The following is a 114,839-nucleotide window of genomic DNA, read 5'->3' as shown; positions in this document are numbered from 1 at the left end:
CGCCAGCAATAACGCCACGGCCAGGCAAATGACAATGTGGAATGGGTTTCTTGTCAGGCTTCCTGCACGCAAAACAGATCCTCTGTAAAAATGAATGACCCCTTATTCTAGGCAGGCAACGCCAGGATGCCAACCACTTACCGCTCACTGGCGATAAAGGGGTAGCCGTGAGCAATAATCTCCATGATTTCAGGTAGCCAGTTCGTGGCCGGGATTTTCACCAGCGCCGGGTAAAAGACCTGCGGCGAGGGAAAAACATCCACCACGTGACAGTTTGTCAGCTTCGATGCGTCCACCTCCGAGGAGGGTAGTAACGTTGCCGCCGTCAGCCCGGACTCCAGCCATTCCAGGATGACTCCCGGCTGGGTGATATGCATGATGACCTTCGGGTTACCCCCGGCTTTGCGGAATAAATCAATCAACATTTCATAGGTGCCGGAATCTTTCGCCCGGTGCAACAGCACCAGCGGGAATGTCTCCAGTGCCTGATAATCAAAGGGACTTTGCGGTACCAGCGGCAGACATTTTTTACTGATCACCGCCACCAGCCTGACCGGGTCGAAAGAGACAAAATCGAACCCTTCGCTACGATAAGGACGTTGAATCAGCGCCAGATCGATAGTCCCCTCATTGAGCATCGTCTCTAAATGGCTGGAATCGGTAACAGAGATATTTATTTCAGCCTGCGGATGACGCTTATATAACTCGAGAAGCAGAGGTTTAAAATAGGATTGAAAAAGATGAGTTAAGCCGATTCTTAATTGGAATTTTTCTTTATTAGCAATCGCCACTGTTTCTCGGGCAGTATCTTCTACCTGGCGTAATATCTCACAAGCTTTACGATAAAGAAAATAACCTGCATCAGTGGGTTCAATGCGATTTCCCTGCCGTGTAAACAATGACACATTAAGTTCTTCTTCAAGTTCCTGTATACGTTTACTGAGCGGGGGTTGTGCCATATTCAATACTTTTGCAGCCTGGCTTACGGAGCCTTGTTCCACCACGCGACAAAAATAACGCAATCTTTTCAAATCCATACAATTATACTCCGCAGCATTCAGGCACTCAGTATCACACTTAGCGAACCAAAGGAAAAGCGCGTTAATTATTTCACTTTTGACTTAAATATTTAACATCTGTGTAAAGAGTACTTTTTTGATATGGAGAGAATCAGGAAAACGGTATTTGTTTAAAAAGCATCAGGAAAATAAGGTAGGTGCAGACCTTAATTATCTTTCCTGAGATGGAACAGGCTATGTCAAATAGAGAAAAAAAACCTACCAGCAACGTTCACGATTTACGTTCAGCGCTTGAATTATTAAAAACCTTACCCGGCGAATATGTGGAAACTGATACTGAGGTAGATCCACATGCCGAGCTGTCCGGCGTGTATCGCTACGTTGGTGCGGGCGGTACCTGCCAGCGCCCGACGCGTAAAAACGGCCCGGTTATGGTATTTAACAAAATTAAAGGCTTTCACGATATCAGTGTGGCAATTGGTCTCAATGGTTCACGCAAACGCGTCAGCCACTTTCTCAACTGCCCGCAGGAAAAACTTGGCCACCTGCTGAAAGACTCCGTGCAAAACCCGATTCCGCCGGTACTGAGCCAGGATGATGCCGTCTGCCAGCAGGTTGTACATCTCGCCAGCGACGCTGATTTCGATCTGCGCAAATTATTACCTGCACCAACCAATACCGAAGAGGATGCAGGCCCGTACATCACGATGGGGCTGTGCTATGCCTCCGATCCGGAAACCCGAGAATCCGACATTACCATTCACCGCCTGTGTGTACAGAGCCGTGATGAGTTATCTATGTGGTTGACCCCGGGCCGTCATATCGATGCGTTCCGCATGAAAGCAGAAGCCGCAGGCCAACCACTGCCAATATCTATCAGCATTGGCGTCGACCCGGCCATCGAAATCGCGGCTTGCTTCGAGCCGCCAACAACCCCATTGGGCTATGACGAACTGAGTGTTGCGGGTGCGTTGCGTGGCCATGCAGTGGATATGGTGCAGTGTAAAACCATCAACGAAAAAGCCATCGCCCATGCAGAAATCGTCATTGAAGGCGAACTGCTGCCAAACGTGCGTCTTCGCGAAGACCAGAATACCAATACCGGTAAAGCGATGCCTGAATTCCCGGGCTATACCGGCGAAGCCAAAAACGCCCTGCCGGTTATCAAAGTGAAAGCCGTCACCCATCGCTACAACCCTATCTGGCGCACTACCGTAGGGCCAGGCGAAGAACACGTCAACATGGCGGGCATCCCGACCGAAGCCAGCATCCTGGATATGGTGGGCCGCGCAATGCCGGGCAAATTACTGAATGTGTTTGCGCACTCCGCAGGCGGCGGCAAGCTACTGGCCGTGATGCAATTTAAGAAAGCGGTTGCAGTGGATGAAGGCCGTCAGCGCCAGGCTGCACTGCTCGCGTTCGCTGCGTTCCCTGAGCTGAAACATGTGATTCTGGTGGATGAAGACGTGGACATCTTCGACAGTGACGACGTGCTGTGGGCGATGCAAACCCGCTACCAGGGCGATGTGGATACGATTACTATCCCCGGCGTTCGCTGCCACCCGCTCGATCCGTCACAGATCCCGGAATACAGCCCGAGCATTCTGCAACAGGGCACATCCTGCAAAACGATCTTCGACTGTACTGTACCGTTCCATCTGAAAAGCCACTTTGAACGTTCGAAGTTCAAAGAGGTGGATGTGAAACGTTTTCTGCCAGACTTCGAATAAGGGGATGAAGGTGACCATATCACGACGCATCATTGTCGGCATCAGCGGTGCTTCCGGTTTTCAGTATGGCGTGAAAGCGCTGGAGCTTTTACGTGGGCAGGATCTCGAAGTCCATCTGGTCGTGACAAAAGGGGCGGAAAAAACCTGCGAACTGGAAACGGATTATCAGTTGGATGAGGTAATGGCGCTGGCGGATGTGGTGCATCCGATCGGAAACCTTGGGGCTTCTATTTCCAGCGGGTCGTTTAAGACGCTGGGGATGATAGTCGCCCCATGTTCAATGCGATCCCTGGGCTCCATCGCGCACTGTCTCACCGATAATCTGCTGACCCGAGCGGCCGATGTGGTGCTTAAAGAGCGTCGCCGCCTGGTACTGTTGGCACGCGAAACGCCACTGAATCTGGGCCACATTCGCAATATGCAGGTTGTTACGGAGATGGGCGGGATTATTTTCCCGCCGCTTCCCGCACTCTATCAGCGCCCGCAAACGACCGACGAAATCATCACACATAGTGTCAGCCGCGCGTTGGATCTGTTCGATATCGATGTTAAAAACATCCCGCGCTGGGGCGAAGGAAAATTGCTTTATCGCGCTTAATTTCGCAGGAATTTCTATGTTAATTGGACCTTATGTTAATGGCGCGGCTGTCGTTATCGGCGGCCTGCTCGGTTCCCTTGTTGGCAGCCGTATTCCGGATCGCGTCAAAGTCGCGCTACCGCTGACCTTTGGTTTGTGCTCAATTGGCCTGGGCATCAATCTGGTTATTAAAGTGAAATTTATGCCCGCCGTCGTACTGGCCATGGTATTGGGCGCGGTTATTGGGGAGGTCTTCTTCCTGGAAAAACAAATTGGCAAAGCGGCTGGCACAACGCGCGGTTTGATCAACCGTGTTTTCCCACCGGTACAAGGGCTAACGCATGACGAGTTTACGGAAAAATTCGTCGCCATTCTGGTGCTCTTCTGCGCCAGTGGCACGGGGATCTTTGGAGCGATGCATGAAGGGATGACCGGTGATCCGTCTATTCTGTATATCAAAACAGTACTGGATCTTTTCACCGCTGCGATTTTTGCCACCATGCTCGGTTTTTCGGTAATGACCATTGGCGCTCCACTGATCATTGTGCAGGTCGCACTGGCGACAATTGCCGTTTACATTCTGCATATGATCACCCCCGATATGATGGCGGATTTCTCCTGTGCGGGTGGCCTTATTATGGTGGCAACGGGGTTGCGTATCTGCAATATAAAACCGTTTCCGGTCGCCAATATGCTACCCGGCCTTTTGCTGGTAATGCCCTTTTCCGCCCTCTGGGCCAAACTGTTTGCCTGAGAACGGGTATAATGTTTAACCGTTGGCGCGACGCCACCGGTCCGGCTACGGAGTTGCGCCGTAGTCACACTGGCGTCGCGTCATACGGTTTTATATCGATCCGGAGAAATCATAAGCATGCAAGAACATGTCATTTTACTGGATGAGCACGGCTCACCCATCGGCATGGAAGAAAAGTATACCGCTCATCACCATAACACTCCGCTACATCTCGCCTTCTCTTCCTGGCTTTTCAATTCACGCGGCGAATGTCTGGTGACCCGCCGGGCCATGAGCAAAAAAGCCTGGCCGGGCGTGTGGACCAACTCCGTTTGCGGGCATCCGCAAGAGGGGGAAACGCCTGAGCAGGCAATGGTTCGTCGCTGTCGCTATGAAATAGGGGCGGATATTATCGACATCACGTCTATTGCTCCGGGTTTCCGCTACCGCGAGACCGATCCATCCGGGATTGTCGAAAACGAAATTTGCCCGGTCTTCGCCGCACAAATCATCACTCCATTGAATATCAATGCAGAGGAAGTCATGGCGTATCAGTGGGTAGAACTTGATGCCCTCTGCCATTCGCTGGTGGCAACACCCTGGGCATTTAGTCCGTGGATGGTGCTGGAGGCAGAAAACGCAAACGCGCAACTCAGAGAGTTTGCCGCCAGCGTCAGGCAATAAAAAAGCCCCGTGTTTGCACACCGGGGCTTTTTGACTTCTTAGCGACTTATTTTACCGGACGCATCGCCGGGAACAGGATCACGTCGCGAATGGTGTGGCTGTTGGTAAACAGCATAACCATACGGTCGATACCAATGCCCAGACCCGCAGTCGGCGGCAGACCGTGTTCCAGCGCGGTCACATAGTCTTCGTCATAGAACATCGCTTCGTCATCGCCTGCATCTTTGGCGTTAACCTGATCCTGGAAGCGCTGCGCCTGATCTTCAGCATCGTTCAGCTCGCTAAAGCCGTTACCGATTTCACGACCACCGATAAAGAACTCGAAGCGGTCAGTGATTTCCGGGTTCACGTCATTACGGCGCGCCAGCGGAGACACCTCAGCCGGATATTCGGTGATGAAGGTCGGCTGAATCAGATGTGCTTCGGCCACTTCTTCGAAGATCTCGGTCACGATGCGGCCCAGGCCCCAGCTCTTCTCAACTTTGATGCCAATGCTTTCTGCGATGGCTTTCGCTGAGTCGAAGTTATCCAGATCCGCCATGTTCGTTTCCGGGCGGTATTTCTGAATTGCTTCGCGCATGGTCAGTTTTTCGAACGGCTTGCCGAAATCGAACACTTCATCGCCATAAGGCACTTCAGTTTTACCCAGAATATCCTGCGCCAGGGTGCGGAACAGGGATTCAGTCAGTTCGATCAGATCTTTGTAATCCGCGTACGCCATGTAGAGTTCCATCATGGTGAACTCAGGGTTGTGGCGAACAGAGATACCTTCGTTACGGAAGTTACGGTTGATTTCGAACACGCGATCGAAGCCGCCAACCACCAGACGTTTCAGATACAGTTCCGGCGCAATACGCAGGTACATGTCCAGATCCAGCGCATTGTGGTGGGTGATAAATGGACGTGCAGACGCACCGCCAGGAATCACCTGCATCATCGGGGTTTCCACTTCCATAAAGTCGCGATTCACCATGAACTGGCGAATGCCGGCCATGATTTTGGAACGCACTTTAAATGTGTTGCGGGAATCTTCGTTAGAGATCAGATCCAGATAACGCTGACGATAGCGGGCTTCCTGATCCTGCAGGCCGTGGAATTTGTCCGGCAACGGGCGCAGGGCTTTGGTCAACAGACGCAGCTCAGTACAGTGAATGGACAGCTCGCCAGTCTTGGTTTTGAACAGCTTACCTTTCGCGCCCAGGATATCGCCCAGGTCCCATTTTTTGAACTGCTCGTTGTAAACGCCTTCCGGCAGATCGTCACGGGCAACATAAAGCTGAATACGGCCCCCCACATCCTGCAGGGTGACGAAAGACGCTTTACCCATAATGCGGCGGGTCATCATACGGCCAGCGACAGCAACTTCAATGTTCAGCGCTTCCAGCTCTTCGTTTTCTTTTGCATCGAAGTCAGCGTGCAGAAGGTCTGAAGTGTGGTCACGACGAAAATCGTTCGGGAACGGCACGCCTTGTTCACGCAGCAATGCCAGCTTTTCGCGGCGAGTTTTCAGTTCATTATTAAGATCGACTGCCGCGTCAGCGCCCTGTGCTTGTTGTTCAGACATGTTGGTTCCTCATAACCCTGCTTTCAAACTTGCTTCGATAAATTGATCCAGGCTGCCATCCAGCACCGCCTGCGTGTTACGGGTTTCAACTCCGGTGCGCAGGTCTTTGATGCGAGAATCATCAAGGACATACGAACGGATCTGGCTACCCCAACCGATGTCGGACTTGTTGTCTTCCATCGCCTGTTTCTCAGCGTTCTTCTTCTGCATTTCCAGTTCATAAAGCTTCGCTTTCATCTGCTTCATGGCCTGGTCTTTGTTCTTGTGCTGTGAACGGTCGTTCTGGCACTGAGTTACCGTGTTGGTCGGAATGTGGGTAATACGTACCGCAGATTCCGTACGGTTAACGTGCTGACCACCCGCGCCGGATGCGCGATAAACGTCGATACGCAGATCCGCCGGGTTGATTTCGATATCAATATCGTCATCCACTTCCGGGTACACGAACGCAGAGCTGAATGAGGTGTGGCGACGGCCACCGGAATCGAACGGGCTCTTACGCACCAGGCGGTGCACGCCGGTTTCAGTACGCAGCCAGCCATAGGCGTAATCGCCGGAAATCTTGATGGTAACGGATTTGATACCCGCCACTTCACCTTCGGATTCTTCGATGATTTCGGTCTTAAAGCCGCGCGCTTCTGCCCAGCGCAGATACATACGCTCCAGCATGCTCGCCCAGTCCTGCGCCTCGGTGCCGCCGGAACCAGCCTGAATATCCAGGTAGCAATCGGCGTTGTCGTATTCACCAGAGAACATACGGCGGAATTCAAGCTGTGCCAGCTTCTCTTCCAGCGTATCGAGTTCAGCGACAGCTTCGTTGAAGGTCTCTTCGTCATCGGCTTCGACAGCCAGCTCCAGCAGACCGGAAACATCTTCCAGCCCCTGACTCATTTGGTCGAGCGTTTCAACAATGGCTTCGAGGGAGGAACGTTCTTTACCCAGCGCCTGTGCGCGATCAGGTTCGTTCCAGACATCCGGCTGTTCCAGCTCGGCGTTTACTTCTTCCAGACGCTCTTTCTTGGCGTCATAGTCAAAGATACCCCCTAAGAACGTCGGAGCGCTCCGTGAGGTCCTGAATGCGATTTTTTACCGGGTTAATTTCAAACATGGTCTGATTTCTTTAGATGGACTTGTCAAAATGCGGTCATAAGGGCGGAATTTTACCGGATTTCAGCCCTTATTAGTAGAGAATACTGGCGTTAAATTGGCCACAGGTGATCAATGATTAATTGCACGCTGCGATTGCCGCGAAACTCATTCACATCCAGTTTATAAGCGATATTGACGACGCGCACGCCGTTATCAGGCCAGCAGGTGGTGTCGACATTAAAAGCGATACCGTCGAGCAGCGGGCCGCCGCCGACCGGTTCAACCATCACTTTCAGATGGCGCTCCCCCACCAGCCGTTGTTGCAGAAGACGAAATTCGCCATCAAACAGCGGTTCCGGGAACATCTGCCCCCAGGGGCCGGCATCGCGCAACATTTCGGCTGTATCGAGGGTCATTTCATCAGGTTTTAACAGGCCATCAGAAACGATTTCACCTTGCAACAGTGCCGGATCCAGCCACTCGGTGACCAGCTCGCCAAAGTAGCGCTGGAACTCCTCGAAGCGAGCCTCCTCAAGCGACAGCCCCGCCGCCATGGCATGGCCGCCGAATTTGAGCATCAGCCCTGGGTAGAGTGTATCCAGACGCTCCAGCGCATCGCGCATGTGAAGGCCCTGGATTGAGCGTCCTGAGCCTTTTAAAGTGCCATCCCCGGCAGGCGCAAACGCGATAACCGGGCGGTGGAAACGCTCTTTAATACGCGACGCCAGAATCCCCACTACCCCCTGGTGCCATTCGGGATGATACATAGCAAGACCACCCGGCAGGGTATCGCGGCTACGTTCCAGCTTCTCGCACAGCGTCAACGCCTCTGCCTGCATGCCCTGCTCAATCTCTTTGCGCGTCTGGTTTAGCGCATCAAGTTCGCTGGCCAGCACCCGAGCTTCGCCAAGGTTGTCACTGAGCAATAGCGCCACGCCAACGGACATATCGTCCAGACGACCTGCGGCATTCAGACGTGGGCCAAGCGCAAAACCTAAATCGCTGGCCGCCAGTTTTTGTGCGTCGCGGTTGGCGACTTCCAGGAGCGCTTTGATGCCAGGACGGCACTTTCCGGCACGAATGCGGCTTAAGCCCTGCCAGGTCAGAATGCGGTTGTTGGCATCCAGCGGCACGACATCGGCAACGGTACCTAAGGCCACTAAATCAAGCAGTTCCGCCAGATTAGGGATAGCCAGCCCGCGCTCATCAAACCAGCCTTTGTCGCGTAAAAAAGTTCGCAGTGCCAGCATCAGATAGAAGGCCACACCCACCCCCGCCAGTGACTTCGACGGAAAATCGCATTCGCGCAGGTTCGGGTTGATGATGGCTTCGGCATTGGGCACTGTTTCGCCGGGAAGATGGTGGTCGGTGACCACCACCGGAATGCCGAGCGCATGTGCCCGTTCAACCCCGGCATGTGACGAAATACCGTTATCCACGGTCAGGATCAGTTGCGCGCCGCGTGCGTGTGCCTGATCCACCACTTCCGGACTTAACCCGTAGCCGTCTTCAAAACGGTTCGGCACCAGGTAGGCGATATTAGTGCCGCCCAGCGCACGTAAGGCCAGCACACTCAGTGCGGTACTGGTTGCGCCGTCGGCATCAAAATCACCGACAACCACAATACGCAACCCCTCGCGCAAGGCGTTATAGAGGATCTCTACCGCTTTATCGATGCCATGCAGCCGCTGCCAGGGCAGCATGCCTTTCACCCCGCGCTCCAGATCCGCCGCGCTACAAACACCGCGGCTGGCATAAAGGCGACGCAGAAGTGGGGGAAGATCGGCAGGTAAATCCGCCGCGTCGTTTGCCTCGCGGCGGCGAAGTCGAATTTCGGCTTTCACGTGAATTACTTACCGCCAGTCTGTTTTTGATGTTCGTCGAGGAAGGCTTTCATCTCTTTCGGCCCCTGATATCCCGGCACAAGGTAGCCATCGTTTAACACAACGGCTGGCGTACCGTTCACGCCAAACTGCACGCCGAGCGCATAGTGATCGGCGATATCAAGATCGCAACTGGCTGGCTTAACACCCTTACCGCTCATCGCATCATCTAAGGCTTTGTTGCGGTCTTTCGCACACCAGATAGCTTTCATATCCTGCTCGGCCTGACTCTGCAGCCCCTGACGCGGGAAAGCCAGATAACGCACGGTGATACCCAGCGCGTTGTAGTCTGCCATCTCTTCATGCAGTTTGTGGCAGTAACCGCAGGTGATGTCCGTGAAGACGGTGATCACATGCTTTTCCTGCGGCGCTTTATAGACAATCATCTCTTTTTCCAGTGCGTTGAGATGCGCTGTCAACAACTGGTTGGTGACATTCACCGGCTGGGCGCCGCTGACGTCGTACATCGGCCCCTGAATGATGTGTTTGCCGTCATCGGTGACATACAGCACGCCGCTATTGGTCAGCACGGTTTTCATTCCGGCAACTGGCGCAGGCTGAATATCGGAACTCTGTACACCCAATTTTGCCAGCGATTGCTTGATAGCGGCATCGTCCGCATGCGCGGTACTGGTCAGCGCCGCCGCCAGCAGGGTGAACATGATAAAACCTTTTTTCATAACGTATCCTTTAAAAAACAACGATCACGCCCGCGGGTGATGTTGCTGATGAAGCTGTCGCAGCCGCTCCGTCGCGACATGCGTATAAATCTGGGTCGTAGAGAGATCGCTGTGGCCAAGCAACATCTGGACCACACGTAAGTCTGCACCGTGATTCAGTAAATGGGTAGCAAACGCATGACGCAAAACGTGCGGCGAGAGTTTTTCGCTGTCGATACCCGCCAGTTGCGCATAATGTTTGATGCGATGCCAGAATGTTTGCCGTGTCATCTGCTGAGCACGCTGGCTCGGAAACAGCACATCGATTGAGACGCCATTCAACAGCCAGGGACGCCCATGTTCCAGATAGTTTTCTACCCAGTACACCGCCTCTTCCCCCAGCGGAACCAGGCGCTCTTTATTTCCTTTACCGATGACGCGCACAACCCCCTGGCGCAAGCTGATGTCGCTCATCGTCAGCCCTACCAGTTCCGAGACGCGAAGCCCGGTAGCATAAAGCACTTCCAACATCGCTTTATCGCGTAACTCCAGCGGCTGGTCAATGGCTGGCGACGCTAATAACCGCTCAACCTGCGCTTCACTGAGATCTTTCGGAAGACGTTGTGGCAGTTTTGGCGAAGCAAGTAATGCGCTGGGATCGTCCTGACGAAACTTCTCCCGGTACAGATGCTGGAAGAAACGGCGCATCGCGCTGAGCAAACGTGCTGAGCTGGTTGCCTTGTAGCCGCCGTCCATCCTTTGCGCCAGCAGGTTTTGTAAATCATCCGCCTGTGCGCTTTCCAGCGACAGCCCCTGATGATGTAGCCATTCCACAAGCCCCTGCAAATCACGACGATACGCACTGAGGGTATTTTCCGCCAGGTTTCGCTCCAGCCAGAGGGCATCAAGAAATTGTTCGATACGTGCGAAATCTTGTTCCACCTGTGCTCCTCCTTGCTTCGAATCGTTGCATTATGCCTGATTGCGGTGTGATTCTGGTACACTGCTCGCAAAGACACATCCGGAATTGAGACGTTTACGTTATGAACATCGGCCTGTTTTATGGTTCCAGTACCTGCTACACCGAAATGGCGGCAGAAAAAATCCGCGATATCATTGGCCCGGAACTGGTGACGTTACACAACCTGAAAGACGACGCCCCCGTATTAATGGAGCAGTACGATGCTCTGATTCTTGGCATTCCCACCTGGGACTTTGGTGAATTGCAGGAAGACTGGGAAGCCATCTGGGAGCAGCTCGACACACTCAATCTCGACGGAAAAATCGTCGCACTGTACGGTATGGGCGACCAACTCGGCTACGGCGAGTGGTTCCTCGACGCGCTCGGAATGCTGCACGATAAGCTGGCTCCGCGTGGAGTAAAATTCATTGGTTACTGGCCAACAGAAGGCTACGAATTCACCAGCACCAAACCGATCATTGCCGATGGACAGTTGTTTGTGGGTCTGGCGCTGGACGAAACCAATCAATATGACCTGAGCGATGAACGTATCCAGAACTGGTGCGAACAGATTCTGGTAGAAATAGCCGGACAGTTCGCCTGAGCTTAGTGCTGACGCTGCGCCGATTGTTGCGAAATCAGTCGGCGCAAATCACGCCACTCTTGCGCATCCATGCTATCTGCGGCCAGCCACAGATGCTGTCGGCGACCATCTTTTTCCCGACGCAAACGCAGAATCATGCCAATATTCAGCATCCATGGTGTTCCGACGATTTCCCACTCCACGCCTTGCCAGCGCAAACGTGCATCCATCAACAGTTTGATCTCTCCCTGACAGGCATTAATGCGGCGCTGACTCCGTACGCTGTCGAACACCACCAGTGACAAAAGCAGTAACCAAAGCGGCGTATAACTCAATGGCCAGGGTAACAGCAACACGAAAGCCGCCATCAAGCCATGGAGTAAAAGTGAGAGCCACTGTGAGCGCCATGAGACGCGTATATCAGATTGCCACAGGACCACGTTCCCGATTCCGTGTCTGAATTAACTGGATCATTCGCTGCAACGCCTCGTCCTGAGGTTTGCCGTGATTCATCAGCCAGTTAAATAAATCAGGGTCATCGCTCTGCAGAAGACGCACAAACACACGTTTGTCATCATCACTCAGCGAATCATATTCATGTTCAAAGAAAGGCATGATGGAAATATCCAGCTCACGCATTCCGCGCCGACATGCCCAATGAATACGGGCTTTGTTGTTAATATCCATGTTCTGAAACCTGCATAGCCACGATGGGTTGCCATTGTAACGTGTTTTTAATCATCCATCGGCGGAATATTTATGTTTACGAGGTGACTTCCAGAATAAATCCCATGCATTGCAACCATTACAGCCATTTTGCGTGCTTTTTCCCATACTCTTTATAAGGCACAAATCGCCTGTTTTTATCGCTTGCATTGGGCAACGGCTCTTTTACCATTAAGTGAAAATATGCATCAGGCTAATCAGGACAATACTATGGCTTTTACTCCGTTTCCTCCGCGCCAGCCGACCGCATCAGCGCGACTGCCGCTGACGCTTATGACTCTCGATGACTGGTCACTGGCGACTATCAAGGGCGCAGACAGTGAGAAATACCTGCAAGGCCAGGTTACAGCCGATGTGGCGAAACTGACTGACGATCAACATTTGCTGGCTGCGCACTGCGATGCAAAAGGCAAAATGTGGAGCAACCTGCGTCTGTTCCGCACCGCTGAAGGTTTTAGCTGGATTTTACGCCGCAGCGTCGCGGAGTCTCAGCTTAAAGAATTGAAAAAGTACGCCGTGTTCTCCAAAGTCACTATCGAAGCAGACAACGAACATGTCCTGCTGGGTGTCGCGGGGTTCCAGGCTCGCGCCGCGCTGGCCAATCTGTTTTCGGCCCTGCCGGATGCAGACAAACAGCTTGTTCATGAGGGTGAAACCACCCTTCTCTGGTTTGCCCATCCGGCAGAACGTTTTTTATTGGTGACCGACGTCGCCACCGCAGAAAAAGTAACAGAAGCCCTGCGTGGCGAAGCCCAACTTAACAACAGCCAGCAGTGGCTGGCGCTCAATATCGAAGCGGGCCTTCCGGTCATTGACACCGTTAACAGCGCGCAATTTATTCCCCAGGCCACAAATATTCAGGCACTGGGCGGTATCAGCTTCAAGAAAGGGTGTTACACCGGCCAGGAGATGGTTGCCCGCGCGAAATTCCGTGGCGCGAATAAACGCGCACTGTGGTATCTGGCGGGGAAAGCCAGCCGGGTGCCGGAAGCCGGTGAAGATCTGGAACTGAAAATGGGTGAAAACTGGCGTCGTACCGGTACAGTGCTGGCTGCCGCGCAACTGGATGACGGCAAACTGCTGGTGCAGGTTGTGATGAACAACGATATGGAGCCAGACAGCGTGTTTCGCGTGCGTGATGATGCGAACACTCTGGCTATCGAGCCGCTGCCTTATTCGCTGGAAGAAGAGTAACGGACAGGAGCGCCTGCTGCGCTCCCCCCTGTTTGATGTCCAGGCTGCCAAACACCAGCATCCGTAGCCCCGGCAAGCGCCACGCCGCCGGGGAATTTTCGGCTATCGATTCAGCTTTTAAGCCTGTCCGACATACAGATAAATCGCCAGGAAGTGACATATGCTGCCGCCCAGCACGAAGCCGTGCCAGATAGCATGGTTATAGGGAATGCGCTTACAAACGTAAAATATCACGCCCAGCGAGTAAACCACCCCACCCGCGGCCAGTAACGTCACCCCGCCAATCGACAGTTTGGTCGCCAGTTGGTAAACCACAATCAGCGACAGCCAACCCATGGTGAGGTAGGTCACCAGCGACAGCACTTTGAAACGGTGGGCAATGGTCAACTTGAACAGGATCCCCAGCAGTGCCAGGCCCCAGATAACAACCATCAATCCCCGTGCCAGCGGCGAATCCAGTCCCACCAGCAGAAAAGGCGTATAGGTTCCGGCAATCAACAGATAGATTGCGCAGTGGTCGAATTTCTTAAGCCACACTTTTGCCCGCTGATGCGGTATAGCGTGATAAAGCGTGGAGGCGAGAAACAGCAGAATCATGCTGCCGCCATAGAGACTGTAGCTGGTGATCGCCAGCGTGCCGGCATTACTGTCAACGGCCTGCACCAGCAGAAGCACCAGTCCAACAATACCAAACACCAGCCCGATGCCATGGCTGATGCTGTTGGCTATTTCCTCAGCCAGCGTATATCCCTGTGCGATTAATGGTCTATCCGCCATAGTTAACTCCGGGAGAACTCAAAATAAAACGTCGCGCCTATAGAGTAACTGAGAATGATTCCAGTGCACACCTGTTCGCTTAAATAAATCATGATATTTATATGAACAGATAAATATCAATTAGTTATATAAGAATTTAGACTAACAGGCGTTACTGTTTTTCTAAAGAACCTTGAAATCAATCACATAAAACTGGTTCTGTCCGGGGTAGATATCGGCAATGACATTTTTGAGCTCAGGCAGGGACATGTTCTCCTGCTGCGCATGTTCTTCTGTCAGGTTGTCAAGGGTGGTCGTTGAGGTACCAATCACCTTGATGGTGCAAAAATAGCCGTCATCCTCATAACGTCCCACGCGCAAGATATCCCCGACGCGAAAGTGCGATTCACTTTGATCGCGGATAGTAATTGTTTTGCGGCCTGCCAGAATGTCGTCCTGAAAGCGCTGAAAAAAAGTGATGTCGTTCGGCTGCATGTTATTATTCCCTGATGATAAATCTGATAAGTGAGTCGTTGACACAGTGAGTATGTTCTCCCACGCCGCTATCGCCAGTCTCAACAATCTTGAGATGATGGTCTACAACTATGTCGTCAAAAATCGTGACAAAGTGATGTACATGACCATCCGCGAACTGGCCGACGGCGCTGGAGTCTCAACCACCACGGTGCTGCGTTTCTGCCGCAAACTGCAATGTGAAGGTTATTCAGAATTTCGCGTCCGCTTTAAATTATATTTAGAGCAAAACGAGCCCCAGCAGGCTAATTTTGGCGCCAGCGAAATTATCAGCTTTTTTAAAAGTGTGAATAACGACGAATTCGACACGTTATTAGATAAAGCGGTCGACATTATTTTATCGTCGGAGCGTATTATTTTTGTTGGTGCAGGCACATCCGGTGCTCTGGCAAAATATGGCGCACGCTTCTTTTCGAATGTCGGAAAATTCAGTAATCATATCGATGACCCTTATTTTCCGGTCACAAATGACATGGCCAGAAATGCACTGGCTATCGTGTTGTCTGTCTCCGGGGAAACCGAGGAGATCCTGCGTTTCGCCAGCCAGTTCAGCCTCCATCACTGCAAAGTCCTGACCATCACCAGCCATGAGCATTCGCGCCTGGCAAAACTGGCGGATTTCAATCTTTCCTGGCATGTCCCGCAAACACGCATTGCGGGTGTTTATGATATTACGACGCAAATTCCGGTGATCTATATTCTGGAATCACTTGGCCGAAAACTGGCGAAGAAAATAGCATAAAAAAAACATATTGTTTTATTGGTGTAACAAATCACCTTAAGGGTAATTTGTTATATCGTGACATTTTTATTCCCTTTGCTAGACTCGAGCGCAGATTTTATTACCAGGGCGAGAGTAGCAACGATGAAAAAATTGACCTTACCGAAAGACTTTTTATGGGGCGGCGCCGTTGCCGCACATCAGGTTGAAGGTGGCTGGAATCAGGGCGGAAAAGGCCCAAGCATTTGTGACGTGCTCACCGGTGGCGCGCACGGCGTTCCACGCGAAATCACCCGGCAGGTCATCGAAGGAAAATACTACCCGAACCATGAAGCGGTCGATTTTTACGGCCACTATAAAGAAGACATCAAACTCTTCGCCGAAATGGGCTTCAAATGCTTCCGTACCTCTATCGCCTGGACACGCATCTTCCCGAAAGGCGACGAATTGCAGCCTAACGAAGAAGGCCTGAAATTCTATGATGATATGTTTGATGAACTGCTCAAATATAACATCGAACCGGTAATTACCCTGTCTCACTTCGAAATGCCGCTGCACCTGGTGCAGGAGTACGGCGGCTGGACTAACCGTAAGGTCGTGGATTTCTTTGTCCGCTTCGCCGAAGTGGTGTTTGAGCGCTACAAAGCGAAGGTTAAATACTGGATGACCTTCAACGAAATCAACAACCAGCGTAACTGGCGCGCGCCACTGTTCGGCTACTGCTGCTCCGGGGTGGTCTATACCGACCATGAAAATCCGGAAGAGACCATGTATCAGGTCTTGCACCATCAGTTCGTGGCCAGCGCGCTGGCGGTGAAAATAGGTCACCGCATCAATCCGGAAATGAAAATCGGCTGCATGCTGGCTATGGTGCCGCTGTATCCGTTCTCCTGTAAGCCAGAAGATGTGATGTTTGCACAGGAATCCATGCGTGAGCGCTATGTCTTTACTGATGTTCAGTTGCGTGGTTACTACCCGTCTTACGTGTTGAACGAATGGGAACGTCGTGGTTTCAACATCACAATGGAAGCGGGCGACGAGCAGGCTCTGCGTGAAGGGACCTGTGATTACCTCGGCTTTAGCTACTACATGACCAATGCGGTAAAAGCCGAAGGCGGCACTGGTGATGCCATTTCCGGCTTCCAGGGCAGCGTACCGAACCCGCATGTAAAAGCATCCGACTGGGGCTGGCAGATTGACCCGGTAGGTCTGCGTTATGCGCTGTGCGAACTGTATGAGCGTTATCAGAAGCCGCTGTTTATTGTTGAAAATGGCTTTGGCGCGTACGATAAAGTAGAAGAAGATGGCAGTATTATCGACGATTATCGTATCGATTATCTGCGTGCTCACGTTAAAGAGATGGTTGAGGCGGTCACATATGATGGTGTTGACCTGATGGGTTACACACCGTGGGGCTGTATCGACTGCGTCTCTTTCACCACCGGCCAGTACAGCAAACGCTACGGCTTTATCTACGTGAACAAGCATGATGACGGCACCGGCGACATGTCCCGTTCCCGTAAGAAGAGTTTTAGCTGGTATAAAGAAGTGATCGCTAGCAACGGCGAGAATATCTAACCGGTATACTGTTCATCCTGCCCTTCTCCCATCGGGGAGAAGGGCCGGGCAGAGAGGGAGTCGCTTACTTACCCCCCGCCAGTTCGATAAAGCTTCCCGTCACGTAGGATGCCTTATCGCTCAACAGCCAGACTATCGCCTGCGCCACCTCTTCCGGCTGGCCGCCACGCTGCATCGGCAGCATCGACTTCACCCGATCGACCCGCCCGGGTTCACCACCAGAGGCATGCATTTCCGTATAGATAAAGCCTGGTCGAACGCTGTTAACCCGAATACCCTGCGCCGCGACTTCCACCGACAAGCCCGTGGTAAGCGTATCCATCGCCCCTTTTGACGCGGCATAATCAACATACTCGCCGGGCGAACCCAGACGCGCCCCGGCCGAAGAGACATTCACTATCGCACCGCCTTTTCCGCCGTGCGGCAGCGCCATACGTTTAATGGCCTCCCGACAGCAGAGAAAGGTGCCCGTCACGTTAGTCCGCAGAACCTGGTTGATGCGCTCCGCCGTCATCGCTTCCACGCGGCTTTGGGTAAACAGGATCCCGGCGTTATTCACCAGCGCGGTCAGCGGTTCATCCGCCTCATCAATGCGCGCGAACATCGCGGTGACCTGCTCTTCTTCGCCAATATCCGCCTGAACCGCGAACGCTTTTCCGCCCGCCGCGATAATGGTTTCAACCACTGACTGCGCGGCCTGCGCATTGTGCTGATAATTGACCGCGACCGTGTACCCTTCTGCGCCCAGCAGCATCGCTGTCGCCTTTCCTATTCCCCGGCTACCGCCAGTGACCAGTGCAATTGCCAATCTATATTCCTCCTGATAAAAAAGGCCGGGTAACGCGAACGTTCACCCGGCCTGTAGAAGCGTAGCGCTAATTACTGGTATTCGCTCATCGGCACGCAAGAGCAGAACAGGTTGCGGTCGCCGTAAACGTCATCAAGACGTTTTACCGTCGGCCAGTACTTGTTCGCTACACCCGCCGGGAAGACAGCCTGCTCGCGGGTATAACCGTGATGCCACTCCGCCACCAGCTCGTTCTGCGTATGTGGCGCATTCACCAGCGGGTTATCGGCAAGCGGCCATTCGCCTGCTTTTACGCGGTTGATCTCGCCACGAATGGCCAGCATCGCGTCAATAAAGCGATCCAGTTCCGCTTTGCTTTCTGACTCCGTCGGCTCAACCATCAGGGTACCCGCAACCGGGAAAGACATGGTCGGCGCATGGAAACCGTAGTCAATCAGGCGCTTCGCAATATCCATTTCACTGATACCGGTCTCTTCTTTCAGCGGGCGAATGTCGAGAATACATTCATGCGCCACGCGACCATCGCGACCCGTATAGAGAACCGGGAATGCCTCTTTCAGACGGCTGGCGATGTAGTTGGCATTCAGAATCGCCACCTGGCTTGCCTGTTTCAGCCCTTCGGCGCCCATCATGCGGATGTACATCCAGCTAATTGGCAGAATCGACGCGCTACCAAACGGGGCGGCAGATACCGCGCCCTGACGGGTCAGCATGCCTTCAATCTGCACCACGCTGTGGCCCGGTACGAACGGTGCCAGATGCGCTTTCACGCCAATCGGCCCCATACCCGGACCGCCACCGCCGTGCGGAATACAGAAGGTTTTATGCAGGTTGAGATGCGACACATCCGCACCGATAAAGCCCGGAGAGGTAATCCCCACCTGAGCATTCATGTTCGCGCCGTCGAGATAAACCTGCCCGCCAAATTGATGCACAATTTCGCACACTTCACGGATAGTCTCTTCGTAGACGCCGTGGGTGGACGGGTAGGTCACCATGATGCAAGAGAGATTTGCCGCATGTTGTTCCGCTTTCGCGCGCAGATCGGCCAGATCGATGTTGCCGTTTTTATCACAGGCCACCACCACCACCTGCATACCTGCCATCTGTGCGGATGCCGGGTTGGTACCGTGTGCAGAGCTTGGGATCAGACAGATATCGCGATGGCCTTCGTTGCGGCTCTCATGGTAGTGACGAATCGCCAACAGGCCCGCATATTCCCCCTGCGCGCCAGAGTTCGGCTGCATACAAAGGGCATCGTAACCCGTCAGTTTCACCAGCCAGTCGGAAAGCTGGTTGATCATGTGGTGGTAGCCTTCGGCTTGTTCTGCCGGGCAGAACGGATGCAGTTCGGCGAATTCAGGCCAGGTGATCGGAATCATTTCCGCTGCGGCGTTCAGCTTCATGGTGCAAGATCCCAGTGGGATCATCGCCTGATTGAGCGCCAGATCTTTGCGCTCCAGAGAGTGCATGTAACGCATCATCTCGGTTTCGCTGTGATAGCGATTAAAGACCGGGTGGCTCAGGATCGCATCATCACGCAGCATGGCGGCAGGCACAGAGCGGCTGTCGAGCGCCACGTCTTTATCCAGCACGTCAATGTCCAGTCCGTGCGCATCGCCCAGCACGACGGCAAAAAGTTTCTGCACATCTTCACGCGTGGTGGTTTCATCGAGCGTGATACCCACGGCATTCAGAATGTCGCTACGAAGGTTGATTTCAGCCGCTTGCGCACGCGCCAGCACGGCGGCTTTGTCGGCCACTTCCACGCACAGGGTGTCAAAGTAGTGCGCGTGACGCAGCTTAAGCCCTTTTTGCTGCAGGCCGGCCGCCAGAATATCGGCCAGACGATGGATACGGCTCGCAATACGTTTCAGGCCAACCGGACCGTGATACACCGCGTACAGGCTGGCGATGTTGGCCAGCAGTACCTGCGAAGTACAGATGTTGGAGTTCGCTTTTTCGCGACGGATATGCTGCTCGCGGGTCTGCATCGCCATACGCAGTGCGGTATTGCCCGCCGCGTCTTTGGAGACACCGATAATACGTCCCGGCATTGAGCGTTTGAATTCATCTTTTGCGGCAAAGAATGCCGCATGCGGGCCACCGTAGCCCATCGGCACACCGAAGCGCTGCGCAGAACCGAAGACAATGTCTGCCCCTTGTTTGCCCGGCGCGGTCAACAACACCAGCGCCATAAAATCGGCGGCTACGCTGACCATAATTTTACGGGCTTTCAACTCGGTAATCAGTGCGCTGTAGTCATGCACTTCGCCGGTCGTGCCCACCTGCTGCAACAGCACGCCAAACACATCCTGATGATCCAGCACCTTGCTGGCATCATCCACGATAACGTCAAAACCAAAGGTTTCGGCACGGGTGCGCACCACATCGAGCGTTTGCGGATGAATGTCGGCGGCAACAAAGAAACGGTTGGCATTTTTCAGTTTGCTGACGCGCTTTGCCATCGCCATTGCTTCGGCAGCGGCGGTAGCTTCATCCAGCAGAGAAGCCGAGGCCATGTCGAGGCCAGTCAGGTCGAGCGTCACCTGCTGGAAATTCAGTAAGGCTTCAAGGCGCCCTTGTGACACCTCCGGCTGATACGGCGTATAGGCAGTGTACCAGCCAGGGTTTTCGAGCATGTTACGCAGGATAACCGGCGGTAATTGCACGGCGGTATAACCCATGCCAATGTAAGACTTAAAGCGCTTGTTGCGACCAGCAATCGCTTTCAGCTCCGCCAGTGCGGCGTATTCGGTCGTGGCTTCACCCACCTGCGGCGGCGTGGCAAGCTGGATATCTTTCGGCACGATCTGGGCAATCAGTGCGTTTAACGAATCCGCGCCAACCGTTTTCAGCATCTCCTGCTGTTGCTGAGCATCCGGCCCAATGTGACGTTCAATGAAAGCGCCACGGTTTTCAAGCTGGCTTAAAGTCTGTGTCATGAGCGATGGTTCCTGAAACGTGCGGTGATTTTAAAATTGCCTCTTCGTCAGGAAGAGGTTTGGGGTGAAAGCGCTAATATTCCTTCACCCCGCCCCTCTCCCCGTGAGGGAGAGGGAGAAAACCGTTATTCGTCTTCGAGTAAGGCTTCGTAAGCGGTCGCATCCAGCAACGCAGCAACTTCCGATTCATCACTGGCTTTGATTTTGAAAATCCAGCCTTCGCCGTACGGCTCGCTGTTAACCTGCTCCGGCGCATCGCCCAGTGCCTCGTTAACAGCAACGATTTCGCCGCTAATCGGCGCATAAATATCGGAAGCCGCTTTCACGGATTCCGCGACGGCGCAATCATCACCTGCGGCAACGGTTGCGCCCACTTCGGGCAGATCAACAAACACCATGTCACCCAGCAGTTCCTGAGCATGTTCAGTGATACCGACGGTGTACGTGCCATCCGCTTCTTTACGCAGCCACTCGTGTTCTTTGCTGTATTTCAGTTCTGCAGGTACGTTGCTCATCACTAAATCTCCAAATAAGAATGAATCACGCGACGGCTTTGCCAGCGCGTACAAAAATAGGTTTCGTCACTTTTACCGGCATTTCACGATTACGGATCTGAACGATTGCCGTGTCGCCAATGCCCGCAGGCACACGCGCCAGTGCAATACTGTAGCCCAGCGTCGGCGAGAACGTACCGCTGGTAATCACGCCTTCTTGCGCGTTACCGTGGGTATCTGTGAACCGCACCGGCAATTCGTTACGCAGCACGCCTTTCTCGGTCATGATCAGACCGACTAATTGTTCGGTGCCTTTCTCGCGCTGTAATTCGAGCGCTTCGCGACCGATAAAATCACGGTCCGCCGGTTCCCAGGCAATGGTCCAGCCCATATTGGCGGCGAGCGGCGAAACGCCCTCGTCCATCTCCTGACCATACAAGTTCATGCCCGCTTCAAGGCGTAAAGTGTCGCGCGCGCCCAGGCCACAAGGCTTAACGCCCGCCTGCACCAGCTTCTGCCAGAAATCGGCTGCCTGTTCGTTCGGCAGCGCGATTTCATAACCCGCTTCGCCGGTATAGCCGGTGGTCGCGATAAACAGATCGCCGGCCTCAACGCCAAAGAAGGGCTTCATGCCTTCTACTGCCTGACGCTGTTCGTCAGTGAACAGGGTCGCGGCTTTAGCCTGCGCGTTTGGCCCCTGGACGGCAATCAACGACAAATCGTCACGGACGGTGATATCAATGGCGAAAGGTTCAGCGTGTTGGGTAATCCAGGAGAGGTCTTTTTCGCGGGTGGCGGAGTTTACAACGAGGCGGAAGAAGTCTTCGGTGAAATAGTAGACGATGAGGTCATCAATGACACCGCCCGACGCATTTAGCATGCCGGAATATAGCGCCTTGCCGGGTTTGGTGAGTTTCGCTACGTCATTTGCCAGCAGGTAGCGCAAGAATTCACGGGTTCGACTGCCACGCAAATCGACAATCGTCATGTGCGATACATCGAACATGCCCGCATCGGTACGCACCGCGTGGTGCTCATCGATTTGCGAGCCGTAATGCAGCGGCATCATCCAGCCATGGAAATCCACCATGCGTGCGCCGCACAGCGTGTGTTGTTCATACAAAGGAGTCTGCTGGGCCATCTTTTCCTCGTCGAATAAGCGGGGCTTTCACGTTTTCAGCGGTGAAAAAATCATCGCATGACAAGACGTCGACACCGATCCCGGTCGCCGACGCAAACGTTCACTTTCGCCTGAACTTATCACCGAAAGCGGCACTTAACCATAAGAGAAAATGGGTCATCACATTAGCTTATGACCATTTTTCACAAAAACCCCAACAGAATATTACACCAGGATTAAGCGTGAAATGGCGCATAAAGAATCACTCCCGCATAGCGGGTATCGCAAACAGCGATATTTACCACCACAAAAGAGATAATTTTCCCGACAGCAAAAAAACGAGAGATGAGAAAAACTAATCTGAAAAATGACGTGAAATTAGAATTTTTCAAATGAGGCAGGGTATCCCTTCCCGCGAGGGGGAAGGGAAAGTGTGACGCAGTTAACGCAACCACTGAGGGAGGTCATTCAGTCCCATCGCCTGACGCAATAACTGTGGTTTTACCCCAGGCAATCTGTCCGCCAGTTTCAGGCCAATGTCCCGGAACAGTTTTTTTGCCGGGTTGGTGCCGGAAAACAATTCCCGGAAACCCTGCATCCCGGCCAGCATCAGCGCGGCACTGTGTTTACGGCTGCGTTCGTAGCGGCGCAGATACATGTGCTGACCAATATCTTTGCCCTGAGCGTGCAGCCGCTTGAGTTCGCTCACCAGTTCTGCCGCGTCCATGAAGCCCAGGTTAACGCCCTGCCCGGCAAGAGGATGGATGGTGTGCGCCGCATCGCCCATCAATGCCAGACGATGCCCGGCAAAATGACGCGCGTAACGTCCGGTTAGCGGGTAGACCTGCCGCTCGCTTTCCACGTGACACAACCCCAGGCGATTATCAAACGCGACGCACAGCGCCTGGTTGAAGGCCTCTTCGTCTGCCTGCTGCATTTGCGCAGCCAGCTCAGGCGGCAGCGACCAGACGATTGAACACAAGTGCGGGTCGGCCAGCGGCAGAAACGCGAGGATGCTTTCATCGTGGAAAACCTGCCGCGCAATAGCCTGATGCGGCTCATCGGTACGGATGGTCGCCACCAGCGCATGATGGTTATAGTCCCAGAAGGTCAGTGGAATATCGGCTTTATTGCGTAACCATGAGTTAGCGCCATCGGCCCCGACGACCAGCCGGGCGGTTAACATATTGCCATCTTTGAGGGTAAGAAACGCTTCGTTCTCACCCCAGGCCACCTGTTGCAGTTCCGCCGGTGCCAGGATTGACACATCCGAACACTGCCGGGCTTTGTTCCACAACGCCTGATGAATGACGCTGTTTTCAATAATATGACCGAGATGGCTGTAACCCATACTCTGATCGTCAAAGGCAATGCGGCCAAAGCTGTCTTTATCCCACACTTCCATGCCGTGATAACAGCTGGCGCGATGGGCAATAATTGATGACCAGACGCCCAGGCGCGTCAGCAGTTTTTCGCTGGCGGCGTTGATCGCCGAGACACGCAGTTGTGCAGGGGCATCCTCTTTCAGGGGGACGGGCGCATGCTGTTCCAGCACCGCCACTCGCAGGCCACTGCCCTGTAATCCACAGGCCAGCGCCAGTCCCACCATGCCGCCGCCCACAATTGCCACATCAACATTTTGCACAAATAGCTCCTGAAGACCTTAACGCGCCACCCAGCCCAGAGTACGCTGCGCCAGCGCATCACGCGCCGGGGTAAATAATTCCATTGCCATCAAACCGACGTTACGTCCGACAACCAGCGGCGCCCAGCGATTAGCAAAAAGATGCACTAACCCATCTGTCACGCCAATCGTAGCGCACTTATCATCACGGCGACGATCGCGATAGCGTGTCAGCACGCCATAACCGCCAACATCCTGCTGCTGTGTCCAGGCATCGGCCAGCGTTTCGGCCAGGCTCATCACATCACGCATCCCCAGGTTAAAGCCCTGCCCGGCAATCGGGTGGAGCGTCTGCGCGGCATTTCCAACCAGCACAGTACGATGTGAAATAGGCGAGGAGGCGGTGGAGAGAGAAAGCGGATAAGCGTTACGGACTCCCGCCTGCATGATTCGGCCCAGCCGCCAGCCAAAGGCTTTTTGCAGCTCATGGCAGAAGGTCTCATCGCTCCAGTTCAGGATCTGTTCCTGTCTGTCGAGCGGGTGACACCACACCAGCGAGCAACGTCCGTGCGACATCGGCAGCATTGCCAGCGGGCCGTGAGCGGTAAAACGCTCAAACGCGCGCCCCTGATGCGCCACCGAGGTCGTGACGTTCGCAATCACCGCAACCTGCTGATAGGGCGCCTGTTGCCAGCTAATGCCACATTGCGCACCCAGCGCAGAGCGGGAGCCATCCGCGGCGACCAGCAGGGTTCCGTTGATCGTCTCCCCACTTTCCAGTGCGACCGCCACGCGGTCTTCATCCCTGGAGAAGAAGCTCACCCGTGCCGGACAATGGAGCGTCACGCCAGGCGCTTTTTTCAGAAGACTAAAAAGACGGGTACCGACATCGTGCAGTTCCACCACCTGGCCGAGCGCCTCAATGTGATAATCATCAGCATCAAGGGTCACGAAACCGGCGTGGCCGCGATCGCTGACATGCACGGTGGTAATCGGCGTGGCTTTCTCGACGATATGTGACCAGATTCCCACTCGCGCGAGCTGCTGGCACGTTCCCGCCGCCAGCGCGATAGCGCGCGCATCAAAGCCTGGGTGATCCTGAGAACTCGGTTCGGTCGCTTCGATCAGATGAACAGGAAGGCGACCACCGGTTAAATGCGAAATCGACAGCGCGAGCGTCGCGCCTGCCATACCGCCACCAACAATAATCACACTCATAAGCGACGCGCCGCTGCCATCAGCGCCTCGATGTCATCGGCTTTTTTGACGACGCTGGCGGTGAGGTTTTCATTACCGTTTTCGGTGATCACAATGTCATCTTCCACGCGAATGCCAATCCCCCGATAGGCTTCTGGTACGTCGGCATCAGGGGCGATATAGAGACCCGGCTCAACGGTCAGAACCATCCCCGGTTCAAGGATACGCGAGCGATCCTGACCATAGACGCCGACATCATGGACATCCAGCCCCAACCAGTGGCTCAGACCATGCATAAAGAAAGGGCGATGCGCATTCTCAGCAACCAGCGTGTCAACCTCGCCCTTAAGAATGCCCAGTTTCACCAGCCCGGTTACCATGATGCGCACCACTTCCCCGTTCACTTCCTGAATCGAGGTGCCGGGGCGGAACAGGCGCAGGGCCGTTTCCAGTGATTCCAGTACAATGTCATACACTTCACGCTGCGCCGGGCTGAACTTGCCGTTTACCGGAAAGGTACGGGTAATATCGCCGGCATACCCCATGTATTCGCAACCTGCGTCGATCAGCACCAGATCACCATCACGCATCACGCTTTCGTTTTCGGTGTAATGCAAAATACAGCCGTTCTCCCCGGCACCGACGATAGTGGTATAGGACGGAAAACGGGCGCCGTGACGGTTGAACTCGTGGTGGATTTCGCCTTCGAGCTGGTATTCAAACATCCCGGGTTTGCAGGTTTGCATGGCGCGGGTATGTGCCAGCGCCGAAATCTCCCCGGCGCGACGCATTACCTCAATTTCTTCGGCTGACTTGAACAGACGCATTTCATGCACGATGGGCCGCCAGTCGGTCACCGTGGCCGGGGCCGTGAGATTCTGTCGAGAGCCTTTACGCAGTTTATCCAGCGCGGCAAAGACAATCTCATCGGCATAAGCGTATTCGCCCTGGGCGTGATAGACCGCGTCCAGGCCGTTGAGCAATTGATAAAGATGTTTACCTATTTCCGGAAACGCCAGCGCCCTGTCCACACCCAGTTTTTCTGGCGCCGCTTCCTGCCCCAGACGTCGGCCAAACCAGATTTCCGCCGTCTTATCGCGGATCCGGTTAAACAGGACGCTGTGGTTATGGGTATCATCACTTTTAATCAGCACCAGTACCGCTTCCGGCTCATTAAAACCAGTGAAATACCAAAAGTCGCTGTTCTGACGATACGGGTATTCACTGTCGGCACTGCGGGTCGCTTCCGGCGCCGCGAAAATAAGCGCCGCGCTGGCTGGCGCCATTTGCGCCAGCAACGCCTGACGGCGTCGGAGAAACTCAAGCTGTGTCATGACATCTCCTTTGAGCGGAATAGATTAATGCAGGGTTGGCTTACGCACTTCGGGTGCCGTTGGCTGCGGGCGGGTAAATGTGTCATGGCACAGCAGCGCCGCAACGCGCACATATTCGATGATCTCTTCGAGCGACATCTCAAGCTCTTCCTGATCTTCATCTTCGTCATAACCGAGCAAAGCAATGTTACGCAGATCGTCAATCGCTTCACCGGTTTCGCCGGTCACTTTGTCGAGTTTCGGCTGCGTGACGCCAAGCCCCAGCAGGAAGTGGTTAACCCAGCCTGCCAGCGCATCGGCACGGTCAAACACGCTCACGTCGTCGCCGGTCGGCAGATAAAGCTGGAACAGGAAACCGTCATCTTCCAGTGAGTCGCTGGTGGCGGCATGCATACTGCGCAGCGCCTGAGCGAGCTCATGGCCGAATGCCAGCCCTTCGTTAGTCAGGTCATGCAACAGCGGCTGCCAGGAGCTGTCGTTGTTGCCGCCACAAAGCATCCCCGCGATAAGCCCGTGCATTTCCGCAGGAATCAGTCCAACACCTTGCTGATTGAGCAACTGGCCTACATCGTTGTAACCAGGTATTTCGTTCTGTATAGACATGCGCATTCATCGTCGTTGGGGAGAATATTCATGGTATGCTACCACTTTGGACCCTGGTGATATACCCGTCATGCTTCACGTTACATGCCTTTGCATGCGCTATGAGTGAATTAAGGTATAGCAAAGAGCTTGAATCCTCTCACCAGGGTGGCTATAGTGACGCCCCTTCGCAGCCAGGACTCGGGTGTGAAGGCAGAGCGCAGTCAAACAGCAGGAAGGTGGCATGTCTGCACAACCCGTCGATATCCAAATTTTTGGCCGTTCACTGCGAGTGAATTGCCCGCCTGAACAGAGAGATGCTCTGAATCAGGCCGCGGAGGATCTGAATCAGCGGTTGCAAGATCTGAAAGTTCGCACTAGAGTCACAAATACTGAGCAGTTAGTCTTTATCGCAGCGCTGAATATCAGCTATGAACTGACTCAGGAAAAGGCAAAAACCCGTGACTACGCATCCAGCATGGAACAGCGTATTCGGATGTTACAACAGACCATCGAACAGGCATTGCTTGATCAGGGTCGCATATCCGAAAGACCGGGGCCGAAGTTTGAATAACACTTCAAGGTTAACTATGGTAGAGTGACCGTGAAGAAAAAATTTCTCTGAGATGTTCGCAAGCGGGCCAGTCCCCTGAGCCGATATTTCATACCACAAGAATGTGGCGCTCCATGGTTGGTGAGCATGCTCGGTCCGTCCGAGAAGCCTTAAAACTATGACGACACATTCACCTTGAACCAAGGGTTCAAGGGTTACAGCCTGCGGCGGCATCTCGGAGATTCCCTTCTTTCTACCTGGTACCATGACACAACTTTCTGCTCTTCCCCCATCACGTCAGGAAATCCGTAAAATCATACGGCAGCGTCGTCGCGCCCTTACCGCCGGGCAACAGGAACACTTTTCGATTGCAGCGGCAGCGCGCATGATGGCGTATCCGCCAGTCGTGATGGCGCATACCGTCGCCCTTTTTCTCTCCTTCGATGGCGAGCTGGACACCCAACCGCTTATCGAACAGCTCTGGCGCAGCGGCAAACGCGTTTATCTGCCGGTTCTGCATCCGTTCAGCCCGGGCAATCTGCTGTTTTTGCAATACCATCCGCATAGCGAGCTGGTTATCAATCGTCTGAAAATTCAGGAACCGAAACTGGACGTGCGCGATGTCTTACCGCTTGCGCAGTTAGATGTCCTGATAACCCCGCTGGTTGCCTTTGACAGCCAGGGGCAACGGCTGGGAATGGGCGGGGGCTTTTACGACAGAACGCTGCAAAACTGGCAACAGTACGGGTTACAGCCGGTGGGTTATGCGCATGATTGTCAGCATGTTGATATGCTTCCTGTGGAAGAGTGGGATATTCCGCTCCCTGCGGTGGTGACGCCGTCGAGGTTGTGGAGTTGGTGAAACCACAGGGTGAGTGAGAACACATAAAAACGGCAACCCTCAGGTTGCCGTTTTGCATTTATCTCGCCATCCAGTACTGCAAAATCAGTACAGCAGGCGTGCGCGAATCGTGCCCGGGATCGCCTTCATGCTCTGCAGCGCTTTTTGCGCCACATCTTCTTCGGCTTCAATATCGATAACCACATAGCCCATATACGGCGTCGTTTGCAGATACTGAGCCGCGATGTTGATACCGTCGCCAGCAAAGATCTGGTTGATTGCGGTCAGCACGCCTGGACGGTTTTCGTGGATATGCAGCAGACGACGACCGCCGTGCAGCGGCAGCGACACTTCCGGGAAGTTAACGGCAGAGAGCGTTGAGCCGTTATCAGAGTACTTAATCAGTTTACCCGCTACTTCCAGACCGATGTTTTCCTGCGCTTCCTGAGTTGAACCGCCAATATGCGGCGTCAAAATCACATTATCGAATTCGCAAAGCGGTGAATTAAACGGATCGCTGTTGGTTGCAGGCTCAGTCGGGAACACGTCGATTGCCGCGCCCGCCAGGTGTTTACGTTTAAGCGCATCGCACAGCGCCGGAATATCAACAACCGTACCACGTGCGGCGTTGATCAGCAGTGATCCCGGCTTCATCAGCGCCAGCTCTTCCGCGCCCATCATGTTTTTGGTCGAGGCATTTTCCGGCACGTGCAGACTGATAACATCGCTCATATTGAGCAAATCGGACAGGTGCTGAACCTGGGTCGCGTTACCCAGCGGCAGTTTGCTTTCAATATCATAGAAATAAACGTGCATACCGAGTGACTCAGCCAGAATGCCAAGCTGGGTACCGATGTGGCCGTAGCCAATGATGCCCAATTTTTTACCGCGCGCTTCGTAAGAGCCCACGGCCAGTTTGTTCCAGATTCCGCGGTGCGCTTTGGCGTTCGCTTCCGGAATACCGCGCATCAGCAGTAACAGCTCGCCAATCACCAGTTCCGCCACGGAACGCGTGTTAGAGAACGGGGCGTTAAATACCGGGATACCGCGCTGTGCCGCCGCATCCAGATTGACCTGGTTGGTACCAATACAGAAACAACCAATCGCAACCAGTTTTTCAGCGGCGGCAATAACATCTTCGGTCAGGTTAGTACGGGATCGAATGCCAATGAAGTGGGCATCACGGATAGACTCTTTGAGCTGCTCACGGTCGAGCGCGCCTTTGTGATACTCGATGTTGGTGTAACCTGCTGCACGAAGGCTATCGAGTGCTTTCTGATGCACCCCTTCGACGAGCAGAAATTTAATCTTGTCTTTCTCCAGTGATACCTTTGCCATTTACCCGACCCTGTTTTTGTCATAACTGATGTTGTGTGGATATTCATCCGCTGTAGTCAACATATCAAAAAAAACTATTGCAGCAATATGAACGTTTGCGTCGGCCCTGTGAAGGAATGTCATACAGTGAGAAATGGCAGAGGAATATGCTGGAAATAGCCACAGAGGCGGGAGGATTATCAGGGCGAATCCAGAAGCGTGACAGATGTCACCAAATTTGCTCTTTGAGATTTTTTTCATGGGGGAACACGTCCCCCACACAGATCATTTTGTGATGGTTTTGACGCCATCGGCGCTGCCGATCAAAGCCACATCCGCGCCGCGGTTGGCAAACAAGCCCACGGTCACCACACCCGGAATGCCATTAATCGTATTTTCCAGCGCAACAGGATCGATAATCTCCAGACCAAAGACGTCGAGGATCACGTTGCCATTGTCGGTGACCACATTCTGGCGATATTCAGGGCGACCGCCCAGCTTCACCAGTTCACGCGCTACGGCGCTTCGTGCCATCGGGATCACTTCCACCGGTAGCGGGAATTTACCGAGGATCTCGACCTGTTTGGACGCATCGGCAATACAGATAAATTTATCGGCTACCGAGGCAATGATCTTTTCGCGCGTTAACGCGGCGCCGCCGCCTTTGATCATCTGCATCTGGCCGTTGATTTCATCCGCGCCATCAACATAAATTCCCAGACGATCGACTTCGTTCAGATCGAATACGGTGATACCCAGGCCTTTCAGTTTTTCTGTCGAGGCGTCGGAGCTGGAGACCGCCCCTTCAATCTGACCTTTCATGGTACCGAGCGCGTCAATAAAGTGCGCAGCGGTGGAGCCGGTACCAACACCTACGATAGTACCCGGTTCAACATATTTCAGCGCTGCCCAACCCACTGCTTTTTTTAATTCGTCCTGCGTCATCGTCGTTCGCCTGTGGTGAGAATGGTGTGGAATTCGAAGCGCATTATAGAACATGGAAGGGGGAAAAGTCCCTGTGAGCTGTGTCACATTACCAGCAGGTACATTTTCGTCTGTAAGAGACAAAAAATTATGTCATAGTGCTGAGTAATTATTTTGCAGGAGTATGTCAGTCAGATGAAACGTCCGGACTACAGAACGTTACAGGCGCTCGATGCGGTCATTCGGGAACGTGGGTTTGAGCGCGCCGCGCAGAAGCTGTGTATCACTCAGTCCGCCGTATCGCAGCGTATTAAACAGCTCGAAAATATGTTTGGTCAGCCTCTGCTGGTGCGCACCGTCCCACCGCGCCCCACTGAACAAGGGCAAAAATTGCTGGCGCTGCTGCGCCAGGTAGAACTGCTGGAAGAAGAGTGGCTGGGTGATGAGCAAACCGGCTCCACCCCACTCCTGCTGTCGCTGGCGGTGAACGCCGACAGTCTGGCAACATGGCTGCTGCCCGCGCTGGCGCCAGTACTGGCCGACTCGCCAATTCGTCTGAATTTACAGGTTGAAGACGAAACCCGCACTCAGGAGCGACTGCGTCGCGGCGAAGTGGTCGGTGCGGTAAGTATTCAGCCGCAGGCTCTGCCAAGTTGCCTCGTTGACCAGCTTGGCGCGCTTGATTACCTGTTTGTCGGTTCAAAAGCCTTTGCTGAACGTTATTTCCCGAATGGCGTAACCCGCTCGGCGTTACTTAAAGCGCCAGCCGTGGCGTTTGATCATCTCGACGATATGCATCAGGCCTTCTTACAGCAAAACTTCGACCTGCCGCCGGGCAGCGTACCCTGCCATATCGTTAACTCGTCGGAAGCATTTGTGCAACTGGCAAGGCAGGGAACGACCTGCTGTATGATCCCGCATCTGCAAATCGAAAGAGAGTTGAATGCCGGAGAGCTGATCGATCTGACGCCGGGTCTCTTCCAGCGCCGGATGCTGTTCTGGCATCGGTTTGCGCCAGAAAGCCGCATGATGCGCAACGTCACCGACGCACTGCTGGCGTACGGCCACAAGGTGCTAAGGCAAGATTAAAACATTGTCTTACCGGGGCGACATATCGTGCAAAATGTAGCCCCCGGTAAGCGTGGCGCATCGGGGATTTCCCAGACGCGGCCACATATCCCACTCATTTGAAATTACTGCGTTTTGTCCGTTGTTGCTGGCTGGTGAGTCTGGCTCTGCGTTGGCTCAAGCTGGAACACAACATCCACCTGATCGGCAAACTGAATGGTCGGCTGTTCATACGTTTCCTGTGCGGATACCGGCGCCGCATCTGCTTTCATCATGCGAACCATCGGGCTCGGCTGATAATTGGAAACGTGGTAACGCACGCTATACACCGGGCCAAGCTTCGCGTGGAAACCGGCTGCCAGTTGTTCGGCCTGATGAACCGCATCATCAATGGCGGCTTTACGCGCCTTATCCTTGTAAGAATCCGGTTGCGCAACACCCAGCGAAACGGAACGGATTTCATTCAGACCGGCTTTCAGCGCACCATCCAGCAGAGAATTGAGCTTCTCCAGATCGCGCAGGGTTACTTCCACCGTACGTACGGCGCGCCAGCCTTTCAGCACGCTTTTACCGTTTTGGTAATCGTAATCCGGCTGGGTGCGCAAGTTGGCGGCGTTGATGTCTTTCTTCACTACGCCATTCTTGTCGAGGAAGGAGAGATACTCGGCGACGCGGTCGTCTGCCTGTTTCTTGGCGGTTGCAGCATCTTTCGCCTGGATGTTCACTTCAATCGCCAGGGTGGCAATATCCGGCACTGCGTCCACGCTCGACGTACCCGAGGTAATAATGTGCGGGCCATCAGGCAGTTCACTTGCCTGTACCGACATGACACTCAGTCCCACTAATGCCGCCAGGGCCATCACTTTGAATTTCACGGTTGCTCCTCCATGTTGCTTATTACGTCCGTAACAAAACGGCACGCCAGGCAAAAGCTTAGCGGATACCGTTGGTTTGTCTATCAGACCAGACTTAGTTTAATAACGCCTGCATATGGGCCACGCCCTCTTTTGCCAGTTGCGCGGCAATAACCCACATTACCGCCCCGACGATCAGATTGATGATACGTTGCGCTTTTGCCGTACGCAGACGCGGGGCAAACCAGGCCGCCAGCATCGCCAGGCCAAAAAACCAGATAACAGACGCACTGATCGTCCCCATCGCAAACCAGCGCTTCGGCTCTGCCTCCAGTTGCCCGCCGAGACTGCCGAGTACAACAAAGGTATCCAGATAGACATGAGGATTAAGCCAGGTCACCGCCAGCATGGTCGCGATGATTTTCCAGCGTCCCTGCTTCATCGCTTCGGCGCTGGCAAGCTCGATATGACTGCCGAATGCGGTTTTCAGCGCGTCATAGCCATACCACAGCAAAAAAGCGACGCCGCCCCAGGTGACCAGCCCCAGCAGCCAGGGAGATTGCATTAACAAGGCGCTGCCGCCGAAGACCCCGGCGCAAATCAGCAGCAAGTCGCTCAGCGTACACAATAAAGCCGTCATGATGTGGTACTGGCGACGGATCCCCTGGTTCATGACAAAGGCATTTTGCGGCCCCAGGGGCAAAATCAACGCCGCACCCAATATAAGCCCTTGAAAATAATAGGTTATCACAATAGATTCTCACTCATCTTTTTCTGGATGCAGACTATAACGCGCGAGAATCATTAGCGGAAATTGAATATTTTAATGAGTAATAAGCGAAGCTAATAATAGAAAGCAATAAAAAGGCCGGCAGTGCCGACCTGATTCTTTACTCTTCGGCAGGCTCTTTTACCCGTTTGAAATTCACATCCATTTGCGGATAAGGGAAACTGATGCCGTGCTCATCAAAGCTGCGTTTCACTTTCTCCAGCACATCCCAGTAGACGTTTTGCAGATCGCTACTGTTACTCCAGACGCGTACCACAAAGTTGATGGAAGACGCCCCGAGTTCATTCAGACGCACCGTCATTTCACGGTCTTTCAGAATACGATCATCAGCCTGGATGATATCGGTCAGCAATTTCGTAACCAGATCGATATCGGAGTCGTACGCAACGCCAATAATAAATTCGTTACGACGTACCGGCTCGCGGGAAAAGTTGATAATGTTCCCGGCAATAATTTTACCGTTGGGAACCACGATTATGCGGCCATCGGCGCTGCGCAGCGTGGTGGAGAAAATCTGCACCTGCAGAACGGTACCGGCGACGCCCCCCAGATCTACATATTCCCCGGAACGGAACGGGCGGAATGTCACCAGCAGTACCCCGGCGGCCAGGTTTGAGAGTGACCCTTGTAGCGCCAGACCAATTGCCAGACCGGCGGCACCCAGTACAGCGATGACTGAGGCGGTTTGTACCCCCACGCGCCCCAGTGCGGCTATCAGGGTAAATGCAATGACGCCGTAGCGCACCAGCGCAGAGAGAAAATCGGCAACGGTGGCATCAATGTGCCGCGCCCGCATCAGTTTATTGACGGTGTTTGAAATCATGCGGGCAACGATCATACCCACAATAATGATGGCAATGGCGGCAACGATGTTAACAGCGTAACTCAGCAGTAACGCCTGATTGGTCACCAGCCAGGAGCCTGCGTCATTGATGCTATCGACGACGTGAAGATCTTCCATTCTTTGTTCCTTATGTTGATCCGTACGAGAACAATCCTTCCCGACGGTGGCGGACAGACACCTAAAGGGTAAACAATAAGGGACGATTTTGCCAAATGGATCACATTTAATGATGAGTGCAGGCTATTGAATCGGAAATAAAAAAGGCCCGCATAAGCGGGCCTGATTCAGGAAACAAGGCAAAAATTACAGAACGTCAACCGCGTTCAGTTCTTTGAAAGCCTGTTCCAGACGCGTGATCATAGAAGACTGCGCTGCACGCAGCCATACGCGCGGATCGTAGTATTTCTTGTTCGGCTGGTCTTCGCCTTTCGGGTTGCCCAGTTGACCTTGCAGATACGCTTCGTTGGCTTTGTAGTAGTTCAGAATACCTTCCCAGGTCGCCCATTGGGTGTCGGTATCGATGTTCATTTTGATAACGCCGTAGCTTACGGAGTCTTTGATTTCCTGAGCAGTAGAACCGGAACCGCCGTGGAATACGAAGTTCAGGGCGTTGTGCGGCAGGTTATGTTTCTTGCAAACATATTCCTGAGAGTCGCGCAGGATAGTCGGGGTCAGTTTCACGTTACCCGGTTTGTACACGCCATGCACGTTACCGAAGGAAGCGGCGATGGTGAAGCGCGGGCTGATTGCGTTCAGTTTGGTGTATGCGTAATCAACATCTTCCGGCTGAGTGTACAGTGCAGAAGCGTCCATGTGGCTGTTGTCCACGCCGTCTTCTTCGCCACCGGTGCAACCCAGTTCGATTTCCAGCGTCATGCCGATTTTGGACATGCGCGCCAGATATTTGGAGCAGATCTCGATGTTTTCTTCCAGGGACTCTTCAGACAGGTCGATCATGTGAGAAGAGAACAGCGGTTTGCCGGTAGCAGCAAAGTGTTTTTCACCCGCGTCCAGCAGGCCGTCGATCCACGGCAGCAGTTTCTTGGCGCAGTGGTCAGTGTGCAGAATAACCGGAACACCGTAGTGCTCTGCCATCTGGTGTACGTGATGCGCACCAGAGATCGCACCCAGGATAGCAGCACCCTGAGGAATGTCGGTTTTCACGCCTTTACCCGCGATGAATGCAGCACCACCGTTGGAGAATTGAACGATAACCGGTGCTTTCACTTTCGCAGCGGTTTCCAGAACGGCGTTAATGGAATCGGTGCCCACGCAGTTAACTGCTGGCAGCGCAAAGTTATTTTCTTTCGCTACCTGGAACACTTTCTGTACGTCATCACCGGTAATGACGCCCGGTTTTACGAAATCAAAAATTTTAGACATGTTTTCGAGTCCTGTATCTGTATCTTCGACCGTTGGAAAAAAGTTCGCGAGCATGATGCGCGCTGAAAATTGGGCAGGTTTCCCTGCCCATTGAATACTTACTTCTTAGCGCGCTCTTCGAGCATTGCGACTGCCGGCAGCACTTTGCCTTCCACGAACTCGAGGAACGCACCGCCACCAGTGGAGATGTAGGAGATTTTGTCAGCGATACCGAACAGGTCGATAGCCGCCAGAGTGTCGCCGCCGCCTGCGATGGAGAACGCTTCGCTGTCAGCGATGGCGTTAGCAACGATTTCAGTACCTTTGCGGAAGTTCGGGAATTCGAACACGCCAACCGGGCCGTTCCACAGAATGGTTTTCGCGTTTTTCAGGATATCAGCCAGTTTCTGCGCAGAAACATCGCCCAGGTCCAGAATCTGCTCTTCGTCTTTGATGTCAGAAACAGATTTCAGGGTAGCGGTCGCGGTTTCGGAGAACTCAGTAGCAACACGAACATCTGTCGGAACCGGAATATCGCAGGTGCCCAGCAGGCGTTTTGCTTCGTCAACCAGGTCAGCTTCGTACAGGGATTTACCCACGTTGTGGCCCTGAGCAGCAACGAAGGTGTTGGCGATGCCGCCACCGACGATCAGCTGGTCAGCGATTTTTGACAGGGAGTCCAGAACGGTCAGTTTAGTGGAAACTTTAGAACCACCAACGATAGCGACCATCGGGCGAGCAGGTTCTTTCAGTGCTTTACCCAGCGCTTCCAGTTCGTCAGCCAGCAGCGGGCCTGCGCACGCAACATCTGCGAATTTACCGATACCGTGAGTTGAAGCCTGTGCACGGTGAGCAGTACCGAAAGCGTCCATCACAAATACGTCGCACAGTGCAGCATATTTTTTGGACAGCGCTTCGTCGTCTTTCTTCTCGCCTTTGTTGAAGCGAACGTTTTCCAGAACAACCAGTTCACCTGCAGCAACTTCAACGCCATCCAGGTAGTCTTTAACCAGACGTACCGGGTTGGACAGTTTGTCTTTCAGGTAATTAACAACCGGCAGCAGAGAGTACTCTTCGTTGTACTCGCCTTCGGTCGGACGACCCAGATGGGAGGTAACCATCACTTTCGCGCCTTGTTTCAGCGCCAGCTCGATGGTCGGCAGAGAAGCACGGATACGCGCATCGCTGGTCACTTTGCCATCTTTAACCGGTACGTTCAGATCCGCACGGATGAAAACGCGTTTACCTGCCAAATCCAGATCGGTCATCTTAATTACAGACATGGTGAATCCTCTCAATGATTCATAAAGTTTTGCGAACGCAATGTGCGCCCTACCTGAAACCTTTTGCGGCCATCTCTAACGTCGTGTCGAGCATTCGGTTAGCAAAGCCCCATTCGTTATCGCACCATACCAGGGTTTTAATAAGGTGCGCGCCACTGACCCGTGTTTGCGTGCCATCAACAATGGCACTGTGCGGATCATGGTTAAAATCTGTTGAGACCAACGGTAATTCCGTATAGTCAACTATACCATGAAATGTTCCCTGTGCTGCTTTTTGCAGCAAGGCATTGACTTCACACGCTTTTACCGGATTTTTCACCGTCACGCTCAGGTCGATGGCCGTCACATTTATGGTTGGTACGCGTACCGCAATCGCCTCAAACCGGTCATAAAATTGCGGGAAAATACGGGTGATACCCGCCGCCAGTTTCGTGTCCACAGGAATAATAGACTGGCTGGCTGCACGCGTACGGCGTAAATCAGGATGATAGGCGTCAATCACCTGCTGATCGTGCATTGCGGAATGGATCGTGGTGACAGTACCCGATTCAATTCCCCAGGCGTCGTCAAGAAGCTTAATAATCGGAATAATGCAGTTCGTGGTGCAGGAGGCGTTGGACACAATACGATCGTCAGGTTTTAAGGCATCCTGGTTGACGCCAAAAACGACCGTCGCGTCGAGATCGTTACCGCCGGGATGCGAGAACAACACTTTCTTCGCCCCCGCCGCCAGATGCGCTTCGCCATCGGCACGGCTGCCAAACACGCCAGTGCAATCGAGCACTACATCAACGCCCAGCTCACGCCAGGGAAGCGCGGCAATATCGCGCTGGTGAAGAATACGAATCGCGTCTTCACCGACAAACAGCTGCTCGCGCTCCTGATGTACATCCCATGCGAAACGCCCGTGGCTGGTGTCATATTTCAATAAATGGGCCATGCCTGCCGCATCTGCCAGTTCATTGATTGCCACCACGGTGACTTCCGCCCGACGCCCGGATTCATACAAAGCACGAACCACGTTGCGCCCGATGCGACCGAAGCCATTAATCGCTATGCGTACGCTCATAGATCTCCTGCAAGGTTACCCAATTTGAGATGGCTCACAGAGTAATGCAGCAACCTTTACAGGGGAACCTCGCCTGTCACAAACTGCGTTTGATTGATTAATTGTCGAACATTTAAGCGACTGAAACGCTTCAGCTAGAATAAGCGAAACACAGAATAAAAGGAATCCATGTCCAGCCCTGGCGACCATTTATCTGACTTGCGTCACATTTTTTGCGGGAATACATCGAGGTAAAAAACAAAACGGTAACCTGTCGGTTACCGTTTTAGTATCCGTCCCCTCTCCCACCGGAAAAGGGGCAGAGTGAGGGCATCAGCCCTCAATCCAATAGCAATTACAGCAGCGCTTTCGCTTTAGCGATCACGTTGTCTACGGTAAAGCCGAACTCTTCAAACAGCAGCTCTGCCGGTGCAGATTCACCGAAGGTGGTCATCCCGACGATAGCGCCGTTCAGGCCCACATATTTGAACCAGTAGTCAGCGATACCCGCTTCAATTGCCACGCGTGCAGAAACAGCTTTCGGCAGTACGGATTCACGGTAGGCCGCATCCTGTTTGTCGAACGCGTCGGTGGACGGCATGGAAACCACGCGCGCCTTCACGCCTTCGGCAGTCAGTTTTTCCCATGCAGCAACCGCCAGTTCAACCTCAGAACCGGTGGCGATGAAGATAAGCTCTGGCTGACCAGCGCAATCTTTCAGCACGTAACCACCACGGGCCACGTTTGCCAGTTGCTCAGCGGTACGCTCCTGCTGCGCCAGGTTCTGACGGGACAGAATCAGCGCGGTCGGGCCATCGGCACGCTCAACGCCGTATTTCCATGCCACCGCAGATTCCACCTGGTCACACGGACGCCATGTGCTCATGTTCGGGGTTACGCGAAGGCTTGCCACCTGCTCAACCGGCTGGTGAGTCGGGCCATCTTCGCCCAGACCGATAGAGTCGTGGGTGTAGACCATCACCTGGCGCTGTTTCATCAGGGCCGCCATACGCACCGCGTTGCGGGCATATTCCACAAACATCAGGAAGGTGGAGGTGTACGGCAGGAAACCGCCGTGCAGGGAGATACCGTTAGCGATAGCGGTCATACCGAACTCGCGCACGCCGTAGTGGATGTAGTTACCGGCAGTATCTTCGTTAATCGCTTTAGAGCCAGACCAGATGGTCAGGTTAGAAGGCGCGAGATCTGCGGAGCCGCCGAGGAACTCAGGCAGCAGCGGGCCGAAGGCTTCAATCGCATTCTGGGACGCTTTACGGCTGGCGATTTTGGACGGGTTCGCCTGCAGCTTCGCGATGAATTCGTTGGCTTTTGCGTCGAAATCAGACGGCAGCTCACCGCTCATACGGCGAGTGAACTCTGCGGCTTCCTGCGGGAAGGCTTTGGCGTAGGCTGCGAACTTCTCGTTCCAGGCGGATTCTTTCGCCTGACCTGCTTCTTTTGCATCCCACTGAGCATAGATTTCAGACGGGATTTCAAATGCCGGGTGTTTCCAGCCCAGCGCTTCGCGGGTCAGTGCGATTTCCGCGTCGCCCAGCGGCGCGCCGTGGGAGTCGTGAGTACCCTGTTTGTTCGGCGAACCGAAGCCGATGATGGTTTTGCACATCAGCAGGGACGGTTTGTCGGTGACTGCACGCGCTTCTTCTACTGCACGTTTGATGGAGTCAGCGTTATGACCGTCAACACCACGTACTACGTGCCAGCCATAGGCTTCAAAGCGTGCGGCGGTATCATCGGTAAACCAGCCTTCAACGTGGCCGTCAATGGAGATACCGTTGTCGTCGTAGAACGCAACCAGTTTGCCCAGTTTCAGGGTACCGGCCAGGGAGCATACCTCGTGAGAGATACCTTCCATCATGCAGCCGTCGCCCATGAACGCGTAAGTGAAGTGGTCAACAATGTCATGGCCCGGACGGTTAAACTGCGCCGCCAGGGTTTTCTCCGCAATCGCCATGCCCACAGCGTTGGCAATGCCCTGACCCAGCGGGCCGGTGGTGGTTTCCACACCTGCGGTGTAACCCACTTCCGGGTGACCCGGGGTTTTTGAATGCAGTTGACGGAAGTTTTTCAGCTCGTCAATCGGCAGGTCGTAACCGGTGAGGTGCAGCAGGCTGTAAATCAGCATTGAACCGTGGCCGTTGGACAGCACGAAACGGTCGCGGTCAGCCCATGCCGGGTTCTGCGGGTTATGGTTCAGGAAATCACGCCACAGGACTTCGGCGATGTCAGCCATACCCATCGGGGCACCCGGGTGACCGGATTTGGCTTTCTGTACCGCGTCCATGCTCAGCGCACGAATGGCATTGGCAAGCTCTTTACGTGAGGACATTTTGACTCCAGATCGGACTGTTAAAGGCCATGCCCGGAACGACTTGACTACAGCGCGTTATGGGCTACGCCGGAAAAAAGTGCCAACAATGTAACCCAAGCGGCAAGTCATGTACATGGAGCATCCTTTTGAGGATTAAGAAATCTCTGGAAGGTGCATGGTCGTTGCGCAATGGACTCGCCCCGTAATCCTTCTATTCTTTATACTTGTGCAACTGCACCGGCTCGTTTGTGCGCGGCGCATTATCAGAATTATGAATTAACCTGCGTGGAAGATAAGAGATGAAAATTCGCCCGGCTTTGCTTGCTCTGACAACAGCGACCCTGTTGGCAGGTTGCCAGAATATGGACTCCAACGGTTTTATGACCTCCGGTGCAGAAGCTTTTCAGGCCTACACATTGAGCGACGCTCAGGTTAAAAGCCTGAGTGACGAAGCCTGTAAGCAGATGGACAGTAAAGCAACGATAGCCCCTGCGGGCAGTCAGTATAATCAGAGACTTAGCAAGATTGCCGCCGCGCTGGGCGATAATATCAACGGCCAGCCGGTGAACTACAAGGTTTACGTAGCAAAAGATGTTAACGCCTTTGCCATGGCGAATGGCTGTATCCGTGTTTATAGCGGTCTGATGGATATGATGAATGACAACGAGGTCGAGGCGGTAATTGGTCATGAAATGGGCCACGTTGCGCTTGGTCACGTGAAGAAAGGCATGCAGGTGGCGCTTGGCACCAATGCCGTGCGTGCCGCGGCCGCATCGGCGGGCGGCGTCGTAGGCAATTTATCGCAATCTCAGTTGGGTGACCTGGGCGAGAAACTGGTGAATTCGCAGTTCTCACAGCGTCAGGAGTCCGAAGCGGACGATTATTCCTATGATCTGTTGCGCAAACGTGGAATTAGCCCGATTGGGCTGGCCACCAGCTTCGAAAAATTAGCAAAACTCGAAGAGGGTCGCCAGAGTTCTATGTTTGACGATCACCCGGCCTCGGCTGAACGTGCGCAACATATCCGCGATCGCCTGGCGGCGGACGGTATTAAGTAATTTGACATATAACATCCCCGGTGGCGCTGCGCTTACCGGGGCTACGAGTTACGCGCGTCGGTCACATCCTTCTCCACACTATCCATAAGCCGAACAGGCGCTTCATGCTTTCCAGGACGCTATAAATAAAAAACTGACCGATTTACATGATTAAACCGGTCAGTTAAAGGTGAGTCCTGATTACTCGTCTTCGAGGTAGGTATACCCGTACAGCCCTGCTTCAAACTCTTCGAGGAACTGCTGTTGCAGCGCATCGTCCAGATCGGTCTGTTTCACCTGATCGCGGAACTGAATCAGCAAAGTTTTCGGATCGAGCTGCACATATTGCAGCATATCGGCCACGGTATCGCCTTCATCCGACAGTTCAACTTCCACGCTGCCGTCAGGGAAGACAAAGACGTCCACCGCTTCGGTATCGCCAAACAGGTTATGCATGTTACCGAGAATTTCCTGGTACGCGCCAACCATAAAGAAGCCCAGCATCGGCGGGTTTTCCGGGTCGTACTCCGGCATCGGCATGGTGGTCGCAATACCATCGCCATCCACATAGTGATCGATAGCACCGTCGGAATCGCAGGTGATATCCAGTAACACCGCACGACGTTCCGGCGCGTGATTCAAACCTTCCAGCGGCAGCACCGGGAAGAGTTGATCGATACCCCAGGCATCCGGCATTGACTGGAACAGGGAGAAGTTGACGTAAATCTTATCCGCCATACGCTCCTGCAGTTCGTCAATAATCGGACGATGCGCGCGGTTGCTCGGGTCGAGCTGCTTTTGCACTTCATGGCACATGTTCAGATACAGTTGCTCTGCCCAGGCGCGCTCCTGAAGATTAAAAGTGCCAGAGGAGTAACCGATGTGAATATCGTGCAGATCCATCTGGCTGTCGTGCAGCCATTCGCGCAACGAGCGGCGGTTGCCGGTCTCATGCATCTCCAGCCAGGTTTCCCACATGCTTTGCAGCGGGCGGGCAGCGTCTTCTGGCGGAGGTGTCGCGTCGGTATATTCGTTACGCTCCACGCCGATGATGTTAGACACCAGCACAGTGTGGTGTGCTGTCACCGCACGGCCCGACTCGGTAATCACTGTCGGATGCGGCAGACCATTCTCTTCACAGGCATCGCCAATCGCCCAGATAATATTATTGGCATACTCATTCAGGCCATAGTTCACCGAGCAGTCTGACTGGGAACGCGTACCTTCATAGTCCACACCCAAACCGCCGCCCACGTCGAAGCACTGAATGTTGACACCCAGCTTATGCAGTTCAACATAAAAACGTGCCGATTCACGCACGCCGGTGGCGATATCGCGAATGTTGGCCATCTGCGAACCAAGGTGGAAATGCAGCAGTTGCAGGCTGTCCAGACGACCGGCATCACGCAGAATATCCACCAGTTGCAGAACCTGCGTCGCCGCGAGACCAAATTTGGATTTCTCGCCGCCAGAGGATTGCCATTTACCGGAGCCCTGCGACGCCAGACGCGCACGCACACCCAGGCGCGGCACCACATTCAGGCGCTCGGCTTCTTCCAGCACAATCGCGATTTCCGACATCTTCTCAATGACCAGATAGACCTTGTGGCCCATTTTCTCGCCAATAAGTGCCAGACGGATGTATTCACGGTCTTTATAGCCGTTACAGACAATCACCGAGCGGGTCATGCCCGCATGGGCCAGAACCGCCATTAATTCGGCTTTCGAACCGGCCTCAAGACCCAGCGGCTCGCCGGAATGGATCAGCGACTCAATAACGCGACGATGCTGGTTTACTTTAATCGGGTAAACCAGGAAGTAATCGCCGTTATAGCCATAGGATTCGCGCGCGCGTTTAAAGGCGGCGTTAATTGAGCGCAGACGATGTTGCAGGATCTGCGGGAAGCAGAACAGCGCAGGTAAACGCTGGCCTTGCGCCTCACGGGCTTTTACCAGTTGAGCCAGGTCAACACGGGCTTCCGGGACATCAGGATCCGGGCATACGCTGATATGGCCCAGTTCGTTGACGTCATAATAGTTATTACCCCACCAGGCAATATTGTAAGTACGAAGCATCTTGCTGGCTTCCTGGGAGCTCATCGCAACCTCCTGCATGGAACGTAGTACACCGTGTTCGCCTGCTGACGAAGGCGAAAATGAAAACATGTCGTCAGACATAGCGAACCTCAACTCTTTGTATTAAGTGTAAAACAGTTAACTACTATCACAACGTTACGTTGCGATAACAACCCATAAACAGTCTGGCTATGCAGCATAAGATGCTGAAACGCCGACTGTGCGACCGGTTTCTTGTTCATAACATTGTAAAACACGTGACCGAACGAAATATGACGGTTCGGCGAAACCACGAGAAAACCCCTGAATCAACAGGAGAGCCCTTGTTCAGTCATCACTGTGCCATACCGGCCCGGGAGTCCTGAGAAGCGCCGAAATGGGTATAACATCGGCAGGTTTGCAGATTTGAAATGCGGGTTGCGGGGAATAAACGCGCGTCAGAACGACGCAACGGATTCTGCTGAAAGCAACGGTTCATTATCTCGTATCACCTCCACACACGTCTTGCGACCTGCGACAAGCCAAAGCCATAAATTGCTTAACCCGGCTGGAAGTGGCAACACGAGGAGTCCCGTGCGCTTTTAATATGAGCCGCGCGCGGCGTTTTATACCGATAACGGGGTGAAAATGCAAAATAAAAAATTACGTTGACGCCATCCATAGGGAAAATTTCTGTAACCAATTCAGACAGAACCTGTGGAGGCTCAAAAAACGCTGGCAATGGGATTAAGAATTAACCTAGAATAGCCATCCAGATGTTAATCCATCTATACTGATTAACACTTAGACAGTCCGTGTCGCTACCTGCACGTCCTCGCGGAACAACCGTGAAGGCATCCTGACACAGTGTCTAAGCCAACCGTATTATTCCAGGGTGAAAACACAATATGGCAAAACACCTTTTTACGTCCGAGTCCGTCTCAGAAGGGCATCCTGACAAAATTGCTGACCAAATCTCCGACGCCGTGCTTGATGCGATCCTCGAACAAGATCCGAAAGCGCGTGTTGCCTGTGAAACCTATGTAAAAACCGGCATGGTGCTGGTCGGTGGTGAAATCACTACCAGCGCATGGGTGGATATCGAAGAGATCACCCGTAACACCATTCGTGAAATTGGTTATATCCATTCTGATATGGGTTTTGATGCCAACTCTTGCGCGGTACTGAGTGCAATTGGTAAACAGTCTCCTGATATTAACCAGGGCGTTGACCGTGCCGATCCGCTGGAGCAGGGTGCAGGCGACCAGGGTCTGATGTTCGGTTATGCGACCAACGAAACCGACGTGCTGATGCCAGCGCCGATCACCTACGCACACCGTCTGGTTGAGCGTCAGGCAGAAGTGCGTAAAAACGGCACCCTGCCGTGGCTGCGCCCGGATGCGAAAAGCCAGGTCACTTTCCAGTATGACGACGGCAAAATCGTCGGCATCGACGCGGTCGTTCTCTCTACTCAGCACGCAGAAGATATCGACCAGAAATCGCTGAAAGAAGCGGTAATGGAAGAGATCATCAAGCCGGTCCTGCCGACCGAGTGGCTGAACGAATCCACCAAATTCTTTATCAACCCGACTGGCCGTTTCGTTATCGGTGGCCCGATGGGTGACTGCGGCCTGACCGGTCGTAAAATCATCGTTGATACCTACGGCGGCATGGCGCGTCACGGTGGCGGCGCGTTCTCTGGTAAGGATCCGTCTAAAGTTGACCGTTCCGCAGCCTACGCAGCCCGTTATGTGGCGAAAAACATCGTAGCGGCTGGCCTGGCTGACCGTTGTGAGATTCAGGTCTCTTACGCTATCGGCGTGGCAGAACCGACCTCTATCATGGTGGAAACTTTCGGTACTGAGAAAGTGCCTGCTGAACAGTTGATCCTGCTGGTGCGCGAGTTCTTCGACCTGCGTCCATATGGTCTGATTCAGATGCTGGACCTGCTGCACCCGATCTATAAGCAAACGGCTGCTTATGGTCACTTTGGTCGCGAAACCTTCCCATGGGAAAAAACCGACAAAGCGGCTCAGTTGCGTGAGGCTGCCGGCCTGAACTAACAGGACGGCGTAGCCCCGGTAAGCGTCTGGGGTGTTTCCCGGATGCGACAGAGTTTAACAGGCCAGCCTTGTGCTGGCCTGCTGCTTTTCAGAGCCCGGTAATCCCGCGCTTTTACAAAAACCGACTAAACTTCTAAAGCGTTTTCAATACGTTAATGATAACGATTACATAGCCGCCTTGCTGTTATCGATACTGCTTATTACCCGGTCTTCATTAATTAAAGGCCCGCTGTTACATCCCCCTTTCGGTTTAGTCCGAAACTACCGTCATCCCCTCCCGCCTCTATTTCTTATATCTATAATATTTATCAGTTTTATTTGCCTGCCCGTTTTTGGTCGAATGTAACCGATTACACTTGCGTGACGTTCATCACAAAAAACAGCCCGGCATTGACCTACGTTTACCATCGCAAAAACTGATATAACGAATGGAGGGCATCATGCCTGACAATAAAAAACAGGGACATTCAAACAAGGCGATGACCTTTTTTGTCTGCTTCCTTGCTGCACTGGCAGGACTTCTCTTTGGCCTGGATATTGGTGTTATCGCCGGGGCGCTGCCCTTTATCACCAATGACTTTAAAATTGACTCCCACGTACAGGAGTGGGTGGTCAGTTCAATGATGTTTGGTGCCGCCGTCGGTGCCGTGGGTAGCGGATGGATGTCGTGGAAACTCGGGCGTAAAAAAAGCCTGATGATCGGCGCAATCCTCTTTGTTATTGGTTCTCTGTGTTCTGCCGTTGCCCCTAACGTCGAAGTACTGATTATTTCCCGCATTATTCTTGGTCTTGCTGTGGGGATCGCGTCTTATACCGCCCCGCTCTATCTGTCCGAAATAGCGCCGGAAAAAATCCGTGGCAGTATGATTTCGATGTACCAGTTGATGATCACCATCGGTATTCTCGGTGCTTATCTGTCGGATACGGCATTTAGCTATAGCGGCGCATGGCGCTGGATGCTAGGCGTGATTGTTATTCCGGCGATCCTGCTGCTTATCGGCGTGTTCTTCCTGCCGGATAGCCCGCGCTGGTATGCCGCCAAACGCCGTTTCCATGACGCGGAACGCGTGCTGTTACGCCTGCGTGATACGAGCGCCGAAGCCAAAAACGAGCTGGATGAAATTCGCGAGAGCCTGCAGGTGAAACAGACCGGCTGGGCGCTGTTTAAAGAGAACAATAATTTCCGTCGCGCGGTCTTCCTTGGCGTGCTGTTGCAGGTGATGCAACAGTTCACCGGTATGAACGTCATCATGTATTACGCGCCGAAAATCTTCGAACTGGCAGGCTACAGTAATACCACACAGCAAATGTGGGGGACGGTCATCGTCGGTCTGACTAACGTCCTGGCCACCTTTATTGCGATCGGCGTTGTCGACCGATGGGGCCGCAAACCCACGCTCGTGCTTGGCTTCCTGGTGATGGCTGTCGGCATGGGGGTTCTGGGGACCATGCTGCATCTGGGCATTCACTCGCAGGGCGCCCAATACTTTGCCGTCGCCATGCTGCTGATGTTTATTGTCGGGTTTGCCATGAGTGCCGGTCCGGTCATCTGGGTGCTGTGCTCGGAAATTCAGCCGCTGAAAGGGCGTGATTTTGGTATCACCTGCTCAACAGCAACCAACTGGATAGCGAACATGATTGTCGGCGCCACGTTCCTCACCATGCTGGACTCCCTTGGCAACGCCAATACCTTCTGGGTCTATGGTGGCCTGAACGTCCTGTTTATTATCCTGACGCTGTGGCTGGTTCCCGAAACCAAACATATTTCGCTGGAGCATATCGAACGTAATCTGATGAAAGGTCGTCCGCTGCGCGAAATCGGTTCCCATAATTAAGTTGATGGTGTGCCTGTAAACCACTGGCACGCTCTTCCACATGCGATACCGCAGGCCAGCCCTCATCCGACGGCTGGCCTGCTCGCCTTCTGGCAGAATAATCTGAATTTTCTACCCGCTACGGTGACATTCATATCGGCAAAAATTTCCGCCGCCCTACGCTTGCTGCGGCCAATACGCCATTTTCTATCTTCCAACGCCCCCGACGAGTGAAACGTTAGTTATTACGCCATTCATTTTTATTATTTTCATTTGAAACATGATAATGATAATTATTGTGTTAACATTCAGTTATTCTTTAGTAAAAACATATGTATGTCACTGTAATGTAAGGAACATGGCGGGTGTCGCTTCCCGTCCGTCTTTTCCTTGCACGGGCATATTCTTTAATAGCCAGGAACACGCATGGATCACATTGTTTACGTTGTGGACGATGATAATTCCGTCAGGCAGGCGCTGGTCAGCCTGCTGCGAGCGGAGGATTATCGGGTGGCCGACTTTTCCTCAGCGCAAGCGTTTCTGTCCCACCCTTTTACCTCACAGCCAGGCTGTCTGATTCTGGATATGAATATGCCCGGCGCCAGCGGTTTCGACGTCACCGACGCCCTTTCCCGGCTTGGACATGTGATTCCGGTTATTTTCCTGACCGGTTTTGGCACCATTCCGCTCTCGGTCAAAGCGATGAAGGCAGGGGCATATGAGTTTATGACCAAGCCCGCTGTCCCCGGCTTGCTGCTCCAGGCCGTTGCCGATGCCCTGAAACTCGCGGAGAAAACACTCGACGAAACGCAAGAGATACAGGCGTTGACCACGCGTTATGACTCACTGACGCCGCGCGAAAAAGAGGTGTTTCAACTGGCGATTGGTGGCCTGCTGAATAAACAGATCGCCACCGAAATGGGCGTTAGCGAGATCACCGCCAAAGTACATAAAAAACGGGTGATGGAGAAAATGCAGGTCCGTTCCCTGACCGATCTGGTCAGGGCTGCAGACCGTCTGAATATTCAAAAAACCCTCGGGCGATAGCGGCCAGGTTCAGGCTTCAGCGGGGTGTGTCGGCAAGGTAAAGGTAAAGACACTGCCGCAAGGCTGGCGAGGTTCCGCCGTCAATTTACCGCCGTGCTTTTCAATAATGCCGTAGCTGATACTCAGCCCCATCCCCATACCCTGCTCCTTGGTGGTATAGAAGGAGTCAAACAGACGCTTCTGCACTTCGGGCGTAAAGCCTACGCCGGTATCGGCGATGGCCAGGCGAATTTTACCAGGTTGCGGATTCTCTGAACTCACCGTCAGCATTAGCGGATGATCGTCTATCCCCGCCATGGCATCAATCGCATTAACGATCAGGTTTAACAGCACCTGCTGTATTTGTACGCTATCGCCAAAAATCTCAGCATCCTGCGCCGCAAGATGGTAATGCAACGCGATCTCCTGACGTTCCAGTTCGCTGCGCGACAGCGCCACAATATGGTAGACAAGGTGATGCAGGTTAATGCGCGTGCAGGCAGAGGTCTGGTTGCGCGTTAGCGCCTGCAAGCCGCGGATAATATTACCCGCCCGCTCGCCCTCGCTGATGATCTCCTCAAGGCTTGCGCGCGCATTACCGAGCATCGCAGGCTCGCGGCTCAGCCAGCGCAGACTGGCGCCCGCATTGGCCACAATCGACATCAGCGGCTGGTTAATCTCATGGGCGATAGAGGCCGTCAGTTGACCAACGGTGGTCGCGCGGGAAACACGGGCGAGATCGGCCTGCGCCACGCGAACCGCATCCTCAGACTGGCGGCGCGCCGTGATATCCGTGATAACGCCGAAATACTCCGCGACGTTAGCCTCATATTCCACCGGGTTGCCCACGCCCAGAATATAACGGCACTCCCCGTCCGGGCGGAAAATACGAAACTCCGCCCGCATCGAGACGCCATTACGCACACTATCGTTAACCAGCGTGTTGATCCGGGGGAAATCCTCCGGATGCACCAGCGTCATAAAGTCGGCCATTGATAGCGTACGCTGATGGTCGGGCAGGCCAAGAATGCGCGCATACTCGTCGGAAACAAACATCACATCCTGTTCCAGCTCCCAGCGCCAGGTGCCGGTATTGCTGATTTTCTCCCCAAGCATCAGCGAGGTCTGGCTGGCGCGTAGCTCTTTTTCCGCCCGGCGACGCTGCACGTTCTCTTCAACCCGCTCGGCATAAAGGCGCGCAGTCTCCAGCGAAACCGCCGCCTGCGCCGCCAGCATCCTGACGATACGCGAATGCCCGGCGGTGAAAATCTCCGGCATCACCCGATTTTCCAGATACAGCACCCCCACCAGCTTGCCCTGTTTATGCATCGGTACGCACATAATGCCCGCGCCGGACGTTACCAGATAGGGATCCTGACTGAACGGGCCGAACAACTCAGACTTGCTGATACGAATCTCCTGCCCGGTACGCATCACCGCCGCCAGTACCGACAGCGGCATATCGGTAGCCAAGGGGCGCTCCCGGACAATCTGTACCTTCACCCCTTCCGAGGATGTTTCCGCCCACGCCTGGGTTTCGGGAATGGTATTATCAAGGATGCGAATCAACAGCCCACGCTGCGCCCCCGCCCGCTCCAGTAACATCGTCATCAACGTATGGACGAGGCGGTCGAGGTCAATCTCCTCGGTCATGGCACGTACCGCCCGCAAAACACTTTCCAGATCGTGCATCATTTCGTTTTGCGCGAAAGTGATGGTGTCATAAGGCGAACGTGGCCCTGAGGAGGCCAGATGGGGGTACAGGCGTTCAAGCTGACGCAGTTTTGCCACCGCCCCCCAGCGCCGCCAGGCGGAGAAAGCATTTTTGAAATAGCCATCTGCGGCGACATGCCAGCCCATCGCTTTGGCAAAACCCCCGGCCAGTTCACACGCCAGCCCATTCACCGGGTGGCATTCAGTCTCTGCGGAAAGGGCTATCGCGTTTTCGTACCAGCCGATGGCGTTATCGTTCCTCTGCTCCAGTCTCGCCAGCTCCGCACGTACCAGCGCCGCCTTGTCGGCAAAGGTCGTCGGGTTATGCTCCGCCCAGCGTGCGATAACGTCATAATGGGCGACAAGGGTTTCCCGCTGTGCGGGCGTCACGGTTGTCGGCGTCACCCTCTGTGCCAGTGATAGGGCGCTGTAGAAATGGTAATCCAGCAGATGCAGATAGCCCGGCACCATATCGGCTACCGGGGCCGCCTTTTCCAGGCAACGGGAAGCATCGTCATACTCACCCGCCATAAAATGGGCCATTCCCTGATAGAGCCAGAACCAGAAAATGGTCAGCGGTATCGGCTGACTCTCATGCTTATTGGTCGCGTTCAGGAGCGCCTCGGAATAGAGGTTATGACCACTTAAATTGCCCGAACCGGCGCTACGCAAATGGTTAACGTACAGGCGCTGGATGAGAAGCATGACCTCGACATCCGGGAAACGTAGTTTGCGGATAAAACTCAGCCCACCTTCAATGGTCGTCAGCACCCCGTCGAGGTGATCGCCACGGATCAAGAAGTTCATCGTCTGATGGCGGATAATAAAGCAGGCGGCGGTTAAATCCCCGTGCTCGACCGCCGCCGTAAAGCACGCTTTAGCGTGATCTACCGCAACGCTAAGCGGCTTCACCCAGGCACTGCACAAATCCACCGCCAGAAAGGTACGGCCCATAAAGGGGGTTAGAGGTTGCTCCTCAACCAAATCGCGCCCCAGCAGCGTATACCTGTACCCCTTTTCGTAGGCGTGATAGCGACAACCAATCATGACGCCATACCAGGCAATCGCCGTGGTAAACGCGCCGCTAACGCCATGCTCCAGGGTCATTAGTATGACCCGGCAGAGTAAAAGAAAATGCAGGCGCGGGGCGGTAAACGCGGCAAACATACTGGCGCTGAGCATCAGGTTGATGACGGCTTCTGCCTCGGGGTTATTAATTCGCGCAAGCTGGCGAAAATGGCTTTCCGGCTCATCCCCAAGACGGGCCTCAATGATTTGCCAGCCCTCGTCGCACTCAGCATCTGTCGGCGCACGGCTCAGGTGAATACCGAACACCGCAAGCCAGGCCAGGGCGGTCTCCAGCGCAAGGCTCATATCCGACTGTCGCATCTGCACTTCTGCCATCATGCCTGCGGTAATCGCCTTTTGTTGCAGGCTGCCGGGCGCGCGCAGGAGTTGATGACATAGGGTCAGCGCAGATGGAAGATTACCCTGCAAAAACTCACACTCCGCCTCTTCAAAAGCGAGCGCGAAATCCTCATCAGGCGCGGTAATCAGGGCATCTTCTTTCAATAACCGCGCGGTACGCAGATAGCGCACCGCCGAGGCGTAATCCCCGGTCAACCGGGCGCGCTGCGCGGCAAGACGGCAGATCGCACGATAATGGTCGCGTTCGGGAGATACGCGAATACAGTCGATGGATGAAGCTATGTGGTGGACCGCCAGAAACAGATTTTCATTGCTGTCATTTTGTGAGACGGCCTCAGTAAAGAACCGCGCGGCAGCAAAATTGAGATGACAAATATCATCCGCTTCGAGCAACTCCTGCGCCGCCTTCTGCACCCGATCATGGGTAAAGGCATACTGATCGCCGCTGCGGCTGATCAGTCGGGCGGCAACAGCAGGCAGCAGATGTTCATGTAGCAGCTCCGGCGCTATCTTCTGCATCGCGCTGAGCAGTGCGGGATTACCGTTTCCCCCCACGCAGGCCAGACAACCCAGCAGCCTGCGCGTCAGGGAAGGCATCTCCGCCAGTTGTTGCAGGACCAGGCTTGCCACATTTTCCGTGTAATTACGTGAACGGATCGCCTGTGCGTCGTAGTGCAATTTGCCGTGCTGTTTGTGATGGGTAATCAGCCCGTCTTTGACGATGCGCTGAATAAACTCATGGGTAAAGAGTGGGTTACCGCCGGTTTTTTCGTGGATCAGCGCCGCCAGTTCGCCAAGGCAGGCGGCCCGCGTCTGCAACAGTTCCGCCAGCCATCGCGACACCGCTTTCACGCTCAACGGCTCAGGCCGCAGCTCGACGGTATAGCGGGCACCGACGCGCAGTGTCGACAACTGCGCCTGTTCGCTGGCATCCGCAAACACACCGCTGTTAGCGTAGGAAACCACCAGCAGCAGCGGCAGCGACTCGCTGCAACTGATAAGGTGTTCCAGCAGGTGCAGGCTGGCCTGATCTATCCAGTGAATATCATCAATCAGCAGAACCAGCGGTCGGTCCGGGGTGGCAAATGCCTCAACCAGCCGATGCGCCATCATATTGAAACGCATTCGGCTATCCGCCGCCTGGGTATTCACAACAGCCAGGGGTGGGTTTTCAAGCAGTAGACCTAACTCCGGCACCAGATTGACCGCCAGCGCGGCATGAACGCCAAGCGCCCGTGTTAAACGCATTTTCCAGCGGGCCACCTCTTCCGCCCCCTGGCCGAGTAACCAAAGGGTCAGCGCGCGAAACGCAGAGGCAATGACCGTATAAGGCAGAACCGGCGAATACTGGTCGGCCTTACTCACGGCGAGTAACGCCTGCCGCTGTTGCAGCTTCCTGAGCGCCGAGGCAATGAGCGAAGATTTACCGCAGCCCGGCGGCCCACCGATCGTGACCAGGGCATGCGCGCCACTTTCCACCACCCGGTCAAATACCGTCAGCAGTTGATGGTGCTGCGGATGGTCGAGAAAAAGCGGGTCCGGCTGCAAACGCGCGGCTACCCGGTCCTGCAAGCCGGGAATAAACGGCGTAATTTCACCATTTTTGGCCAGCGAAGCCTCGCAGCGACGCAGGTCGGCAATCAATCCGTCGACCGTCTGGTAACGATTGTCCGGCGATTTTTCCAGCAGTCGCAAAATAATATCCGACAACGTTGGCGGAACCGATGAGCGTACCTGTCGGGGTGGTCTGGGAGCGGAGGCAATATGGTGATGGGCCCATTCCGCCTGCCCGCCTTCGCTGAGATCGAAAGGCAGCTCGCCGGTCAGCAACTCGTAGAGCACAATGCCAAGGCTATAGAGATCGCTGCGGCTGTCGACCCTGTCCGGCGTACGGGAGGTGTGCTCCGGCGACATGTACGCCAGCGTACCGCCAGGCTCCGTCAGGCGAGACGGGTCAAAGGCATCCGTCCCTTCGCTGGCGAGGCCAAATCCTCCCAGACGGTAAGTGCCGCCGGGGTCGATAAAAAAGTGACCGGGTTTGATATCGCTGTGCATTAATCCCTGCGCATGCATCTGGCGTAGCGGGGCACACAGGCCAATGGCAACGGAAAGAAAATCGGCAATGCTTCGGGTGCGCAGGCGAGGCAGTTGTGCAAGCGTGCGGAAAGGAAATGGCGTATAGACCAGCGCGTAATGGCCATGGTAACTGGTACTGCTGAACGGCTTTACCGCCCATGCGCCAGAGAGTCGCCTGCGCAGCGCAAATTCATTTTTTAAACGTTGGGTGGTATGAAACGCGGCTTCATCACTTGAAACGGCCGCGCAGGCAAGAATAAAGCTGCTGCCGGAGTGTAGCGGCTGGCAAAGCGTCCAGGCGATCCCTCCTTCCTGCGTCAGCGGAGTGAAAATGATGTCATCGGTTAAGGTGACCACCTCACTATCCATCATTTTACCGGCAGCAGAAAGTTTCTCGCTCATTAGCGCTCCTCACACAGAGAGTTCGCGGCGGATCTGCTCCAGCAGCGTTTCGATTTTAATGGGCTTACGCAGCAGTGTAACGCCCCCGAACTCTGGAGCATAACGCGACAGGTTTTCATCTTCATGTCCGGAGATAAAAATCACCGGCGGCGGCGCGGCAAGTTGAGCTACCCGGCGATACAGGTCCAGGCCACTCATGCCTTTGAGCTTGATATCAATAATAAGCAGAGATGCGTCAGACAGCGCGGATTCATGATGAAGAAATGCCTCCGCAGAGTCGAAGGCGTCAGAGTCGTACCCCTCCGACTGGAGCAGGTTGCTTAATCCACTACGGACGGAACGTTCATCATCAATAATGACAATGCGCGGTGACAGCCTCATGCCGTACTCCTCTGTCTGCCCTCAGGCTAAGGGGCGCGTTTGTCGTCAGGAGGTGGCGTGCCGCTGATTTTGGGCACACATTCATGACGAAACCAGGCCATTGTCACCGGCTCGCGGCGCAGAAGTCGACGGGCGAGCGGAATCAGTTGTTCGCCGACCAGCATACCAAAAAGGCCCAGCAGGGCGACGATCGGTGGTGCGGGTGAGTGAACCTGCATTGCGCCATAGGTAACACCCACTAACAGGCCCGTTGCCAGGGAAATTACGTACGATTTCAACATGGTTAGCCTGCCTCTGGATGACGGTCCGCCGTTTGCACTGCGGCCTGCGGCTGACTAATGGCGGCCTGAGGTTCATGGTGTGAGCGCAGCGCTGAGACCGCCTGCTCTCCCGCCAGCATGCCTAGCAGCCCCACCAGGGCTACTGCCGGCGGGGCTGGCGAACGGACGTTCAGCAAAGCATAGACCAGCCCAATAAACACACCTGCGCCGAGGGAAATGAGCGCTGTACTCATGGTCATTCTCCCCTTATCGGGATCAGAGCCGGGCGACGCTGACGCGCCGCCCCTGCACATTATTTATTAGCCGGCACCGGCGCCAGAGTACGGTGCGCCCCTTTGGCACGCGCTGGCGCTTTGTGCACCATGGTATACGCGTAATCAACGCCCATCCCGTAAGCACCGGAGTGTTCTTTGACGATATCCATCACCGCGTTGTAGGTCTCTTTGTGCGCCCAGTCGCGCTGCCACTCCAGCAACACCTGCTGCCAGGTCACCGGGATCACACCCGCCTGAATCATGCGCTGCATCGCGTAATCATGCGCTTCTTTCGAGGTACCGCCGGAAGCGTCAGCCACCATATAGATTTCATAGCCGCCTTCCAGCATGGCACACAGGGCGAACGTGTTGTTGCACACTTCCGTCCACAGGCCGGATACCACCACTTTTTTCTGGCCATTTTTCGCCAGCGCATCACGCACTTTCTGGTCATCCCAGGAGTTCATGGATGTGCGCTCAAGAAGGTCGTGCTCGGGGAATACGTCCAGCAGTTCAGGGAAGGTATTTCCGGAGAAGCTTTCCGTCTCAACGGTGGTGATGGTGGTCGGAATGTTGAAAACTTTTGCCGCTTTCGCCAGGCCAACAACATTGTTTTTCAGCACCTGGCGGTCAATAGACTGCACGCCGAATGCCATCTGCGGCTGTTGATCGATAAAAATAATCTGGCAATTCTGGGGAGTCAGTACTTCAAGCTTAGCGTTGGTCATAAGAATACCCGTTGTCGTTAAGTAGCAGTTTCCCGTGAAAGGGGAGCGGACGTTTTGCTGACAGTGACCGGGGTATTCTCGCGCTGCTCAGACAGGCGAAATGACGTTCGTCCCGGACGCTGCTGTCGGGACGGATAGTAAGAGTTGTCAGAAATGAGAACTATTATCTCTGTGTATAACTATACGTTCGTATAGGTATACCTTCGTATAACTAGACGCCGTTTTCGCCAGCTCACCATAATCCCTCCCACTTCCACGCTCTGTTCTGACGGAGCATCGCATCTTATCGTCCGGCGGGATTATGCCTGCTTCGGATGTCTCAGACAGGAGGATTTATGGTCTCGCTCGGCAAAGCTGAACTGATATTACTCAACGGCAAATTTCATACGGTAGACAGGGAAAACCCGGTTGCAGAGGCGGTCGCCATCCGTGACGGCAAATTCCTGGCGGTAGGCTCCCAGGCCGAAGTAATGGAATATCACAGCGACGGCAGCAAAGTGGTGGATCTCAAAGGCAGCACCGCCATTCCAGGGCTTAACGATTCGCACCTGCACCTGATTCGCGGCGGTCTCAACTATAACCTCGAACTGCGCTGGGAAGGAGTACCGTCGCTGGCGGACGCCCTGCGGATGCTGAAAGAACAGGCGCTGCGCACCCCCTCGCCACAATGGGTTCGCGTGGTGGGCGGCTGGAGCGAATTCCAGTTTGCCGAACGCCGGATGCCGACACTCGAGGAGATCAACGACGCCGCGCCGGATACCCCGGTCTTTATCCTTCATCTCTATGACCGCGCCCTGCTCAACCGCGCCGCCCTGCGCGTTGTCGGCTACACCAAAGATACGCCGAACCCGCCAGGAGGAGAGATCCAGCGCGACAGCAACGGCAATCCCACCGGCATGCTGATTGCGCGGCCAAATGCCATGATCCTCTATGCCACGCTGGCCAAAGGGCCGAAGCTGCCGCTGAAACAGCAGGTTAACTCCACCCGTCAGTTTATGCGCGAGCTAAACCGTCTGGGCCTCACCAGCGCTATCGACGCGGGCGGCGGCTTCCAGAACTACCCCGAAGACTATGAAGTGATAAGCGAACTGCACGCCAAAGAGCAGATGACCATCCGCATCGCCTACAACCTCTTTACCCAGCGCCCCGGCCATGAGCTGGAAGATTTCGAGAAATGGACCGACATGCTGACTCCGGGTCAGGGCACCGATTTCTTCCGTCACAACGGCGCGGGTGAAATGCTGGTGTTCTCTGCCGCGGATTTTGAAGATTTCCTTGAACCGCGCCCGGACCTCGCGCCAGGCATGGAAGATGAGCTGGAACGCGTGGTGCGCCATCTGGTGGAGCATCGCTGGCCGTTCCGCCTGCACGCCACCTATAACGAATCCATCAGCCGCATGCTCGATGTGTTTGAGCGCGTGAACCGCGATATTCCGTTCAATGGCCTGCACTGGTTCTTTGACCACGCAGAAACCGTGACCCAGCAAAACATTGACCGCATCAAAGCGCTGGGCGGCGGTATTGCCGTGCAGCACCGTATGGCGTTTCAGGGTGAGTACTTCGCGGAACGTTATGGCATGGACGCGGTGCGCCACACGCCGCCGGTAACGAAAATGCTCGAAACCGGCGTACCGGTCGGGCTGGGAACCGACGCGACCCGCGTGGCCAGCTACAATCCGTGGACGGCGTTGTACTGGCTGGTCTCCGGGCGCACCGTCGGCGGTATGCAGATGTACGACGTTAATGCGCGCCTGGACCGCGACACCGCGCTGATGCTCTGGACAGAGGGCAGCGCCTGGTTCTCAAGCGAACAGGGCAAAAAAGGCCAGATTAAAGTGGGCCAACTGGCTGACCTCGCCGTGCTGAGCAAGGATTATTTCCGCGTACCGGAAGAGGAGATCAAAGGCATTGAGTCGGTGCTGACCGTAGTCAATGGCAATATCGTCTATGCCGCGGGCGGTTTCAGTTCAGAAGCCCCGCCTGCAATTCCGGTGCTGCCGGAGTGGTCGCCGGTGGTCAACGTGCCGGGTCACTACCGCAGCGCGCCGCCACAGCAAACACGTGTCGGCATGATGCCCGCCGCACACCACTGTAGCGGCCCGTGCGGCGTGCATAACCACCAGCATGGTGTGGCACGCGGATCTTCCATTCCGGTTTCAGACGATAACGCCTTCTGGGGCGCGCTCGGCTGTAGCTGCTTTGCGTTCTGATGCCTATGAAAAATACAACGCTGATGTCGCCCCGTATTGATGCGGGGCTGTTCTTCCTGCGCCTGACCGGCGGGCTGCTGCTTCTCTATGTGCATGGTCTGCCGAAGGTGCTGAATTTTCATGAAGAGCTCACCCGCATTGAGGATCCGTTCGGCTTTGGCCCCTGGTTCAGCCTGCTACCTGCCATTCTGGCAGAGGTGGTATGTCCGATATTCATCATTTTCGGTGTTGGCACGCGGCTGGCCTGTCTGCCGATTATCGGCGTGCTGCTGGTTGCCATGCTGGCTGTGCACCCGCAATGGAGTATCGCGGAAGGACAATTTGGCTGGCTGCTGCTCATCATCTTCACCACGCTGGCATTAACCGGCCCGGGTAAATGGCGGGTAAATATGCCGGGCAACCAGGAGTTCAGGCATGGCGCAAGTCAATGATGTTCACGCGGCGACGGTACAAACCCCGTCGGCCGCATCCGCTGGTGCCTCCTCCTGGCAGCCACTGCGCCAGCCGGTATTTCGGATGCTATGGATTGCCACGGTGGTCTCTAACATCGGTTCATGGATGAACGATGTGGGGGTGAACTGGACCATGCTGACGTTAAGCGCCAACCCGCTTTCCGTAGCGCTGGTTCAGGCGGCGAGCAGTCTGCCGATGTTTCTCTTCGCCCTCCCTTCCGGGGTGATGGCGGACATTGTCGACCGACGCAAATATCTGCTGTTTTCCCAGTTGTGGGTGTTTATTGCCGCCAGCGGGCTAACCCTGCTCTCTTTAGCCGGGTTAGTAACGCCAACGGTGCTGCTGGTTGCGGCCTTCTTATTAAGCACTGGCGCGGCCATGAGTTCTCCGCCGTTTCAGGCCATCGTGCCGGACCTGGTGGAAAAACACGAACTGGCCCCGGCCATCGCGCTGAACTCGCTCGGCATTAACATCAGCCGCGCCATCGGCCCGGCGCTGGGCGGGCTGATCCTCTCTTTTGCCGGACCGTGGGTGGTATTCGCGCTCAATGCGACATCAGTGCTGGGCGTCGCCTGGGTGCTGTGGCGCTGGAAAGCAGAACCGTTGATTCAGCGCCTGCCGCCGGAGCACTTTTTCCCCGCCGTTCGCGCCGGGCTGCGCTATGTGCATGCCGCTCCGGTACTGCGTAACGTGCTGGTGCGTACCGTGGCGTTCTTCACCTTCGCCAGCGCAGGCTGGGCGCTGCTGCCGCTGGTGGCACGACGTGAACTGGGTCTTGGGCCTGGCGGTTACGGCATCATGCTGGCCTGTATCGGCCTGGGGGCGATTTGCGGTGCGATTGTGCTACCGCGTTTACGCAAGCGCTTCAACCCGGACCGGCTGATGGTGATTAACAGCGTGATTTTCGCGATCAGCATGCTGGCGCTGGCGTTTATCCGTCATTTCTGGCTGCTCAATGCGTTTGAATTTTTAACCGGTTTCTCCTGGATTGCGGTGCTCTCCACCCTCAATGTCGGGGCGCAGCGTAGCGCCGCCAAATGGGTGAAAGCCCGCGCGCTGGCGGTCTATCTGACTGTCTTTTTTGGTTCGATGACGCTCGGTAGCGCCATCTGGGGCCAACTGGCATCGCACTTTAGTATTCCTGCCTCATTGTGCGTGGCAACGGTGGGCATGCTGCTGGCAAGCCTGACGGTGCTGCGCTGGCAACTGAATAAAGATCCTGACCTCAATCTGGACATTCGTGATATCGACAGTAATGCCCAGGCGCTCGATATCTCACATGAACGTGGCCCGGTCATGGTGATGTATGAATATCTGATCGATCCCGAGGATGTCTCGCGCTTCGTCGTCTGTATCCAGGAGATTCGCCGTGTGCGGGTACGCGGCGGCGCACTGAGCTGGTCTGTGTATGAGGATATCCAGCGCCCCGGCGTCTTTGTGGAGTCGTTCGTGGTCGGCACCTGGATTGAACATCTGCGCCAGCTAGAGCGCCACACGGTAAATGACCTGCTGATTCAAAGTAAGGTACAGGCCTTCCATCGCGGCGGACATCTTCCCGAAGCACGTTATCTGATAGCACCCATAATGTAACAGTTACCCACATCAACCCAAGCAAGAGCGACAGTGAGGATTTACGTATGAGCACAATCAAAACGCAGGACGGTACGCAGATTTATTACAAAGACTGGGGCGCGGGAAAACCGGTATTGTTTAGCCACGGCTGGCCGCTGGATGGCGATATGTGGGACAGCCAGTTGAATTTCCTGGCCGAACGCGGCTATCGCGTCATCGCCTTTGACCGCCGCGGTTTTGGCCGCTCCGACCAGCCGTGGGAAGGGTACAACTACGACACCTTCGCCTCCGACATTAACGACCTCATCACCACGCTTGATCTGCAGGATGTGACGCTGGTGGGCTTCTCCATGGGCGGCGGCGATGTGTCGCGTTATATCGGTCGTTACGGCACGGCGCGCGTTAAAGCACTGGTCCTGCTGGGTGCGGTGACACCGATTTTCGGCAAAACGGCGGACTACCCGCAGGGTGTCGATGCCAGCGTTTTCAAGGGCATTCGCGACGGACTGCGCAAAGACCGGGCGCAGTTTATCAGCGATTTCGCCACGCCGTTCTATGGCATTAACGCCGGGCAGACGGTTTCCCAGGGTGTACTGACCCAGACGCTGAACATTGCTTTGCTGGCCTCACTCAAAGGGACCATTGATTGCGTTACAGCTTTCGGCGAGACCGACTTCCGTTCGGATATTGCCAAAGTTGACGTGCCGACGCTGGTGATCCATGGCAGCAACGATCAGATCGTACCGTTCGAATCGACCGGTAAAGTGGCTGCAGAAATGATCCCGGGCGCGCAGTTAAAAGTGTATGACAACGCGCCGCACGGTTTTGCGGTGACCCATCAGGATCAACTGAACAACGATCTGCAGACCTTCCTGCAATCGCTGTAAACAAGAATGAAGCCTCACTCCCTGTCCGGAGGAGGCTTTTTCTTGCACTCCCCCGCTCCCCGCCCTATCCTCTGCGATTATGAAAACCTCCCGTCTCCCCATCGCTATACAGCAGGCCGTAATGCGCAGCCTGCGGGAAAAACTTGCCCTGGCCAATCAGAAACTTGAGCGTAACTATCCGGAACCCAAACTGGTTTATCAGCAACGGGGCACTGCGGCAGGCACAGCCTGGCTCAATACGTATGAAATCCGCCTGAACCCCGTGTTGCTGATGGAAAACCAACAGGCGTTTATCGACGAGGTGGTGCCGCACGAGCTGGCGCATTTGCTGGTGTGGAAACATTTCGGCCGCGTTCCGCCACACGGTAAAGAGTGGAAATGGATGATGGAAAGCGTGCTCGGCGTCCCTGCGCGCCGTACTCACCAGTTTGAGCTGGAGTCGGTGCGGCCCAATACCTTTCCCTACCGCTGCAAGTGCCAACAGCATCAGTTGACCGTGCGGCGACATAATCGTGTGGTGCGCGGTGAGACCACCTATCGCTGCGTACAGTGCGGCGAAACGCTGGTACCTGAGCGCTAATTACATGAACCATTAAGAATGTTTTCCGCGCCAACTGATTGCATCTGACAATCGCTTCCGCTACGTTGCGCACTCCAGTTGACAGGGAGTTTTCAATGTTACGCGTTATCTCATCTTTACTGCTTATCCTCAGCGCGCCGGTACTGGCGGACGGCATCAATAGCTTCGCGCAGGCCAAAGCCGCCGGGGTTAAAGTCAACGCCGACGTTCCGGGCGACTTTTATTGCGGCTGTAAAATTCAGTGGCAGGGAAAAAAAGGGGTGGTCGATCTGGCCTCCTGCGGTTATAAGGTGCGCAAAAATGAAAACCGCGCCAGCCGTATTGAATGGGAGCATGTTGTCCCGGCCTGGCAATTCGGCCATCAGCGTCAGTGCTGGCAAGATGGCGGGCGGAAAAACTGCGCCAAAGACCCTGTTTATCGCAAGATGGAAAGCGATATGCACAACCTGCAACCCGCCGTGGGTGAAGTGAATGCCGATCGCGGCAACTTTATGTATGGCCAGTGGAACGGTGGCGAAGGCCAGTACGGGCGCTGTGAAATGAAGATCGACTTCAAGGCCAAACTGGCCGAGCCGCCTGCCAGCGCCCGTGGTGTGATTGCCCGCACCTACTTCTATATGCGCGATCAGTATCAGCTCACCCTGTCGCGCCAGCAGACACAGCTTTTTACCGCCTGGGATAAACTCTACCCGGTGACCGACTGGGAATGTACGCGTGAGTCGCGCATCGCTCAGGTTCAGGGGAATCATAACCCTTACGTGCAGCGCGCTTGCATGGCGCGAAAGAGCTAACCTACACTAGCGGCAATTGTAAATTTTGCAGGTGTATTGCCCCTCACCCCACCCCTCTCTCTACAAGGGAGAGGCCGCAAATCGCGACCTGTTAAGGTGAGGGGAAATGCGACACACTTCACACGGAAATCTGAACTATGCGCATCCCACGCATCTACCACCCTGAACTCATCCAGACTGGCACTGAAATCGCCCTCGCCGACGATGCGGCAAACCATGTTGGCCGCGTATTACGTATGGGCCAGGGGCAGGCTATTCAGCTCTTTGACGGTTCGAACCAGGTGTTTGACGCCGAAATCACCCGCGCCGATAAAAAGAGCGTTATCGTTAAGGTGACCCAGGGAGAGGTGGACGATCGGGAGTCACCGCTGCATATTCATCTGGGCCAGGTGATGTCTCGCGGCGAGAAAATGGAATTTACTATCCAGAAATCGATCGAACTGGGTGTAAGCCTCATTACGCCACTTTTTTCTGAGCGCTGCGGCGTTAAACTGGATGCCGAGCGCCTGAATAAAAAGATTCAGCAGTGGCAGAAGATCGCCATCGCCGCCTGTGAACAGTGTGGTCGTAACCGTATTCCTGAGATTCGCCCGGCAATGGATCTCGAACAGTGGTGTGCAGAAGAAGAGAACGGCCTTAAGCTGAATCTTCACCCGCGCGCCAGCCAGAGCATTAATACTCTGCCGTTGCCAGTGGAATGCGTACGATTACTGATTGGCCCGGAAGGCGGGTTGACGACAGACGAAATCGCCATGACCTCGCGCTACCAGTTTACTGATATTCTGTTGGGACCCCGCGTATTGCGCACAGAGACAACTGCCCTTACCGCCATTACCGCGCTGCAGGTGCGTTTTGGCGATCTGGGTTAAACGGAGAAGCCTATGATTAAGCTCGGCATCGTGATGGACCCCATCGCGCAGATTAATATCAAAAAAGACACCAGCTTCGCCATGCTGCTCGAAGCGCAGCGTCGTGGCTACGAACTGCATTATATGGAAATGGCGGATCTTTACCTGATCAACGGCGAAGCCCGTGCGCGTACCCGTCTGCTTTCCGTCGAGCAAAACTACGACAAATGGTACGAGTTTGGCGACGAGCAGGATATCGAACTCGCCTCGCTGGATGTGGTGCTGATGCGTAAGGACCCGCCGTTCGATACCGAATTTATCTACGCCACCTATATCCTTGAACGTGCGGAAGAAAAAGGCACGCTGATCGTCAATAAGCCGCAGAGCCTGCGCGATTGTAACGAAAAGCTGTTTACCGCCTGGTTCCCTGACCTGACCCCGGAAACGCTGGTGACGCGCAATAAAGCGCAGCTTAAAGCGTTCTGGCAAAAGCATACCGATATCATCCTCAAGCCGCTGGACGGCATGGGCGGCACCTCGATTTTCCGCGTCAAAGAGGGCGATCCGAACCTGGGGGTTATCACCGAAACGCTGACCGAGTTGGGCACCCGCTACTGCATGGCGCAGAACTATCTGCCAGCTATCAAAGATGGCGACAAGCGTGTGCTGGTGGTGGATGGCGAGCCGGTTCCATACTGCCTGGCGCGTATCCCGCAGGGTGGCGAAACGCGTGGTAACCTGGCCGCCGGTGGCCGCGGCGAGCCGCGTCCGCTGACCGAAAGCGACTGGGCGATTGCCCGCCGCGTCGGCCCGACGCTGAAAGCCAAAGGGCTGATTTTCGTCGGTCTGGATATCATTGGCGACCGTCTGACCGAAATTAACGTCACCAGCCCCACCTGCGTGCGCGAGATCGAGGCGGAGTTCCCGATCTCTATTACCGGCATGCTGATGGACGCAATCGAAAAACGCCTGGCGAAACAATAAATATATTTACCCTCGATAATTCGGGTTGCTCAAAGGTGCCAGGGCACAGACAGCGCGAATTATTGCAGGTAAAGGGATGGCGGGAGGGAACCCGCTCATAAACTCCAAAGTCTGGCTAGTGACAGCGTGCAGCTTTCCCCTCATACTAGGCTGCTGCTTTTTTGAACCAGGAAACAGAACCTCTGACAATGAATTTACAGCATCACTTTCTTATTGCCATGCCTGCTCTCCATGATCCCCTTTTTCGGCGATCGGTGGTTTATATTTGCGAATACAACGAAGACGGTGCCATGGGGCTTATCATCAATAAGCCGCTGGAAAACCTGAAAGTTGAAAGCGTCCTGGAGAAACTGAAAATTAACCCGGAAGCACGCGATCCGGCCATTCGTCTGGATAAACCCGTGCTGCTTGGCGGCCCACTGGCGGAAGATCGCGGGTTTATTCTGCACACGCCGCCTGCCAGCTTCTCTTCCAGCATTCGCGTCTCGGATAACACCGTAATCACTACCTCGCGCGATGTTCTGGAGACCCTGGGCACGGCCGATCAACCTAAGGACGTGCTGGTCGCGCTGGGCTATTCCTCATGGGAAAAAGGCCAGCTTGAACAGGAGATCCTGGATAACGCCTGGCTTACCGCTCCTGCGGATCAAAATATCCTGTTTAAAACGCCTATCGCTGACCGCTGGCGGGAAGCGGCAAAACTTATCGGCATTGATATTTCGACCATGCCGGGCGTGGCGGGACATGCCTGATGAGCGGAACCCTGCTGGCCTTTGATTTTGGTACCAAAAGTATCGGCGTCGCCATCGGACAACGCGTGACCGGTACAGCGCGCCCGCTGAATGCTCTGAAAGCGCAAGACGGGACGCCGGACTGGAAGCTTATCGAGAAGCTGTTAAAAGAGTGGCAGCCGGAAGCCGTTATTGTCGGCCTGCCGCTGAATATGGATGGCACAGAGCAACCCCTGACCGCGCGTGCGCGCAACTTCGCCAATAAAATCCATGGCCGCTTCGGCGCAAAAATTATTTTGCATGATGAGCGGCTGAGTACGGTAGAAGCCCGTGCGGGTCTGTTTGAGCGCGGCGGTTTTCGTGCATTGAATAAAGGCAGTGTTGATTCTGCCTCTGCGGTTATCATCCTCGAAAGCTACTTCGAGCAGCATCTGTAATTCTCAGGCTGAGCGCCGCTCAGCCTTTTATGCCTTCTCCCTTCCTCAAAACGCAATCCCCCGATCCCCCTCACATTTCCAGGGCGTGCTTTTTGCTTTTTTACTAATGTTTCTATAAAAGAAACATTAGTCAGGAATTAAATGCGTCAGGGTTTCTGTGTCAGCCGCCGTGCCAGAGTGTGAAGTTCGCTCAGGCGTTCATCAATGACAGCGTCGTCTACCTGCCACATTCCGGCAAACGCCAGCGCGGCAGAGTGCGCGCCAAGAGGCTTCGCCATTGATACCTCGCCGTCATCGTGATGCCAGACCACGCGTCCAAGCTCACGCTGTTGGGCGATATGCGGCGCAAGTTGCTGCCACTGTTCGTCGACAAAACGTTTTTGCAATTCTTCATCGCTCTCTGCCGCCAGAAGCGACATACCGATGACCGACTGCCATGCAGGAAGCATATGAAAACCGGCCAGCGCCTGGCTCATCTGGCTACCGGGCTCAGAGTGATAGATATAAATCACCTGATCCTCCCAGAGCACGCCCATCGCCACCACGATATCTTTGGGCGCGTAGCTTTCCAGCAGGGGGAGCGCCTGGGAAAAGAGTGCCGAGCCGCGTATCGCCTGCGCCGCGAGCGCATGAATACCGGGGCCGGGAAGGTAACGACGCTGCTCATCCTGCATCGTCAGGCCGATGGACGCCATCGTCATCAGCAACCGGTTTACACGGGTGGTATTTATGCCCATCAGACGCGCCAGTTCGCGACAGCCAATCGCGCGGCCGCTGGAGACCAGGTACTGCAGGCAGCGAATGCCATCAATCAGGCTTTGGTTCGGTTGTGAGGACATAACAGGCTTTATCTCTCAGGTGGCAGGAATTTTCGATTTTACCGTCAGTTCAGTAAAGAAGGATACAAGGTATGAACATCTATCCGCAAACTGCGTCCAGAACCTTTCCCTCTGAACAGTTGCATGCCGATCTGCTGGTAGCGGGCGGTGGCCTCGCGGGTCTTTGCGCCGCGCTCGCCGCCGCCAGGGACGGGTTACATGTCGTGTTGATCCAGGACCGACCGGTACTCGGCGGCAATGCGTCCAGCGAGGTTCGCCTGTGGGCCAACGGCGCCACATCGCATATGGGCAACAATAACCGCTGGGCGCGTGAAGGCGGCATCATGGGACAAATCCTCGAAGAGAATCTCTGGCGCAACAAAGAGGGCAACCCGGTTATGTTCGACCTGGTGCTGCTGGATATGGCAAAAAGCCAGCCTGGGCTGACATTGCTGCTCAATACCACGATTTACGAAGTGGAGAAAAACCAGCGAACCCTCACCCAGGTCAGCGCCTTTAACGCCATCAACGAGACATTTTATACCGTCACCGCCGACCAGTTTTGCGACGCAACGGGGGATGGCGTGCTGGGCTTTCTGGCCGGGGCAGAGTACCGAGAAGGCGCCGAAGAGGTGGACGAACTGGGGGAAAAAATGGCCCCCGGCGACAACTTCGGCCACAAGCTCGGGCACTCGATCTATTTCTACACCAAACAGACGAACGGCCCGGTGAATTTTGTTCCCCCTTCGTTCGCGTTAAAAGATATTACCGCGATTCCCCGCTACAAACGCCTGACATCCACCCTCAATGGTTGCGACCTGTGGTGGCTGGAATGGGGCGGACGGCTGGACACCATTCACCAGAGTGAAGAGATTAAATGGGAGTTGTGGAAAATCGTCTGGGGCGTGTGGGATTACATTAAAAACTCCGGCGAGTTCCCGGAAGCGGCCAACATGACCATCGAATGGGTTGGCGTCATTCCCGGTAAACGCGAAAGCCGTCGTTTTATGGGCGATCATCTGCTTTGCCAGCAGGACATCATAGAACAGCGCGACCACTATGATGCCGTGGCCTACGGCGGCTGGTCTATCGACCTGCATCCGGCGGACGGGGTCTACAGCACCCATGATGGCTGTCGTCAGTTTCACAGTAAAGGCACCTATACCATCCCGCTGCGAAGCCTTTACAGCCGCTCGCTGGATAATCTCTTCCTGACCGGACGGCTCATTTCCGCCTCTCACGTTGCCTTTGGTAGCGCCCGGGTGATGTGCACCTGCGGTCTGCTGGGCGAGGTCGTCGGCCGCGCTGCCGCGCTGTGTAAAACACACGACATCACCCCGGCAGAGCTGGCCCAGCGGGATAATGTCGGCCAGTTGCAACAGCGGTTGCAGGCCAGCGGCTGTTACATTCCCCGTCAGTGGTTACAGGACCCGGCACTCGGCGCGTCGGTCACCGCCAGCAGTGAATACGCCCTCAGTACGCTTGCTCCTAACGGCTACTGGCATTCGCTCGGCGAAAGAATGGCGCTGCTGCTGCCTGTTAAAGCCGGGGAGTCATTGCCCGACATGACCTTTATCCTGCGTTCCGCTTCTCAGCAGCCACTTGAGGTCTCGCTTCTGGGCAGCGCACGCAGCGGTAATTTCACGCCCGATTATCAGTACGCCAGCACAACGCTGCACGTTGAGGGCGAGCAGGCGCAGACGGTACATTTCCCGTGGCAAAGCGAGCGCGATCAGTATGTCTTTATCGCCTTTGAAGCGTGTGAACAGGTGGACATTGCCCTCACCGACACTCACCTGCCCGGCATTATGACCGTGTTTAATAGCCTGAATGCCCGCGTCGCCAAACATACCCGTCAGGTGGTGGATGGCGACTATGGCGTCGATGAGTTTGACTTCTGGTTGCCGCGTCGTCGCCCACATCAGGTAATGCCTGCGTTGCGTTTTAGCCAGCCATTAAGCTGCTATCGCGCCGACAATGTGCTTAATGGCCGCCTGCGCCCCGAGCAACAGGCCAATGCCTGGGTACCTGCCGCCGATGATGTCAAACCGGTATTACGCTGGCACTGGGATGCGCCACAAACCTTCACCAGCCTGACACTGGTACAGGACAACGATTTCGATAACGCCATGGAAACCGTGCAGATGGGCCATTTCCTGCCGGTGACGCCGCACTGCATTACCCACTATCGTCTGTGGGCCGATGACACCCTGCTGGCCGAGGAAACAAATAACCACCACTCCGTGCGTGAACACCGGTTATCTACCCCCATTACCGCGCAAAATGTACGTCTGGAGATCATTGCCACAGCAGGCGCTTTACCGGCGGTTTACGCGCTGAATATCCGCTAAAGTCGCCCCTGCGCCTGCCGTTGCTGGCGGCTTTGGTCGAAGGTCTGCATTCCCGCCTGCTGCCCGGTCTGTAACACGCCGGGCAACTGGTGGTTTTTCCCTTCACGGATAAGGTTGGCTATCGCAGGTGTGTTGATAAGCAGCTCAAACAGCGCCACACGTCCGCCCTGCCTGTCTGCCGCCAGCCGCTGGGACAATACGGCCTGCAGGCTTCCGGCAAGCTGGCTACGCACCGGCTCTTTCTCCTCGGCGGGGAAACTGTCCACCAGCCGTTCAATAGCCTGCGGTGCGCCGCGTGTATGTAATGTTGCCAGCACCAGATGCCCGGTTTCGGCGGCGGTCAACGCCAGGCGGATGGTCTCGCTGTCACGCAATTCCCCCAGCAGAATGACATCCGGGTCTTCGCGTAATGCCGCGCGTAACCCCGCCGCAAACGAGGCGCAGTGCGGGCCGATTTCCCGCTGTTGGATCAGGCAACGTTTACTCGTATGGATAAACTCCACGGGATCTTCCAGGGTCAGGATATGCCCGTCGAGATAGTGATTAAGGTTATCCACCATCGCCGCCAGCGTGGTGGATTTACCGCTGCCTGTCGCCCCGGTAACCAGAATAAGACCGTTATCGCGCCTTAGTAATTCAGGGATAACGGCGGGCACATCCAGCATATCCAGCGTCGGGCAGGTGTCAGGCAACAGTCGCAGCGCAAGCGACACCCCTTCGTGATGTAAAAACGCACTGGCGCGAAGGCGTTGAAGCCCTGGGGTACTGAGGGCAAAATCTATCTGTCCGCACGCCTGCCACTGCTGTTGCTGCTGCGTGTTTAAACTTTCGGCGAGCAGCGCGTGAATATCCACCGCGTCGAACGGTGCGGCTTCCAGCCGTCCTTGCCTTCGCCACCGTGGTGGACGGCGATCGCACAGGTGTAGATCCGAGACATTATGCTTTACACTAAGCTCCACTATTTTTTCCATATCCATAAAGCCACCTGGGAACATGAACGATATTGCGCATAACCTGGCACAGGTCAGGGACAAAATCTCAGCCGCTGCAACGTCCTGCGGCCGTGCTCCAGAAGACGTTACGCTGCTTGCAGTCAGCAAAACAAAACCTGCGAGCGCCATCGAAGAAGCTTACGCGGCGGGTCAGCGTGGCTTTGGTGAAAACTATGTTCAGGAAGGCGTTGATAAGATTCGCCATTTCAAGGATTCGGGCATCGCGGATATCCAGTGGCACTTTATCGGACCCTTACAGTCCAACAAAAGCCGCCTCGTGGCTGAACATTTTGACTGGTGCCATACCGTGGACCGCCTCAAAATCGCCAGCCGCTTAAGCGAGCAGCGACCTGACTCTCTGCCACCGCTGAACGTGCTGATTCAGGTCAATATCAGTGATGAGCAGAGCAAATCCGGCATCTCCCTTGCTGAGCTGGACGCGCTGGCGGCGCAGGTGGTGGAATTACCCGGTCTTTGCCTGCGTGGACTGATGGCGATCCCTGCTCCCGAGACTGATTATGAACGGCAGTTTGCCGTGGCCCGCCAAATGGCTGTCGCATTTGACGCACTTAAGGTACGTTACCCTGGCGTGGATACCCTTTCGCTGGGCATGTCAGACGATATGCAGGCCGCGATTGCGGCAGGCAGCACCATGGTGCGCATCGGAACCGCCATTTTTGGCGCGCGCGATTACACAAAAAACTAAGGAAAACTGAGGAACGCCATGAATACGTTGTCCACTCTCCTGTCACTGATTATCCAGGCTTACACGATGGTGCTGTTGCTGCGTATCTGGATGCAGTGGGCGCGCTGTGATTTTTATAACCCGTTTTCCCAGTTTATCGTGAAGATCACCCAGCCGATTGTTGGCCCACTGCGTCGCATTATTCCGTCGATGGGGCCCATTGACAGCGCATCGTTGCTTATCGCGCTGTTGCTGTGTGTCGTGAAAGTCTTCCTGAACCCGTACGTCTCCATGAACGGCGTGTTCATCGTGCTGGCGGCGGTGCTGATTGTTATTAAAACGCTCGGTTCGCTGATCTTCTGGGTGCTGCTGTTAATGGCAATCATGAGCTGGGTCAGCCAGGGCCGTAGCCCGGTGGAATATGTGCTGCTGCAGCTTACCGAACCGCTGCTGCGCCCGATTCGCCGCCTGCTGCCATCAATGGGCGGTCTCGATTTCTCGCCGATGATTCTGGTGCTGCTAATGTATGTCATCAATATGGGCGTGATGGAGTTTCTGGCTAACACCATCGTACCGTTAGCCTATATCTGGAACTGGGCATGAGTGCTGTCACATCCTGTGACGACGGGCTGGTGCTGCGGCTGTATATTCAGCCAAAGGCCAGCCGGGACAGCATTATTGGGCTGCATGGCTACGAGCTAAAAGTCGCCATTACCGCCCCACCGGTCGATGGGCAGGCCAACGCACATCTGGTGAAATATCTCGCCAAACAGTTTCGGGTGGCCAAAAATCAGGTGCTGATTGAAAAAGGCGAACTGGGCCGCCATAAACAAGTCAAAATTACCCATCCGCAACAGATACCTTCGGCCGTCACGGCCCTGATGAATTAGGATCTATTATGCAAAAAGTTGTTCTCGCAACCGGTAATGCCGGTAAAGTGCGCGAGCTTGCCTCGCTGCTGAGTGATTTCGGTCTGGATATCGTGGCGCAAACCGAGCTGGGCGTGGAATCCGCCGAGGAGACCGGCCTGACGTTTATTGAAAACGCGATCCTGAAAGCGCGCCATGCCGCTGAGGTGACCGGTCTGCCCGCGATTGCCGACGATTCCGGCCTGGCAGTTGATGCGCTGGGCGGCGCGCCGGGGATCTACTCCGCACGTTACTCTGGCGTGGATGCCACTGATGAAGCGAATCTGCAAAAATTACTGACCACCCTGCAGGATGTGCCGGACGATAAACGTCAGGCTCAGTTCCACTGTGTGCTGGTCTATCTGCGTCACGCCGCTGACCCGACGCCGCTGGTGTGCCACGGTAGCTGGCCTGGTGTGATTACCCGTGCGCCTGCCGGTCAGGGCGGGTTTGGTTACGATCCGATTTTCTTCGTCCCGACGGAAGGTAAAACCGCCGCCGAACTGACCCGCGAAGAAAAAAGCGCTATCTCCCACCGTGGGCAGGCGCTGAAACTGTTACTGGAAGCATTACGTAATGGCTAATTTGCCACCTTTAAGTCTTTATATTCACATTCCGTGGTGCGTGCAGAAATGCCCGTACTGCGACTTTAATTCCCATGCATTGAAAGGCGAAGTGCCTCACGATGATTATGTGCAGCACCTGCTCGCCGACCTTGATGCTGATGTGCCTTACGCACAGGGGCGTGAAGTAAAGACGATCTTTATTGGTGGCGGTACGCCGAGCCTGCTCTCCGGCCCGGCGATGCAGACGTTGCTGGATGGCGTGCGTGCGCGCCTGACTCTGGCGGCGGATGCGGAAATCACAATGGAAGCCAACCCCGGAACGGTCGAGGCCGACCGCTTTGTTGAGTATCAACGTGCCGGGGTGAACCGCATTTCGATTGGCGTTCAGAGCTTTAGCGAGCCGAAATTACAGCGGCTGGGGCGTATCCACGGCCCGGAGGAAGCCAAACGCGCCGCGCGGCTGGCAACTGGCCTTGGGCTGCGCAGTTTTAACCTCGATTTGATGCACGGCCTGCCGGATCAGACGCTGGAAGAGGCGCTGGACGACTTGCGCCAGGCCATTGAACTGAACCCGCCGCATCTCTCCTGGTATCAGTTGACCATCGAACCCAACACGCTGTTTGGCTCGCGCCCGCCGGTGCTGCCAGATGACGATGCACTGTGGGATATTTTCGAGCGTGGCCACCAGTTACTGACCGCCGCGGGCTATCAGCAATACGAAACTTCGGCGTACGCGAAACCGGGCTACCAGTGTCAGCACAACCTCAACTACTGGCGCTTTGGCGATTACCTGGGTATTGGCTGCGGTGCGCATGGCAAAGTGACCTTCCCGGACGGGCGCATTTTACGCACCGCGAAAACGCGCCACCCACGCGGGTATATGCAAGGTCGCTACCTTGAGCGCCAGCACGATGTGGAAGCCGCAGATAAGCCGTTCGAGTTCTTTATGAACCGCTTTCGTTTGCTGGAAGCCGCGCCGCGTGCGGAGTTCGCGCTGTTCACGGGGCTGGATGAAAGCGTGATCCGCTCGCAGCTCGACGAGGCCCTGGCGCAGGGCTACCTCACCGAGTGCGAGCAGTACTGGCAAATCACCGAGCACGGTAAGCTGTTCCTCAACTCCCTGCTGGAACTTTTCCTGAGCGAATAATATGTACAGAACTATCCCGCTCGCTTTATTAAGCGGGATACCTGTTTCCCCGCCAATTAAAAACCTGATATTGCCATACCGCTTATCGGCCAAATATATTCTCAGAATAAATATCGCTATTCCAATTTATTCATCACGATAATATTCAACGCTTTTTAAAAATATCCACACTGACAAAAAAATAAAAACTGTGAGACAGACACCTTAAAGATGTCAGACAACCAGGATAATATGTCATACAGAAATAAGGATTATTGATTTTAGATATAGACCATTAATGTGCATGGAGCCAAACAATGAGTAAACTCTCTCTTTCCAAAACACTTGTGTGTGCATCGCTTATTTCGTTATTTTCTTTGAATGCTATTGCGCAGGATAAAGTCACGTTAAAGCTTGCGCATAACCTTGAGCGAAGCCATGTTGTACATCAGGCTTTAGATGAAATGGCTAAAGAAGTCAAAAAACTGTCTGATGGTAAAATGACGATCCGCATTTACCCCAGCAGCCAAATGGGAAGCGCAAGAGAGACCCTGGAATTATTACAAAATGGCGCCCTTGATATGACTAAAGGTTCCGCCAGCGATCTTGAATCTTTTGATAACGTATACGCCATTTATAATCTTCCATTCTTGTTTAAAGATCAGGCGCATTTTAATAACGTTGTTTTCGGTAACGTGGGTAAAGAAATCATGGAGTCTACAAAAGACAAAGGTTTCTTCGCGCTTTCTGCTTACGTTGCTGGCACAAGAAGCTTTTATGCCGGGAAGCCCATTACGAAACCGGAAGATTTGAAAGGCCTGAAAATACGCGTTCAGGCCAGCCCAACCACAATAAAAATGATTGAGTTAATGGGTGGCTCGCCTACGCCCATTTCATTTGGTGAGGTCTATACTGCTATGCAGCAGGGCGTTGTAGACGGAGCGGAAAATAATGTACCTTCCTGGGTACAAACGCGCCATATCGAAATTGCAAAAGTCTTTTCGGAAGATGAACACGCTTCCATTCCTGATTTCCTGGTTATTTCAACTAAATCCTGGAACAAATTAACTCCTGAACAAAAAGACATTTTACAAAAAGCAGTTAAGCATTCAGAAACATACCAGCAAAAACTTTGGGCTCAAATCGATGCCGATACCCGTGCTCAGGCAATATCGCAGGGTGGTAAAATTGTGAAAGTGGATAAAGCTCCCTTCCGCGCAGCCGTGCAACCTCTGTTTGATGAGTTTAAAAAAGATCCTAAACAGGCCGCATTATTAGCAAAATTCGAAGCCGCTGCTGAATAATATCTACCAGGGCCAGTCATTGGCCCTTATTCACCGGGATAATTAAAGATGATATTTAACCGCATAAAGCTGGCGGTCGATCGCACGATCGCGGCGTTTTCTATTATGGTGATGAGCGTACTGGTTATTTGCGTCGTATGGCAAGTATTTAGTCGTTATGTTCTCAATCAGCCCAGTACATCAACCGATGAACTTGCACGCTTTCTGATGATTTGGGTAGGTTTACTCGGTGCAGCCTATACAGTTGGCGCTCAGCGCCATCTGTCAATTGATCTCCTGTCAATGGCGCTACAACCGCGTAAACAGGCCCTATTGACCATCGTAGTAAATCTGCTGATTTTCCTTTTTTCTGGCGGAGTCATCGTAACAGGGGGAATGAAATTGATCGGCAAAACGCTGGCAACCAACCAGGTGTCAGCCGCGATGCAAATCCCTATGGGTTACGTCTATCTTATTTTGCCACTGACCGGAATCGTAATGATGTTCTACGCCTTGTGGTTCATAAATGTTGGCATGGATAAACTAAAAAATCCCATCGAAGGAGTAGATTAATGGATGGCTATATCGCATTAACGTTATTTGGTTCCTTTTTCATCCTGGTTTTCCTTGGCGTACCTATTTCATTTGCTATTGGTATTTCGACCGTTAGCTCTATGCTCCTTATGTTTCCCTGGGATATTGCCGTTATTACGGTTTCACAGCGACTGGCTAATGGGCTGGATAATTTTGCCCTACTGGCTATTCCTTTCTTTATTTTTGCCGGAACACTGATGAATCGAGGCGGGATTGCTCTACGCCTGATTAACCTTGCGCAGGTCATGGTTGGCCGCGTGCCCGGTTCTCTGGGGCATGTTAACGTACTGGCAAATATGATGTTTGGTTCTATTTCAGGCTCTGCGGTTGCCGCAGCGGCAGCGGTAGGCGGAACACTTCATCCAATCCAGACCCGACAGGGTTACGACCCTACCCTTTCAACCGCCATTAACGTTTCGTCCTGTATTACCGGCCTCTTAATACCACCATCCAATGTATTGATCGTTTTCTCACTCACGGCTGGGGGCGTCTCCGTTGCCTCGCTGTTCATGGCGGGTTATTTACCGGGCATTTTGATGGGGCTGGTCATCATGATGGTTTGTGCGGTTATCGCCAGCCGACGCGGATATCCGCTTTCAGAAAAACCGTCATTCAAACAGGCACTGACAGCGTTTTTTGCTGCGTTACCTAGCCTATTATTGGTCATCATTGTTATGGGTGGCATCCTGGGGGGCGTATTTACCGCAACAGAAGCATCTGCTATTGCTGTGGTTTACACTTTCATCTTGTCAGTTTTCGTTTATCGCGAAGTGAAGTGGAGTGAGCTACCGTCGTTAGTCCTTGAATCAGTGGTAACAACATCTATTGTTTTATTGCTGATCGGTTTTTCCGTTGGGATGTCATGGGCAATGACAAATGCAGATGTACCCTACATGATTAGCGATGCGCTGATGTCTATTTCTGAAAATCCGCTCGTTATTCTTTTATTAATTAATCTTGTTCTTCTTATTGTTGGCGTTTTTATGGATATGACCCCAGCGGTACTTATCTTCACGCCAATTTTCCTGCCTATTGCGCAAGACTTAGGTATGGACCCGGTACACTTTGGTATCATGATGGTTGCGAACCTGTGCATCGGATTATTAACGCCACCGGTCGGCAGTGCCTTGTTTGTTAGCTGCTCTATTTCGGGCGTTAAAATTCAGCACTTGATTAAGCCTTTACTTCCTTTTTATGCCGCACTACTCGTAGCGCTGGCATTGATTACTTATATACCGCAAATCTCGCTATGGCTCCCCCGCATACTGGGTTTGATGTAACTCGATCAGGCAGGGAGAAACACCGCCCTTTCTAATCCGAAAAAATGAAATGGGCCACCACGGTGGCCCATTTCATTTTCCTCGCCGGGGAGTGATCTGAATCCAGCCCGGCACACACGGGCTGGTTGATTTATTTGATAATACCCTGGCGACGCATAACGGCGATGTCCCGCTCCCAACCTTCGTAATCCATCCGGGCTTTGCTATTGGTGATATCCAAATTGCTCAGTTCGCTGCGAAGTTCATTACGTTTTTTGCGCAGCGGCTCCCGCTTTTTATCGTAAGCCTCCAGGGTTTTCATGACCTCTTCGCGCTTGAGCTGAAACTTGAGTTGATAGTCCCGACGCTGGTCCACGAGTGCCGTAGCACGCGCTTTTCGCAGCGGTGTGGCATCGCAATCCGGTTTTTTCTGGCACTCGGCCAGCGCCGGTTCATAAATCGTTTTGTTGTAGTTATTTTCAAAATGCAGCGGATCGTTCTGCCTGCCCACCTCCTGAAGCTCCTCCAGCAGCGCGTGTTGCACATCATCACGGGTTAACTGTTTGCCGTTTTTGTCTTTGCCCCACGAAGCGGCAATCTGGGCGTCCAGCGCGTCAATCTCCTTTTGGAGCTGCTCTTGTTTCTCAAGGGATTTATCCAGCGCTTTTTTCTGGGCGGCCCTGTCGGCTTCAATTTTGGCGAGGCGGGGATAAAAATCGCTGTCGGTGATCACCAGATACTTCTCTTTGTTGTTAATGTCCGGTTTCGGATACCCGGCAGGTTTCGCCGCCATCTGCATAGAGAAGAACTCGGTAGTCCAGCCGGAATCTTTTGTCCCCACCGCCTTGACCATCGCCGAGAACTTCACCGGGCGCCCTTTGGTCCAGGTCTGCTCCATAAACTGATAGTTTCCGGCCATACCGACCATGGAATAGAGATCTTCCGTGGCGGAGATATCGCCTTCGGCGGCATAGGTCGCCTGGTTACCGTGCGAATCAAGCAGGCGCAATGTGATGCTGTCCAGTTGCATTAGCCCTTCCTGCGCCTGGTTAAACTGCTTTTTCAGCACCTCATCGGTAGGGATATTGCTATCGGCCAGCACGCTGCCCGACAGAAGTATCAACGCCGCCAGTCCTGCGGCCCATTTCATTTTCATCGTCAAAAATCCTTTTAATGTCTCATCCATTAATAACCTTTCGAGTCATAGGACAATTATTTGGAAGGCGGGTTCCAGTGTCAGCAGAAGGTTGTGGTGAAACAGGGAGAGAGTGGCAGAGTGTGGGGATGGAAATAATACGCTCACATGCAAAACAACTCAGACGCGAACTGACACAAGAAGAAAGACGGCTTTGGTATCTGTTACGCAGCCGCCGATTTTCTCGTTACAAGTTTCGTCGGCAGCACCCTGTCGGTCATTACATTCTTGATTTCGCCTGCTGCGAGGCACGGCTTGCCATTGAGCTGGATGGTGGTCAGCATGATGAGTGGTACGAATATGATGTTCAGCGAACGGTATGGTTAAACAAAAAAGGCTGGATGATCATGCGGTTTTGGAACAATGAACTCTGGCAAAACGAAGAGGCCGTGCTGGAGCGGATATTTGAGACGCTGCAAATGCTGTTACCCTCACCCCGGCCCTCTCCCTAAAAGGGAGAGGGGGAAATCAGCACCGTAGTCTCAAATCGCACTATCGGTTCCCTCGCCCCTCCGGGGAGAGGGTTAGGGTGAGGGGAACAGACAGAAGAGAAACAACAGAACCTTACTTAAGCCCGCTCACCAGCGCTTTACGGTTAGCTTCCAGCGACACCACGCGGCTACACACATCTTTACCGAACTGCTGGAAATCCGCTTCCTGGTTTTTCCACTCGTTCTGGATGGCGGTCTGCAAACCGCCGAGACTACCGAGCACACCCTGCAGCGGGTTGCCGCCGCCTTTCAGTACCGCTTTGGCGCCCATCTCGTTAATGCTGTCCTGCAGAATACCGCCCATCGCCTGGTTCACCAGTTGTTGACCATTAGCCTGCACGTCATCAACCGCTTTATAGTGGAACGTCAGGCCATCGCTGCGATGCTCAATAATTTTGTTCATCTGCTCTTTAAGCTGGGCATCCAGCTTGGTCAGGCGGCCACGCATATTGCTGCTCTCGCCCACTTCCTTGACGATGATTTGGTCCAGCGCCACGCGACTTTTCTCTACGCGTGAGCGAGCACCTTCATCAATCCATGGCAGCGCGCTGCGCAATTCAGACTGATAATCCCTTGCCTGCTCGCGTTGTGCGGCGCTCAGCGAATACTGTTTACCGTTGAAGGTCACGTTACCTTCCGGCGTTAAGATCAGATTACCGTTCTCGCCTTTCACCTGGACGGTTTGCGGGCTTAGAATCACATCATCACGCGGGTTCACGCTACATTTGTAATCCGCATTCGCGGCAAAAGCCGTTGCCGTCAGTGCTACCGCCAGTAGCGTCTTGCGCATCATAACCACTCCTGTAGAGACAAAATGGGCCGGCAATTGCCGACCCTTTCATTCTTAGTCCCACCAAATATCGAAAAGTTCGCTGACGCTGACCTCTTCGAATTTGTGCTCCTCAAGCCACTTACGAATCAGCGCCCGGTCCTCTTCGGTGCAATGACCAATGTTCGGTTTGCAGACCAGACCTTCCCAAGCCAAGAAACCGCTACCGCCAAAGATCAGGCCGTTAGCTTCAACGGCTTCGCTGATAAATTCATCGACCAGCTTATCAATCTGTTCTTCAGTGGTGCCTTCCGGAAAACGCCATTTGACGGAAAAACCGATCTCCTGAAACTCGTCAATGTGCATCTTTTTACGCAGACGACGACTACGGTTCTTTGCCATTATTTTACCCTCTCGAACATTAAGTCCCATACGCCGTGGCCAAGGCGATGACCACGTTGTTCAAATTTGGTTACCGGGCGCGAATCCGGGCGCGGCACATAATCTTTAGTCGACGACAGGTTCTGATAACCCTCAATAGAGGACATAACTTCCAGCATGTGCTCTGCGTAGGCTTCCCAGTCTGTTGCCATATGAAACACGCCGCCCAGTTTCAGCTTGCTCTTCACCAGTTCAGCAAACGGCACCTGAACGATACGGCGCTTATTATGACGTGCTTTATGCCACGGGTCAGGGAAAAAGAGCTGAACCATGTTTAATGAATTGTCAGGAATCATTTTGTGCAGCACTTCGACGGCGTCATGACACATCACGCGCAGGTTTCCGACGCCCTCTTCATGTGCCGAGGAGAGGCATGCCCCCACGCCCGGTGAATGCACTTCAATACCTAAAAAGTTCTGCTCAGGACGGGTTTTCGCCATTTCCACCAGCGATGCGCCCATACCGAAGCCAATCTCCAGCGTCACCGGCCCGCTATTGCCAAACAGGGCGGCAAAATCGAGCGGCTGCTCAGCAAACTCAACGCCCATCACCGGCCAGTAATTATCAAGCGCGTGCTGTTGCCCTTTGGTCAGGCGCCCCTGGCGGCGGACAAAGCTGCGGATACGGCGCAGCGGGCGGCCGTTTTCATCAAATTCTGGTGAGATGACGTCGTTATTCATAAATAAGTCTGCTTGTGAGAGTGTTCAGGAAACGGGCATTATCCAAAGTTCGATACAGTATGCAAGATGAAAGCACCGGAAAGTTCCGGTTTACACGTTCATGCCGCTGTGCTGCAATCAGCCCCCTGTTAACGCGATGTTGGTGACCATGCAAGCGTCTCAATTTTCAGCCCAGGTTCTGGACTGGTACGACAAATACGGGCGTAAGACCCTGCCCTGGCAAATTGAAAAAACGCCTTACAAAGTATGGCTATCCGAAGTGATGTTGCAACAGACACAGGTCGCAACTGTCATCCCTTATTTTGAGCGTTTTATGGCACGGTTTCCCACCGTCACCGACCTGGCTAATGCGCCGCTTGATGAAGTGCTGCATTTATGGACCGGACTCGGCTATTACGCTCGTGCGCGTAATCTGCACAAAGCGGCAAAACAGGTGGCCGAACTGCATGGCGGCGTCTTCCCGCAAACCTTTGAAGAGGTTGCCGCACTGCCAGGTGTTGGACGTTCGACTGCCGGCGCCATTCTTTCTTTATCACTGGGTAAACACTTTGCGATCCTCGACGGCAACGTGAAGCGCGTTCTTGCGCGTTGCTACGCGGTTGCAGGCTGGCCGGGCAAGAAAGAGGTGGAGAAACGTCTGTGGGAGCTGGCTGAACAGGTGACCCCGGCCAAAGGGGTGGAACAGTTTAACCAGGCGATGATGGACTTAGGCGCCATGGTCTGTACACGTTCAAAACCCAAATGCACGCTTTGCCCGCTGCAAACAGGCTGTATTGCCTACGCGAACCACTCATGGGCCGAGTATCCTGGCAAAAAGCCCAGACAAACGCTGCCGGAGCGCAGCGCATATTTCCTGTTGATGCAACATGGCGATCAGGTCTTCCTGCAACAGCGTCCACCGGTTGGGTTATGGGGCGGCTTGTTCTGTTTCCCGCAGTTTGAAGATGAAGCGTCATTACATGACTGGCTGGCGCAACATCAGATTAAGGCCGATAATCTCAGCCAACTGATTGCGTTTCGCCACACGTTCAGCCATTTCCATCTGGATATTGTGCCTATGTGGCTTACCGTGTCCTCGTTCAGTTCTTGCATGGATGAAGGTACAGGTCTTTGGTATAACTTAGCGCAGCCGCCGTCAGTGGGCCTGGCAGCCCCCGTGGAGCGCCTGTTACAACAATTACGCATCGGCGTGGCGATGTAACGCCGCGCAGAGTAAAGAGGACTATTTATGAGCCGCACTATTTTCTGTACCTTCCTGCAACGTGATGCAGAGGGGCAAGACTTTCAGCTCTATCCGGGGGAACTGGGTAAGCGTATTTATAACGAAATCTCCAAAGAAGCCTGGTCCCAGTGGCAGAAAAAGCAGACGATGCTGATCAACGAAAAGAAACTCAACATGATGAACGTTGAGCATCGCAAACTGCTTGAGCAGGAAATGGTGAGTTACCTGTTCGAAGGTAAAGATGTGCATATTGAAGGCTATACGCCGGAAGATAAAAAATAAATGCATGGCCGCAGCGATGTTCCGCCGTCTGCGGCCTGATTCAGGGTCATTTGTGCAACCAACAATACTTCCGGAATGATGAAAAAATTTTTAGCGCTAGCGATCATTGCGCCGTTGCTTATTTCTTGTTCCAGCTCAAATAAAAATGGCGAGACCTATAACGAAGCCTGGGTTAAAGATACCAACGGTTTTGACATTTTAATGGGGCAGTTCGCCCACAATATCGAGAACTTATGGGGATTTAGCGAAGTACTGATTGCCGGTCCAAAAGATTACGTCAAGTACACCGATCAGTACCAAACCCGAAGCCACATCAACTTCGACGAAGGCACCATCACCGTCGAGACCATCTCCGGCACAGACCCTACGGCACATTTGCGCCAGGCCATTATCAAAACCCTGTTAATGGGTGATGATCCGGGCTCTATCGATCTCTATTCCGACGCGGATGATATCCAGATATCCAAAGAGCCGTTCCTGTATGGCCAGGTGGTGGATAACACGGGCCAGCCCATTCGCTGGATGGGGCGTGCGACCAGCTTCGCAGATTACCTGCTGAAAACGCGGCTGCAAAAACGCAGCGTCGGGTTAAAAATCATTTACAGCGTGACGTTTAATCTGGTGCCAAACCATCTGGATAAACGTGCGCATAAATATGTTGGCATGGTACATCAGGCCGCTCGTCGCTACGGCGTTGACGAATCGCTGATTCTGGCCATTATGCAGACCGAATCGTCATTCAACCCTTATGCGGTCAGCCGCTCCGACGCGCTGGGGCTGATGCAGGTGGTGCAGCATAGCGCTGGTCGTGATGTGTTCCGCGCGCAGGGAAAATCCGGTACCCCGAGTCGCAGCTATCTGTTCGATCCGGAAAGCAATATCGATACCGGCACGGCTTACCTGGCGATGCTCAATAATGTCTATCTTTCCGGGATAACCAACCCCACCTCGCGCCGTTATGCCGTCATCACCGCTTACAATGGCGGTGCGGGTAGCGTTCTGCGCGTCTTCTCCAGCGATAAAGTGCAGGCCGCGAATATCATCAACACGATGGCGCCGGGCGATGTCTATTCCACCCTGACCACTCGCCACCCTTCTGCGGAGTCACGTAACTACCTTTATAAAGTGAATACCGCGCAGAAAAGCTATCGTCGCACGAAGTAAGAGGTGACTTATCCCCTTCCGTTTAGCGGGAGGGGATAAGAATTCCCTTTGAACACGGATGTCCCCCGCATACAAATGTGACGAACGTCACTATATTCGACTGCAACCATATCAAGTTTGCATTTATATGTCGGATGTAACAATCTCGCCCCAACTTCGATGATAGAATCGCCTCACATAACAACAGTAATTGTCTTAATTCCAACATCTATACCCTAAATAATTCGAGTTGCAGGATGGCGGCAACGCAGCGAATCCCCAGGAGCTTACTCTGGTAAGTGACTGAGATAAGTGAGAAAAGCCAACGCACATGCAGCTTAAAGTATGGTGGGTATATCAGACGCCTTCGGTGAGGAAACTAACATGAATCTTAAGCTGCAGCTTAAAGTGATTATCTTCCTGCAGTTCTGCCTGTGGGGGAGCTGGCTGACTACGCTTGGCTCTTATATGTTTGTCACCCTGAAATTCCAGGGTGCGGAAATTGGCGCGGTCTATAGCTCCCTGGGTATTGCCTCGGTCTTTATGCCTGCGTTGCTGGGTATCGTGGCCGATAAATGGCTGAGCGCGAAATGGGTTTACGCTATCTGCCATCTGGTGGGCGCTATTACCCTGTTTATCGCCGCTGGCGTGACCACACCGGGTGCGATGTTTGCGGTTATCCTGCTCAACTCGCTGGCGTATATGCCCACGCTGGGCCTGGTCAACACCATCTCCTACGCACGCCTGCAAAACGCCGGTTATGACATCGTTACGGACTTCCCACCGATTCGTATCTGGGGCACCATCGGTTTTATCCTGGCGATGTGGGCGGTGAGCTTCTCTGGCTTCGAACTGAGCCATATGCAGCTCTATATCGGTGCCGCACTCTCCCTGGTGCTGAGCCTGTTCTCCCTGACCCTGCCGCACATGCCGGTAAGCAACACCCAGAAAAACCAGACCTGGGTGGAAATGCTGGGCCTGAACGCCTTCGCGCTGTTCAAAAACAAACGCATGGCGATTTTCTTTATCTTCTCCATGCTGCTGGGCGCGGAACTGCAGATTACCAATATGTTTGGTAACACCTTCCTGCACAGCTTCGACTCAAATCCGCTGTTCGCGAATAGCTTCATCGTGACGCACGCCTCCGTGCTGATGTCTATCTCGCAGATTTCAGAAACTGTCTTTATCCTGGCGATTCCGTTCTTCCTGGGCCGTTACGGCATCAAGAACGTCATGCTGATGAGTATCGTTGCCTGGATGCTGCGTTTCGGCCTGTTCGCTTACGGCGATCCGACCCCGTTCGGCACCGTCCTGCTGGTTCTCTCCATGATCGTTTACGGTTGTGCGTTCGACTTCTTCAACATCTCCGGTTCTGTATTTGTCGAGAAAGAAGTGAACCCGGCTATCCGCGCCAGTGCGCAGGGTATGCTGCTGATGATGACCAACGGCTTCGGCTGTATCCTTGGCGGTATGGCGAGCGGTAAAGTGGTTGAGATGTACACCGTTGCAGGCGCAACCGACTGGAAAACCGTGTGGCTGATTTTCGCCGGTTACTCTGTGGTTCTGGCCTTTGCGTTCATGGCGATGTTCAAATACAAACATGTTCCGCAAGCGGCTGGCGTCGTGCAGAAAGCATAAGCCTGACTGATTTAATGCCTGCCCGGTGCGCGTGATGCCACCGGGCTTTTTTATGTCTGGCGGTTAGCGTCTGCCGCTAGCCCAGCGTCGCCAGCACATACGAGACCGCCAGCAGATCGGCGCTGCCGCCGGGGCTGAGATTGCGACTGATTAATGCCTTATCCATCTCTTGCAGGCGCGCAATGTTCCAGCCGTTTTTTAACAGCGTCTGCGCATATTCCTGCACATAGCACAACCCGTCGATACCGCCGCGGGAGACCAGATTACTGTCGGGATTTATCGCCATTAGGCGCAACAGCGCATGGTGAAAACGCCGTTCACCCGCCTCCTGATACCAGTACGGCAGCACATGTTGGCGTATCGTGGGAAAGCCCAGTTCCGCCTCACCGCGCGCGCCGGTCAGGCCAAACTGTTGATACTGTTTTTCACCCGCCGTTGTCGCATGCGTGCGGGAAGCCAGCTCTCGCGCCACCAGCCCTTTGCAGATCTCAGCCACCTGCTGACAGACCGATTGTGCACAGACCAGACGGTTCAGACCGCGTAAACGCCCCGCCGCAAAGCAGATCAGCCCCAGGGAAAAGATGCCGCCTTTATGGGTATTTACACCGTCGGTCGCCTCGAACATAGCCTGTTCGCAGGCCATTCCTGCCGGGCGCAATAAGCGCAACTGTTCGCTGGCGGGTTTTAAAGCATGCTCGAACCCGGCTTTTTCGAAGACGCGAAACCAGGGGGTGATGGCATCGATACTGCGTAAAAATAACGCGTGATCCATATCGCTGTGCGAACCATTGTTCGCCATGTCCACCAGCCCCGGTTTGGGGGTGAGATTGACTTCAAGACGCAGTGCCGTGGCGGCCAGCGCCCAGACATCAAAACGGGCGAGTTTAGTCGCGAGCGAACCAGCCATCGATCAGGGTCTCCACACGTGACACGACCTCTTCCATGGGATGACGGCGCGAACGGGCGCAACCGTGGGCAGGTTCATCGCAGACCAGGCAGCGTCGGGTGCTGAGATCCAGAGACTGACGTCCCACCTGACCGTTTTTCGGGCATATCACATCAAAATCCCACAGTCTGCCAAGCGGATGCGTCTGTTCCAGTTCAATGCACTGGGCTTTAATTTCCGCCGCGGCATGGTCAACACACCACAGAGCTTCCGCACCGGTCGGCAACCACAGTACCTGGCGATCCAGCACTGGCCAGTGATTCTGCCACAGCAGTTGATCGCACGCCTGTAGCGCCACCCCCATGGTGTTACGGTAACGGATACTGTCTTTCTGCGCGCCTGGGGTAACCAGCGTCAGGGAGATAACCGGATGGTGATAATGAGTGAGCCAGTCAGCCTGGCGCGCTGCACGGTTTTCTTTCGCCGTCAGCAGCGCTTCAAGGCTGACGCCCGCTCTTACGGGCGTCAGTAATGTCATTAGATGTTCTCCTTCACCTGACGCACAACGTCAATCACGCTGCCGTCACGATAGCGAATCACCCCGACGATACGGTCGGTGAATTCAATGGGTTTCGGTGTCCCGGTCAGCGAGATCGCACGCGCGTACAGGGCTTCGATATCCACCACTTTCAGCCCGGCATTCACCAGGCGCTCGCGGATTTCCGGGCGTGCCGGGTTCACCGCGATGCCGTGGTCGGTTACCAGCACATCAATGCTTTCGCCCGGCGTGAGCAGCGTGGTGACGCGTTTTACAACGGTCGGGATGCGGCTGCGCAGAAGCGGTGCCACAACAATGGTCAAATTCGCTGCCGCTGCAACGTCACAGTGGCCGCCGGATGCGCCGCGCATCACGCCATCGGAACCGGTGATAACGTTGACGTTGAAGTCAACGTCGATCTCCAGCGCACTGAGGATAACCACGTCCAGTTGGTCACAGCAGGCCGCTTTGCTGCCAGGGTTGGCGTAAACGTTGGTAGAGATTTCCACGTGGTTCGGGTTACGCGCCAGCGATGCTGCCGCCTCACTGTCAAAGCACTGCGTATCCAGCAGTTTTGCCACCAGACCTTTTTCGTGCAGCGAGACCAGACCACCGGTGATACCGCCCAGCGCAAAGCTTGCCTTCACGCCGAGACGTTCCATTTTCTCTTCCATAAAACGTGTACAGGCCGTTGAAGCCGCACCGGAACCCGTCTGCATGGAGAAACCATTTTTGAAATAGCCGGAATGCTCGATAACATCCGCCGCATAACGGGCAATCATCAGTTCACGCGGGTTGCTGGTCACGCGCGCCGCGCCAACGCTGATTTTCGCCGGGTCGCCTACGCTCTCGACCTGCACGATGTAATCCACCTGATCCTGTACCAGGCTGGCTGGCATGTTCGGGAACGGCACCAGCTCTTCGGTCAGCAACACCACTTTTTTAGCGAACTGCGCATCGACCATGGCATAACCCAGCGAACCACAGCAGGATTTCCCCTGGGTGCCGTTAGCGTTACCAAATTCGTCGCTGCACGGTACGCCGAGGAAGGCGACATCGATATTCAGCTCGCCATCCTGCAGCAGTTTCACGCGGCCACCGTGCGAGTGGATTTGCACCGGCTCCGCCATCAGGCCGTGGGAAATCGCATCCGCCAGCTTGCCGCGCATGCCGGAGGTGTAGATACGGGTGATAACGCCGTTTTTGATATGCTCAATCAGGCTTTCGTTACAGGTCATCAGCGAGCTGGAAGCCAGCGTCAGATCTTTAAAGCCCAGTCGCGCCAGGATTTCCACCACGTTGTTGATCACCCGGTCGCCTTCGCGAAACGCATGGTGGAACGAAATGGTCATGCCGTCTTTCAGGCCACTGCGGGCAATGGCATCTTCCAGGGTGGCGCACAATTTGCGGTTATGTTTGCTGTCGAGATCGGCAAGCCACGGCGTGCTGGCATGGGCGCTATCGAACGGTTTTAAATCGCGCAGATGCGGAAAGTTAACGTGGAGAAGCTCTGTCTGATTCATTGTTCTGTCCTTACCGACGCACGCCGGACGCGGCGGCACGTTCCAGCACCATTCGCGCATGATTAATAATGGGGCCGTCGATCATCTTACCGTTCAGCGACACCACGCCCAGCCCGTTGCGTTCGCCCTCTTCTGCGGCTTCGATCACTAACTTCGCGTGATCCACTTCGTGCTGCGTTGGCGCATACGCGTTGTGCAGCAGATCGATCTGGCGCGGGTTGATCAGCGACTTGCCGTTAAAGCCCATTTTGCGGATCAGATCGACTTCGCGCAGGAAACCGGCCTCGTCATTTACGTCCGACCACACCACGTCAAAGGCGTCGATCCCGGCGGCACGTGCCGCATGCAGTACGGCACAGCGGGCATAGAACAGCTCGGTGCCGTCGCCGCGTTCGGTTTGCATGTCCATCACGTAGTCAAACGCCGCCAGCGCGATGCCGATCAGACGCTGAGAACTGCGCGCGATCGCCACGGCATTGATAACACCGATCGCGGATTCGATCGCCGCCATCACCTTCGTGGATCCAATTTCACGCCCGCAGGCCATTTCGATGCGTTCAAGATGGCGTTCGAGTTCGTAAATATCTTCCGGCGTGTCGGTTTTTGGCAGACGAACCACATCCACCCCGGCGCGGACCACGGCTTCCAGATCTTTCAGGCCAAACGGGGTATTGAGCGGGTTGATACGAACGACGGTTTCGATGTCTTCGTACATCGGGTGTTGCAGCGCATGAAAGACCAGCAGACGCGCAGTGTCTTTTTCACGCAGCGCCACGGCATCTTCCAGGTCAAACATGATGGAGTCCGGGCGGTAAATAAACGAGTTGGAAAGCATGGCGGCGTTGGCGCCTGGGAGAAACAGCATGCTACGACGAAGCTTTTTCATTGCAGTTTCTCCCAGTCAATATTGTCACTGTCACTGGCGCGTAATACCGCGCTCTGTAGGCGGGCGCGGATCACACAGTCCAGCGCACCTTTATCTTCAATAATGATCAGTCCCTGGTGGACTTCCATGGCGCGCAGCGTGGTGGTCACCACATGGCGAATTTGATCGCCAAACTGCTTAATCACTTCACTGTGGATGACGATGTCCAGCTCGCCATCAGCGGGGGCTATTTTCACCATCAGGTCGCTGGACTCCATAGTCCCGGCCAGCGCCTCCCTAACAATTTTCATAATTTATTTCCTGAGTTTTTTAAGCGACTTCCGCGCTGTAGTGCGTTTCGAGATGCACGAAAGTGGTATCCGGTACTATTTCCCGAATACGGGAAAACTGGTGCGTCTTAAGTAGACGACGAACTTCCGAGGCAGAGATGGCATTGCCCGTGGCTTTGATGCGCGGGATCTCCACCACCTCTACCGCGCCTGTAAGCAGTCGGTGCATAGTCTGGTTGTACTGGCGCGTAATATCGCAAAACGGCTCTGAGCCGATAAATCGATGGGTAATACCCAGCGCGGGGGCGATGTGGTCGCGAAAAATCAGCAGATCGATTTCGCTCCACGCCTGCTGTACCTTGCCGGTCTCTTTGAGGAAATAGGCCGGAAATGTCGCCCGCGAAATGATGTATTCCGATCCCTTGTGAACGGTCACGTTTGGCAGATGAGCGACCCCTGCCCGTACCATGTCCAGACGGTCGGTGAAGGGGAAAAACGACGCATCCTCCTGAACCACGAACAGATGTAAGTGGTCGCAGGAATGCGCCGCTTGTTCCACCAGATGGCGGTGCCCAAGGGTGAACGGATTAGCGTTCATCACGATAGCCCCAACGCGCTTTCCTTCTACGCGATAAGGCTGCAATGAGCGGCAGTAACGGCTGATGCCAAAGGGCGTGTTTTCCATTAACACCGCGTTGTTGCCGCTCTGCGCAATAGGCCAGAATCCGCTGTGTGCAAAGCGCTCCTTGTTACAGGGGCGCGTACAGAGGAACAGATGAAAATGTCCCCGTGACAGCGCGAGGTGTTCCACCTCAGCCAGCAAACGGGCGCTAAGATTTTCTCCGCGCAGGTTTTCATCTACCGCCACACATTTGATGACATTGGCGGCCAGGCCCGCACAACCCACCAGCCGGAGTCCCGACCAGGCTTCAACGAAAGTGGTGATATCGTTGTCCATGCCTAAGCCGCTGTCCGCGAGCAGATTACGAATCTGCGTAAAACGCTGCGCGCCGCTTGTGACATCCGCAATGCGAAAATCAATGGGAGGTTGTGCTTGCATAAATCCGCCGCGTTCCTTAGTGCATGGGCGACAGCGATAAGGCTGGCGCGTCCATAATCACATTGCTGAGATGACCGATATTCTCGATCTCCACTTCGATGCGATCGCCCGCGTTCATGAACAGCGGTGGATTACGTTTTTTGCCAACGCCACCCGGTGAACCGGTGATGATCACATCGCCAGCATTCAGGCGCGTGAAGGTACTGATGTACTCGATAAGCTCCGCCACTTTGTGGATCATGCTGGCGGTGTTGTCTTCCTGCACCATGCGGCCATTCAGCCAGGTGCGGATCGCCAGACTGTGCGGATCCGGAATCTCATCCGCCGTGGTCATCCACGGACCGAACGCACCGGTCTGACGCCAGTTTTTACCGGCGGTAAACCAGGTGTGCTGCCAGTCGCGTGCAGAACCGTCCATATAGCAGCTATAACCGCCAACGTGGCTCAATGCCTCTTCACGGGAGATGTTCTCTCCGCTTTTGCCGATGATCACCGCCAGTTCACCTTCGTAATCAAACTCGCTGGAGTGACGCGGTTTGAGTACCGGAGTCTGGTGGCCGGTTTGCGAATCGGCAAAACGGACGAACAGCGTCGGTGCCGGGTTGTGCTGATCAAACTCTTTACGTTTGTCGGCATAGTTCATGCCGACGCAAAGAATTTTCCCTGGGTTATCAATCACCGGCAGAAATTCCAGCGCATCGAAGCTCAGATCCGGTTTTTCACCAGACAACTGCTGCGCTTCATTTAACGCGTTGGCAGCGAGTAACGATTTCAGATCGCTGTAACGATCGCCCAGACGGCGTCCCAGATTGATCACACCATCCGCCTTCACGATCCCGTAACTACGGATCCCCTGATGGACAAAGCTTGCGAGTTTCATATCAGTTCCTGTAACACATGAATCAGACGAGGAAGTTGCCGAGAACCAGCAGTGATACCGAGACGTTGATCGCGCCGCCGATACGGGTAGCGATCTGGGCGAACGGCATCAGGCTCATACGGTTACCTGCAGTGAGGATGGCAACATCCCCGGTGCCACCCTGCCCGCTCTGACAGCAGGAGACGATGGCGACATCAATCGGATGCATACCGATTTTTTTACCTACGAAGAAGCCCGTGGCGACCAGCGCAGACACGGTGCTGACAATCACCAACAGGTTAGTGAGGGTGAATGCGTGTACCAGCTCCTGCCACGGGGTGATAGCCACGCCCACAGCGAAGAGGATTGGGTAAGTCACAGAGGTCTGGAAGAATTTGTAAACGACCTGAGAACCTTCGAGGATCTTCGGCGATACGCCGTGAACCAGTTTGACCAGCACCGCCATAAACAGCATGCCAACCGGCGCTGGCAGACCAATCAGTTTGTGGCCCAGCATACCCAGCATGTACAGCAGCACGGCCAGCAGCGCACCGGATGCGATAGTGGTGACGTCAGCTTTACCGCTGAACGCAGGCGTAGCAGGGGTTTTCTCATCGGTGTTATCACGATTCGGCATCAACTGACCTTCACCAGTCAGGTGCGGGAAGCGTTTACCCAGTTGGTTCAGACAGCCAGAGATAATGATGGCAGTCAGGCCGCCAAGCATTACCATCGGCAGTACGCGACCCAGCGCAACGCCCTGATCCATATGCAGAATGGTGGCGTAACCAATCGAAAGCGGAATGGCGCCTTCACCCACACCACCCGCCATGATTGGCAGAATGATAAAGAAGAAGATCTGGAACGGTTCGAGACCGAGCAGCAGCCCCACGCCCATCCCAACCAGCATGCCGACGATTTCGCCACACAGCATCGGGAAGAAAATACGCAGGAAGCCCTGAATCAGCGTGGTGCGATTCATGCTCATAATACTGCCGACAATAATGCAGCAGATATAGAGGTACAGAATGTTAGTGGATTTGTAGAACTTGGTGGTGGACTCGACAACCACATCCGGCAGCAGGCCATAATAGACCATTGCAGAAGGGATGAAGGTAGCGCAAATCGCCGCCGCACCCAGTTTACCGATAATCGGCAGGCGTTTACCGAACTCACCACAGGCGAAGCCGAAAAACGCCAGCGTTGCGACCATCACAACGATATCGCTGGGTAATTTACCGCCCAGACAATCGATGGCGATTAATGCACCAGCAAGTAAAAACAACGGCAATGGAATAATCCCGACTTTCCAGGTATCCATAATGTGCCACCATCTGTCTTTCAATGATGGTTTTTGAATCGATAGCGACTCAGAGGTAATAGAAAAAGAATCGTCAGTTGTGCTCATAATTAAGCCCCTTGGTTATTTTGCATTTGTAGCTTAAAGGGCCAGGTTTTTACGTTATGTGAGGCGCAGCATAATAAAACCGAAGTTTTAATGGCACCTATGGTTTTTATGGTTTCTTTAATTTAGTGTGATTAATGCCGTAATTATTTCCGTGGTTTTTATGGTTTTTTTAAATAAAAAAACAAGTTAATAACATTTCCAGAAAGTCTTTGTTTCTTTAGCGTCGCCAGTCAGCATCAGGTGTGCAAGGGATCACAAGTTTCCAGTAAACTCGCCACTGTCAACAGGAAAGATGTTACATTACCGTTTTTGTTGCTCTGTGCGTACCACACCATGAAAGTTTCCTTCCAGATTAAGCTCTTTATTTCGCTGGTACTGTTTTTCTCCGGTTTGTTCATCTTACTGGGTGGTTATTATTATATCGATGTCGGTCGCCAGCTTTATCAGGAAATGAGTACGCGAGCAAAAATACAAGCTGAAGAAATAGCGATAATTCCGAATTTACGCAAATCGGTTGCGGAAAAAAATATTCCCGCGATTGCAGAATTTATGCAACAAGTAGTCGATCGCAGCGATGCCAGTTTTATTGTCATTGGCGATGATAAAGGCATTCATCTATTCCATTCGGTTTATGATGACCGTGTGGGGACTACGCTGGTCGGGGGCGATAATCAGGAAGTGTTACAGGGTAAAAGCCTGACCACTATCCGCCAGGGCGGCCTGGGTATTTCCTTACGCAGTAAAGCACCGATATTCAATGACGCAGGTAAGGTGATTGGTATTGTTTCCGTGGGTTATCTGACCAGCTATCTCGATACCATCACCCTCGGCAAGGCAATCAATATCTTTATTGCCGCCGTACTGCTGTTAGCGGCGCTGTTTATCTTCTCGTGGTTCTTTACCCGCAGTATCAAGAAGCAGATCTTTTCACTGGAGCCGCGAGAAATCGGCCTGCTGGTGCGCCAGCAAAAAGCGATGATGGAGTCGATTTACGAAGGGGTGATCGCCATCGACAGCAATCTGCGCATCGAGGTGATAAACCAGGCCGCGAGAACATTGCTCAATCTGAGCCAACCCACGCGCGAACTGCGGGGGCAATTGATCTCCGACGTGATTCCGGCCGTGCCCTTTTTCTCCCGCAGTGCGATGCTGGCGAAAGATACACACGATGAGATCTGCCGTTTTAATCACGCGACAGTCATTGCCAGCCGTGTGCGCATTATGCTGGAAGATAAGCTGCAAGGTTGGGTCATTACCTTTCGCGATCGTAATGAAATCGACAGCCTCAGCGCCCAGTTGAGCCAGGTGAAACGTTATGTCGATAACCTGCGTATCATGCGCCACGAGCAGCTTAACCGGATGACGACACTTTCCGGCCTGCTGCATATGGAACGCTACGACGAGGCGATTCGTTATCTTCAGGCCCAGTCGGAGCATGCGCAGGAGCTGCTTGACTTTATTTCGTCACGTTTTAGCTCCCCTACATTGTGCGGTTTGCTGCTGGGTAAAGCGGCCCGCGCCCGGGAAAAAGGGGTAGAGTTGGTTTTTGACCCTGGCTGCCAGATGTCGCGCCCCGCACACCTGCTGGTGGAAGCCGAACTGATATCGATTATTGGTAACCTGCTGGATAACGCCATTGAAGCAACGCAACGCGCCGCGTTGCCGCACGAGCCCGTTGAGGTCTTGATCCTGCAAAATGAGCGCGAGCTGATTATTGAAGTGGCAGATCGCGGCATCGGGATCGACCCGTCCATTCGGGATCGTATTTTTGACCGAGGGATGACAACGAAACGCAACGGCGATCATGGCATCGGCCTGTATCTGATCTCCAGCTATGTCACGCAGGTGGGCGGCACCATTGAAGTTTCTGATAACGCGCCGCGCGGAACGATTTTCTCTTTATTTATTCCGGAAACGGGTCAGATACAACGCCCCGCTCCGACTCTGGAAGATCAGAATTATGCGACATGAACAGATAGATGTGCTGATAGTAGAAGATGAAAACGAGCTGGCGCAGCTCCATGCAGAACTGATTGGTAAGCATCCACGATTGCGGCTGGTGGGTATCGCCACATCCCTGGCAGAAGCGAAGGCGCTGCTCGCCAGTAAGCAACCACAACTGGTGTTGCTCGATAATTATCTGCCGGATGGCAAAGGGATTACGCTGATTAGCGACCCGATGATCATTCGCGCCAACTGTTCGGTTATTTTCATTACCGCCGCCAGTGACATGGATACCTGTAGCCAGGCGATTCGCAACGGCGCGTTTGATTACATTCTTAAACCGGTGTCGTGGAAACGTCTGAGCCAGTCACTGGAACGTTTTGTGCAGTTCACCGAGCAGCAACGGGTGTGGAAGATCGTCGATCAGCAGAACGTGGATTCGCTGTATCAGTTGCAGGCAAAGAACTACAAGCTGGATAACGGCAGTAAAGGGATCGAGGAGAATACGCTGTCTCGCGTACAGACCCTGTTTGCCGATGCGGGTGAGCGCTGTTTTTCCGTGGATGAAGTGGTGACGGAGACGGGGCTCAGTAAGACCACCGCCCGCCGCTACCTGGAGCACGGCGTGGAGTCCGGTTTTTTATCGGTTGAGATGCAATATGGCAAGATTGGGCATCCACGCAGGATGTACCGCCGTGCGGGCGAAGGGGTATAGGTTTCGCGGTTTTCACCTCACCTGAACGTATCCCGGATTAGTAAGCGACATCCGGGCTATCCGCCCTCTCCCTGTGGGAGAGGGCCGGGGTGCGGGCATCAGACCGCAGAGGACTGTTTCAACACATTGCCGTATAAGCGCTTAATCCCATCGGCATCTGTCTCGGAGTAGACCCCCTGCAGCTCCGGCGAGAAACCTGGCAGCAAATTGACGCCCTCTTCCAGCGCCAGGAAGTAGCGTTGTACCGCGCCGCCCCACACTTCACCAGGCACCACGCATAGCACACCAGGCGGGTACGGCAGCGCTCCTTCTGCCGCAATCCGTCCTTCCGCCTCACTGATACGCACCAGCTCCACGTTGCCGCGAATATACTCCTGATGGGCATCCTGCGGGTTGACGGCAACCGCCGGGAAACTCGCCTTGCGAAACATCTCTTTTTGCAGATCTTTCACATCGAAGCTGACGTAAAGATCATGCATCTCCTGGCAAAGCTGGCGGAGTGTATAGTCGCGATAACGCACCGGATACTTGTTGTAGATGGTCGGCAACACATCTGCCAGCGGCGTATCGTCTTCTATGTGACGCTCAAACTGCGACAGCATGGCCACCAGATGGGCCATCTTCGCTGTGCTTTCCGCTGGTGTCAGCAGGAACAGAATAGAGTTAAGGTCGCATTTTTCCGGCACAATGCCGTTCTCACGCAGGTAGTTGGCGAGGATCGTCGCCGGAATACCAAACTCAGTGTACTCACCCGTTTGCGCATCAATGCCCGGCGTGGTGAGCAGTAGTTTACAGGGATCCACAAAGTACTGATCCTGCGCGTAACCTTCAAAACCGTGCCAGCTTGCACCGGGCTCAAAGCTAAAGAAGCGACGCTCGCGAGCAATGATCTCTGTCGGATGATCCTGCCACGGTCGCCCGGCAATGACTGGCGGCACGAACGGCTGGATCATTTTGCAGTTGGCGATAATCGATTTGCGCGCCTCAATCCCCACTTCTACGCACTCGGCCCACAGGCGGCGACCACTTTCCCCCTGATGGATTTTGGCGTTCACGTCGAGTGCCGCAAACAACGGGTAGAACGGGCTGGTCGAGGCGTGCAACATAAAGGCGTTGTTCAGGCGCTTATGCGGGCAGAAACGTGCCTGGCCGCGCAGATGATTATCTTTTTTATGGATCTGCGAGGTTTGCGAGAAACCGGCCTGCTGCTTATGCACGGACTGGGTAACGAAGATCCCCGGATCGTTCTCATTGAGTTCCAGCAGCAACGGCGACGTGTCGGCCATCATCGGAATGAACTGTTCGTACCCCACCCATGCCGAGTCAAACAAAATGTAGTCACACAAGGTGCCGATTTTGTCGATCACCTGACGGGCGTTATAGATCGTGCCGTCATAGGTGCCGAGCTGGATCACCGCCAGACGAAACGGGCGCGGCTGGTTGGCTTTTTCCGGCGCTACTTCTCGGATCAGTTCGCGCAGGTATTTTTCATCAAAACAGTGTTCATCAATGCCACCGATAAAACCGAACGGGTTGCGGGAGGCTTCCAGATACACGGGCGTCGCCCCGGCCTGAATCAGCGCGCCATGGTGGTTGGATTTGTGGTTGTTACGGTCAAACAGCACCAGATCGCCACGCGTCAGCAGCGCGTTGGTAACAACTTTATTCGCGGCAGAAGTGCCGTTCAGCACAAAGTAGGTTTTATCTGCGTTGAACACTTTCGCCGCAAACTTCTGCGCATGTTTAGCGGAGCCTTCGTGAATCAGTAAATCCCCCAGCTTCACGTCGGCATTGCACATGTCAGCGCGAAAAACATTTTCACCAAAGAAATCGTAGAACTGCCGGCCCGCGGGATGCTTTTTAAAGAACTCACCGTGCTGATGACCAGGACAGGCGAAGGTGTCGTTTTTCATCTCGACATATTGACGCAGCGTATCGAAAAACGGCGGCAGCAAATTATCTTCATAATCACAGGCGGCGGTCTCCAGCTCCAGCCAGTCCTGCTCTTTGCCATTAATCACCGCCGTGACGCCGTCCGGCGTTTCTTCCAACGTCTGGTCAAATAAGAATACCGGCACGTTGAAGCCCGTCCGTTTGAGCAAGGCCAGAATGCCGCTACGGCTTTCCGCCAGCGTAATGACGACTGCCGCCACATCCGTAAAATCGGTACTGTCCAGCGTCACCATCTGGCGGTGGGTAGACAGGGTGGAGATCAGCTCGCGGCTGACGGCAATTTTCATTGTTTTCATAAGCACAGATACCCGTTTCAGGGGAAGAAAAGGCCCCGGGCAAAGCAGGCGCCTTACCCAACGAACGTGTCTGACTGGAACCCGCTCCGACCGCCAGACATCAGTAAAAGCAGATACACTCTGATTTTAATGTTGTCCTGAAGTGAGCGTACGGTAGCCTCACCGCATGGTGAGTGTAGTATGGGATAAAACTGAACGGGTGCACGTTCGCAGCGTGGCGCGGCGTCTCTGCATGAGCGATAAAATCTGCGTCATTTCAGGTGTCCCCGTGAGGTTGTGAAGAAAATTCGCGCAATCATGTCATCATTTTTTCGCAGGTGCAACCAACGAAGCGAAGGCCAAATGCAACATAATGCAATTGCCTTTTTAATGATTTTCATAAGTAATTATATTCAAAAGCTAAATACAGTTATTACCCGCATTAATCGGGCATAATAATGTGCTTCGTTGCGTCATACTATGCAGTTGTGTTCGCAAAACCTCTGGAGAAAAAACGTGTTAACAGGACCTTATATCAACGCCGCCGCCGTTTTGCTGGGGGGAACGATTGGTGCACTGCTGAGCCACCGTTTACCGGAGCGGGTTCGCTCCTCAATGCCCTCGATCTTTGGTCTTGCCTCGCTGGGCATCGGCATTTTGCTGGTGATTAAATGCGTCAATCTGCCCGTTATGGTGCTTGCAACCCTGGTTGGCACCTTGATAGGTGAACTCTGTTATGTGGAGCGCGGTATCAGCGGCGCGGTGAACGGTTTACGTAAATTAGTACAAAAGCGCCGCTCAGCAAGCCATGCGCTGGATGCTCACGAATCGTTTATCCAAAGCCTGGTGGCGATTATCATTTTGTTTTGCGCCAGTGGCACCGGGATTTTCGGCGCCATGCGCGAGGGGATGACCGGTGACCCAAGCCTACTGATTGCCAAAGCGTTTCTCGATTTTTTCACGGCGGTGATATTCGCGACTTCGTTAGGTTTTGCCGTCGCGTTCATCTCCGTACCGATGCTTATTATTCAACTGACGCTCGCTACCTGCGCCACGCTTATTTTACCCTTGACCACACCCGCGATGATGGGTGATTTCACCGCCGTAGGCGGCGTGCTGTTGCTGGCAACGGGCCTAAGGATTTGTGGAATTAAGATGTTTGCGGTGGCGAATATGCTGCCTGCACTGGTGCTTGCGATGCCGCTCTCTGCCCTGTGGACCACTTTTTTTGCCTGAGTTCGCGTGCATCATCAGCAAAGTGGTGATAGATTGTGCAGTCTGCAACGATTTGAAGAAATTTCGTTGACGAGGCGAGGCGGATCGGGTTTAATGCGCCCCGTTGCCCGGATAGCTCAGTCGGTAGAGCAGGGGATTGAAAATCCCCGTGTCCTTGGTTCGATTCCGAGTCCGGGCACCACTTCTTCAGAGCCTGTTCGTTAAGGGTTGAGATCCTTAACGGGCATGACAGTGGTCCCCAGCATGATGAAGGTACTTTGCTTACCGCATCAATGTTGAACACGGGACTTAAATCCGGAGGATGTTCAAGCATCCTCTGGATTTCTCACGTCCATAAATTAACTACAGGAAAAGTATTTACCCTCAGTTGATTCCTATGTCAATCTTCTGTAAATAAAACCACCATAATTTCTCCTCTTTTTGATCCTGTTCAGCTGTATTTAGCTTAAGTATAACGTTTAAGCTGCCTCCATATCTTCCAGCATCATCCTCACCCTGTTCAGATCGGCTTCAACATATTCCAGCGTCACAGCCGGCGTTGAATGCCCCAATAACACCTGCGCCATTTTGATATTACGGTCAGGTTGTGCCATAAGATTCGTTGCAAGGGTGTGCCTGAATCTATGAGGACTTACTGTAAATCCACATTCTTTTGAAAGTCTGCGGAAAAATGCACGCAACGGAGGGTGATCCATATTGTCCGATTGAACTTTTCGAGTTCCATCGAAACGTGAAATGTTGAATAATTGATCATTCATTTCAGCTCCCCGTTCAACTGATTTATTAAACAGATATTCAATTCGCGGTCTTAACTTTGCAGTAATGGGTACACGATGTTCCTTATGGTTTTTGGAGCCTTCAGGTCTCAGGTTTATCCAGCTATTATCCAGATCAACATCAATGAGCCGAATATGGAGAAGCTGATTCTGTCTCATACCCGTTCTGTTTAGGGTATCCATCGCCGTCAACCAGAACCAGGCTGGCTTAAGTGCATTCCGCCGGCCTTCCAACTTTCCTAAATACTCATCCCCCTCCCTTTGTTCCATCAGAAGGTAGATTTTTTTTATCTGTATATCCGACAACGTCCTCTTTCTCTTCACATCAGGACGAGCAATCACCCCATTAAAGGGATTCTCCCGATATGAAAAATACCCCTGGGCAATGGCGTGGTTGAAAATCGCCCTCATGTGGGCAACTTTATTATTCCATGTCCGCTTACTCAGTGTGTTGTCGGCTATAACACTTCGCCGCCAGGTCAGAACCATTTTTTTATCTACATCATTCAGGAGGATATTGCTTCCAGCAAACCCCAGAAACGATTTGACAACTTTCCTGTAGCTCCACTCGGTTGCAGGTCGAAGAGCCTTACTGAAAAAATAGTCAGTCAGCACATCTTCAAAAGCGTTAATTTTCATAACTACCTCTATATCATTACATTCCTGAATTATCAGAAATTAATTTCTTGGTGATAACCATATGCTGTCTTTAGGACAGCTCCCTTGCTTGAATATAATGCCAGGTAGAATCATATAACCGGACATTTTGGTAAAACGCCCGGTTTTATCCGGTGCGTCATATTTATGGTAATGATATAAACCCTTACCATTTCGTAAATGATGAATATTTAAACTCTCGAAACTTTTCTGTATCAGAGTTTTATCGTGATTGCCTTCTGGTAAAGTTGCTATATACCTGTAAAAGCAATCAGGAGAATTCAGAAACACATAACCCGCAAGAACATGCAATAAGCTGTCGTTTTCATTGACGGTTACAGATCCATCCTCGACAGAGCTTTTTAACCACTCAAAAAATGCCGCACCAGATGATTCAGCTACACCAATTCCTGACACCTCGCTTTGCTGGTTCCCGGTTTTCACTTCTGGTTTCATATCGCTGGCATCTGCTTCTTGAGGTGCAATTACCGAATCGGCCAGAACGCTGCTCATCATCTGCTGCTCGAGTACATCCAGTAGTTCGATGGCAGACAAAATACTGGTAGTACTCTCGCTAAAAGCCTGCTCATCACTGACTGATTGTTCGTCACTGTTTTCAAATGCAGAAATTAACGACAGTGGCTCTGTAACGGGGTTTGAATAGCGAGGGGGCGTCGTTGCGTTATTCCCCTTAACTAGAACCGCACTTTCTGGTTGTCCATGTTGAACGCTATCATACTGATTTTTAATGCTTCTAATTATTTCTGAAGAGGGTTCAATACTCTCCTGACTGGACAATGGAACGCTCTCAATATCAGATATTTTTGGGGATATATCGTCTATTATCAATATATTACCATTCATTAACATTCCGGTATTATTATCCTGGACGTCCACCTCTTTAGGATTACTTTCTAACCCACATACCGAGAGCGCATCTGCAACGATACTATTCAAAATTCCTGATTCGGATTTCGCTCCACTCAGATAAATAAACAGGGCTTCAGAAAGCGCCGGCCAGCGCTGGAGCCAGAGAACACCAGTTTCTGGCAATAGCCTGCTGGCCATGTAGATTGCATTCATTGATGAACATTCACCCGCTGTGCGGCGAATGCGCCAGGCTCCTGCAGGTGCTGCCATACCTGGATACCAGGGCTGGCCATTTTCTACCCCGCCTTCAATACCCGATAACCAGCCCAGATGATGAAAAAGTGCGGCCCAGTAAACAGCGCATACCCATGCCGAAGACTGCTCAGCCTGTTCTTCAGGCGTTGCCCCCGGTGGCAGCATCATACCCCTGACCAGCCTGACAGCCTTGACCGCAACATTCAGGCTGAGGTCTACGAATCCCCCCTGGTGTGAATACGCACCTGCCCACGTAGCCGGTGTACCCTGCACCCGAACGGCCAGTTTCTGTAACGGCTCAATCCACCATGCTTCCAGAACCTTCTCTGAGAAAGGGCAGTTTTCACGCAGTATCCTGATGAGTTTTCGTCGTTCAGGCGTACCCAGCAGTCCATGAGCATCAAGCACCTGCCAGAACCCGCCTTCCCTCACCCGACCTCCTGTCGACGCTTCTGGCTGAGCCTGAATTATAGGACCCGAGGCGCCGCGGTTACCTTCCAGCCATCTCAATTTCAGTTTCCTGAGCATGTTGTCACTCCTCTTCACGGATTCATCAAAAATGATGTAACGCTAAGTGGGCGCATGCATTTTTCAACTGAAAACTCTGTTCAATTCAAATGACATTAACGTCTTGAACAAATTATCTAATGCGGATTCTCAATTTTGGGCAGAGCAAATCACCAGGACATGTTTCCTTTAGCGCATGCCAACCATGACCTGGAAATATCATGCAACGCCTCACATTTATCTCTATCGCTATGGCCTGGATTTGTTTTTGCGCAATATTAAGTTTCATAATCACCGGTCCCGATCATATGACCGGGACCGGGATTATCGGGTTTACTCTGGCCTGTACCCCCTTTCTTCTGAAAGTCATCAACAGTGTCCGCACCCGACTGGACAATAGCGCCTGCATTCAAAACCATCACAAAAATGGGAAACGTATTTTCATTCACCTGTCTCCCTGGCAGGCAACTGTCAGGCTACCTCCGGAACGCGTCAGCTGGTTCTGGGACGGGCTCTTTGAAACACTGGGAAACGCTTTGCGGTCAAGCAAAGGCTCCGTGGTCATTGCCTCGCATTTACTGACAAATCATCGAGCACAGCGAATTATCGCCACCCTGCCCTCCGGCGAGTACCAATTCCGGCTGACCAGTGTCCCATTTAAACCCAGTGCCCGCGCCATTCTTCAACTGGAAGTGTTGTTCACACAGTGGCGCTGGATAGACGTTAAACGAGCGAAATGGCCGGTTCTGGTCATTCGAATAAAATCTTCAAATCGGGATTTATAGTTTTCAGTATTGCTAATTCGCCTGGTTGTTCAGAGTGAATACATGTGTGTATTCGATCTGAACGATCGAATTTATCCGTTATACATCTGCTCCACCGGCGCGTAACGTATTCACACCGGATACAAAATAACTAACTCAATTAATTTAGCTAGTTAGCTAACACCAGGGCTCTATATGAAACTAAATATCACCTCAATTTTGTACAGAATGGCAACCGGAAGAGATGATGAAATTGATAAACTGCTGGCACAACTTGCCGAAGGAAAGAAGACCGCCTGCAGCCCTCTGGCCATTCGCTTTAAACCAGCAGTGCGGGATTTTATTACTCTGATGTCAGGCCGTCTGGGTATCTCATCTGCTGAGCTTGTTAATCTCCTGGTCGAAGGAGTTTTGCGTGAAACTCTTACCCCCCGGCAGTCTTCCGTGACCCGTATCCCGGAACGGTTCTGGCTGCTAATGGACGAGCACAAACTCACCGCAACGGAAGTTGCATGCTTCCTTTCAGACTGGAAGATTAATCTGAGTGTGCTGGAGAGTCGCGAACGCACAATGGACTGTTTGACGTCTCCATTACTGCAAAAGCTCTCTGAGTGGTTTTATATTAGTGTTGAATGGCTTGAAGGAACGGCATCTCAGCCCATCCATCATCTGACAGTATTTAATGACTGGTTTGAGGCTGCGCGAATACTAAAAAAAAGAATAAGGGAATCTGATCCCGGAAACATATTAACCCGCCCAGAAATTTTTCTTGCCAAAGAAATGGATATGAATGGTCATGAGCTGGAAGACACTTTTATCTTTATTCGGCGTTACCACGTCATTAATGACATCAAAATACGAGTAGTAGAATGTATCGGATATTGTTCTACAGCAGGGTACTTAAGGAAACAATACGAGTCATTCCTGAGTATGTGCGGATTGTTGTATAAAGCAGAAGCTATATTTCAATCAGATACCTACCTCGCATCCGGCCAGATACTCAATATCCTTCGAACAGGAGAAGCACTCCCGATATCCGTCTTGAGAAAGATAAAGGCACTCCGCCGCAATGCTGAGGGGATATATTCACAAAGCATGTGGAATTCATCGGAACAAATTCCGTATCTCTTACCAGATCGTTTTATTAATGATGAGTGGAGAAAAATAACAGAAGACATTATTACAGCCAAACCCGAATAAATTAACTGAGCATTAAACATTTTTTGACGCGCCAGCGTCAGGGGATTCTTTTGCCTTAAAAACCAAAATTGAAAAGGAAATAAATGATGAAAGCTTCAAACATTGCTCGTTGTATTTCACTCGTTCTGTTTGCCACCGGTGCTGCATCCGCCAATGCTGCCACAAGCTATATGGAAGCCCGTAGCGACGCCATGGGCGGCACCGGCGTGGCCTCCAGCCACTATGGCACAGCAGCGCTGTCCAACCCGGCGCTGTTGACTCACTTCGGCCCGGCCGATGATTTCAGTCTGGTTCTGCCTTCTGTGGGTGCTCAGTTCTCCGATCCGAATAACACCGTGGAAAACGCGGCCGATGTGAAAGACCTGTGGAACCGTTTCGACGCCGCAGTAAACAGTCAGACGGGTGTTAGTGAAAGCGCTGCCGCCTTGAAGAGTAAACTGAATGACCTGAAAGACACACATGCCAACGGCCAGGTGAGTGCCTCCATTGTGGCCACCGCGCCAAACAAGACCCTTCCGTTCGCCGTTGTAGTGAAGTCCTGGGGTACCGTATCCGTTGATGGCAAAGTCACTGACCACGATTTGCAGTATCTGGACAACGTCGCTGATGGCACCCTTCCAGCCTCATCTGTTGATACAGATTCGCTGACCTCAAGAGCCCACGGACGAGCTGCTGTTATCACCGATGTGGGTGTCGCCATGGCTCACCAGTTCGAAACAGCGGGGCAATCCTGGTCTTTAGGTATCACGCCCAAATATCAGCGTATTGATCTCTTTAACTACAACGTCTCAGTTCAGGATTTCGATAAAAACGACATCAATTCCAGTGATTACCACAATGCCAAAACCGGTTTTAACGCAGATTTGGGAATGGCCACCAACCTGAGCGACAACTGGACCCTAGGTCTGGCCGTTCAGAACATCATTCCACGTTCTGTTGATACCAAAACCATCAATGGTGAAAAAGAAACGTTCAAAGTCCGCCCACAGGCAACAGCCGGTGCGGCATGGCATAACAGTTTCATCACCACTGCTCTGGATGTGGATCTGACGGAAGCCAGCGGCTTCACCAGTGACAACAAACGGCAGTTCGCCAGCCTCGGTGCTGAACTGAATGCCTGGAGCTGGATGCAGGTCCGCGCAGGTTATCGCCAGAACATCATCTCAAATGACGGCTCTGCATTTACCGCGGGTCTGGGCTTCTCTCCGTTTGATGTCGTACACCTCGACATTACGGGTATTGCCGGCACCGACCGTACCTACGGCGCTGTCGCTCAGATGCAATTCACTTTCTGATCCTGTCAGGGGCGAACCCATGTTGGTTTGCCCAACTATTCAATGTATTGGAGCCAAAATGAAAATAAATTCAACTTCACTTCGCCTTGTTTCACTTCTGTTTGCATTGGTCATATCAGGCTGCAGCCAGAGCCAGATTCATCAACTACAGCAACTTACCGGTATACAGAATCCGGCAACTTCCGACCCTCAACAAAAGGCTTCAGCAGCTGAGATGAGAAATGATGCTGTAAAAACCTACACGTTGCCCGTCAGCATCGATGCAGCTGCACTGCGACTTAAACAACATTACAACTTTACGTCAGATGCTGATGTCGCCTCAGCACGCATTAACGGTCAGGGAAATGCTGGCTGGTCGGCCTCTGCAATATCGGAAGGAGCAAGCTGGACTGCTCAACCCGGCTCTTATTATCGAATGAGCCGCAACTGGGCGGGTAATGATCGTTTAACGCTTGAAATCAGCAGCAGTGGTAAAGGCAGCACGATCGTGGCCACGTACCGCTCCTCAAACCCTGAACACCTGAAACCGGAATGGACATCCCGCCTCTGGAAACAAATACCGGAAGTGGCCAGCGGTTCTCTGCAGTCAACCCGAGGGTAGTTTTATGAATCCGCTACAAAATCTAACCAATGAACAGTTTCAGGCACTCAAAGTTGCATCCGATAAGTTCTGTGCAACATTCGCGGCTCATCGAACAAACCCCACAAATTTTGACGCTCTAAATGCATGGGACATCGCTACCAGTGAGTTTATGGCGGCAGTCAATAACGATGTACTCAATATTATCGCGTCCCTGCTGGCAGCATTGACAACAAATAAGGAGCTGATTACTGAGCAGCGACAGATTATCGCCGAGCTCAAAGCCCGACCGGTTGCCCCGCTTAAGTTCTCAGAAAGTGCCGATGCTGATTATTGCAGGGAGTGGGCCTGGAATGAAACCAAAAAGGAACTGAATACCGAGCACTGGAAAACAGAGGATAACGGAAATTTTTATGGTTTCTTTCTGACGGGGTGGCATGCACGTTTGCAATACAACGAACAACGACGCGCTGAGAATCTCCGGATAGCCATGATCTCCGGACTGACAAGCCCGCTCGCCCTTGAGTTGCCGCCAACGCGAATGACTCTGGCGGAATCAAAACGTAGAAATATGACATGGCGTGAGCTCGGCTCTTATAACGAAGGTGCTGATGTTGCGGTTGAGAAAATCAGTAAAACGTTGGCCGCCGCTGGCATCAATTTAGTCTTAGATGGGGATGCTCAAATCAGAAAAGGGGATGTTTCATGAAACCATTACAGACACAACTTGATGCCATTCGCGCTCGGATTGCAGACGCGAGCGATATTGTGACACGCCGGGAACGCTCCGTTAAACGTGCTGAGCGTAACCTCGAAATTGCCGAATATGACCTCGCAGAACTGGAAAACGAACGGGACAAGCTCCTGATTGCATCATGGGGCGATAAACCGAACTGGCAAGCTATTTTCGACCTGGTTAACGCCTCGCCCGCAATGTATGAATACAAACAAAAATGGGTCAAAGAGAAAGGACTTCACTCAACCGGAATGTACAATTGCGAGACAAATCAGGGTGGGTTCTCAGTTGGATTTACCACAACAACGGAGGTTGAGCTGAATCAAAATATTAGTATGGTTGAATTCGTCATGCAATACCTGCGCACCAATCGTAAAAACGAAAAAACGATGATTGTATATAACGTTCCAACGGAAGATTGCTGCCACAACTTTGTATTGAACACCAAAACAGGCAAATACGGAATTACAACTGACCAATATATGAGTCGCAGCTCAGTCAATGAGTTTTCCACCCTTGCCGAAGCACTGCGCTATCTGCAAAGCATTTCTGACACCGACATCATCCCAGAAGCAGAATGCTTTTCCAGCTCGTTATTGCCAGAGGAGCCGCAATCCGATGAAAAATATGATTAACGCGTTGATAACACAAACTCGAATATAGTTCTTGGCTTCAACAATCGATAGTTTAAAATAAATGCCCACATAAAAAATAATGAAATTGTTGCGTTATTGTTATCGCATTTAAATTTAACTTAAGATTCGGAAATTAACCAAATGAATAAGTTACCTTATCAGAAATTAAAAGAATATCTTCATGCGGATGTTTGTGGACTCGACCACCGTTTCACATGGGACCGTGTGATTAGGCGCTACATAAAAAATCCAAATATTCGTTTTATTTTTTGGTGGAGGATCGCGTCTTATCTTTTCCAAAAAGGCGGGAAACGGAACACAAAAAGAGCGTATAAGATAAACAGAAAGCTGACGGCGCGCTACGGTATTGAGCTCGAATTAGGAGCCGAAATCGCAGAGGGCATTACGTTCGCACACACCACTGGCGTTGTTATCAGCAGGTCATGCATTATAGGGAAAAATTTCCATATAAGACAAAATGCCACTATCGGGGTCAAAAGTAACTCCCATCTTTCTGGAGGCAAGATCATCTTGGGAGACAACGTAACGATAGGGGCTAATGCTTGTATAATTGGAGACAATTTAAGGATAGGTAACAACGTTACGATCGGCGCCATGGCGTTCGTGAATCAAGACATCCCAGATGATGCTGTATGCTATACCTCGCATACACTATGTGTTAAAAGTGCCTAATTGAGCAATTACTCGTCTCTAAAAGAATAAAGCCCGGGTATTCTGGGCTTTATTTCATTTTTTTCGGTATTCCTTTATGGCTATATGTAGCTAAACCTCAATCAATCTACTCTTTTGTTCGAAGCAAGCCTGTATTTCCACCCATCTTTGATGTGCAGTGGGGTGAAGAGCGCTCGCCTACGTTCCCCCTTCAGAGAATTACCGATCACTACCTCTCCGGCAATGCCGGACAGCGAAAGTTGAATATACGCCATGCCGGCAGCCAGCGGATCGATGTCAGTGGCCGATACCCACAGGTATCTGTGCGGCGAATAACCCGCCTCACGCAACACCCAGGCAAACGCCAGCGCCATACAACCAGCGCCGCAGGCAGGCTCCGATAACGTGATGAAAGGTTTATCCCTGAACTGCTCCGCTACAACACCGAGCTGCAGTCTGGCCATCATCACGCCAATACTCCATGGTGTGAAAAATTGACCGCGGTATTTGTCACCCAAATCGAGCTGCATAAAAATACTGCCAAGGAAGTCCCCGGATGAATATTCCAGCCCGTTTACGACGTGGGCCAGCAGTTGCGCCATGCGTGCCATATCGGTTTTCTCATACCGGCTGACGATACGCATGTATTTCGCTTCCCGCTTATCGCAGAACTGGAGACCATTTTGCAGCGCGATAACGCTACAGCTGATGAAGTCTTCAAATACCTGATATCGATGGTGGTAGCGCGCCGTCTGGTTAAAGAGTGAAATAAAGTCTTTTTCGTGGTTGGTTACGGTGTTCATGCATGTCTCCGGTCGGAGGAAACACGCACCCCCATGAAAAGGGGAAACAGTGTTTCCCCAGGGGGTATAAAAATGGCCACAACTTACGTTGTGGCCATTATGGTTAAATCAGGCTCTCAGACTGCCATATGTCACAGGCGTGGGTACCAGTGCCTGTTCAGGCGTCACCAGGTACATACGTGCGCCTTCGGGTTGTGGCTCTTCCTGACCCGTGCCACTGTCAACATGGTCTCCCCGGTCAAAACAGTTAAACCCGGAGAGCTTCACATCCGGTGAATTCCACGAATGCCGAATTTCGGCATCAAAGAGCCCGGACAACTCCCCCATCACCTCACCTGACGGCGGGTACCAGGGGGATGTGAACGTCAGAACCAGGGTGTTGAGGCTTTCCCGGCTCCAGCGCACCTGATGTCCGGCCGGAAACTCTGTACCGAACAATTGCGTGTACAGCTCTGCTGTCGTCGGTACCCCACGGAATAAACCACTGGTGCCGTTCAGTTCAGTGATTAGACGCGACGCCATCACAATCAGCATGTCACATGGACAGGTGGAGTCCGGCAAAATACTGAGGTATTCCCAGCGCTCCTGCGGATCGAACACACCGTTGTCACCTGCCACGCCAAACCAGTCGGCGTAGTGCAACGCCATCAGGTTTGTCATTTGCTGCCTGGCACTGTAAGGGATGTTTTCCCACTTCAGCGCGCCAATACCCGACTGCAGGTAAAGACGCTCAATGCGGGTAACCATGGCGCTGTCCAGCCAGGCATTCTTCTCCAGTATCTCGATAAAGAGCTGGAAGGCCTGATTGGGCGAGGTTGATGCCCCCGTGCCATTCGACGTCAGCAACGGATACGGCTTAAATTCCGTGGCTTTGACGGGTTTCAGTATTCCGCTGCAACCGGCAAGAAACAGCTTTATCGCCTGCTGAATAGCGTGGCGATAGCGCGGTGTTTCTGTACCGTTAACCCAGGACTGGACGTCCTCAATACGGGCAGATGACGCGGTAATTTCAAGACGATTGTTACACCATGAAAACATGTGAATTTCCTCAATTTATGAAAATAAAAGAGGACATCTCCCTGAGGAAGATGCCCTCAGGGGGATTGATGGCCGGAGCCGTTATTTCAGATTAAGCCGCCTGTTCTGCACGTTGATGCAGCGGACTCAGTAGATATTCAGATGCTTCCCGGGCAAACCGGCAGGCACGGAAAATGGCGCGTTTATCTTCACACAGCGCCTTCAGCCAGCCAGCAAGATAACTTTCGTGTTGTACCTCACCCAGAATACCGAGCTCAGCACAAAGAAAAGCGCTGCCGGTCTCCGCGATAAGTTCTTCAAACGCATAAACCGGATCGCCAAACTTACGTGAAGAAGACGTTATCCCCTCGCGGTTCAGTCGTTTGCTGTGGCCACTGGCGTGGACGAGCTCATGGAGCAACGTCGACCAGTAATCACTTTCCGTCTCAAACTGAGGGGGGGTGGGCATCACTATCCTGTCCGTTGACGGTTGATAGTAGGCCCTGTTCTGCCGGTATGATGAACAGATCACGCCGGTAGCATTGAGGATCATCAGCACCTTATCCAGTTGGTCTTCAGAGAGACTGAAGTCAGGTTTATCCATCGGCGCATGCCCCGTGCCGGCGACAGCCTCAGGAAGGCCATCACACTGTGCGACATTGAAAAGTTGTAAGGGTTTGAGCATCGCCAGTGACTCCATCACCGGCTTTCCCTCGGCATCAAACAACAAATTGTCATTCAGATCTGACGCCTGTTTTTCAAACGGTTTGTAAATGATGGCCTGCGTGCAGGTTTCTCCCCTGCGAATCTGACCACCCACCGCTTTTGCCTGCTGATACGTCAGCCAGCGATCGGAAGTAAATCCCCTCTCTTCTGCAGACATCCAGAGCAACGGAATATTCACACCACTGTAATGACGACCGGTGGTGGCGTTAACAGGCAGCGCATTGCCATGAACATGCTGTGCAGAACGCCATGGTCGGCGCCACGGAGGCGTGCCCTTTTCAAGGGCCGCGATGATTTTATCGGTGACCTGCTGATAAAGGTCATTCTGTTTAATTGCCGGCGCCTTGCGGCTGCGCGCATTTTTTTTCATAGAGATGTACCTGATGAACGGGTGCATCCCTGCCGATGGCGGAGAGATGCACCATCGGAAGTGAAATGAATGAGTTAACGTTTAATGCCGTTCACTGGATAGCCCAGGGCCACGAAATAAAGCTCGTCATGCTCAAAATCAAACGCATTAAGGAGTGACGGCCCCCAGTTATCAACCAGGGTGACGTCGGGTAATGTCTGAACCATGTAAGCAAGGTGTTTTCGCTCAAGAAGCACTTTCGCGCTTCCCCTGTAATTAAAGGCCTGAACGTTCTGGTGTACCCAGTTAAAGAGTTCAGTATTGTCCCCGAAGAAAACCAGATGTTCCGGTACCGGCGGATGAAAATGTTGCCCCGTAGCCTGGCAGGCTATCCGGGCGGCCAGTTCGCAAATGCCCCCAGACTGACGCCATTGATCAGAACAGCACAGCCATTTCCCTGCGGGCATCCAGACCTGAGAGTCAGGTGAATGGTTCGCCGGCAAAGCCGGTGCTTTTGGCTCTTTGAGAAGAAAAACTTCAAGTCCCATACTACTACCCTTCAATAAATCAGCAGAGCAGAGACATCCCGGTCAGGGAAAGTCCCTGCCGGAAAGTTGCAGCGTCGGGCTGCAGTGAATTTGTTAAACAGTGTGCCGGGTAATCATTTCATGGCGCCATTGGTGCGAACGTCACTCAGTCGTTGCCGCACGCTGCGGACGGCCCTTTCAAAATGTTCCCGGTCGGCAGGTTTCGCCCTCTTACAATCAAGGCGGATAACCTTATCGAGTACTGACACGGCCTGAGAACGCCAGCTGCGCCGCTCTCCATCATTCACACATGCGTAAAAATGCTTTGAGGATTGTTCCTGAAGCCAGCGAATGTTATCCCGGTATTCTTCGACCAGAACAAAGCAGGGCTCAGGTGGACGTGTTATCGACATAATCGTCTTTCCGCCGCCGATGTCCGTTGTCGGTACCATGCACAGGTCATGCTGGTCGTTCAGAACGGCACCAAAAAGGTCATAACGTAAATAGGTTACCTGAGAATACTGGTGCTCTTTGATAAGTTCATCGCAGCGCGCAGACCAGTCGGCGTCGGTCTGCGGGTTACACCCTACAGCCCACGCTTTCAGCCATTCGCCAGGGCGATTGTCATCCGGTACCCGGATATAAATACCGAGGTTCTTTTCAAGCACTACCGGACGCTGAGTCGCGTTAACCTGAGAAAAAACAGGACGAAGCTGCGTTGATGTGAATCGAATCATGTTGCCCTCAAACAGTAAAGAGAGCAGCTTTCCCGAAGGAAAGCCCCTCCGGGAAAGTGAATGGTGAAATGAATTCAGTCGTGAATTAGTCGAAACGGTAGCGTAAATCAGCAAATTGTTGGGCCATTAGACGGCCAGCTCTCATTGCCTGACGGTAAGACGGGAACCTGCCTGCAGTGGCACATCGTTGATAGGTCCAGTCCTGAGAACTGTAACCCGTGCGACGAGCAATGACGGCTGTAAACCCCTCCCCCTCCTGGATGACCTCAGGCCGGAAGCTGCTGTGCTTCGACCGGTTGACAATCCAGACGCCGGAAGGCTGTTGACGAGCTTTAGAAAACTGTTTCAGAACGGATGCCGCTCTAGTTATCAGGATGAGCATCAGACTCATTGTGTTTCTCCATCAATAAAGGCGGAGAAACCTTTACCGCGATGCGGAGGTTTTCCCCGCATGGGCTGGTAAAGTCAGAAAGTGTTACATCAGCGCCGGAAAGTCACGCCATTGCAGATACTGCTCTCTCAAGTTGAACGCCGGTATGGTGCCTGAAAGCGAATTCTGTTTTAGGCCAGATACATGCGTTATCCGTAGACAGGAATCGATAGCTGGATTCCGTTGACGGTTCGTACTGATGGATTTCAATGTTGCCGTCAGAAAGCAACGCCTTGTGAAATACAGCCAGAGCAAAAGCCGTTCTGAGTGCATCTTCAGGCGCGAACGTCATCGGCGGGGTATCGCAGGAAGGCCATTTAAACGCTGTACCTGTCCACACAAAACCGTCACTGTCCATCAAAATTAAAAGGTGCATAGAAGTGCCCTCTTAAAATTGTTCTTCGAAAAACTCTTCGCGTACACGCGTGGCTCCCAGTCGGAAACCATAGTCCCAGGCATTCGAACCACACTCTGCGTCATAGCGAATCCCCTGTTTGAGGACATCCTCGACATAACAAAGTAAGGGTGCAGGGATGAGTTGACGCTCAATAACTTCACCGAAAGTTTCAGCCAGGCAAATCGCATGAAAATCTCTATCTGGCCAACCATCCTCATTGAAAGAATCAGGTACGCCAGAAGTGGTCAATGCGGTGGCAGTCTGCAGAATGCCTTCAACTTCTGAAATCATGAAAATGAAATCAGTTGTTGAATGGATTTTCTCCAGAATATGCATAACAGTAATGTCGAATACAGACATGACAGGCTCCATAATAAGTAGTGGAACCCTCCCCTAGGGACAAGGTCCCATAGGGGTTAAGTAATTAAGACGGAATTCATCAGGTTGCAAATCAGTGATAGATATTTTCATCGTACCACTCCTCTCTACCCGTTGAGCCGACAACCTTAAGATAGTAATCAAGATCCTCTGCGGTTCTGACACGCATTCTCGCAAGTTCCTTTTTAACCTCAACGCTGCCTTTGTGATAAAAGCGTTGCCACAGATGGGGCCATCGTGACATACCGACAACAATGACATCTGCAAGATAACGCTTGAATGACTGGTCAGAAACAATCTGCAATTCATGAATTTCGCCTAACTGAAGAGCAACCCAGGCTGTCGATTTCTGACCCGGAGTCAGACCTGTTTCATCAGGTATGTTATCAAGACCTAGCCGGCTGAATGCGCAAGCACACTGCAGTTGGGACTCCATTTCGGATGCCACGGAAATTAGCTTGATCCGATAATCATCGTGAAAGAGAAAATCACAAAGCTCAGCGACGAAATGTTTGGTGAATAGGTCGTACATGGCAAGTTCCTCAATAAGCGATGGAACTATGCCCTTTCGGGATCAAAGTCCCGTGAAGGTAAATTGTGTTGAAGAATCGAAAAATGAAGCTGCCGAGCAGCTCTGTTGAAGAGACCTTTACCCGCTAAAGCCAGGCACCTGTTTGCAAAGGTTAACAGATTTAATTTAAACCGCCCGAAAGCGCCATCTCTCAGGTTAGTGGTGGCATTGGCAGTGTGATTACCCGAAGGCGCCCTTCTCAAATCACCAGGGCATTGGCAGTTGTCATCATGACAACGGTTAGCAAAATTATCGTACGACATGCCTGACAATTGTTCAATAGTCACCGATGTATCATTTTACAAATTTATTTATCAGGCTTGCATCCACCGCCGATTTGAACAGCAAAGAAGGTATTAGCAAAATGCTCTACTTCTATTTTTCCCTTAAAGCACTCATTATCAGAACCAGATATTGAAATAAAAATTAACCTGTTATGTTTTTGTTTTACTATAAATCCTCGCGACATAATGGCCCCGACCGTCCCCATGGCCCAAATCCATTGATGCCAGAGCCTGAGCTTCTTTAACATTGAAACCTTTTTTTAAATGTAACTCAATAACATCTTGTGTATAAGCGTACCTGAGACTATGAGGTGCAAACTCCCCAATCATACCCGCTTCACGTACGATATTTCTGTATCGCTCAATGGCCAAATGTAAGGATGGTTTATCAATGAGTTTCCCGTTATGTTCTGCCGTATATTTCAAGGCGAAATTTAATACCTTTAATGTTTCTTCACGTTTGATAATTGTCGTATCCCGGGGCCTCCCCCCTTTCGTTCCAAAAACTACTCTGATTTTATCCTCTCCATTCTGCAAAGCCTTTTTCCATGTCGAAAGTGATTTAACCGACTGGATAGTTTCCTCTGTTCGTAAACCGAGGAGACGAGATAGCTGAATGGCAACAGCCACACCTTCATCTTTTTCCTTAACTAAAGAAAGTACAGAATCAAGATGTTCATCGGTAATAGCCACTTTGGTTCCGTCACGACTTGTTCCGGAAATACTCAGTGCCTCATTGCTCAGTTTTTCGTGAGATGGATCAGCCATAAATGTTTTACCCGCAACACGTAACAAAGAACGAATGGCGGACATTTCATTTTGCAAGGTACGTTTGGATATGTTTTCCGAAAGACGGCTTCGAATATATAATTCAACATGTCCTGTTTTGATATTTTTAATGTCCCTAATCTGTATATTAAGACTTTGCAACCGATCAGCAAACCTGTCAGCTATTTTCATCCGATCGGCAACAGTCTTAAAACTTCCGCCTGCTTGTCTGGCAAGTGTTTTCAAATTTTTATTCAATTTAGCCATTAAAGCTTCTCCTCTTAAAAAGGTGACAGAGCTTTTCCGTCTGAGTGAACGGAAAAGCTTTGTCACCGGCCGCACTGAAACTACAGACGATGGTATTTCACCCCGATGGCACGGTTACGGTTGCGCTTCCTGCGACTCGGCAGACATCTGTGCATCGGGGCGGCGAAATGTTGAGTTATTGCGAGGCTCCCCAGGTCTCTGACCTGTTCGCGGCTTTCGCCGGGCTGATATTCATCAGACTGCCTCCACACACCAGCTGCTGGCCGGTGTCGCCATCGATGTCGTGCCGATTTCTCCTTAAATGAAGTGAAGTCCTGACGCATAAGCGTGTTGAAGGACATTGGTTAATTTTCGTTAATACGTATGAGAGGACGTCTTTAAGGTCGTAAACCTTTAATTACGTGTTGTTCAGTTGGTATGAAGACGTTGAAAACCACGTTTTACGTGGATTGAGACGTAGTGCGCTGCGCGCGTCACTTGGTACTCGTTTCACTCGAACACAAGTGACGCCGCGCTTCTCTGCTCATAATGCAGTCGTGGAGAATGCCCAAATGGTCATACTCACGCCGCAAAACTCGCAACGAATGCAGCCGTCATAAAGGATCAAGACGAAACGAAAAAAGCAGAACGGAGCTGCAAGAAAACGCAATGAATAAACGCAAGATCGTGAAGGAAACCTTTTTCGCATGTATTGAATGCGATCCCCATTTTCAAAGGCTAACGGGTTTACCACCCTAAGGCACCACTCTCAGGCTCACGTGGCTTTGGCGTTTGACCACCCGAAGGCGCCCCTCTCAGGTCACGGGACATTGGCATGTTGCGAATAACGCAACGTTACAACGAGCAAGATATTAGATCAATTAACCAGGTGTTTACAAGCCAATCGTCAATTCATAAAAAAAGTCTCAGTGAAAATTAAATCATTGGTGGCTTTCTTATTATGTTTTACCCATGTTATTTAATTGGATATTTAGGGAATTGAACGGGCTCATACGTTGTGTACTTACTAGGGAAAACAGGCCGTGCAGGAACTACACCAGAAAGTCCTGTACTATCGGCAGATCAAGGAATCGAGCATCCGTAGAACAGCAGATGCGATAGGATACAACCCTCTATTTTGTAAATTTAATCAAAGAATTATGATGGGAATTTACTGTAAAAGTTGCAGACAAGGTATTGAATCTGAAGCTACTCCAGAGTGTATCTTTCTTGGGATTATCATTATCCCCCCATGAAAGGAATGACATAAAAATGAAGAAACGGTTATCTGCAATATTCGCTATTATTGGGCTTGTAGTGGCTGCATACAGCTTGTGGTTTTACTCCTCATCCGCTGACGTTAACCGCAACACTTATGTTGAAAGCCACTCTCCGGTAATTGGGAATACCAGTGCCCCCGTAACCATCGTGGAGTTTTTTGACCCTGCATGCGAAGCCTGTGCGGCCATATCACCATTTGTGAAGAGTATACTGGCTGAGAATCCACAGGATGTGCGTCTGGTTCTCCGTTATGCCCCTTTTCATGGTGCTGCTTCAAAAGAGGCCATCGGGGTTCTGGAGGCAGCACGCGAACAGCGCATGTTT

At 53.1% G+C, this 114,839-nt stretch carries 112 protein-coding genes, 1 tRNA gene and 1 other RNA gene (2 of these 114 running past the window's edge); 52 read left to right on the top strand and 62 right to left on the bottom strand.

Annotated elements, in window-relative coordinates:
• Together actS and MRY16398_RS04715 are read right to left on the bottom strand one after the other, a co-directional pair.
• Positions 1-72, bottom strand: partial view of an amidase activator ActS gene (actS, locus tag MRY16398_RS04720; protein ID WP_125123909.1) — the 5' portion only. It extends 657 nt beyond the left edge of the window; the window shows 72 of its 729 coding nt (coding positions 1-72); its start codon is at positions 70-72; its stop codon lies off the left edge, out of view.
• A gap of 65 nt (positions 73-137) precedes the next feature.
• Positions 138-1,037 (bottom strand): LysR family transcriptional regulator, encoded by a 900-nt coding sequence (locus tag MRY16398_RS04715; protein WP_103245270.1) that lies wholly within the window; start codon positions 1,035-1,037, stop codon positions 138-140.
• Positions 1,038-1,255: 218 nt separating this feature from the next.
• On the opposite strand from MRY16398_RS04715, the gene MRY16398_RS04710 reads away from it, so the two are divergent.
• From MRY16398_RS04710 to idi, 4 genes are all read left to right on the top strand, one after another.
• Positions 1,256-2,749, top strand: coding sequence for a UbiD family decarboxylase (locus tag MRY16398_RS04710; RefSeq protein WP_071196032.1), 1,494 nt, complete (start codon positions 1,256-1,258; stop codon positions 2,747-2,749).
• A 16-nt stretch (positions 2,750-2,765) separates the two neighbouring features.
• A complete protein-coding gene (locus tag MRY16398_RS04705; RefSeq protein WP_071196031.1) occupies positions 2,766-3,347 on the top strand; it encodes a UbiX family flavin prenyltransferase in 582 nt (193 codons plus the stop codon).
• A 16-nt stretch (positions 3,348-3,363) separates the two neighbouring features.
• Complete coding sequence (locus MRY16398_RS04700) at positions 3,364-4,080, top strand: DUF554 domain-containing protein (protein ID WP_071196011.1); 717 nt, start codon at positions 3,364-3,366, stop codon at positions 4,078-4,080.
• A 117-nt stretch (positions 4,081-4,197) separates the two neighbouring features.
• The gene (gene idi / locus MRY16398_RS04695; protein WP_039077965.1) at positions 4,198-4,743 is read left to right on the top strand and encodes an isopentenyl-diphosphate Delta-isomerase; all 546 of its coding nucleotides are present in this window, start codon (positions 4,198-4,200) and stop codon (positions 4,741-4,743) included.
• Between the two features lie 46 nt (positions 4,744-4,789).
• Here the strand turns inward: idi and lysS are convergent, their stop codons facing one another.
• The 5 genes from lysS to xerD all read right to left on the bottom strand — a co-directional run bounded on the left by lysS (position 4,790) and on the right by xerD (position 10,880).
• Positions 4,790-6,307, bottom strand: coding sequence for a lysine--tRNA ligase (lysS, locus tag MRY16398_RS04690; RefSeq protein ID WP_039077966.1), 1,518 nt, complete (start codon positions 6,305-6,307; stop codon positions 4,790-4,792).
• A gap of 9 nt (positions 6,308-6,316) precedes the next feature.
• Positions 6,317-7,415, bottom strand: a protein-coding gene (prfB, locus tag MRY16398_RS04685) for a peptide chain release factor 2 (protein WP_103245268.1) whose coding sequence is annotated in 2 segments (ribosomal slippage) — positions 6,317-7,339 and positions 7,341-7,415 — 1,098 coding nt in all. Because the reading frame shifts where the segments join, the coding sequence is not laid out codon by codon here.
• Positions 7,416-7,506: 91 nt separating this feature from the next.
• Positions 7,507-9,240: a single-stranded-DNA-specific exonuclease RecJ gene (gene recJ, locus MRY16398_RS04680; RefSeq protein WP_125123908.1), complete on the bottom strand. Its 1,734-nt coding sequence runs from the start codon at positions 9,238-9,240 to the stop codon at positions 7,507-7,509.
• Positions 9,241-9,245: 5 nt separating this feature from the next.
• Entirely contained in the window at positions 9,246-9,959 is a 714-nt protein-coding gene (gene dsbC / locus MRY16398_RS04675) for a bifunctional protein-disulfide isomerase/oxidoreductase DsbC (RefSeq protein WP_039077969.1), read from the bottom strand.
• Positions 9,960-9,983: 24 nt separating this feature from the next.
• Positions 9,984-10,880, bottom strand: a complete 897-nt coding sequence (gene xerD, locus MRY16398_RS04670; protein ID WP_039077970.1) for a site-specific tyrosine recombinase XerD — start codon at positions 10,878-10,880, stop codon at positions 9,984-9,986.
• 101 nt (positions 10,881-10,981) lie between these two features.
• Between xerD and fldB the strand changes: the two genes are divergently transcribed.
• Positions 10,982-11,503, top strand: a complete 522-nt coding sequence (gene fldB / locus MRY16398_RS04665) for a flavodoxin FldB (RefSeq protein WP_125123907.1) — start codon at positions 10,982-10,984, stop codon at positions 11,501-11,503.
• A 2-nt stretch (positions 11,504-11,505) separates the two neighbouring features.
• On the opposite strand, the gene MRY16398_RS04660 is transcribed toward fldB, so the two are convergent.
• Positions 11,506-11,922 (bottom strand): protein YgfX, encoded by a 417-nt coding sequence (locus tag MRY16398_RS04660; RefSeq protein ID WP_039077972.1) that lies wholly within the window; start codon positions 11,920-11,922, stop codon positions 11,506-11,508.
• On the bottom strand, positions 11,903-12,169 hold the full coding sequence (gene sdhE / locus MRY16398_RS04655) for an FAD assembly factor SdhE (RefSeq protein ID WP_039077973.1): 267 nt from the start codon (positions 12,167-12,169) through the stop codon (positions 11,903-11,905). Before sdhE ends, MRY16398_RS04660 begins: the two co-directional genes overlap by 20 nt.
• A gap of 249 nt (positions 12,170-12,418) precedes the next feature.
• On the opposite strand from sdhE, the gene ygfZ reads away from it, so the two are divergent.
• The gene (gene ygfZ, locus MRY16398_RS04650) at positions 12,419-13,402 is read left to right on the top strand and encodes a tRNA-modifying protein YgfZ (RefSeq protein WP_071196007.1); all 984 of its coding nucleotides are present in this window, start codon (positions 12,419-12,421) and stop codon (positions 13,400-13,402) included.
• Positions 13,403-13,519: 117 nt separating this feature from the next.
• On the opposite strand, the gene trhA is transcribed toward ygfZ, so the two are convergent.
• Positions 13,520-14,179 carry a PAQR family membrane homeostasis protein TrhA gene (gene trhA, locus MRY16398_RS04645; protein WP_125123906.1) on the bottom strand — a complete coding sequence of 220 codons (660 nt, stop codon included), beginning with the start codon at positions 14,177-14,179 and terminating at the stop codon, positions 13,520-13,522.
• A 162-nt stretch (positions 14,180-14,341) separates the two neighbouring features.
• On the bottom strand, positions 14,342-14,653 hold the full coding sequence (gene yqfB, locus MRY16398_RS04640) for a N(4)-acetylcytidine aminohydrolase (protein ID WP_039077976.1): 312 nt from the start codon (positions 14,651-14,653) through the stop codon (positions 14,342-14,344).
• Between the two features lie 52 nt (positions 14,654-14,705).
• On the opposite strand from yqfB, the gene MRY16398_RS04635 reads away from it, so the two are divergent.
• Complete coding sequence (locus tag MRY16398_RS04635; RefSeq protein WP_039077977.1) at positions 14,706-15,434, top strand: MurR/RpiR family transcriptional regulator; 729 nt, start codon at positions 14,706-14,708, stop codon at positions 15,432-15,434.
• A 123-nt stretch (positions 15,435-15,557) separates the two neighbouring features.
• The gene (locus MRY16398_RS04630) at positions 15,558-16,991 is read left to right on the top strand and encodes a 6-phospho-beta-glucosidase (RefSeq protein WP_079497183.1); all 1,434 of its coding nucleotides are present in this window, start codon (positions 15,558-15,560) and stop codon (positions 16,989-16,991) included.
• Between the two features lie 64 nt (positions 16,992-17,055).
• Here the strand turns inward: MRY16398_RS04630 and MRY16398_RS04625 are convergent, their stop codons facing one another.
• The 8 genes from MRY16398_RS04625 to MRY16398_RS04590 form a co-directional block, all read right to left on the bottom strand.
• On the bottom strand, positions 17,056-17,799 hold the full coding sequence (locus MRY16398_RS04625) for an SDR family oxidoreductase (protein ID WP_039077979.1): 744 nt from the start codon (positions 17,797-17,799) through the stop codon (positions 17,056-17,058).
• 71 nt (positions 17,800-17,870) lie between these two features.
• A complete protein-coding gene (gcvP, locus tag MRY16398_RS04620; RefSeq protein WP_125123905.1) occupies positions 17,871-20,744 on the bottom strand; it encodes an aminomethyl-transferring glycine dehydrogenase in 2,874 nt (957 codons plus the stop codon).
• A gap of 125 nt (positions 20,745-20,869) precedes the next feature.
• Entirely contained in the window at positions 20,870-21,259 is a 390-nt protein-coding gene (gcvH, locus tag MRY16398_RS04615; protein ID WP_039077981.1) for a glycine cleavage system protein GcvH, read from the bottom strand.
• A 25-nt stretch (positions 21,260-21,284) separates the two neighbouring features.
• A complete protein-coding gene (gene gcvT / locus MRY16398_RS04610) occupies positions 21,285-22,379 on the bottom strand; it encodes a glycine cleavage system aminomethyltransferase GcvT (RefSeq protein WP_071196003.1) in 1,095 nt (364 codons plus the stop codon).
• Between the two features lie 421 nt (positions 22,380-22,800).
• Positions 22,801-24,003 (bottom strand): FAD-dependent 2-octaprenylphenol hydroxylase, encoded by a 1,203-nt coding sequence (ubiI, locus tag MRY16398_RS04605; protein WP_039077983.1) that lies wholly within the window; start codon positions 24,001-24,003, stop codon positions 22,801-22,803.
• An 18-nt stretch (positions 24,004-24,021) separates the two neighbouring features.
• Positions 24,022-25,200, bottom strand: a complete 1,179-nt coding sequence (gene ubiH, locus MRY16398_RS04600) for a 2-octaprenyl-6-methoxyphenyl hydroxylase (RefSeq protein ID WP_039077984.1) — start codon at positions 25,198-25,200, stop codon at positions 24,022-24,024.
• Positions 25,197-26,513: a Xaa-Pro aminopeptidase gene (gene pepP / locus MRY16398_RS04595; protein ID WP_039077985.1), complete on the bottom strand. Its 1,317-nt coding sequence runs from the start codon at positions 26,511-26,513 to the stop codon at positions 25,197-25,199. Before pepP ends, ubiH begins: the two co-directional genes overlap by 4 nt.
• A 24-nt stretch (positions 26,514-26,537) precedes the next feature.
• A complete protein-coding gene (locus MRY16398_RS04590; RefSeq protein WP_125123904.1) occupies positions 26,538-27,116 on the bottom strand; it encodes a YecA/YgfB family protein in 579 nt (192 codons plus the stop codon).
• A 223-nt stretch (positions 27,117-27,339) separates the two neighbouring features.
• Here MRY16398_RS04590 and zapA point away from each other — a divergent pair, with 223 nt between their 5' ends.
• The 3 genes from zapA to MRY16398_RS04575 all read left to right on the top strand — a co-directional run bounded on the left by zapA (position 27,340) and on the right by MRY16398_RS04575 (position 28,510).
• Positions 27,340-27,669, top strand: a complete 330-nt coding sequence (gene zapA, locus MRY16398_RS04585) for a cell division protein ZapA (RefSeq protein ID WP_039077987.1) — start codon at positions 27,340-27,342, stop codon at positions 27,667-27,669.
• A gap of 41 nt (positions 27,670-27,710) precedes the next feature.
• A non-coding RNA gene (gene ssrS / locus MRY16398_RS04580) (6S RNA) lies at positions 27,711-27,894 on the top strand.
• Between the two features lie 19 nt (positions 27,895-27,913).
• Complete coding sequence (locus MRY16398_RS04575; RefSeq protein ID WP_125123903.1) at positions 27,914-28,510, top strand: 5-formyltetrahydrofolate cyclo-ligase; 597 nt, start codon at positions 27,914-27,916, stop codon at positions 28,508-28,510.
• Between the two features lie 84 nt (positions 28,511-28,594).
• Here the strand turns inward: MRY16398_RS04575 and serA are convergent, their stop codons facing one another.
• A complete protein-coding gene (serA, locus tag MRY16398_RS04570; RefSeq protein ID WP_125123902.1) occupies positions 28,595-29,827 on the bottom strand; it encodes a phosphoglycerate dehydrogenase in 1,233 nt (410 codons plus the stop codon).
• Positions 29,828-30,091: 264 nt separating this feature from the next.
• Complete coding sequence (gene rpiA / locus MRY16398_RS04565; RefSeq protein WP_039077990.1) at positions 30,092-30,751, bottom strand: ribose-5-phosphate isomerase RpiA; 660 nt, start codon at positions 30,749-30,751, stop codon at positions 30,092-30,094.
• A gap of 174 nt (positions 30,752-30,925) precedes the next feature.
• Here rpiA and argP point away from each other — a divergent pair, with 174 nt between their 5' ends.
• Positions 30,926-31,819: a DNA-binding transcriptional regulator ArgP gene (gene argP, locus MRY16398_RS04560; RefSeq protein ID WP_039077991.1), complete on the top strand. Its 894-nt coding sequence runs from the start codon at positions 30,926-30,928 to the stop codon at positions 31,817-31,819.
• 104 nt (positions 31,820-31,923) lie between these two features.
• Here argP and MRY16398_RS04555 read toward each other — a convergent pair whose 3' ends face one another.
• From MRY16398_RS04555 to tkt, 7 genes are all read right to left on the bottom strand, one after another.
• Positions 31,924-32,673, bottom strand: coding sequence for an oxidative stress defense protein (locus MRY16398_RS04555; protein WP_125123901.1), 750 nt, complete (start codon positions 32,671-32,673; stop codon positions 31,924-31,926).
• Between the two features lie 94 nt (positions 32,674-32,767).
• Positions 32,768-33,403 (bottom strand): arginine exporter ArgO, encoded by a 636-nt coding sequence (gene argO, locus MRY16398_RS04550; RefSeq protein ID WP_125123900.1) that lies wholly within the window; start codon positions 33,401-33,403, stop codon positions 32,768-32,770.
• 139 nt (positions 33,404-33,542) lie between these two features.
• Positions 33,543-34,403: a small-conductance mechanosensitive channel MscS gene (locus tag MRY16398_RS04545; protein ID WP_108700652.1), complete on the bottom strand. Its 861-nt coding sequence runs from the start codon at positions 34,401-34,403 to the stop codon at positions 33,543-33,545.
• Between the two features lie 186 nt (positions 34,404-34,589).
• Entirely contained in the window at positions 34,590-35,669 is a 1,080-nt protein-coding gene (gene fbaA, locus MRY16398_RS04540; protein ID WP_039078179.1) for a class II fructose-bisphosphate aldolase, read from the bottom strand.
• Positions 35,670-35,767: 98 nt separating this feature from the next.
• Positions 35,768-36,931 carry a phosphoglycerate kinase gene (pgk, locus tag MRY16398_RS04535; RefSeq protein ID WP_039077995.1) on the bottom strand — a complete coding sequence of 388 codons (1,164 nt, stop codon included), beginning with the start codon at positions 36,929-36,931 and terminating at the stop codon, positions 35,768-35,770.
• A 49-nt stretch (positions 36,932-36,980) separates the two neighbouring features.
• Entirely contained in the window at positions 36,981-38,000 is a 1,020-nt protein-coding gene (gene epd, locus MRY16398_RS04530; protein WP_071195998.1) for an erythrose-4-phosphate dehydrogenase, read from the bottom strand.
• A gap of 334 nt (positions 38,001-38,334) precedes the next feature.
• Positions 38,335-40,326: a transketolase gene (gene tkt / locus MRY16398_RS04525; RefSeq protein ID WP_071195997.1), complete on the bottom strand. Its 1,992-nt coding sequence runs from the start codon at positions 40,324-40,326 to the stop codon at positions 38,335-38,337.
• Between the two features lie 281 nt (positions 40,327-40,607).
• Here tkt and loiP point away from each other — a divergent pair, with 281 nt between their 5' ends.
• Positions 40,608-41,366 carry a metalloprotease LoiP gene (loiP, locus tag MRY16398_RS04520; RefSeq protein WP_039077998.1) on the top strand — a complete coding sequence of 253 codons (759 nt, stop codon included), beginning with the start codon at positions 40,608-40,610 and terminating at the stop codon, positions 41,364-41,366.
• 180 nt (positions 41,367-41,546) lie between these two features.
• Here loiP and speA read toward each other — a convergent pair whose 3' ends face one another.
• The 3 genes from speA to MRY16398_RS31375 form a co-directional block, all read right to left on the bottom strand.
• Positions 41,547-43,523, bottom strand: a complete 1,977-nt coding sequence (speA, locus tag MRY16398_RS04515) for a biosynthetic arginine decarboxylase (RefSeq protein ID WP_125123899.1) — start codon at positions 43,521-43,523, stop codon at positions 41,547-41,549.
• An 8-nt stretch (positions 43,524-43,531) separates the two neighbouring features.
• Complete coding sequence (gene yqgB / locus MRY16398_RS04510; RefSeq protein ID WP_132438713.1) at positions 43,532-43,663, bottom strand: acid stress response protein YqgB; 132 nt, start codon at positions 43,661-43,663, stop codon at positions 43,532-43,534.
• 92 nt (positions 43,664-43,755) lie between these two features.
• Positions 43,756-43,899, bottom strand: coding sequence for a hypothetical protein (locus MRY16398_RS31375; RefSeq protein ID WP_418904020.1), 144 nt, complete (start codon positions 43,897-43,899; stop codon positions 43,756-43,758).
• A 409-nt stretch (positions 43,900-44,308) separates the two neighbouring features.
• Between MRY16398_RS31375 and metK the strand changes: the two genes are divergently transcribed.
• The 3 genes from metK (at position 44,309) to MRY16398_RS04490 (ending at position 48,324) form a co-directional block, all read left to right on the top strand.
• Entirely contained in the window at positions 44,309-45,463 is a 1,155-nt protein-coding gene (gene metK / locus MRY16398_RS04500; protein WP_125123898.1) for a methionine adenosyltransferase, read from the top strand.
• Between the two features lie 440 nt (positions 45,464-45,903).
• Entirely contained in the window at positions 45,904-47,298 is a 1,395-nt protein-coding gene (locus MRY16398_RS04495; RefSeq protein WP_039078001.1) for a sugar porter family MFS transporter, read from the top strand.
• Positions 47,299-47,703: 405 nt separating this feature from the next.
• Positions 47,704-48,324, top strand: coding sequence for a response regulator transcription factor (locus tag MRY16398_RS04490; protein ID WP_071195995.1), 621 nt, complete (start codon positions 47,704-47,706; stop codon positions 48,322-48,324).
• A gap of 9 nt (positions 48,325-48,333) precedes the next feature.
• Here the strand turns inward: MRY16398_RS04490 and MRY16398_RS04485 are convergent, their stop codons facing one another.
• The 5 genes from MRY16398_RS04485 to MRY16398_RS04465 are packed head-to-tail and all read right to left on the bottom strand — an operon-like array spanning position 48,334 to position 55,566.
• Positions 48,334-53,922 carry an ATP-binding sensor histidine kinase gene (locus MRY16398_RS04485; RefSeq protein ID WP_125123897.1) on the bottom strand — a complete coding sequence of 1,863 codons (5,589 nt, stop codon included), beginning with the start codon at positions 53,920-53,922 and terminating at the stop codon, positions 48,334-48,336.
• Between the two features lie 9 nt (positions 53,923-53,931).
• Positions 53,932-54,303, bottom strand: coding sequence for a response regulator (locus tag MRY16398_RS04480; RefSeq protein WP_039078004.1), 372 nt, complete (start codon positions 54,301-54,303; stop codon positions 53,932-53,934).
• Between the two features lie 26 nt (positions 54,304-54,329).
• Complete coding sequence (locus tag MRY16398_RS04475; RefSeq protein WP_125123896.1) at positions 54,330-54,584, bottom strand: XapX domain-containing protein; 255 nt, start codon at positions 54,582-54,584, stop codon at positions 54,330-54,332.
• A gap of 2 nt (positions 54,585-54,586) precedes the next feature.
• Positions 54,587-54,817 carry a DUF1427 family protein gene (locus MRY16398_RS04470; RefSeq protein WP_079497175.1) on the bottom strand — a complete coding sequence of 77 codons (231 nt, stop codon included), beginning with the start codon at positions 54,815-54,817 and terminating at the stop codon, positions 54,587-54,589.
• A gap of 59 nt (positions 54,818-54,876) precedes the next feature.
• The gene (locus MRY16398_RS04465) at positions 54,877-55,566 is read right to left on the bottom strand and encodes a hydrolase (protein ID WP_039078007.1); all 690 of its coding nucleotides are present in this window, start codon (positions 55,564-55,566) and stop codon (positions 54,877-54,879) included.
• Between the two features lie 335 nt (positions 55,567-55,901).
• Here MRY16398_RS04465 and MRY16398_RS04460 point away from each other — a divergent pair, with 335 nt between their 5' ends.
• The 10 genes from MRY16398_RS04460 (at position 55,902) to ruvX (ending at position 65,059) form a co-directional block, all read left to right on the top strand.
• The gene (locus MRY16398_RS04460) at positions 55,902-57,776 is read left to right on the top strand and encodes an amidohydrolase (protein ID WP_125123895.1); all 1,875 of its coding nucleotides are present in this window, start codon (positions 55,902-55,904) and stop codon (positions 57,774-57,776) included.
• A 5-nt stretch (positions 57,777-57,781) separates the two neighbouring features.
• Positions 57,782-58,207, top strand: coding sequence for a DoxX family protein (locus MRY16398_RS04455; RefSeq protein ID WP_107223496.1), 426 nt, complete (start codon positions 57,782-57,784; stop codon positions 58,205-58,207).
• On the top strand, positions 58,191-59,819 hold the full coding sequence (locus tag MRY16398_RS04450) for an MFS transporter (protein WP_125123894.1): 1,629 nt from the start codon (positions 58,191-58,193) through the stop codon (positions 59,817-59,819). Before MRY16398_RS04455 ends, MRY16398_RS04450 begins: the two co-directional genes overlap by 17 nt.
• 47 nt (positions 59,820-59,866) lie before the next feature.
• Positions 59,867-60,688 carry an alpha/beta fold hydrolase gene (locus MRY16398_RS04445; protein ID WP_125123893.1) on the top strand — a complete coding sequence of 274 codons (822 nt, stop codon included), beginning with the start codon at positions 59,867-59,869 and terminating at the stop codon, positions 60,686-60,688.
• Between the two features lie 79 nt (positions 60,689-60,767).
• Positions 60,768-61,268 (top strand): SprT family zinc-dependent metalloprotease, encoded by a 501-nt coding sequence (locus MRY16398_RS04440; protein ID WP_039078012.1) that lies wholly within the window; start codon positions 60,768-60,770, stop codon positions 61,266-61,268.
• A 95-nt stretch (positions 61,269-61,363) separates the two neighbouring features.
• Positions 61,364-62,059 carry a deoxyribonuclease I gene (endA, locus tag MRY16398_RS04435; RefSeq protein WP_039078013.1) on the top strand — a complete coding sequence of 232 codons (696 nt, stop codon included), beginning with the start codon at positions 61,364-61,366 and terminating at the stop codon, positions 62,057-62,059.
• 137 nt (positions 62,060-62,196) lie between these two features.
• Complete coding sequence (rsmE, locus tag MRY16398_RS04430; protein ID WP_125123892.1) at positions 62,197-62,928, top strand: 16S rRNA (uracil(1498)-N(3))-methyltransferase; 732 nt, start codon at positions 62,197-62,199, stop codon at positions 62,926-62,928.
• A gap of 12 nt (positions 62,929-62,940) precedes the next feature.
• A complete protein-coding gene (gene gshB, locus MRY16398_RS04425; RefSeq protein WP_125123891.1) occupies positions 62,941-63,891 on the top strand; it encodes a glutathione synthase in 951 nt (316 codons plus the stop codon).
• A gap of 188 nt (positions 63,892-64,079) precedes the next feature.
• A complete protein-coding gene (locus MRY16398_RS04420; RefSeq protein ID WP_039078016.1) occupies positions 64,080-64,643 on the top strand; it encodes a YqgE/AlgH family protein in 564 nt (187 codons plus the stop codon).
• Complete coding sequence (ruvX, locus tag MRY16398_RS04415) at positions 64,643-65,059, top strand: Holliday junction resolvase RuvX (protein WP_039078017.1); 417 nt, start codon at positions 64,643-64,645, stop codon at positions 65,057-65,059. The genes MRY16398_RS04420 and ruvX overlap by 1 nt, the downstream gene beginning before the upstream one ends.
• Positions 65,060-65,205: 146 nt before the next feature.
• Here the strand turns inward: ruvX and MRY16398_RS04410 are convergent, their stop codons facing one another.
• Positions 65,206-65,898, bottom strand: a complete 693-nt coding sequence (locus MRY16398_RS04410) for an IclR family transcriptional regulator domain-containing protein (protein ID WP_039078018.1) — start codon at positions 65,896-65,898, stop codon at positions 65,206-65,208.
• A gap of 71 nt (positions 65,899-65,969) precedes the next feature.
• Between MRY16398_RS04410 and MRY16398_RS04405 the strand changes: the two genes are divergently transcribed.
• On the top strand, positions 65,970-68,228 hold the full coding sequence (locus tag MRY16398_RS04405; protein ID WP_125123890.1) for an FAD-dependent oxidoreductase: 2,259 nt from the start codon (positions 65,970-65,972) through the stop codon (positions 68,226-68,228).
• Here the strand turns inward: MRY16398_RS04405 and MRY16398_RS04400 are convergent.
• Positions 68,225-69,205, bottom strand: a complete 981-nt coding sequence (locus MRY16398_RS04400; protein ID WP_125123889.1) for a type IV pilus twitching motility protein PilT — start codon at positions 69,203-69,205, stop codon at positions 68,225-68,227. The genes MRY16398_RS04405 and MRY16398_RS04400 overlap by 4 nt on opposite strands.
• A 16-nt stretch (positions 69,206-69,221) precedes the next feature.
• On the opposite strand from MRY16398_RS04400, the gene MRY16398_RS04395 reads away from it, so the two are divergent.
• The 8 genes from MRY16398_RS04395 to MRY16398_RS04360 all read left to right on the top strand — a co-directional run bounded on the left by MRY16398_RS04395 (position 69,222) and on the right by MRY16398_RS04360 (position 75,662).
• Entirely contained in the window at positions 69,222-69,926 is a 705-nt protein-coding gene (locus MRY16398_RS04395) for a YggS family pyridoxal phosphate-dependent enzyme (RefSeq protein WP_125123888.1), read from the top strand.
• A gap of 18 nt (positions 69,927-69,944) precedes the next feature.
• Positions 69,945-70,508 (top strand): YggT family protein, encoded by a 564-nt coding sequence (locus tag MRY16398_RS04390; RefSeq protein WP_071195982.1) that lies wholly within the window; start codon positions 69,945-69,947, stop codon positions 70,506-70,508.
• On the top strand, positions 70,505-70,795 hold the full coding sequence (gene yggU / locus MRY16398_RS04385) for a DUF167 family protein YggU (RefSeq protein ID WP_125123887.1): 291 nt from the start codon (positions 70,505-70,507) through the stop codon (positions 70,793-70,795). Before MRY16398_RS04390 ends, yggU begins: the two co-directional genes overlap by 4 nt.
• A gap of 8 nt (positions 70,796-70,803) precedes the next feature.
• Positions 70,804-71,397, top strand: coding sequence for an XTP/dITP diphosphatase (locus MRY16398_RS04380; RefSeq protein ID WP_039078024.1), 594 nt, complete (start codon positions 70,804-70,806; stop codon positions 71,395-71,397).
• Positions 71,390-72,526: a radical SAM family heme chaperone HemW gene (gene hemW / locus MRY16398_RS04375; protein ID WP_039078025.1), complete on the top strand. Its 1,137-nt coding sequence runs from the start codon at positions 71,390-71,392 to the stop codon at positions 72,524-72,526. Before MRY16398_RS04380 ends, hemW begins: the two co-directional genes overlap by 8 nt.
• Before the next feature lie 296 nt (positions 72,527-72,822).
• The gene (locus MRY16398_RS04370) at positions 72,823-73,809 is read left to right on the top strand and encodes a TRAP transporter substrate-binding protein (RefSeq protein ID WP_079497170.1); all 987 of its coding nucleotides are present in this window, start codon (positions 72,823-72,825) and stop codon (positions 73,807-73,809) included.
• Between the two features lie 48 nt (positions 73,810-73,857).
• Positions 73,858-74,361, top strand: coding sequence for a TRAP transporter small permease (locus MRY16398_RS04365; RefSeq protein WP_039078026.1), 504 nt, complete (start codon positions 73,858-73,860; stop codon positions 74,359-74,361).
• Positions 74,361-75,662 (top strand): TRAP transporter large permease, encoded by a 1,302-nt coding sequence (locus MRY16398_RS04360; protein WP_125123886.1) that lies wholly within the window; start codon positions 74,361-74,363, stop codon positions 75,660-75,662. Before MRY16398_RS04365 ends, MRY16398_RS04360 begins: the two co-directional genes overlap by 1 nt.
• Before the next feature lie 130 nt (positions 75,663-75,792).
• Here MRY16398_RS04360 and MRY16398_RS04355 read toward each other — a convergent pair whose 3' ends face one another.
• The gene (locus MRY16398_RS04355) at positions 75,793-76,797 is read right to left on the bottom strand and encodes a DUF1202 family protein (RefSeq protein WP_052249208.1); all 1,005 of its coding nucleotides are present in this window, start codon (positions 76,795-76,797) and stop codon (positions 75,793-75,795) included.
• 128 nt (positions 76,798-76,925) lie between these two features.
• On the opposite strand from MRY16398_RS04355, the gene MRY16398_RS04350 reads away from it, so the two are divergent.
• Positions 76,926-77,288: an endonuclease domain-containing protein gene (locus tag MRY16398_RS04350; protein ID WP_125123885.1), complete on the top strand. Its 363-nt coding sequence runs from the start codon at positions 76,926-76,928 to the stop codon at positions 77,286-77,288.
• A gap of 112 nt (positions 77,289-77,400) precedes the next feature.
• Here the strand turns inward: MRY16398_RS04350 and MRY16398_RS04345 are convergent, their stop codons facing one another.
• Genes MRY16398_RS04345 through trmB form a run of 3 tightly spaced genes read right to left on the bottom strand, consistent with a single transcriptional unit; the run spans position 77,401 to position 79,217 of the window.
• Positions 77,401-78,120 (bottom strand): YggN family protein, encoded by a 720-nt coding sequence (locus tag MRY16398_RS04345; RefSeq protein WP_079497167.1) that lies wholly within the window; start codon positions 78,118-78,120, stop codon positions 77,401-77,403.
• Between the two features lie 51 nt (positions 78,121-78,171).
• Entirely contained in the window at positions 78,172-78,498 is a 327-nt protein-coding gene (locus MRY16398_RS04340; RefSeq protein ID WP_039078030.1) for a YggL family protein, read from the bottom strand.
• Positions 78,498-79,217, bottom strand: coding sequence for a tRNA (guanosine(46)-N7)-methyltransferase TrmB (trmB, locus tag MRY16398_RS04335; RefSeq protein ID WP_039078031.1), 720 nt, complete (start codon positions 79,215-79,217; stop codon positions 78,498-78,500). The genes MRY16398_RS04340 and trmB overlap by 1 nt, the downstream gene beginning before the upstream one ends.
• Positions 79,218-79,365: 148 nt before the next feature.
• Between trmB and mutY the strand changes: the two genes are divergently transcribed.
• From mutY to MRY16398_RS04315, 4 genes are all read left to right on the top strand, one after another.
• A complete protein-coding gene (gene mutY / locus MRY16398_RS04330; protein ID WP_172600620.1) occupies positions 79,366-80,418 on the top strand; it encodes an A/G-specific adenine glycosylase in 1,053 nt (350 codons plus the stop codon).
• Positions 80,419-80,445: 27 nt separating this feature from the next.
• Positions 80,446-80,721, top strand: coding sequence for an oxidative damage protection protein (locus MRY16398_RS04325; RefSeq protein WP_039078032.1), 276 nt, complete (start codon positions 80,446-80,448; stop codon positions 80,719-80,721).
• Positions 80,722-80,796: 75 nt separating this feature from the next.
• Complete coding sequence (mltC, locus tag MRY16398_RS04320; protein WP_039078033.1) at positions 80,797-81,885, top strand: membrane-bound lytic murein transglycosylase MltC; 1,089 nt, start codon at positions 80,797-80,799, stop codon at positions 81,883-81,885.
• Between the two features lie 363 nt (positions 81,886-82,248).
• Positions 82,249-83,502 (top strand): nucleoside permease, encoded by a 1,254-nt coding sequence (locus MRY16398_RS04315; RefSeq protein WP_039078034.1) that lies wholly within the window; start codon positions 82,249-82,251, stop codon positions 83,500-83,502.
• Between the two features lie 76 nt (positions 83,503-83,578).
• On the opposite strand, the gene citG is transcribed toward MRY16398_RS04315, so the two are convergent.
• From citG to MRY16398_RS04275, 8 genes are read right to left on the bottom strand one after another with little or no spacing between them, the layout of a single operon-like run.
• On the bottom strand, positions 83,579-84,409 hold the full coding sequence (gene citG, locus MRY16398_RS04310; protein WP_039078035.1) for a triphosphoribosyl-dephospho-CoA synthase CitG: 831 nt from the start codon (positions 84,407-84,409) through the stop codon (positions 83,579-83,581).
• A complete protein-coding gene (gene citX, locus MRY16398_RS04305) occupies positions 84,387-84,926 on the bottom strand; it encodes a citrate lyase holo-[acyl-carrier protein] synthase (RefSeq protein WP_047368905.1) in 540 nt (179 codons plus the stop codon). Before citX ends, citG begins: the two co-directional genes overlap by 23 nt.
• The gene (citF, locus tag MRY16398_RS04300; protein ID WP_039078037.1) at positions 84,926-86,449 is read right to left on the bottom strand and encodes a citrate lyase subunit alpha; all 1,524 of its coding nucleotides are present in this window, start codon (positions 86,447-86,449) and stop codon (positions 84,926-84,928) included. The genes citX and citF overlap by 1 nt, the downstream gene beginning before the upstream one ends.
• 10 nt (positions 86,450-86,459) lie before the next feature.
• Positions 86,460-87,335, bottom strand: a complete 876-nt coding sequence (citE, locus tag MRY16398_RS04295) for a citrate (pro-3S)-lyase subunit beta (protein WP_039078038.1) — start codon at positions 87,333-87,335, stop codon at positions 86,460-86,462.
• Positions 87,332-87,625, bottom strand: a complete 294-nt coding sequence (gene citD / locus MRY16398_RS04290; RefSeq protein WP_039078039.1) for a citrate lyase acyl carrier protein — start codon at positions 87,623-87,625, stop codon at positions 87,332-87,334. Before citD ends, citE begins: the two co-directional genes overlap by 4 nt.
• Before the next feature lie 19 nt (positions 87,626-87,644).
• The gene (gene citC / locus MRY16398_RS04285; RefSeq protein ID WP_103281496.1) at positions 87,645-88,664 is read right to left on the bottom strand and encodes a [citrate (pro-3S)-lyase] ligase; all 1,020 of its coding nucleotides are present in this window, start codon (positions 88,662-88,664) and stop codon (positions 87,645-87,647) included.
• A gap of 16 nt (positions 88,665-88,680) precedes the next feature.
• Positions 88,681-89,544, bottom strand: coding sequence for a fumarylacetoacetate hydrolase family protein (locus tag MRY16398_RS04280; protein WP_039078041.1), 864 nt, complete (start codon positions 89,542-89,544; stop codon positions 88,681-88,683).
• A 22-nt stretch (positions 89,545-89,566) separates the two neighbouring features.
• A complete protein-coding gene (locus MRY16398_RS04275; protein WP_071195975.1) occupies positions 89,567-90,931 on the bottom strand; it encodes a 2-hydroxycarboxylate transporter family protein in 1,365 nt (454 codons plus the stop codon).
• A 333-nt stretch (positions 90,932-91,264) separates the two neighbouring features.
• Here MRY16398_RS04275 and MRY16398_RS04270 point away from each other — a divergent pair, with 333 nt between their 5' ends.
• On the top strand, positions 91,265-92,902 hold the full coding sequence (locus tag MRY16398_RS04270) for an ATP-binding protein (RefSeq protein ID WP_125123884.1): 1,638 nt from the start codon (positions 91,265-91,267) through the stop codon (positions 92,900-92,902).
• On the top strand, positions 92,892-93,590 hold the full coding sequence (locus MRY16398_RS04265) for a response regulator (protein ID WP_039078043.1): 699 nt from the start codon (positions 92,892-92,894) through the stop codon (positions 93,588-93,590). The genes MRY16398_RS04270 and MRY16398_RS04265 overlap by 11 nt, the downstream gene beginning before the upstream one ends.
• 98 nt (positions 93,591-93,688) lie before the next feature.
• Here the strand turns inward: MRY16398_RS04265 and MRY16398_RS04260 are convergent, their stop codons facing one another.
• Positions 93,689-95,839 carry an ornithine decarboxylase gene (locus MRY16398_RS04260; protein ID WP_071195974.1) on the bottom strand — a complete coding sequence of 717 codons (2,151 nt, stop codon included), beginning with the start codon at positions 95,837-95,839 and terminating at the stop codon, positions 93,689-93,691.
• 495 nt (positions 95,840-96,334) lie between these two features.
• On the opposite strand from MRY16398_RS04260, the gene MRY16398_RS04255 reads away from it, so the two are divergent.
• Positions 96,335-97,054, top strand: coding sequence for a DUF554 domain-containing protein (locus tag MRY16398_RS04255; RefSeq protein WP_039078045.1), 720 nt, complete (start codon positions 96,335-96,337; stop codon positions 97,052-97,054).
• Between the two features lie 105 nt (positions 97,055-97,159).
• Positions 97,160-97,235 (top strand) — tRNA-Phe (locus MRY16398_RS04250).
• A 277-nt stretch (positions 97,236-97,512) separates the two neighbouring features.
• Here the strand turns inward: MRY16398_RS04250 and MRY16398_RS04245 are convergent.
• Positions 97,513-98,469 (bottom strand): tyrosine-type recombinase/integrase, encoded by a 957-nt coding sequence (locus tag MRY16398_RS04245; RefSeq protein ID WP_107223473.1) that lies wholly within the window; start codon positions 98,467-98,469, stop codon positions 97,513-97,515.
• 39 nt (positions 98,470-98,508) lie between these two features.
• A complete protein-coding gene (locus MRY16398_RS04240; RefSeq protein WP_107223474.1) occupies positions 98,509-100,140 on the bottom strand; it encodes a TraI domain-containing protein in 1,632 nt (543 codons plus the stop codon).
• A gap of 200 nt (positions 100,141-100,340) precedes the next feature.
• Between MRY16398_RS04240 and MRY16398_RS04235 the strand changes: the two genes are divergently transcribed.
• The 7 genes from MRY16398_RS04235 (at position 100,341) to MRY16398_RS04205 (ending at position 106,022) form a co-directional block, all read left to right on the top strand.
• The gene (locus MRY16398_RS04235) at positions 100,341-100,904 is read left to right on the top strand and encodes a pili assembly chaperone (protein ID WP_107223475.1); all 564 of its coding nucleotides are present in this window, start codon (positions 100,341-100,343) and stop codon (positions 100,902-100,904) included.
• Positions 100,905-101,078: 174 nt separating this feature from the next.
• Positions 101,079-102,083, top strand: a complete 1,005-nt coding sequence (locus tag MRY16398_RS04230) for a hypothetical protein (protein ID WP_232034377.1) — start codon at positions 101,079-101,081, stop codon at positions 102,081-102,083.
• Between the two features lie 83 nt (positions 102,084-102,166).
• The gene (locus MRY16398_RS04225) at positions 102,167-103,378 is read left to right on the top strand and encodes a conjugal transfer protein TraF (protein ID WP_107223476.1); all 1,212 of its coding nucleotides are present in this window, start codon (positions 102,167-102,169) and stop codon (positions 103,376-103,378) included.
• Between the two features lie 58 nt (positions 103,379-103,436).
• Positions 103,437-103,979, top strand: a complete 543-nt coding sequence (locus tag MRY16398_RS04220; RefSeq protein ID WP_172600619.1) for a hypothetical protein — start codon at positions 103,437-103,439, stop codon at positions 103,977-103,979.
• Positions 103,980-103,983: 4 nt separating this feature from the next.
• The gene (locus MRY16398_RS04215) at positions 103,984-104,667 is read left to right on the top strand and encodes a hypothetical protein (RefSeq protein WP_107223477.1); all 684 of its coding nucleotides are present in this window, start codon (positions 103,984-103,986) and stop codon (positions 104,665-104,667) included.
• Positions 104,664-105,329, top strand: coding sequence for a hypothetical protein (locus MRY16398_RS04210; RefSeq protein ID WP_107223478.1), 666 nt, complete (start codon positions 104,664-104,666; stop codon positions 105,327-105,329). The genes MRY16398_RS04215 and MRY16398_RS04210 overlap by 4 nt, the downstream gene beginning before the upstream one ends.
• 141 nt (positions 105,330-105,470) lie before the next feature.
• Positions 105,471-106,022, top strand: coding sequence for a serine acetyltransferase (locus MRY16398_RS04205; protein WP_107223479.1), 552 nt, complete (start codon positions 105,471-105,473; stop codon positions 106,020-106,022).
• Positions 106,023-106,123: 101 nt separating this feature from the next.
• Here the strand turns inward: MRY16398_RS04205 and MRY16398_RS04200 are convergent, their stop codons facing one another.
• The 9 genes from MRY16398_RS04200 to MRY16398_RS04155 form a co-directional block, all read right to left on the bottom strand.
• On the bottom strand, positions 106,124-106,804 hold the full coding sequence (locus MRY16398_RS04200; protein ID WP_107223480.1) for a DNA methyltransferase family protein: 681 nt from the start codon (positions 106,802-106,804) through the stop codon (positions 106,124-106,126).
• A 108-nt stretch (positions 106,805-106,912) separates the two neighbouring features.
• Positions 106,913-107,842 (bottom strand): DUF1281 domain-containing protein, encoded by a 930-nt coding sequence (locus tag MRY16398_RS04195; RefSeq protein ID WP_107223481.1) that lies wholly within the window; start codon positions 107,840-107,842, stop codon positions 106,913-106,915.
• 91 nt (positions 107,843-107,933) lie between these two features.
• On the bottom strand, positions 107,934-108,917 hold the full coding sequence (locus tag MRY16398_RS04190; RefSeq protein WP_107223482.1) for an ArdC family protein: 984 nt from the start codon (positions 108,915-108,917) through the stop codon (positions 107,934-107,936).
• A gap of 74 nt (positions 108,918-108,991) precedes the next feature.
• On the bottom strand, positions 108,992-109,444 hold the full coding sequence (locus MRY16398_RS04185; RefSeq protein ID WP_107223483.1) for a hypothetical protein: 453 nt from the start codon (positions 109,442-109,444) through the stop codon (positions 108,992-108,994).
• A gap of 113 nt (positions 109,445-109,557) precedes the next feature.
• Positions 109,558-110,160: a hypothetical protein gene (locus MRY16398_RS04180; RefSeq protein WP_107223484.1), complete on the bottom strand. Its 603-nt coding sequence runs from the start codon at positions 110,158-110,160 to the stop codon at positions 109,558-109,560.
• Between the two features lie 494 nt (positions 110,161-110,654).
• Positions 110,655-110,966, bottom strand: coding sequence for a hypothetical protein (locus tag MRY16398_RS04170; protein ID WP_107223485.1), 312 nt, complete (start codon positions 110,964-110,966; stop codon positions 110,655-110,657).
• A gap of 12 nt (positions 110,967-110,978) precedes the next feature.
• Entirely contained in the window at positions 110,979-111,347 is a 369-nt protein-coding gene (locus tag MRY16398_RS04165) for a hypothetical protein (RefSeq protein ID WP_107223486.1), read from the bottom strand.
• Between the two features lie 91 nt (positions 111,348-111,438).
• Positions 111,439-111,897, bottom strand: a complete 459-nt coding sequence (locus tag MRY16398_RS04160; protein ID WP_107223487.1) for a hypothetical protein — start codon at positions 111,895-111,897, stop codon at positions 111,439-111,441.
• A gap of 473 nt (positions 111,898-112,370) precedes the next feature.
• Positions 112,371-113,255 carry an integrase domain-containing protein gene (locus MRY16398_RS04155; RefSeq protein WP_107223488.1) on the bottom strand — a complete coding sequence of 295 codons (885 nt, stop codon included), beginning with the start codon at positions 113,253-113,255 and terminating at the stop codon, positions 112,371-112,373.
• 1,251 nt (positions 113,256-114,506) lie between these two features.
• On the opposite strand from MRY16398_RS04155, the gene MRY16398_RS04140 reads away from it, so the two are divergent.
• On the top strand, positions 114,507-114,839 hold the 5' portion of the coding sequence (locus MRY16398_RS04140; protein ID WP_107223490.1) for a DsbA family protein. Its footprint extends 303 nt past the window's final position; the window shows 333 of its 636 coding nt (coding positions 1-333); it begins with the start codon at positions 114,507-114,509; its stop codon lies beyond the right edge, outside the window.

Source organism: Phytobacter sp. MRY16-398 (assembly GCF_003925915.1).
GTDB classification, from domain to species: domain Bacteria; phylum Pseudomonadota; class Gammaproteobacteria; order Enterobacterales; family Enterobacteriaceae; genus Phytobacter; species Phytobacter diazotrophicus.
Note: the sequence above shows the minus strand (reverse complement) of the source record. Positions and strands in the feature narration are given on the sequence as shown.

Excerpts from the sequence above, each read along its gene's own strand:
- MRY16398_RS04715 (WP_103245270.1), bottom strand. The coding sequence starts at position 1,037 with ATGGATTTGAAAAGATTGCGTTATTTTTGTCGCGTGGTGGAACAAGGC.
- MRY16398_RS04710 (WP_071196032.1), top strand. The coding sequence starts at position 1,256 with ATGTCAAATAGAGAAAAAAAACCTACCAGCAACGTTCACGATTTACGT.
- MRY16398_RS04700 (WP_071196011.1), top strand. The coding sequence starts at position 3,364 with ATGTTAATTGGACCTTATGTTAATGGCGCGGCTGTCGTTATCGGCGGC.
- idi (WP_039077965.1), top strand. The coding sequence starts at position 4,198 with ATGCAAGAACATGTCATTTTACTGGATGAGCACGGCTCACCCATCGGC.
- lysS (WP_039077966.1), bottom strand. The coding sequence starts at position 6,307 with ATGTCTGAACAACAAGCACAGGGCGCTGACGCGGCAGTCGATCTTAAT.
- dsbC (WP_039077969.1), bottom strand. The coding sequence starts at position 9,959 with ATGAAAAAAGGTTTTATCATGTTCACCCTGCTGGCGGCGGCGCTGACC.
- fldB (WP_125123907.1), top strand. The coding sequence starts at position 10,982 with ATGAACATCGGCCTGTTTTATGGTTCCAGTACCTGCTACACCGAAATG.
- sdhE (WP_039077973.1), bottom strand. The coding sequence starts at position 12,169 with ATGGATATTAACAACAAAGCCCGTATTCATTGGGCATGTCGGCGCGGA.
- ygfZ (WP_071196007.1), top strand. The coding sequence starts at position 12,419 with ATGGCTTTTACTCCGTTTCCTCCGCGCCAGCCGACCGCATCAGCGCGA.
- trhA (WP_125123906.1), bottom strand. The coding sequence starts at position 14,179 with ATGGCGGATAGACCATTAATCGCACAGGGATATACGCTGGCTGAGGAA.
- yqfB (WP_039077976.1), bottom strand. The coding sequence starts at position 14,653 with ATGCAGCCGAACGACATCACTTTTTTTCAGCGCTTTCAGGACGACATT.
- MRY16398_RS04635 (WP_039077977.1), top strand. The coding sequence starts at position 14,706 with ATGTTCTCCCACGCCGCTATCGCCAGTCTCAACAATCTTGAGATGATG.
- MRY16398_RS04630 (WP_079497183.1), top strand. The coding sequence starts at position 15,558 with ATGAAAAAATTGACCTTACCGAAAGACTTTTTATGGGGCGGCGCCGTT.
- gcvP (WP_125123905.1), bottom strand. The coding sequence starts at position 20,744 with ATGACACAGACTTTAAGCCAGCTTGAAAACCGTGGCGCTTTCATTGAA.
- gcvH (WP_039077981.1), bottom strand. The coding sequence starts at position 21,259 with ATGAGCAACGTACCTGCAGAACTGAAATACAGCAAAGAACACGAGTGG.
- gcvT (WP_071196003.1), bottom strand. The coding sequence starts at position 22,379 with ATGGCCCAGCAGACTCCTTTGTATGAACAACACACGCTGTGCGGCGCA.
- ubiH (WP_039077984.1), bottom strand. The coding sequence starts at position 25,200 with ATGAGTGTGATTATTGTTGGTGGCGGTATGGCAGGCGCGACGCTCGCG.
- pepP (WP_039077985.1), bottom strand. The coding sequence starts at position 26,513 with ATGACACAGCTTGAGTTTCTCCGACGCCGTCAGGCGTTGCTGGCGCAA.
- MRY16398_RS04590 (WP_125123904.1), bottom strand. The coding sequence starts at position 27,116 with ATGTCTATACAGAACGAAATACCTGGTTACAACGATGTAGGCCAGTTG.
- zapA (WP_039077987.1), top strand. The coding sequence starts at position 27,340 with ATGTCTGCACAACCCGTCGATATCCAAATTTTTGGCCGTTCACTGCGA.
- MRY16398_RS04575 (WP_125123903.1), top strand. The coding sequence starts at position 27,914 with ATGACACAACTTTCTGCTCTTCCCCCATCACGTCAGGAAATCCGTAAA.
- serA (WP_125123902.1), bottom strand. The coding sequence starts at position 29,827 with ATGGCAAAGGTATCACTGGAGAAAGACAAGATTAAATTTCTGCTCGTC.
- rpiA (WP_039077990.1), bottom strand. The coding sequence starts at position 30,751 with ATGACGCAGGACGAATTAAAAAAAGCAGTGGGTTGGGCAGCGCTGAAA.
- argP (WP_039077991.1), top strand. The coding sequence starts at position 30,926 with ATGAAACGTCCGGACTACAGAACGTTACAGGCGCTCGATGCGGTCATT.
- MRY16398_RS04545 (WP_108700652.1), bottom strand. The coding sequence starts at position 34,403 with ATGGAAGATCTTCACGTCGTCGATAGCATCAATGACGCAGGCTCCTGG.
- fbaA (WP_039078179.1), bottom strand. The coding sequence starts at position 35,669 with ATGTCTAAAATTTTTGATTTCGTAAAACCGGGCGTCATTACCGGTGAT.
- pgk (WP_039077995.1), bottom strand. The coding sequence starts at position 36,931 with ATGTCTGTAATTAAGATGACCGATCTGGATTTGGCAGGTAAACGCGTT.
- epd (WP_071195998.1), bottom strand. The coding sequence starts at position 38,000 with ATGAGCGTACGCATAGCGATTAATGGCTTCGGTCGCATCGGGCGCAAC.
- tkt (WP_071195997.1), bottom strand. The coding sequence starts at position 40,326 with ATGTCCTCACGTAAAGAGCTTGCCAATGCCATTCGTGCGCTGAGCATG.
- loiP (WP_039077998.1), top strand. The coding sequence starts at position 40,608 with ATGAAAATTCGCCCGGCTTTGCTTGCTCTGACAACAGCGACCCTGTTG.
- speA (WP_125123899.1), bottom strand. The coding sequence starts at position 43,523 with ATGTCTGACGACATGTTTTCATTTTCGCCTTCGTCAGCAGGCGAACAC.
- yqgB (WP_132438713.1), bottom strand. The coding sequence starts at position 43,663 with ATGAACAAGAAACCGGTCGCACAGTCGGCGTTTCAGCATCTTATGCTG.
- MRY16398_RS31375 (WP_418904020.1), bottom strand. The coding sequence starts at position 43,899 with ATGAACCGTTGCTTTCAGCAGAATCCGTTGCGTCGTTCTGACGCGCGT.
- metK (WP_125123898.1), top strand. The coding sequence starts at position 44,309 with ATGGCAAAACACCTTTTTACGTCCGAGTCCGTCTCAGAAGGGCATCCT.
- MRY16398_RS04495 (WP_039078001.1), top strand. The coding sequence starts at position 45,904 with ATGCCTGACAATAAAAAACAGGGACATTCAAACAAGGCGATGACCTTT.
- MRY16398_RS04490 (WP_071195995.1), top strand. The coding sequence starts at position 47,704 with ATGGATCACATTGTTTACGTTGTGGACGATGATAATTCCGTCAGGCAG.
- MRY16398_RS04485 (WP_125123897.1), bottom strand. The coding sequence starts at position 53,922 with ATGAGCGAGAAACTTTCTGCTGCCGGTAAAATGATGGATAGTGAGGTG.
- MRY16398_RS04480 (WP_039078004.1), bottom strand. The coding sequence starts at position 54,303 with ATGAGGCTGTCACCGCGCATTGTCATTATTGATGATGAACGTTCCGTC.
- MRY16398_RS04475 (WP_125123896.1), bottom strand. The coding sequence starts at position 54,584 with ATGTTGAAATCGTACGTAATTTCCCTGGCAACGGGCCTGTTAGTGGGT.
- MRY16398_RS04470 (WP_079497175.1), bottom strand. The coding sequence starts at position 54,817 with ATGAGTACAGCGCTCATTTCCCTCGGCGCAGGTGTGTTTATTGGGCTG.
- MRY16398_RS04465 (WP_039078007.1), bottom strand. The coding sequence starts at position 55,566 with ATGACCAACGCTAAGCTTGAAGTACTGACTCCCCAGAATTGCCAGATT.
- MRY16398_RS04460 (WP_125123895.1), top strand. The coding sequence starts at position 55,902 with ATGGTCTCGCTCGGCAAAGCTGAACTGATATTACTCAACGGCAAATTT.
- MRY16398_RS04455 (WP_107223496.1), top strand. The coding sequence starts at position 57,782 with ATGAAAAATACAACGCTGATGTCGCCCCGTATTGATGCGGGGCTGTTC.
- MRY16398_RS04450 (WP_125123894.1), top strand. The coding sequence starts at position 58,191 with ATGGCGCAAGTCAATGATGTTCACGCGGCGACGGTACAAACCCCGTCG.
- MRY16398_RS04445 (WP_125123893.1), top strand. The coding sequence starts at position 59,867 with ATGAGCACAATCAAAACGCAGGACGGTACGCAGATTTATTACAAAGAC.
- MRY16398_RS04440 (WP_039078012.1), top strand. The coding sequence starts at position 60,768 with ATGAAAACCTCCCGTCTCCCCATCGCTATACAGCAGGCCGTAATGCGC.
- endA (WP_039078013.1), top strand. The coding sequence starts at position 61,364 with ATGTTACGCGTTATCTCATCTTTACTGCTTATCCTCAGCGCGCCGGTA.
- rsmE (WP_125123892.1), top strand. The coding sequence starts at position 62,197 with ATGCGCATCCCACGCATCTACCACCCTGAACTCATCCAGACTGGCACT.
- gshB (WP_125123891.1), top strand. The coding sequence starts at position 62,941 with ATGATTAAGCTCGGCATCGTGATGGACCCCATCGCGCAGATTAATATC.
- MRY16398_RS04420 (WP_039078016.1), top strand. The coding sequence starts at position 64,080 with ATGAATTTACAGCATCACTTTCTTATTGCCATGCCTGCTCTCCATGAT.
- ruvX (WP_039078017.1), top strand. The coding sequence starts at position 64,643 with ATGAGCGGAACCCTGCTGGCCTTTGATTTTGGTACCAAAAGTATCGGC.
- MRY16398_RS04410 (WP_039078018.1), bottom strand. The coding sequence starts at position 65,898 with ATGTCCTCACAACCGAACCAAAGCCTGATTGATGGCATTCGCTGCCTG.
- MRY16398_RS04405 (WP_125123890.1), top strand. The coding sequence starts at position 65,970 with ATGAACATCTATCCGCAAACTGCGTCCAGAACCTTTCCCTCTGAACAG.
- MRY16398_RS04400 (WP_125123889.1), bottom strand. The coding sequence starts at position 69,205 with ATGGATATGGAAAAAATAGTGGAGCTTAGTGTAAAGCATAATGTCTCG.
- MRY16398_RS04395 (WP_125123888.1), top strand. The coding sequence starts at position 69,222 with ATGAACGATATTGCGCATAACCTGGCACAGGTCAGGGACAAAATCTCA.
- MRY16398_RS04390 (WP_071195982.1), top strand. The coding sequence starts at position 69,945 with ATGAATACGTTGTCCACTCTCCTGTCACTGATTATCCAGGCTTACACG.
- yggU (WP_125123887.1), top strand. The coding sequence starts at position 70,505 with ATGAGTGCTGTCACATCCTGTGACGACGGGCTGGTGCTGCGGCTGTAT.
- MRY16398_RS04380 (WP_039078024.1), top strand. The coding sequence starts at position 70,804 with ATGCAAAAAGTTGTTCTCGCAACCGGTAATGCCGGTAAAGTGCGCGAG.
- hemW (WP_039078025.1), top strand. The coding sequence starts at position 71,390 with ATGGCTAATTTGCCACCTTTAAGTCTTTATATTCACATTCCGTGGTGC.
- MRY16398_RS04370 (WP_079497170.1), top strand. The coding sequence starts at position 72,823 with ATGAGTAAACTCTCTCTTTCCAAAACACTTGTGTGTGCATCGCTTATT.
- MRY16398_RS04365 (WP_039078026.1), top strand. The coding sequence starts at position 73,858 with ATGATATTTAACCGCATAAAGCTGGCGGTCGATCGCACGATCGCGGCG.
- MRY16398_RS04360 (WP_125123886.1), top strand. The coding sequence starts at position 74,361 with ATGGATGGCTATATCGCATTAACGTTATTTGGTTCCTTTTTCATCCTG.
- MRY16398_RS04355 (WP_052249208.1), bottom strand. The coding sequence starts at position 76,797 with ATGAAAATGAAATGGGCCGCAGGACTGGCGGCGTTGATACTTCTGTCG.
- MRY16398_RS04350 (WP_125123885.1), top strand. The coding sequence starts at position 76,926 with ATGGAAATAATACGCTCACATGCAAAACAACTCAGACGCGAACTGACA.
- MRY16398_RS04345 (WP_079497167.1), bottom strand. The coding sequence starts at position 78,120 with ATGATGCGCAAGACGCTACTGGCGGTAGCACTGACGGCAACGGCTTTT.
- MRY16398_RS04340 (WP_039078030.1), bottom strand. The coding sequence starts at position 78,498 with ATGGCAAAGAACCGTAGTCGTCGTCTGCGTAAAAAGATGCACATTGAC.
- trmB (WP_039078031.1), bottom strand. The coding sequence starts at position 79,217 with ATGAATAACGACGTCATCTCACCAGAATTTGATGAAAACGGCCGCCCG.
- mutY (WP_172600620.1), top strand. The coding sequence starts at position 79,366 with ATGCAAGCGTCTCAATTTTCAGCCCAGGTTCTGGACTGGTACGACAAA.
- MRY16398_RS04325 (WP_039078032.1), top strand. The coding sequence starts at position 80,446 with ATGAGCCGCACTATTTTCTGTACCTTCCTGCAACGTGATGCAGAGGGG.
- mltC (WP_039078033.1), top strand. The coding sequence starts at position 80,797 with ATGATGAAAAAATTTTTAGCGCTAGCGATCATTGCGCCGTTGCTTATT.
- MRY16398_RS04315 (WP_039078034.1), top strand. The coding sequence starts at position 82,249 with ATGAATCTTAAGCTGCAGCTTAAAGTGATTATCTTCCTGCAGTTCTGC.
- citG (WP_039078035.1), bottom strand. The coding sequence starts at position 84,409 with ATGGCTGGTTCGCTCGCGACTAAACTCGCCCGTTTTGATGTCTGGGCG.
- citX (WP_047368905.1), bottom strand. The coding sequence starts at position 84,926 with ATGACATTACTGACGCCCGTAAGAGCGGGCGTCAGCCTTGAAGCGCTG.
- citF (WP_039078037.1), bottom strand. The coding sequence starts at position 86,449 with ATGAATCAGACAGAGCTTCTCCACGTTAACTTTCCGCATCTGCGCGAT.
- citE (WP_039078038.1), bottom strand. The coding sequence starts at position 87,335 with ATGAAAAAGCTTCGTCGTAGCATGCTGTTTCTCCCAGGCGCCAACGCC.
- citD (WP_039078039.1), bottom strand. The coding sequence starts at position 87,625 with ATGAAAATTGTTAGGGAGGCGCTGGCCGGGACTATGGAGTCCAGCGAC.
- citC (WP_103281496.1), bottom strand. The coding sequence starts at position 88,664 with ATGCAAGCACAACCTCCCATTGATTTTCGCATTGCGGATGTCACAAGC.
- MRY16398_RS04280 (WP_039078041.1), bottom strand. The coding sequence starts at position 89,544 with ATGAAACTCGCAAGCTTTGTCCATCAGGGGATCCGTAGTTACGGGATC.
- MRY16398_RS04275 (WP_071195975.1), bottom strand. The coding sequence starts at position 90,931 with ATGAGCACAACTGACGATTCTTTTTCTATTACCTCTGAGTCGCTATCG.
- MRY16398_RS04270 (WP_125123884.1), top strand. The coding sequence starts at position 91,265 with ATGAAAGTTTCCTTCCAGATTAAGCTCTTTATTTCGCTGGTACTGTTT.
- MRY16398_RS04265 (WP_039078043.1), top strand. The coding sequence starts at position 92,892 with ATGCGACATGAACAGATAGATGTGCTGATAGTAGAAGATGAAAACGAG.
- MRY16398_RS04260 (WP_071195974.1), bottom strand. The coding sequence starts at position 95,839 with ATGAAAACAATGAAAATTGCCGTCAGCCGCGAGCTGATCTCCACCCTG.
- MRY16398_RS04245 (WP_107223473.1), bottom strand. The coding sequence starts at position 98,469 with ATGAAAATTAACGCTTTTGAAGATGTGCTGACTGACTATTTTTTCAGT.
- MRY16398_RS04240 (WP_107223474.1), bottom strand. The coding sequence starts at position 100,140 with ATGCTCAGGAAACTGAAATTGAGATGGCTGGAAGGTAACCGCGGCGCC.
- MRY16398_RS04235 (WP_107223475.1), top strand. The coding sequence starts at position 100,341 with ATGCAACGCCTCACATTTATCTCTATCGCTATGGCCTGGATTTGTTTT.
- MRY16398_RS04230 (WP_232034377.1), top strand. The coding sequence starts at position 101,079 with ATGAAACTAAATATCACCTCAATTTTGTACAGAATGGCAACCGGAAGA.
- MRY16398_RS04225 (WP_107223476.1), top strand. The coding sequence starts at position 102,167 with ATGATGAAAGCTTCAAACATTGCTCGTTGTATTTCACTCGTTCTGTTT.
- MRY16398_RS04220 (WP_172600619.1), top strand. The coding sequence starts at position 103,437 with ATGAAAATAAATTCAACTTCACTTCGCCTTGTTTCACTTCTGTTTGCA.
- MRY16398_RS04215 (WP_107223477.1), top strand. The coding sequence starts at position 103,984 with ATGAATCCGCTACAAAATCTAACCAATGAACAGTTTCAGGCACTCAAA.
- MRY16398_RS04210 (WP_107223478.1), top strand. The coding sequence starts at position 104,664 with ATGAAACCATTACAGACACAACTTGATGCCATTCGCGCTCGGATTGCA.
- MRY16398_RS04205 (WP_107223479.1), top strand. The coding sequence starts at position 105,471 with ATGAATAAGTTACCTTATCAGAAATTAAAAGAATATCTTCATGCGGAT.
- MRY16398_RS04200 (WP_107223480.1), bottom strand. The coding sequence starts at position 106,804 with ATGAACACCGTAACCAACCACGAAAAAGACTTTATTTCACTCTTTAAC.
- MRY16398_RS04195 (WP_107223481.1), bottom strand. The coding sequence starts at position 107,842 with ATGTTTTCATGGTGTAACAATCGTCTTGAAATTACCGCGTCATCTGCC.
- MRY16398_RS04190 (WP_107223482.1), bottom strand. The coding sequence starts at position 108,917 with ATGAAAAAAAATGCGCGCAGCCGCAAGGCGCCGGCAATTAAACAGAAT.
- MRY16398_RS04185 (WP_107223483.1), bottom strand. The coding sequence starts at position 109,444 with ATGGGACTTGAAGTTTTTCTTCTCAAAGAGCCAAAAGCACCGGCTTTG.
- MRY16398_RS04180 (WP_107223484.1), bottom strand. The coding sequence starts at position 110,160 with ATGATTCGATTCACATCAACGCAGCTTCGTCCTGTTTTTTCTCAGGTT.
- MRY16398_RS04170 (WP_107223485.1), bottom strand. The coding sequence starts at position 110,966 with ATGCACCTTTTAATTTTGATGGACAGTGACGGTTTTGTGTGGACAGGT.
- MRY16398_RS04165 (WP_107223486.1), bottom strand. The coding sequence starts at position 111,347 with ATGTCTGTATTCGACATTACTGTTATGCATATTCTGGAGAAAATCCAT.
- MRY16398_RS04160 (WP_107223487.1), bottom strand. The coding sequence starts at position 111,897 with ATGTACGACCTATTCACCAAACATTTCGTCGCTGAGCTTTGTGATTTT.
- MRY16398_RS04155 (WP_107223488.1), bottom strand. The coding sequence starts at position 113,255 with ATGGCTAAATTGAATAAAAATTTGAAAACACTTGCCAGACAAGCAGGC.